Origin of the sequence: Lactiplantibacillus sp. 30.2.29 (assembly GCF_018991255.1) — a bacterium.
Classification (GTDB): Bacteria; Bacillota; Bacilli; order Lactobacillales; family Lactobacillaceae; genus Lactiplantibacillus; species Lactiplantibacillus pentosus.
This window is the reverse complement of record NZ_JAGYGU010000003.1, coordinates 1-115,343: the sequence shown is the minus strand read 5'-3', so window position 1 is coordinate 115,343 and position 115,343 is coordinate 1. Positions and strand designations below refer to the sequence as shown.

Annotated in this window: 92 protein-coding genes, 1 tRNA gene and 2 pseudogenes (1 of these 95 running past the window's edge); 22 read left to right on the top strand and 73 right to left on the bottom strand. The window is 47.7% G+C overall.

From position 1 onward, the window contains the following. From KGF65_RS03060 to KGF65_RS03020, 9 genes are all read right to left on the bottom strand, one after another. A protein-coding gene (locus KGF65_RS03060; RefSeq protein WP_216748297.1) for a polysaccharide biosynthesis protein crosses the window boundary here: on the bottom strand, nucleotides 1-1,060 show its 5' portion. It extends 44 nt beyond the left edge of the window; the window shows 1,060 of its 1,104 coding nt (coding positions 1-1,060); its start codon is at nucleotides 1,058-1,060; its stop codon lies off the left edge, out of view. Further along, nucleotides 1,050-2,285: a polysaccharide biosynthesis protein gene (locus KGF65_RS03055; RefSeq protein WP_213472595.1), complete on the bottom strand. Its 1,236-nt coding sequence runs from the start codon at nucleotides 2,283-2,285 to the stop codon at nucleotides 1,050-1,052. The genes KGF65_RS03060 and KGF65_RS03055 overlap by 11 nt, the downstream gene beginning before the upstream one ends. Next, nucleotides 2,272-2,895: a polysaccharide biosynthesis protein gene (locus tag KGF65_RS03050; protein ID WP_088769786.1), complete on the bottom strand. Its 624-nt coding sequence runs from the start codon at nucleotides 2,893-2,895 to the stop codon at nucleotides 2,272-2,274. Before KGF65_RS03050 ends, KGF65_RS03055 begins: the two co-directional genes overlap by 14 nt. Before the next feature lie 5 nt (nucleotides 2,896-2,900). Next, complete coding sequence (locus KGF65_RS03045; protein ID WP_253954400.1) at nucleotides 2,901-4,028, bottom strand: polysaccharide biosynthesis protein; 1,128 nt, start codon at nucleotides 4,026-4,028, stop codon at nucleotides 2,901-2,903. Nucleotides 4,029-4,049: 21 nt separating this feature from the next. After that, nucleotides 4,050-5,180, bottom strand: coding sequence for a UDP-galactopyranose mutase (gene glf / locus KGF65_RS03040; protein ID WP_216748295.1), 1,131 nt, complete (start codon nucleotides 5,178-5,180; stop codon nucleotides 4,050-4,052). 149 nt (nucleotides 5,181-5,329) lie between these two features. After that, on the bottom strand, nucleotides 5,330-6,046 hold the full coding sequence (gene larD, locus KGF65_RS03035) for a D/L-lactic acid transporter LarD (RefSeq protein WP_003638198.1): 717 nt from the start codon (nucleotides 6,044-6,046) through the stop codon (nucleotides 5,330-5,332). Nucleotides 6,047-6,231: 185 nt separating this feature from the next. Next, entirely contained in the window at nucleotides 6,232-7,164 is a 933-nt protein-coding gene (locus KGF65_RS03030) for a YihY/virulence factor BrkB family protein (protein ID WP_216748294.1), read from the bottom strand. A gap of 339 nt (nucleotides 7,165-7,503) precedes the next feature. Then, nucleotides 7,504-8,622: a non-hydrolyzing UDP-N-acetylglucosamine 2-epimerase gene (wecB, locus tag KGF65_RS03025; RefSeq protein ID WP_216748293.1), complete on the bottom strand. Its 1,119-nt coding sequence runs from the start codon at nucleotides 8,620-8,622 to the stop codon at nucleotides 7,504-7,506. A gap of 678 nt (nucleotides 8,623-9,300) precedes the next feature. After that, nucleotides 9,301-10,479 carry a serine hydrolase gene (locus KGF65_RS03020; protein WP_216748292.1) on the bottom strand — a complete coding sequence of 393 codons (1,179 nt, stop codon included), beginning with the start codon at nucleotides 10,477-10,479 and terminating at the stop codon, nucleotides 9,301-9,303. A gap of 261 nt (nucleotides 10,480-10,740) precedes the next feature. Between KGF65_RS03020 and gdhA the strand changes: the two genes are divergently transcribed. Continuing rightward, complete coding sequence (gene gdhA / locus KGF65_RS03015) at nucleotides 10,741-12,096, top strand: NADP-specific glutamate dehydrogenase (protein ID WP_181185391.1); 1,356 nt, start codon at nucleotides 10,741-10,743, stop codon at nucleotides 12,094-12,096. A gap of 237 nt (nucleotides 12,097-12,333) precedes the next feature. Here the strand turns inward: gdhA and KGF65_RS03010 are convergent, their stop codons facing one another. The 3 genes from KGF65_RS03010 to KGF65_RS03000 all read right to left on the bottom strand — a co-directional run bounded on the left by KGF65_RS03010 (nucleotide 12,334) and on the right by KGF65_RS03000 (nucleotide 15,240). After that, nucleotides 12,334-13,410 carry an AAA family ATPase gene (locus tag KGF65_RS03010; RefSeq protein ID WP_105924203.1) on the bottom strand — a complete coding sequence of 359 codons (1,077 nt, stop codon included), beginning with the start codon at nucleotides 13,408-13,410 and terminating at the stop codon, nucleotides 12,334-12,336. 331 nt (nucleotides 13,411-13,741) lie between these two features. Next, a complete protein-coding gene (locus KGF65_RS03005; RefSeq protein WP_216748291.1) occupies nucleotides 13,742-14,305 on the bottom strand; it encodes a hypothetical protein in 564 nt (187 codons plus the stop codon). 494 nt (nucleotides 14,306-14,799) lie between these two features. Then, nucleotides 14,800-15,240, bottom strand: coding sequence for a hypothetical protein (locus tag KGF65_RS03000; protein ID WP_216748290.1), 441 nt, complete (start codon nucleotides 15,238-15,240; stop codon nucleotides 14,800-14,802). Between the two features lie 198 nt (nucleotides 15,241-15,438). Here KGF65_RS03000 and KGF65_RS02995 point away from each other — a divergent pair, with 198 nt between their 5' ends. Then, the gene (locus KGF65_RS02995) at nucleotides 15,439-15,624 is read left to right on the top strand and encodes a hypothetical protein (RefSeq protein WP_082230254.1); all 186 of its coding nucleotides are present in this window, start codon (nucleotides 15,439-15,441) and stop codon (nucleotides 15,622-15,624) included. Between the two features lie 360 nt (nucleotides 15,625-15,984). On the opposite strand, the gene KGF65_RS02990 is transcribed toward KGF65_RS02995, so the two are convergent. Together KGF65_RS02990 and KGF65_RS02985 are read right to left on the bottom strand one after the other, a co-directional pair. Next, a complete protein-coding gene (locus KGF65_RS02990) occupies nucleotides 15,985-16,851 on the bottom strand; it encodes an alpha/beta hydrolase (RefSeq protein WP_050338890.1) in 867 nt (288 codons plus the stop codon). After that, the gene (locus tag KGF65_RS02985; RefSeq protein ID WP_216748289.1) at nucleotides 16,844-18,151 is read right to left on the bottom strand and encodes a PTS transporter subunit EIIC; all 1,308 of its coding nucleotides are present in this window, start codon (nucleotides 18,149-18,151) and stop codon (nucleotides 16,844-16,846) included. Before KGF65_RS02985 ends, KGF65_RS02990 begins: the two co-directional genes overlap by 8 nt. A 134-nt stretch (nucleotides 18,152-18,285) precedes the next feature. Between KGF65_RS02985 and KGF65_RS02980 the strand changes: the two genes are divergently transcribed. From KGF65_RS02980 to KGF65_RS02970, 3 genes are all read left to right on the top strand, one after another. Continuing rightward, nucleotides 18,286-18,726, top strand: coding sequence for a universal stress protein (locus KGF65_RS02980; protein ID WP_088769830.1), 441 nt, complete (start codon nucleotides 18,286-18,288; stop codon nucleotides 18,724-18,726). A 737-nt stretch (nucleotides 18,727-19,463) separates the two neighbouring features. Continuing rightward, on the top strand, nucleotides 19,464-20,108 hold the full coding sequence (locus tag KGF65_RS02975; protein WP_181185390.1) for a DUF3862 domain-containing protein: 645 nt from the start codon (nucleotides 19,464-19,466) through the stop codon (nucleotides 20,106-20,108). A gap of 94 nt (nucleotides 20,109-20,202) precedes the next feature. Next, nucleotides 20,203-20,991, top strand: a complete 789-nt coding sequence (locus KGF65_RS02970) for an FxLYD domain-containing protein (RefSeq protein ID WP_216748288.1) — start codon at nucleotides 20,203-20,205, stop codon at nucleotides 20,989-20,991. Between the two features lie 46 nt (nucleotides 20,992-21,037). Here KGF65_RS02970 and KGF65_RS02965 read toward each other — a convergent pair whose 3' ends face one another. Next, nucleotides 21,038-22,153, bottom strand: a complete 1,116-nt coding sequence (locus KGF65_RS02965) for an ImmA/IrrE family metallo-endopeptidase (RefSeq protein ID WP_105924198.1) — start codon at nucleotides 22,151-22,153, stop codon at nucleotides 21,038-21,040. Nucleotides 22,154-22,413: 260 nt separating this feature from the next. Between KGF65_RS02965 and KGF65_RS02960 the strand changes: the two genes are divergently transcribed. From KGF65_RS02960 to KGF65_RS02950, 3 genes are all read left to right on the top strand, one after another. After that, on the top strand, nucleotides 22,414-23,232 hold the full coding sequence (locus KGF65_RS02960) for a DUF1828 domain-containing protein (protein WP_216780046.1): 819 nt from the start codon (nucleotides 22,414-22,416) through the stop codon (nucleotides 23,230-23,232). A 103-nt stretch (nucleotides 23,233-23,335) separates the two neighbouring features. Next, nucleotides 23,336-23,800, top strand: coding sequence for a hypothetical protein (locus KGF65_RS02955; RefSeq protein WP_216748286.1), 465 nt, complete (start codon nucleotides 23,336-23,338; stop codon nucleotides 23,798-23,800). A 24-nt stretch (nucleotides 23,801-23,824) separates the two neighbouring features. Beyond that, nucleotides 23,825-24,619, top strand: a complete 795-nt coding sequence (locus tag KGF65_RS02950) for a DUF1828 domain-containing protein (protein WP_088769835.1) — start codon at nucleotides 23,825-23,827, stop codon at nucleotides 24,617-24,619. 322 nt (nucleotides 24,620-24,941) lie between these two features. Here the strand turns inward: KGF65_RS02950 and KGF65_RS02945 are convergent. From KGF65_RS02945 to KGF65_RS02930, 4 genes are all read right to left on the bottom strand, one after another. Then, nucleotides 24,942-25,014: transfer RNA gene (locus tag KGF65_RS02945), tRNA-Arg, on the bottom strand. A gap of 47 nt (nucleotides 25,015-25,061) precedes the next feature. Next, on the bottom strand, nucleotides 25,062-26,396 hold the full coding sequence (locus KGF65_RS02940; RefSeq protein WP_216748285.1) for a DEAD/DEAH box helicase: 1,335 nt from the start codon (nucleotides 26,394-26,396) through the stop codon (nucleotides 25,062-25,064). 12 nt (nucleotides 26,397-26,408) lie between these two features. After that, the gene (locus KGF65_RS02935) at nucleotides 26,409-27,416 is read right to left on the bottom strand and encodes a Gfo/Idh/MocA family protein (protein ID WP_105924197.1); all 1,008 of its coding nucleotides are present in this window, start codon (nucleotides 27,414-27,416) and stop codon (nucleotides 26,409-26,411) included. A gap of 404 nt (nucleotides 27,417-27,820) precedes the next feature. Beyond that, on the bottom strand, nucleotides 27,821-28,021 hold the full coding sequence (locus KGF65_RS02930; protein ID WP_003638174.1) for a cold-shock protein: 201 nt from the start codon (nucleotides 28,019-28,021) through the stop codon (nucleotides 27,821-27,823). Nucleotides 28,022-28,365: 344 nt separating this feature from the next. Between KGF65_RS02930 and KGF65_RS02925 the strand changes: the two genes are divergently transcribed. Beyond that, the gene (locus tag KGF65_RS02925) at nucleotides 28,366-28,749 is read left to right on the top strand and encodes a DUF4828 domain-containing protein (RefSeq protein WP_003638173.1); all 384 of its coding nucleotides are present in this window, start codon (nucleotides 28,366-28,368) and stop codon (nucleotides 28,747-28,749) included. A gap of 354 nt (nucleotides 28,750-29,103) precedes the next feature. Here the strand turns inward: KGF65_RS02925 and KGF65_RS02920 are convergent, their stop codons facing one another. From KGF65_RS02920 to KGF65_RS02875, 10 genes are all read right to left on the bottom strand, one after another. Further along, the gene (locus KGF65_RS02920; RefSeq protein WP_216748284.1) at nucleotides 29,104-29,880 is read right to left on the bottom strand and encodes a GH25 family lysozyme; all 777 of its coding nucleotides are present in this window, start codon (nucleotides 29,878-29,880) and stop codon (nucleotides 29,104-29,106) included. 24 nt (nucleotides 29,881-29,904) lie between these two features. Further along, the gene (locus KGF65_RS02915; RefSeq protein WP_216748283.1) at nucleotides 29,905-30,783 is read right to left on the bottom strand and encodes a MurR/RpiR family transcriptional regulator; all 879 of its coding nucleotides are present in this window, start codon (nucleotides 30,781-30,783) and stop codon (nucleotides 29,905-29,907) included. Between the two features lie 218 nt (nucleotides 30,784-31,001). Beyond that, nucleotides 31,002-31,883: an alpha/beta hydrolase gene (locus KGF65_RS02910; RefSeq protein ID WP_050338901.1), complete on the bottom strand. Its 882-nt coding sequence runs from the start codon at nucleotides 31,881-31,883 to the stop codon at nucleotides 31,002-31,004. Continuing rightward, a complete protein-coding gene (locus KGF65_RS02905; RefSeq protein ID WP_088769839.1) occupies nucleotides 31,876-33,192 on the bottom strand; it encodes a PTS transporter subunit EIIC in 1,317 nt (438 codons plus the stop codon). The genes KGF65_RS02910 and KGF65_RS02905 overlap by 8 nt, the downstream gene beginning before the upstream one ends. A gap of 351 nt (nucleotides 33,193-33,543) precedes the next feature. Next, entirely contained in the window at nucleotides 33,544-34,989 is a 1,446-nt protein-coding gene (locus KGF65_RS02900; protein WP_216748282.1) for a DUF4097 family beta strand repeat-containing protein, read from the bottom strand. Next, a complete protein-coding gene (locus KGF65_RS02895) occupies nucleotides 34,973-35,332 on the bottom strand; it encodes a PadR family transcriptional regulator (RefSeq protein ID WP_050338904.1) in 360 nt (119 codons plus the stop codon). Before KGF65_RS02895 ends, KGF65_RS02900 begins: the two co-directional genes overlap by 17 nt. Nucleotides 35,333-35,861: 529 nt before the next feature. Next, nucleotides 35,862-38,201, bottom strand: coding sequence for a cation-translocating P-type ATPase (locus KGF65_RS02890; protein WP_216748281.1), 2,340 nt, complete (start codon nucleotides 38,199-38,201; stop codon nucleotides 35,862-35,864). A 334-nt stretch (nucleotides 38,202-38,535) separates the two neighbouring features. Next, nucleotides 38,536-39,111: a TetR/AcrR family transcriptional regulator gene (locus KGF65_RS02885; RefSeq protein ID WP_056952189.1), complete on the bottom strand. Its 576-nt coding sequence runs from the start codon at nucleotides 39,109-39,111 to the stop codon at nucleotides 38,536-38,538. 355 nt (nucleotides 39,112-39,466) lie between these two features. Further along, nucleotides 39,467-39,883, bottom strand: a complete 417-nt coding sequence (locus tag KGF65_RS02880; protein ID WP_181185388.1) for a UPF0158 family protein — start codon at nucleotides 39,881-39,883, stop codon at nucleotides 39,467-39,469. Nucleotides 39,884-40,216: 333 nt separating this feature from the next. Beyond that, nucleotides 40,217-40,543, bottom strand: coding sequence for a toxin-antitoxin system (locus tag KGF65_RS02875; protein ID WP_105924192.1), 327 nt, complete (start codon nucleotides 40,541-40,543; stop codon nucleotides 40,217-40,219). Between the two features lie 463 nt (nucleotides 40,544-41,006). Here KGF65_RS02875 and KGF65_RS02870 point away from each other — a divergent pair, with 463 nt between their 5' ends. Continuing rightward, complete coding sequence (locus KGF65_RS02870) at nucleotides 41,007-41,324, top strand: type II toxin-antitoxin system RelB/DinJ family antitoxin (protein WP_181185387.1); 318 nt, start codon at nucleotides 41,007-41,009, stop codon at nucleotides 41,322-41,324. A 92-nt stretch (nucleotides 41,325-41,416) separates the two neighbouring features. Here the strand turns inward: KGF65_RS02870 and rlmD are convergent, their stop codons facing one another. The 12 genes from rlmD to KGF65_RS02810 all read right to left on the bottom strand — a co-directional run bounded on the left by rlmD (nucleotide 41,417) and on the right by KGF65_RS02810 (nucleotide 57,636). Continuing rightward, the gene (gene rlmD / locus KGF65_RS02865; RefSeq protein WP_216748280.1) at nucleotides 41,417-42,793 is read right to left on the bottom strand and encodes a 23S rRNA (uracil(1939)-C(5))-methyltransferase RlmD; all 1,377 of its coding nucleotides are present in this window, start codon (nucleotides 42,791-42,793) and stop codon (nucleotides 41,417-41,419) included. A 545-nt stretch (nucleotides 42,794-43,338) separates the two neighbouring features. Continuing rightward, on the bottom strand, nucleotides 43,339-44,361 hold the full coding sequence (locus KGF65_RS02860) for a diacylglycerol kinase (protein ID WP_216748279.1): 1,023 nt from the start codon (nucleotides 44,359-44,361) through the stop codon (nucleotides 43,339-43,341). 131 nt (nucleotides 44,362-44,492) lie between these two features. Beyond that, entirely contained in the window at nucleotides 44,493-45,917 is a 1,425-nt protein-coding gene (gatB, locus tag KGF65_RS02855; protein ID WP_216748278.1) for an Asp-tRNA(Asn)/Glu-tRNA(Gln) amidotransferase subunit GatB, read from the bottom strand. Then, entirely contained in the window at nucleotides 45,917-47,380 is a 1,464-nt protein-coding gene (gatA, locus tag KGF65_RS02850) for an Asp-tRNA(Asn)/Glu-tRNA(Gln) amidotransferase subunit GatA (protein WP_088769844.1), read from the bottom strand. The genes gatB and gatA overlap by 1 nt, the downstream gene beginning before the upstream one ends. Further along, the gene (gatC, locus tag KGF65_RS02845; protein WP_050338913.1) at nucleotides 47,380-47,700 is read right to left on the bottom strand and encodes an Asp-tRNA(Asn)/Glu-tRNA(Gln) amidotransferase subunit GatC; all 321 of its coding nucleotides are present in this window, start codon (nucleotides 47,698-47,700) and stop codon (nucleotides 47,380-47,382) included. The genes gatA and gatC overlap by 1 nt, the downstream gene beginning before the upstream one ends. 34 nt (nucleotides 47,701-47,734) lie before the next feature. Then, nucleotides 47,735-48,910 carry a CamS family sex pheromone protein gene (locus KGF65_RS02840; protein WP_216748277.1) on the bottom strand — a complete coding sequence of 392 codons (1,176 nt, stop codon included), beginning with the start codon at nucleotides 48,908-48,910 and terminating at the stop codon, nucleotides 47,735-47,737. Beyond that, the gene (gene ligA / locus KGF65_RS02835) at nucleotides 48,907-50,946 is read right to left on the bottom strand and encodes an NAD-dependent DNA ligase LigA (RefSeq protein ID WP_105924189.1); all 2,040 of its coding nucleotides are present in this window, start codon (nucleotides 50,944-50,946) and stop codon (nucleotides 48,907-48,909) included. Before ligA ends, KGF65_RS02840 begins: the two co-directional genes overlap by 4 nt. A gap of 16 nt (nucleotides 50,947-50,962) precedes the next feature. After that, nucleotides 50,963-53,230 (bottom strand): DNA helicase PcrA, encoded by a 2,268-nt coding sequence (gene pcrA / locus KGF65_RS02830; protein WP_216748276.1) that lies wholly within the window; start codon nucleotides 53,228-53,230, stop codon nucleotides 50,963-50,965. 1,223 nt (nucleotides 53,231-54,453) lie between these two features. After that, nucleotides 54,454-55,632, bottom strand: a complete 1,179-nt coding sequence (locus KGF65_RS02825) for a 5-(carboxyamino)imidazole ribonucleotide synthase (protein ID WP_050338916.1) — start codon at nucleotides 55,630-55,632, stop codon at nucleotides 54,454-54,456. A 110-nt stretch (nucleotides 55,633-55,742) separates the two neighbouring features. Then, the gene (locus KGF65_RS02820; RefSeq protein WP_050338917.1) at nucleotides 55,743-56,291 is read right to left on the bottom strand and encodes a DUF2179 domain-containing protein; all 549 of its coding nucleotides are present in this window, start codon (nucleotides 56,289-56,291) and stop codon (nucleotides 55,743-55,745) included. Between the two features lie 30 nt (nucleotides 56,292-56,321). Beyond that, nucleotides 56,322-56,909, bottom strand: coding sequence for a xanthine phosphoribosyltransferase (locus KGF65_RS02815; protein WP_050338918.1), 588 nt, complete (start codon nucleotides 56,907-56,909; stop codon nucleotides 56,322-56,324). Nucleotides 56,910-56,997: 88 nt separating this feature from the next. After that, nucleotides 56,998-57,636, bottom strand: coding sequence for a glycoside hydrolase family 73 protein (locus KGF65_RS02810; protein ID WP_101873852.1), 639 nt, complete (start codon nucleotides 57,634-57,636; stop codon nucleotides 56,998-57,000). Between the two features lie 140 nt (nucleotides 57,637-57,776). Here KGF65_RS02810 and KGF65_RS02805 point away from each other — a divergent pair, with 140 nt between their 5' ends. Next, nucleotides 57,777-58,751: a Gfo/Idh/MocA family protein gene (locus tag KGF65_RS02805; RefSeq protein WP_216748275.1), complete on the top strand. Its 975-nt coding sequence runs from the start codon at nucleotides 57,777-57,779 to the stop codon at nucleotides 58,749-58,751. 936 nt (nucleotides 58,752-59,687) lie between these two features. On the opposite strand, the gene KGF65_RS02800 is transcribed toward KGF65_RS02805, so the two are convergent. Beyond that, on the bottom strand, nucleotides 59,688-60,665 hold the full coding sequence (locus KGF65_RS02800) for a polyprenyl synthetase family protein (protein WP_050338922.1): 978 nt from the start codon (nucleotides 60,663-60,665) through the stop codon (nucleotides 59,688-59,690). 142 nt (nucleotides 60,666-60,807) lie between these two features. On the opposite strand from KGF65_RS02800, the gene KGF65_RS02795 reads away from it, so the two are divergent. Next, nucleotides 60,808-61,722, top strand: coding sequence for a prenyltransferase (locus tag KGF65_RS02795; RefSeq protein WP_050338923.1), 915 nt, complete (start codon nucleotides 60,808-60,810; stop codon nucleotides 61,720-61,722). A 201-nt stretch (nucleotides 61,723-61,923) separates the two neighbouring features. On the opposite strand, the gene cydC is transcribed toward KGF65_RS02795, so the two are convergent. From cydC to KGF65_RS02775, 4 genes are all read right to left on the bottom strand, one after another. Then, complete coding sequence (gene cydC / locus KGF65_RS02790) at nucleotides 61,924-63,684, bottom strand: thiol reductant ABC exporter subunit CydC (protein ID WP_216748274.1); 1,761 nt, start codon at nucleotides 63,682-63,684, stop codon at nucleotides 61,924-61,926. After that, complete coding sequence (gene cydD, locus KGF65_RS02785) at nucleotides 63,684-65,420, bottom strand: thiol reductant ABC exporter subunit CydD (RefSeq protein ID WP_050338925.1); 1,737 nt, start codon at nucleotides 65,418-65,420, stop codon at nucleotides 63,684-63,686. The genes cydC and cydD overlap by 1 nt, the downstream gene beginning before the upstream one ends. Before the next feature lie 127 nt (nucleotides 65,421-65,547). Beyond that, entirely contained in the window at nucleotides 65,548-66,543 is a 996-nt protein-coding gene (gene cydB, locus KGF65_RS02780) for a cytochrome d ubiquinol oxidase subunit II (RefSeq protein ID WP_101873856.1), read from the bottom strand. Then, on the bottom strand, nucleotides 66,536-67,975 hold the full coding sequence (locus tag KGF65_RS02775) for a cytochrome ubiquinol oxidase subunit I (protein ID WP_050338927.1): 1,440 nt from the start codon (nucleotides 67,973-67,975) through the stop codon (nucleotides 66,536-66,538). The genes cydB and KGF65_RS02775 overlap by 8 nt, the downstream gene beginning before the upstream one ends. Before the next feature lie 419 nt (nucleotides 67,976-68,394). Between KGF65_RS02775 and KGF65_RS02770 the strand changes: the two genes are divergently transcribed. Beyond that, on the top strand, nucleotides 68,395-71,361 hold the full coding sequence (locus tag KGF65_RS02770; protein WP_216748273.1) for an alpha/beta hydrolase: 2,967 nt from the start codon (nucleotides 68,395-68,397) through the stop codon (nucleotides 71,359-71,361). A gap of 59 nt (nucleotides 71,362-71,420) precedes the next feature. Next, complete coding sequence (locus tag KGF65_RS02765) at nucleotides 71,421-71,597, top strand: hypothetical protein (protein ID WP_082230258.1); 177 nt, start codon at nucleotides 71,421-71,423, stop codon at nucleotides 71,595-71,597. An 80-nt stretch (nucleotides 71,598-71,677) separates the two neighbouring features. On the opposite strand, the gene KGF65_RS02760 is transcribed toward KGF65_RS02765, so the two are convergent. The 4 genes from KGF65_RS02760 to KGF65_RS02745 all read right to left on the bottom strand — a co-directional run bounded on the left by KGF65_RS02760 (nucleotide 71,678) and on the right by KGF65_RS02745 (nucleotide 77,796). Next, on the bottom strand, nucleotides 71,678-72,262 hold the full coding sequence (locus tag KGF65_RS02760; protein WP_003638137.1) for an ECF transporter S component: 585 nt from the start codon (nucleotides 72,260-72,262) through the stop codon (nucleotides 71,678-71,680). Nucleotides 72,263-72,388: 126 nt separating this feature from the next. Continuing rightward, nucleotides 72,389-73,813, bottom strand: a complete 1,425-nt coding sequence (locus KGF65_RS02755) for an amino acid permease (RefSeq protein ID WP_088769854.1) — start codon at nucleotides 73,811-73,813, stop codon at nucleotides 72,389-72,391. A gap of 1,260 nt (nucleotides 73,814-75,073) precedes the next feature. Next, entirely contained in the window at nucleotides 75,074-76,045 is a 972-nt protein-coding gene (locus KGF65_RS02750; protein ID WP_101873860.1) for an AEC family transporter, read from the bottom strand. Between the two features lie 107 nt (nucleotides 76,046-76,152). Beyond that, nucleotides 76,153-77,796 (bottom strand): malolactic enzyme, encoded by a 1,644-nt coding sequence (locus KGF65_RS02745; RefSeq protein ID WP_216748272.1) that lies wholly within the window; start codon nucleotides 77,794-77,796, stop codon nucleotides 76,153-76,155. Nucleotides 77,797-78,108: 312 nt separating this feature from the next. On the opposite strand from KGF65_RS02745, the gene KGF65_RS02740 reads away from it, so the two are divergent. Next, nucleotides 78,109-79,017 (top strand): LysR family transcriptional regulator, encoded by a 909-nt coding sequence (locus KGF65_RS02740; RefSeq protein ID WP_056952205.1) that lies wholly within the window; start codon nucleotides 78,109-78,111, stop codon nucleotides 79,015-79,017. A 1,147-nt stretch (nucleotides 79,018-80,164) separates the two neighbouring features. Here KGF65_RS02740 and KGF65_RS02735 read toward each other — a convergent pair. The 10 genes from KGF65_RS02735 to KGF65_RS02690 all read right to left on the bottom strand — a co-directional run bounded on the left by KGF65_RS02735 (nucleotide 80,165) and on the right by KGF65_RS02690 (nucleotide 91,858). After that, complete coding sequence (locus KGF65_RS02735; RefSeq protein ID WP_050338933.1) at nucleotides 80,165-81,046, bottom strand: LysR family transcriptional regulator; 882 nt, start codon at nucleotides 81,044-81,046, stop codon at nucleotides 80,165-80,167. Continuing rightward, nucleotides 81,043-81,579 (bottom strand): citrate lyase holo-[acyl-carrier protein] synthase, encoded by a 537-nt coding sequence (gene citX, locus KGF65_RS02730; protein ID WP_216748271.1) that lies wholly within the window; start codon nucleotides 81,577-81,579, stop codon nucleotides 81,043-81,045. Before citX ends, KGF65_RS02735 begins: the two co-directional genes overlap by 4 nt. Nucleotides 81,580-81,979: 400 nt before the next feature. Next, nucleotides 81,980-83,368 carry a flavocytochrome c gene (locus KGF65_RS02725; RefSeq protein WP_209040944.1) on the bottom strand — a complete coding sequence of 463 codons (1,389 nt, stop codon included), beginning with the start codon at nucleotides 83,366-83,368 and terminating at the stop codon, nucleotides 81,980-81,982. Between the two features lie 201 nt (nucleotides 83,369-83,569). After that, nucleotides 83,570-84,952, bottom strand: a complete 1,383-nt coding sequence (locus tag KGF65_RS02720; RefSeq protein WP_003638129.1) for a class II fumarate hydratase — start codon at nucleotides 84,950-84,952, stop codon at nucleotides 83,570-83,572. A 449-nt stretch (nucleotides 84,953-85,401) separates the two neighbouring features. Then, nucleotides 85,402-85,641 carry a flagellar biosynthesis protein FlhB gene (locus KGF65_RS02715; protein ID WP_225367368.1) on the bottom strand — a complete coding sequence of 80 codons (240 nt, stop codon included), beginning with the start codon at nucleotides 85,639-85,641 and terminating at the stop codon, nucleotides 85,402-85,404. Between the two features lie 1,264 nt (nucleotides 85,642-86,905). Continuing rightward, on the bottom strand, nucleotides 86,906-88,444 hold the full coding sequence (gene citF, locus KGF65_RS02710) for a citrate lyase subunit alpha (RefSeq protein ID WP_105924182.1): 1,539 nt from the start codon (nucleotides 88,442-88,444) through the stop codon (nucleotides 86,906-86,908). Next, nucleotides 88,434-89,348: a citrate (pro-3S)-lyase subunit beta gene (citE, locus tag KGF65_RS02705; protein WP_105924181.1), complete on the bottom strand. Its 915-nt coding sequence runs from the start codon at nucleotides 89,346-89,348 to the stop codon at nucleotides 88,434-88,436. Before citE ends, citF begins: the two co-directional genes overlap by 11 nt. Beyond that, a complete protein-coding gene (gene citD / locus KGF65_RS02700; RefSeq protein WP_050338939.1) occupies nucleotides 89,348-89,638 on the bottom strand; it encodes a citrate lyase acyl carrier protein in 291 nt (96 codons plus the stop codon). The genes citE and citD overlap by 1 nt, the downstream gene beginning before the upstream one ends. Next, the gene (citC, locus tag KGF65_RS02695) at nucleotides 89,628-90,683 is read right to left on the bottom strand and encodes a [citrate (pro-3S)-lyase] ligase (protein ID WP_216748270.1); all 1,056 of its coding nucleotides are present in this window, start codon (nucleotides 90,681-90,683) and stop codon (nucleotides 89,628-89,630) included. Before citC ends, citD begins: the two co-directional genes overlap by 11 nt. Before the next feature lie 11 nt (nucleotides 90,684-90,694). After that, the gene (locus tag KGF65_RS02690; RefSeq protein ID WP_216748269.1) at nucleotides 90,695-91,858 is read right to left on the bottom strand and encodes an NADP-dependent malic enzyme; all 1,164 of its coding nucleotides are present in this window, start codon (nucleotides 91,856-91,858) and stop codon (nucleotides 90,695-90,697) included. A 160-nt stretch (nucleotides 91,859-92,018) separates the two neighbouring features. Here KGF65_RS02690 and KGF65_RS02685 point away from each other — a divergent pair, with 160 nt between their 5' ends. Next, nucleotides 92,019-92,981 (top strand): sugar-binding transcriptional regulator, encoded by a 963-nt coding sequence (locus KGF65_RS02685; protein ID WP_050338942.1) that lies wholly within the window; start codon nucleotides 92,019-92,021, stop codon nucleotides 92,979-92,981. Between the two features lie 75 nt (nucleotides 92,982-93,056). Here the strand turns inward: KGF65_RS02685 and KGF65_RS02680 are convergent. Next, a pseudogene (locus KGF65_RS02680) lies at nucleotides 93,057-94,476 on the bottom strand (anion permease). A gap of 29 nt (nucleotides 94,477-94,505) precedes the next feature. Then, the gene (locus KGF65_RS02675) at nucleotides 94,506-95,435 is read right to left on the bottom strand and encodes an L-lactate dehydrogenase (RefSeq protein WP_050338944.1); all 930 of its coding nucleotides are present in this window, start codon (nucleotides 95,433-95,435) and stop codon (nucleotides 94,506-94,508) included. Nucleotides 95,436-95,819: 384 nt separating this feature from the next. On the opposite strand from KGF65_RS02675, the gene KGF65_RS02670 reads away from it, so the two are divergent. Beyond that, nucleotides 95,820-96,131 carry a hypothetical protein gene (locus KGF65_RS02670; RefSeq protein ID WP_003638119.1) on the top strand — a complete coding sequence of 104 codons (312 nt, stop codon included), beginning with the start codon at nucleotides 95,820-95,822 and terminating at the stop codon, nucleotides 96,129-96,131. A gap of 113 nt (nucleotides 96,132-96,244) precedes the next feature. Here the strand turns inward: KGF65_RS02670 and KGF65_RS02665 are convergent, their stop codons facing one another. The 7 genes and pseudogenes from KGF65_RS02665 to KGF65_RS02635 all read right to left on the bottom strand — a co-directional run bounded on the left by KGF65_RS02665 (nucleotide 96,245) and on the right by KGF65_RS02635 (nucleotide 104,805). After that, entirely contained in the window at nucleotides 96,245-97,441 is a 1,197-nt protein-coding gene (locus KGF65_RS02665; protein ID WP_209040941.1) for a bacterial Ig-like domain-containing protein, read from the bottom strand. Between the two features lie 82 nt (nucleotides 97,442-97,523). Continuing rightward, a complete protein-coding gene (locus tag KGF65_RS02660) occupies nucleotides 97,524-99,938 on the bottom strand; it encodes a KxYKxGKxW signal peptide domain-containing protein (protein WP_216748267.1) in 2,415 nt (804 codons plus the stop codon). Between the two features lie 657 nt (nucleotides 99,939-100,595). Then, the gene (locus tag KGF65_RS02655; protein WP_101873869.1) at nucleotides 100,596-100,907 is read right to left on the bottom strand and encodes a DNA-binding transcriptional regulator; all 312 of its coding nucleotides are present in this window, start codon (nucleotides 100,905-100,907) and stop codon (nucleotides 100,596-100,598) included. A 211-nt stretch (nucleotides 100,908-101,118) separates the two neighbouring features. Next, nucleotides 101,119-102,060: pseudogene (locus KGF65_RS02650) on the bottom strand (zinc ABC transporter substrate-binding protein). Then, nucleotides 102,057-102,929, bottom strand: coding sequence for a metal ABC transporter permease (locus KGF65_RS02645; protein WP_050338948.1), 873 nt, complete (start codon nucleotides 102,927-102,929; stop codon nucleotides 102,057-102,059). Before KGF65_RS02645 ends, KGF65_RS02650 begins: the two are co-directional and overlap by 4 nt. Then, nucleotides 102,929-103,666, bottom strand: coding sequence for a metal ABC transporter ATP-binding protein (locus KGF65_RS02640; RefSeq protein ID WP_216748266.1), 738 nt, complete (start codon nucleotides 103,664-103,666; stop codon nucleotides 102,929-102,931). The genes KGF65_RS02645 and KGF65_RS02640 overlap by 1 nt, the downstream gene beginning before the upstream one ends. A 296-nt stretch (nucleotides 103,667-103,962) precedes the next feature. Next, a complete protein-coding gene (locus tag KGF65_RS02635) occupies nucleotides 103,963-104,805 on the bottom strand; it encodes a triphosphoribosyl-dephospho-CoA synthase (RefSeq protein WP_050338950.1) in 843 nt (280 codons plus the stop codon). Between the two features lie 304 nt (nucleotides 104,806-105,109). Here KGF65_RS02635 and KGF65_RS02630 point away from each other — a divergent pair, with 304 nt between their 5' ends. The 5 genes from KGF65_RS02630 (at nucleotide 105,110) to KGF65_RS02610 (ending at nucleotide 109,891) form a co-directional block, all read left to right on the top strand. Beyond that, nucleotides 105,110-106,126, top strand: a complete 1,017-nt coding sequence (locus tag KGF65_RS02630) for an AraC family transcriptional regulator (RefSeq protein WP_216748265.1) — start codon at nucleotides 105,110-105,112, stop codon at nucleotides 106,124-106,126. Between the two features lie 258 nt (nucleotides 106,127-106,384). After that, nucleotides 106,385-107,317: a L(+)-tartrate dehydratase subunit alpha gene (gene ttdA / locus KGF65_RS02625; protein ID WP_050338952.1), complete on the top strand. Its 933-nt coding sequence runs from the start codon at nucleotides 106,385-106,387 to the stop codon at nucleotides 107,315-107,317. Further along, nucleotides 107,314-107,925 carry a L(+)-tartrate dehydratase subunit beta gene (gene ttdB, locus KGF65_RS02620; RefSeq protein WP_216748264.1) on the top strand — a complete coding sequence of 204 codons (612 nt, stop codon included), beginning with the start codon at nucleotides 107,314-107,316 and terminating at the stop codon, nucleotides 107,923-107,925. Before ttdA ends, ttdB begins: the two co-directional genes overlap by 4 nt. A 69-nt stretch (nucleotides 107,926-107,994) precedes the next feature. Next, entirely contained in the window at nucleotides 107,995-108,315 is a 321-nt protein-coding gene (locus KGF65_RS02615) for a metal-sulfur cluster assembly factor (protein WP_101873873.1), read from the top strand. Between the two features lie 154 nt (nucleotides 108,316-108,469). Continuing rightward, a complete protein-coding gene (locus tag KGF65_RS02610; protein ID WP_216748263.1) occupies nucleotides 108,470-109,891 on the top strand; it encodes a DASS family sodium-coupled anion symporter in 1,422 nt (473 codons plus the stop codon). Nucleotides 109,892-110,160: 269 nt separating this feature from the next. Here the strand turns inward: KGF65_RS02610 and aroB are convergent, their stop codons facing one another. Genes aroB through tkt form a run of 4 tightly spaced genes read right to left on the bottom strand, consistent with a single transcriptional unit; the run spans nucleotide 110,161 to nucleotide 115,245 of the window. Then, nucleotides 110,161-111,267, bottom strand: coding sequence for a 3-dehydroquinate synthase (gene aroB, locus KGF65_RS02605; protein ID WP_101873875.1), 1,107 nt, complete (start codon nucleotides 111,265-111,267; stop codon nucleotides 110,161-110,163). An 8-nt stretch (nucleotides 111,268-111,275) separates the two neighbouring features. Beyond that, complete coding sequence (gene aroF / locus KGF65_RS02600) at nucleotides 111,276-112,271, bottom strand: 3-deoxy-7-phosphoheptulonate synthase (protein ID WP_101873876.1); 996 nt, start codon at nucleotides 112,269-112,271, stop codon at nucleotides 111,276-111,278. A gap of 52 nt (nucleotides 112,272-112,323) precedes the next feature. Next, on the bottom strand, nucleotides 112,324-113,217 hold the full coding sequence (locus KGF65_RS02595) for a shikimate dehydrogenase (RefSeq protein ID WP_216748261.1): 894 nt from the start codon (nucleotides 113,215-113,217) through the stop codon (nucleotides 112,324-112,326). Nucleotides 113,218-113,232: 15 nt separating this feature from the next. Then, a complete protein-coding gene (gene tkt, locus KGF65_RS02590) occupies nucleotides 113,233-115,245 on the bottom strand; it encodes a transketolase (protein WP_101873878.1) in 2,013 nt (670 codons plus the stop codon). Nucleotides 115,246-115,343 lie beyond the last annotated feature (98 nt).

The window sequence follows — 115,343 nt, the reverse complement described above, 5'->3', positions numbered from 1 at the left end:
AATCCGGAAGTAACTGACGGGCCCACCGCCAGTATCGGAGTAACCACACGACTTCGACACTCACGAGACCGACTGCTAGTGTCCATAACCAGGCCGCCCACCAAGCCCCGATTATTGGGGTCAACACGCGGTTGATGCCTGTAAATGGCTCAATCAACAGGCCAGCGACCAATAAGGTTCCGTAGGCCGTTTGGACAAAGTTGTGCCGCCGCGGCTGTTTCAAAGTCGTGCGGTTCATGACCCACGTCGCAACGGTTACCCAGAGCGTCAGGCACGGAATGGCTTGAAAAGTCTGAGCAAAGGGTTGACTGCTGATGAGGTCGAAATTATGCTCCAGATTGACCTGATACATCGTGACCGAAACCATCACTGCGTAACAAGCCACAGTCAGTAACCACGCGACTAACAACTGTTCACGCGTGATGCGTGTCAATAGGTCAGCCTGACTGAGCCAATAACCCATCAAAGCGAAGAAGCACCCCGCTGTAATCGCTAATGGTGGGTCAATATTGATGGTCGTCAGTCCCGTGAAGAAGACCACGATCGGTACCATGCCAATAAAGACGAGCTCTGCCCAAAACAAGTAGCGCTGAATCGTGATACTAGCATGGTGCGCAATCACACGCAGTAATGGCAACGTCACGAAGAAGCCCAACAATTCGTATAAAATATCATAAAAGCCAACTGGTGCCTGGGCCAGGGCCGTGAAGAACCCTGCCAGATTAAAGTTAGCTAGTCCCTGGGATTGTCCTAATAAATCTTCAAGATAGAAGAATAGTGAGAACAGCGCAATCCCGCCCATCAACCAGAGAATCTGCCGAATCAACTGACTAATGGCTAATGCCGGTCGACGTAACTGGGCGGCCCCGAGTGCCATCAGTAACAAGTTGGGCCCGGCAGCGGTCGCTAAAGCCACGACGAGTTGCGGATAGAACCAGATTTGTTGCGGTTGATGGCTAAAGCTGAAGACGCCGTTCATATTGGTGTCCCCAAACAGAATCAGTAACAGGGCCACGATGACAATGATGCGTTGAACCCGATAGGCTTGTTTATGATTCATCCGTCAGTGCCCCCCTTGGACTAACGATTGGTTGGTCAAACGCCACGCCAACCGTCGTATGATAACTTGGCAGCTCCGCAAACAGCATCAGGATGAAGCTGTTATACGTGACTTCCAGAAAATGTTGATCAAACATGCTACTGATTGCAATGGCCATCATGATGACCGGTAACAAATAATCGTTTTGCCGTGTGCGCTGATACAAAAACCAGGTGATTCCAGCAATTACGACGACTGTGAACAATAAGCCGTATGAAATCAGCATATTCAGAAAAGAAGAATCAATGAAAAAGTACGTGGTCAAGCCAACGCCGTTCGTAAACGTGTTGACTCGGTCGCCACCCCAGCCATTGATTGGAATCGGCGACTGCCCAAACAACTTGACTCCATAAGCCAGCAGCGCATTTTGCCCCAGTGCTAAGCGGGTCGATAACGCGTCGTTGAGCGTGGCCAGTAGCTTATCTTGATAATTAAAAATATTCGAGAGACCAATCATCAGCCCACTTGCAATCGGTAACGTTAAAAAGCTGTAGCGCAGCAGTGGCCGCAACCACTTGAAATGCTGATTCTTCCGGCGATAGACATAGACCAAATATCCGCTAATGAGCACCACTAAGGCAATCGTATCGGTCATTGTCCTGGTGAACTGGTAAATCACGACTAACCCGAGTAGCGCTGGAATCAACATGACTAATCGGAACCGCCGCGCTTGCAAATACAAGTAGGCTGCGCAGATGTAAAAGATGTGGGCAGCGAAGTCCGTCGTATACACGACCCCAAAGGACTGACGCACCCCGTCGTCAGTCACAAACGTAATGTTTTTAATCAGGCCAATCTCGGCGGCAATGAATGCCAGGAGTAAGATGCTCCCGACGACCGCCAGATAGACTTGCATGATTCGACGAAAAGACACTTGACGGGCGGCTAACACTAGCATGACCGTCGGCAACAAATAGTGCGCCCCCGACGTCAGTGTCACAACCGTCACCAGTGCCAACAGGCTGACTTCACCAATGATTTGGCGCGGTGTCAGTGCTTGAAAGCCAACAATTAGGCCGAACATTGCGGCTAAAGTCGCTAACTCGACCAAAACGCCTAGCTTGTGCGGATACATGACATTAAAGGTCGTCGTTTGTAGCGTCACGGAAGCCAAATAGACCGCAAAGATCATGAGATAGACCGCCTGGTAATCCTGAACCAGTCGGTGCCATTTAAATCGCTTCATCTTGACGCCCCCAACCTTGCACAAATTTGACGAGATACGGACTGAGCACCGCTAAACTGCCCCCAATAACGAGGACTAGCTTCCAAATCGCCCCCCGAATCACATTCGGTGTCCGTTGAACTCGCCGCCTGACCGTTGTGATGCGGTAATGCTTCAATGACTTTAAATTATCCGTGATGGCCACCTCAAACGCCCGCGCATTCAGACGGGCGACTGACCGCGAACTACTCGACGCCGTCACGCGTAACACCGGCTGATGTTCAACGGGTGTCGCCTGGACCGATTCGCTTAATTCCTGAATCGGCTGCCAGATGCCAGCATGCATGTAGGCGTAGGCACTCGCCTGCGTCAACACGATACCTTGGTGCGGCATGACACTGAATTGCGGTAACAGCTTAATGTCTTGACGCCGTTGACGGCGACGCTGAGATGCAGTCATCTTCGCCCGCGGTTTTTGGACGATTTTCAAGTCGACTTGTGCTTGATACACTGGCTTGGGAAGCCACTGATTGAGCCCCCAGCCAATGCCGATACTGAGCAACATAATCAGTAATTCGAGCGGTAACCACCGCCACGCTAGTTTAAAGCGTTCTTTTGGTTGGACCTTCATTCGAATCACTCACTCCCATGTTGACTAATTTGAAACTGTGTCCAGAGATAGTCCGTCACTAATAAGTGCTGCTTCCCCGTGGCACGAAAATGCTGATTTAAGCGACGGTAACGCGGTTGTTTCTGTAAGTGACCACGCGTTGCTAAGCTGAACACCAACTGATAATGGCGCTTGCTTACCGCGACCAGATTCACCGCGGTGACCCGCTGATGACGCGCATGCTCGAGCCGCACTGCCCCGACTCGTTTGACCGGTTCCGTCAGGCGCTTTGCACGATAGATCAATAGCCGCGACCCCTGCTGGCGAAACAGGACCAATTGGCGATTGATAAGATTCAGGCCAACGACTTGCTTGGCTTGTAAGTTGCCTAGGCGTAGTTGCTGCCAGCGCGTCACTTTGAACCGACTCGTCAGCTGCCCGTAATAGAGCTGCACGCGCTTGGTCTGCCGGTCAGTGCCGCGAATGATGACTAGTGGTGACTGCGAGCGACGTGCCAGCACCGTTTGGACTTGACCGTGCTTAAATCGTGTCGTCGTCACCTGCAACCGCTGGCGATGCCAGTCTTTGAAATTGGTCGTCCAGTACGCCAGCGACCCGTCAAACAACGTCAGCCGGCCCTGGCGATAGCTGACGCTGGGCTGTTTCAAATGGACATTTGGATAACTGATTGGTAGCTTCGTCCACACCCGCCCATCGTGACTGGTACTGATCCGCCCGTACTGCGCCGGATTGCCCTGATACTGGCGATTCTCAAAAACGGGCGTCGCGGTATTTTGTGTTCCGGCCTGTAGATAGCGCGCCTGCCGCAACGTTTTTTGAATCTCCGGCTTCGTCAACGCCGAGCGATACTTGAGTCGAATCGTCTGATTATGCCGTGGCAGCCAGGTTCCTAGTGGATTGCGATTCGTTAAGACGTAGCCGTTGATTCCGGACTGAAATAAATTGCGGTGGTTCGCCTTACCTACCAGTAAAATGGGGCTAGGCGAAATAATCGGTGTGCCATTTTGATCCGCTTGATAAATGCGCGTCACCGTATCCTGCCCGCGCTGGATGCTGAGCGCGTAAAACGCATAGCCTAGTAATAACACTAGCAGGAACAGGCTACCCCCAATTATCACCAGCCGTTTCTTCATGTTCAATCATCACACATTCTTTTAATTTACCGGTGCAAATTCCGCCGCGACCGTTACCAACGCCGCGTGGATCACCTGGTGCATGTCATAGTACCGGTATTGCCCGAGACGACCACCAAAAATCACTTGTGGTTCAGCCGCCGCTAACTTCGCGTACTGCTTATACAGTGCATTGTTCGTCTGGTTATTGACTGGGTAATACGGTTCATCCCCGCGTTGCCAGTTGGCCGGGTACTCCCGTGTAATCACGGACTGATCCGCATCGCCCTTGCCGAATTCAAAATGCTTATGCTCGATGATCCGGGTATACGGGGTCTCCGCATCCGTGTAGTTGACGACCGCATTACCTTGATAATTACCAACGGGCACCGTCTCCGTCTCAAAACGTAGTGAGCGGTAGGCTAATTCTCCCAATTGATAATCGAAGAATTGGTCAATCATCCCGGTAAAGACAATCTTGGGATAAGCTGCTAGATAGGCATCCTTATGGGCAAAAAAGTCGGTATTGGTTTCCACGGTGATTTCAGGATGGTCGATCATCTTCTCAACGATCTGCGTATAGCCACCGATTGGAATCCCTTGATAAGTGTCGTTAAAGTAATTGTTATCGTACGTATAACGGACCGGTAACCGACGAATGATGAAGGCGGGTAAGTCGGTGGCCTTTTGTCCCCACTGCTTTTCGGTATAGCCCTTAATCAACTTCTCGTAAATATCGGTCCCAATCAACGCGATCGCTTGTTCTTCCAAGTTACGCGGTTGTTGGTCGCCTAAGTTGGCCGCGGCCCGTTGCTCGGCAATCTTAGCCGCCGCTTCAGCCGGCGTCCGGACGCCCCAGAGTTCGTTAAAGGTATTCATGTTGAATGGCAAGTTGTACATCCGGCCCTTATAATTGGCGACCGGACTGTTAGTATAGCGGTTAAAAGTCGCAAATTGGTTGACGTAATCCCAAATCTCCTGGTCGGAGGTGTGGAAAATGTGTGCACCGTATTGGTGAACTTGGATTCCCGCCACTTCCTTGGTATAAATATTGCCGGCGATGTGGTCGCGCTTCTCGATCACTTTGACCCGTTTGCCCCGTAAGGCTGCTTCGTGGGCAAAGACGGCGCCGAAAAGTCCAGCACCAACAACCAAATAATCATACTTACTCAATTTAATTTCCTCCAAGAATATAAAGTCTCATCATGTCATTATGTCAAAAAAATTTTAATGTGAAAGGGTAATTGTTATATTATTGTATGAATACTGTTAAAAAAGCGACCATTCTTAGAATGGTCGCTTGAAATTATTTATATATTTATTTATCCAATCCCAAAGAACCCATGCATAAACAATGCGGCACAAGCTGCCCCAACAAATGGTGCAATTCCGGGTACGATGATCCCGTATTGCCAGTCGCTGTCAGCCTTGTTTTTAATTGGTAAGATGGCGTGGGCAATCCGTGGTCCCATGTCCCGGGCAAGGTTCATGGCGAAACCAGTAGGACCACCGAGTCCCATCCCAATGGCCCAGACTAAGAGCCCCACACCAATCGGAACGATTCCTGGCGTCTTCACTTCAGAAATAGCTAAAATTCCTGAAATAAAAATAAAGGTATCGAAGAATTCGACGAAGAAGTTCCGTGGTAAGTTACGCACAGCGGGTGCAGTTGAGAATAAGTTCCGAATCGTAATTGGTGAAATCTCATCAGCAGAAGCGGCAAAATGGTCGGCGTACATGATCCAAACGATCACAGCACCAACGACCCCACCCAAGACTTCCGCAACTGAATACGGGATGAAGACTGACCATGATAAGTTGCCCAACATGCATTGAGCCAAGACCATGGCTGGATTAATACAAACATTGCCGAAAATGAAGAGGGCAATCGTAATCCCAAAACCCCATGTGGTAATTGCGAAGATATGGCCGGAACCGCGGTACTTGGTCCCCTTTAAAACCTCACTACAATGTACACCGACACCAAAAATAATCATCAAGGCGGTTCCCATGAACTCTGCCAGAAGCTGATGAATCACTATCTTTCTCCTCCTGTGGCGTTATTACGCCTGTTTATTTTGAAATAGACGCCACTGGCTTTCAGAAAGCACCGGCACTTTTTTCACACGAACACCATTATACACAAAATCCGAATCGTTTAATATGTAAATCGCAAAAAGTTTTGATTTTACATGATTAACGATTCGGATTCAACTAATAAGTTCTAAGCTTTCGGTGATTTATTTTTGTTCCGCTTGAAGAATTGGTAGAAGATTCGGCGCATCACGCGAGGCGATTTCGGCTCGATCTTCTCTTCAAACCACTCCTGAACCGAGGCGTTGACCACCCCACCAAACATCAGCAGGATACCGGAGAAGTTGAGCCAGAACATCAGAACAATCAAACTCCCAATTGTCTGGTAACTCGTTATTCGTTTGGCGAACAATTCAATGTAGATTCGGAACCCTTGGGAGATCACGATCCAGCCAATCGTCGTCACCAGTGCTCCAATCCAGATATAACGCAATTTTACCTGGGCGTTCGGCACAAAGTAGTAAAGCAACATGGCGACCACGAACATGCCAACAAAGGTGATCAAGTTTTTATTCTCCAACAGCTGATTGATCCAGTTCGGGATAATCGCCCGCGTCAGGTGCGTCAGGCTTAAGACCAAATCCAAGATAACCTGACTGAGTGTGAAGAAGATCGCCAGGCCGACAATCAGCAGTAGTAAGCCGAGTGTTAGAAAGAAGGCGATGATTCGTGTCAGAATCGCCCCCTGCGCATCATCGACGCCATACGCTTCGTTTAAGCTCCGGCGAATCGCCGCAATAATCTTGGAAGCCGACCAGATCGTCACCAAAATCCCAATCGACAAACTACTACTACTGCCGCTCGACAAAAAGGAGACCAGAATCGGCTTGAAGGTTTGATAGACGTTACTGGGAATCACTTCCTGCGCGTACGCCAAAATCTGCCCACTTTTCAAATCAAACCGAGCAATCAGGTTCCCGGCAATCAAAATAATTGGCGCAATCGACATCAACGCGTAATAGGCCAACACGATGGCGTTATTACTAACATTGGCCTGATTGTACCGCCGAATGATGATTTCGAGACTCTTCGTAATTTTAGGGTACCGGGCTTTTAAATTCATTCATCCATCCTCAACGCTCACTTATAGTATCTCCAATTATACAATGGAATCTCGCTAGAAACACCTTTTATACTAAAACTGGCTGTTAATTGGTGGCCTGGTGTTTGAAGCTAGACCAATCATGGTACAGCTAGTCCAATCATGACGCACCGTTTCCACGCGATTGCGTGTGCCTGGACCACATTTGGCTGCACGTCGCAAAAAAATAACCGGTCGGACACCCCCACGGCATCCGGTTCCGGTTACGCTACTAATTTCACATCTTTTCAGGAGAAGTGAAAATTATTATCACTATGTCACCCAACATATTACACCGTTTATACAAAATTGCAACCGAAATTAATGTGTCCCAATCTTTTTTGTAATAGCCTGCAAAATATATTCGGCAGCATGGCCATCCCCATATGGGTTAGCCGCATCCGCCATCCGCTGGTACTCAGCCTGATCATCCAACAGTTGCGTCATCGCAGCGGCAACTTTTTCACCATCGGTTCCAACAAGCTTCAGGGTTCCGGCTTCAACACCTTCCGGCCGCTCAGTCGTGTCACGCAAGACCAGCACGGGTTTGTTCAACGACGGCGCCTCTTCTTGCACCCCACCCGAATCAGTCATGATAAAGGTACTCCGCGCCGCCATGTTATGGAAATCAAGCACGTCAAGCGGGTCAATCAAGTGAATGCGCGCGGTGTTACCCAAGATGCGCTTAGCCACCGTTTGAACGGCTGGGCTCAAATGAACTGGGTAGACCACTTCAACGTCTGGATGCGTCGCCACGACCCGTTTGATAGCGGTAAAGACGGCTTCCATCGGCGCTCCTTGATTCTCACGACGATGCATCGTCAGTAAAATCATCCGGTGTCCCGGCTGAATCAGGTCGAGGGCCGCGTGCTGGTAATCGGCTGAAACGGTCTGCTGCAAGGCATCGATGGCCGTATTGCCCGTCACCGTGATGGCCGCGTCTGGATGATGTTCCTTCAGCAAGTTCTGCCGACTCAGTTCCGTTGGCGCAAAATACATGTCAGCGAGCACATCCGTCAACTGGCGGTTCATCTCTTCGGGATACGGCGAATACTTCTGCCAGGTCCGCAAACCAGCCTCAACGTGTCCGACTGGAATCTGGTGATAAAAAGCGCTGACACTGGCCGCAAAAGTTGTGGTCGTATCGCCGTGAACCAGCACAATATCCGGCTGCTCCGTGTCCATGATCGCATCTAATTTAGTGAGCACCCGACTGGTAATCCCCGCCAGCGTTTGATTGGGCTGCATAATATTCAGATCATAGTCGGGCTTGATGTGAAAAATCGTCAGCACTTGATCGAGCATCTCACGGTGTTGGGCGGTCACCACCGTCACTGGTTCAAATTGCGCTTGTTGCTGCAACTGCAAGACGATTGGCGCCATCTTGATTGCTTCTGGACGCGTCCCGAAAATCATCATTACCTTAATTGGTTTTGTCATTAACTTTCACCTGCATCATTTAGTTTCTAGTCCCATGATAGCGTTTGTCACCCGGATTCGCCATCTTTTCACCGAAATGTTTAGTGATTGTTAATTGATTTGGACGTGGATCGGCTAAGCGGGGCTGGCTGTGAGTTAGATAGCCGATGGAATAATGAGCTGACTTTATACTTGGGTGCCAGTTTATGTACTCAGTAGACTGGCTTAATACTTGAGCGCCGGCTTGCCGACTTCAGTGAACTGTCTCTATATCTTGGCAAGCCGGGTTGTGTCTCACAGTTGACTTGATTTATCACCCTGAGTCCAAATTAAAACACACCCGCCTGCGCCTCATCACAATGGTGGTTGTGACTGACAGGCCAAGTGGGTGTGTCGTTTTGCTTCATTAAAGTAGTTTGTTACTGCAATCCTAATTCTTTTGAATGGGTACCAAATTTAAATCGTGGCTGACACGTGAATCGGATAGCACTGTCTGTATGTCTCAGTAATAGTGTAACCCAGCGCTAACCCTGAGTTTCGTCTAATTGTGTAGCTAATTCTGAACTGTAATATTTCTTAAGACATCCGAGAACTTCAGGCCCAGGCTGCATCTCGGAAACCAGCAGACACCAGAATCCACATTCATCTCACACCAAGCCACTTCAACTCCAGTTTTCACTCAACCTAACCGCCCCGACTCTAAAACGGCACCGTCTTCAACAAAATATCACGAATCTTGTAAGCGACTTGGTTATCGCCACCAAAGACGCCTTGATTTTCGAATAGCACCAGTGCGACTTTGGCATTGCGAGAGCCCATATAATACGTATGGAAATTATTGTCATTGCCACCGACCCGAATCACCTGGCCCGCTTGATAGTAGATCCCCGCGGAGTACTTGTACTGGAAGTTATCCGCTAGTGAGCGTAAGCCGGCCTGACCGACCAGTTGGCCACTCTGTAAGCCGTACATGAATTTGTAGTAGTCGCCGACACTCATATACAAACTACCACAGCCGAGTTCTGCGGATTGCAGTGGTTTGGAAATGATGCCGCCTTGTCCACTGCCGTTCGTCAAGCGATAGGACAACGGGTTAAGGACGTTACCTGGAATATCATTATATTTGTAAATGTGCTTTAATCCGAGTGGCCGAATGATGTCATTTTTGAGCGCCGTCTGATACGACTTGTGTGTCACCTTACGAATGACGCCGGCCAGTAACGTGAAATTCGCATTGGAGTAAGAATACGCGTGATTATTGGTCGAACGTAAATGTTGTAGCGTATAATTCAGGCGCGCCGTTTCCGTCGGTAAAATCGTCTTCGGTGTCAGTTCTGCCATACGAATGCCGGAACGGTGATCTAATAATTGCCGCATCGTGATTTGATTGGCATACGGAATGTTCGGATAAAATTGGCTAAGTGGCGTGGTCATGCTCAACTTGCCTTGATTGATCAATTTCTGAATAACGGCACCCGTGACCGCCTTTTGTAAGGAGGCTAGTGGATACACCTCGTTTGCGGAATTCCGGACTTGGTTCGCATCATCCGCATACCCATACGTCCGAACGCGGACTCCCGCCGGCCCATTGGTGGTTAATAATAACGTGCCCATAATATGATGGCTTTTAATCAACGCATCGATTTGTTTGATGGCCTGCGCTTCCGTATACTGACCTGGTTTTGGTTTCGGTTGCTGCTTAGTGACGTGTTTCTTTTTGGTAGCCGGTTTGATTTTAGACGCGGCCTGCTGCACTTTGATCGTCTTCGGCGTTTCCTGTTGCGCTCCTCGACCTAACTGCTGTGAACCCCACACGCCTAGACCAATCAACCCCAGTAAGATTGGTAAGACGACTAATAACCAACGACGCTTGTTCATCGCAATCCCCCCTTGCGCGTATCGTGGCTGGCAACTCCCTGCGAACCACGACTTTTGATTGCTTTTAGCATACGCGCAACCCCACCATTTTGCATTAAAACGCGAATTATTGTTAGTCCGCCGAACCAAAGTCCAAACGCTGATAAGACGCGACTTTTGACACAATCACCAAAAATTCATAAAAATTTAGTTGATTTAACTCGTGCAATTTCCGAACGTGACCAGTAGAATTAAGCATATAGTTAACTTATTCAAGGAAGGATGATCATATTGAGTCAAGCAACCGATTATATTCAACACGTCTATCAAGTTATTGAACACCGTGATCCGAACCAAACCGAATTTTTAGAGGCCATCAGCGACCTCTTCGAAACGATCACACCCGTCTTGGAACAGCATCCAGAATATATTGAAGCAAATATTCTGGAACGGCTGACGGAACCAGAACGTATCATTCAGTTCCGGGTCCCTTGGCTCGATGATGCCGGCCACGCACGCGTCAACCGCGGCTTCCGGGTCCAATTCAACTCAGCGATTGGCCCTTACAAGGGTGGCTTGCGCTTGCATCCATCCGTTAACCTCAGTATCGTCAAGTTCTTAGGTTTCGAACAAATCTTCAAGAACGCCTTAACTGGCCTCCCAATCGGCGGTGGCAAAGGTGGTTCTGATTTCGATCCCAAGGGCAAGTCCGACAACGAAATCATGCGCTTTTGCCAAAGCTTCATGACCGAACTCAGCAAGTACATCGGCCTTGATACCGACGTTCCTGCTGGTGATATTGGTGTCGGTGGCCGTGAAATTGGCTTCTTATACGGCCAATACAAACGGTTGCGGGGCGCTGACCGTGGCGTGTTGACCGGTAAAGGCCTCAACTACGGTGGCTCACTTGCCCGGACCGAAGCCACTGGCTATGGTTTGGCCTACTACACCGATGAAATGTTGCAAGCCAACCAACTGTCATTCCCTGGTCAACGGGTCGCCATCTCTGGCGCTGGTAACGTCGCCATCTACGCGATTCAAAAAGTTGAACAACTCGGCGGCAAAGTCATCACTTGTTCCGACTCGAACGGTTACGTCGTTGATGAAAACGGCATCGACTTCAAGATCGTCAAGCAGATCAAGGAAGTTGAACGCGGCCGCATCAAGGAATACGCTGACCGTGTCGACACTGCCACCTACCACGAAGGTTCTGTTTGGGATGCCGAATTAGCCTACGACATCGCGCTGCCTTGTGCCACTCAAAACGAAATTAGCGGTGACCAAGCTAAGACGTTAATTGCCAATGGTGTTAAGGCGGTTGCTGAAGGGGCCAATATGCCAAGTCGTCCTGAAGCCATCGCAGCCTACAAAGCGGCCCACGTGCTTTACGGCCCAGCTAAGGCTGCCAATGCCGGTGGGGTTGCCGTCTCAGCACTTGAAATGAGCCAAAACAGCATGCGTTTGAGCTGGACTTTCGAAGAAGTCGACGACCGGTTGAAGCAAATCATGAAAGACATCTTTGCTCACTCGGTTGCTGCTGCCGACGCCTATGACGTTAGTGGTGACTACCTCAGTGGCGCTAATATCGCCGGCTTTACGCAAGTGGCTGATGCGATGGTCGCGCAGGGATTGGTTTAAAAATTTATCATAAGTAGCCCAAAAGGTTAGTTGAGATGGGATAACCCCCATTTCGACTAACCTTTTTGTATTGGTTTAATTACGACTCCGTAATCTAACTTCGTCCATTACATGTAATGGTTCTAAAACTGGAAACTGTGCTCTTACTGATTGATATAAGTCGTTATCGCTCACAGCACGTACGGTGATAACAACTGAATATGGAATACTGTTCATCTTTATCCATTTTATCACCTATTAGTTTTCGTGAAGATACCGACTGACTGAACTCGTACTGGTGCCTGTTAATTCAGAAATTTGTAACAAGGTAAGTGTTGGATCAATTTTCTTTAAAGCTTGCGAAATGTTCTTCTTATTCTGTTTCGTTTGCTCAAGCGGTCTCCTTAAGAATTGAATTAAAATCGGGACTACCTCAACATCGTTCAAAACTGACTGCCTCAAAGCACGTTGAGATAATATTTCAATCTCCGCAGGTGAAACATTATCGATCAATTCTGCAATTTCTTTTAGCTTCCTATTATCGACATAATCACCCAAATACATCAGCCATAGCTCGTACCGTGCTTGAGCATCCGGACTCGAAAAGCGAATATTCAAATCAAATCGCCTGAACAAGGCATCGTCGATATCTTGAAGCCGATTCGTCGTCGCAATAAAGATGCCTCGATTCTCCCAAGCGTCCAAAGACTGCAATAGCGTATTGACGATCCGTCGCATTTCACCGACATCAGTCGCGTCATTGCGATTTCCCCCAATAGAATCAAATTCATCAAGTAACAATACTACTCGATGGGTTCTGACATAAGTGATGATTGAGGCCACATTTTTACTTGTATCGCCTAAATAACTAGATAGCAATTGGGCCGTATTTACACGATAAAGTGGTAACGCCAATTCAGTCGCAATTACCTCTGCAGCTGAGCTTTTCCCAGTACCAGATGGGCCACTAAAAAGGACTTTTGTAATTGGATTCAGTCCAACCTTCTGAAGGGCTTCTTTGCTCTTATGAGACTTAATTATCTCTTCTATATCATTACGAACCTCTGTCGAAATCACCAAATCATCTAATCCCTTTGTCGGTGTCACAGCTGTCAACAACTCATTCTCCGTCGCAGAGATTGTCCGTGACTCTTGAACACCACTCTTCCCAGCGTGATAATCTGACAAGCTCTTCTTCAACTGGATTGCGACTTTAGGATCTTTTTTCTCCAACAATCGAATCAAAGTAAGCGTCGCCATTTCAAACTCATTATTATCTTGCTTGATAAAGCTTTCAACAATATCAGGTATACGATTATAGACTGCATTTACCATAATGTTCACCTCCTATGGGAAACAATCAAACGTGGCTATTATAGCATTAAAAAGCTTCAATTCCCAAAAACAACAATTCATATTTGATATGGGAATTGTAGCATTACCCACCTGTCGTGTCAAAGATTAGTCATGATTACTGACTTATGACAAATAAAATATCACTCTTACTTAGGGGTACTTATCTATCAGTAATATATACAACAATAAATGAGCATTTCACCGTTCTTTACTTTCATCTTGCAAATAATACGAAAAAACCCATCAGCTTCTGAATGAATTGTACAGACAACTGATGAGTAAATATAATTATGATTTGATAGAAATAGTGCTAGACCTTATCAGCCGGATACCCCGTATGAGCCACCAACTGCGCATAAGTTTCGTGTAGTGTCACCGCTGCGACTCGCCAGCCAACTTTTAATAATGGAATTAATCGTAACGGATCTTCAACGGGCACATGATGCTCATGGGCGAATTTGCAGATGGCTGGGATCACTTCCATATCGGAATTGGCAAAGTAATAGTTGCCCGCATCCGTCAAAACGAAAATAGTCGCCCGAAATGCATGGCGTGGATCCATACCCGCGGTCGCGTGACACCGAATTGCCCCGATTTGAATACGCCGAACCTCACTCAGCGGCATTTCACCGAGATTACGGCCCTCAGGTGACCACAAGACGATCTTAGTTGGTGTCAATTCGACCATTGCGTACTTTTCGCTTGAGGTCCCCGATAGCCGCCGTAGCCAGTTACGTTCCGGTTTGGGCTTCGGGTACTCCTGGCCTTGAATCTCAAAGTGAAACGGAACGACGCACTTTTGCGCCCGTTCAATTGCCCGGTAGTGCCCAGCAATTTGATGGTTTGTAAAAATAGATGCCATTGGTTTAAACATGACGCTCACCCCTCTCACCGCTAGTATACGCTTTCATTCTGTAAATCGCAGTAATTTCATCACGACAGTTTTCATTTTCTGTCGCACCGTTTGAAAGCACATCCCATGGCGAATAATTAAAAAAATGGTCACCAAATTACCCACGTAATCTAGTCACCACCGTTTGGTCCGCCGGTTCTTCTCAAATTATGTGTTCATTTACCATGCCCCTATGTGTGTCGACCGCCAAGCGACGGTCATCCCCGCTTCAAATTCACCGACAAACAATGATTGCTGAAGCCTTCAATCACACCTTTTGACCCCGCGACTAAACGCGCGCGTTGCCCGGCCATTTCTGACCAACTTCATTATAACATCTTTGTGGCGTCTTTGTTAGCGGTTACACAAACTAGGGCTGATTCCGGCGGCGGGATGGCGCTCTTGATGACGGGCTGTATTGATGACAGTAATAAAAAAAGCTTGTCAGTAATTCGACAAGCTAGACTGGATCATTATTATTCAGCGTCATTAGGTTGACTGTCATCAAAGTCGGCCGGCATGATGGCAAAGTTGCTTGCTTCAGTTGAAAGCAAGGCAGCGTAGGCCCGGACCTTAGCGGACAATGCTGGGATGATGGCCCCATTCAGATTGTTCAACATTTCTTGTTCATCGTCTTCGATGACCTTATTGTCGGATTGACGTTCGATGATGCCGACCATTTCACCACTCAAACGAACAATGGCAAATACTGTCGCGGTTAAATCGAACATTTCTTCCTTATAAGTCACTTGTAATTGCGCCTGAACGACGTCATCACCAAAGGTCTTCTTAACGTCTGGATTAGCAGCCGTATAGCTAAATTGGCCTTGCCCTGGCGTGTCATCTTCTTCAGAACGATCGTAAACGATTTGGAAATGTAAGTCTTGGATTGCTGAATTTAAAATTTCAATATTCATTATGCGAAACTCCCTTTTATATATTACTCTCACCTTAAAGGAAAACGGTTCAAATTACAATCACATTTCCCGGCTTTTTGTGAATTCTCGGTTAATCTCGTGTTAAGCTTTTGTAAAGTCAATAACACTTGGCGGCTTGACCTTTAACCCGAATACTTATAAACTGAATAAGTGTTTTAGTTAAAGGGGTTATCGATTATGAAACGACAGCGAATTCTCCCAGCACTGATTATTCTGGGAATTTGTGGCGGACTAGTTGCGACACCGGCAACCAATGCCCAAGCACTCCGCGTCCGTGGCACACGCATCACTCGGGTCAAACGCCACGTTCGACATCATCATCCGCGGCGTCACAGCCACCACCATGCTCGCCATCGTCGCTGAGCACTGACTGCTGACTGCTGACTGCTGACTGCTGACTGCTGACTGCTGACTGCTGACTGCTGACTGCTGACTGCTGACTTAGTATGTCATCATGAGACTGATGTTGCGATACAAAATTAATGATAAATAAAACAAGCACTGCTGCCGTTATCTCGTTCACTGGAGATAACGGCGGCGGTGCTTGCTTCGTTTTGTAGCTGATTTATTCATGTGTCGACCCAAACCAACGCGCAGTATCACTCGCTATTTGAATCGCGTGTCTGTGGACCATGCACCTGTACTGTGTGGCATTGCAGGTACTGCAGGTATTGCAAGTATTGCAGATGTTGCCCTAGTTTTGCACTCAATGCGCGTGCCGACCTAGTTTTGCACCCGCTGCGCATTTTGTTGCCGGATCTTATTTGGCAAGTTTTCTGCCAGCAGGTATTGTCGAATCAGACTGACGATTTGTTTATTCTGCGGTAAGTCCGAATGGGCCGTATTGGCGCCCGTGACAGTAATCTCCGTAAAATGCTTGACCTGGTCTTGGAAGATGTACTTGCCGTAATTGACACTATTGTACGGTACCGTGCCATCACTAGTATAGTTTTCAGTTCCGGCAATCGAATAGACGGTCAGGCTGCGTGGCAATCCAGAACGATACTGGTAGAGCTCCTTGAACATGCTCGTTTTTGCTGTCGTGCTCGTCGATTCCATGTTATACGGCGACGCAATCGTCATCAGCCGGTCAATATGAACCTTAGGGCTGTCCTTCAAGTAGCGTTCCAAGAATAGCGTCCAAATCAAACCACCATTGGAATGACCCAACGCATAGAAATGATTAAAATGATAAGTTTTCACCAACGCTTTAAAGGCCGTATTCAGCCACACCGCTTGTTTGTCAATGTTCGCCTTGCCATCCCGATTATTAGCGAAGCCAATCACGATAAAGGGCTCGTTATCATTGGCGGCAATCGAGCCACTATACTTAATGGACCCGTCCGTCTCCACCGTGAGTTTCAAGACGCTGTGTTTTTGCGGCGTTTCTTTTCCTAATTCTGTAATTAAACTATCAAACCGGTTCTGTGAGGCACTCGATCCCGGCACCATGATAACTGGCGCCATCCGCGTTCGACCGGTATTTTTCAACGTTTTAATATTGGCCTGACTCCAGTTATAGGCTGGCCAACACACGGCCACTAATAAGCCTAATCCGAGTAGCCAGCGCCACCAATTACGTTTAAGCATCCGCTTGGCCTCCCTCATCGACGTGGTTCGCTAGTAAGACAAATGGCAAGTAAATCGCCGTGGCAATCGCGATGTTGAGCACGCTCACCAGTAAAGCGCGCCAATCGCCACCGGTTCCTAACCAGCCCGTTAAGAATCCGGGCATCGTCTTGCTGACCGGGTAAACGACTGGCGGCATCCACTGTAGTTTGAGTGCGACCCACGTCACCAGCATACTCGCAATCGGCGCCAACAAAAATGGAATCGCCAAAATCGGACTATAGGCGATTGGCAGGCCCACGAGTAACGGCTGATTAATGTTGAACAAAACGGGTAAAGCGCTAGTTTTCGCCACGGTTCGATAATTGCGGTTGTGTGACCGCCATAAAATCGCAATCAACAATGCCAGTGTCATGCCGGGACCGCCAACATTGGCAAAAGCATCAAATAAAGTGTGCAACGTTACCGGATTAGGTGCGCCCCAGGCAGAACCATGTTGGAGCGCATATTCCAGGTTCTGGACCGTGCTGGTTGCGCTATTGCCGCTGAAATCGACCGGTCCCATAATGCCAATCAACCAGTACAAATTGCTGAGCGACCCGACACCGATAATTGCCAATACAGATGCACCTGGATTGCTGAACGGCAACGTAAAGACGGCGTAGAACAACCCGTTTAGGCCGCCCTTGCTGACAAAACTGATACCATAACCAATGAGACTAAACAGCAATAACGCACTGACCATCGGCACCCAACTCTGACGAGCGCGTTTTAACAAGTGGGTCTGATCCTCTAACTGCTGATGGACATGTGGTCGACGCGCGAGATGGCTAAACAACCAGCCAGTGATCAAGCCGACCAATAATGCCAAAAAGATGCCCTGCGTCCCTAAGTTATTTTCTAAAAAGCGACTGCCCGTAGCTTGCCCATGATTACCAAAATAATTGTAATTAATATTAAGCATCATGAAACTAATCACCGCGGTCAATCCCGCCAGCAAATTATCCCGCTGCGCTGAACGCGCCACAAAGTTTGCAGCGGCGAACGCCCCAATAATCGCAATAATGCCGTTAATACTCAGGTTGAGCATCGTGGTATAGGTCGTCAGGTGTTTAAATCCTGGCACCCAGTGACTCAAATAATAAATGCGGTTTAAAAACCCATTGCGCTGAAAAATGGCTTGATTCAAAAAACTGACGTACGCCCCAATCAGGACGAACGGAAACAGTAATGTCAGCGTATCTCGGAGCGCGCGCCAATACCGCTGCCGCTCGACGACCCGCTCAAACCGCAATAGCGCGTGTTGAACCTGCTTGAACATACCCGATCCCCCCAAAGAAATTCATTGCTTTTAATATACGCCTGTTGGGCGCGCTTGCCCACTAGGTGCGTTTAATTTTCTTGCCGGCCACTTATCCATTATAATGAGCATAAAGATAAGTGGAGGTGGTTAAGATGCCAAGCCGTTATACCAATATTTTAGTTCCCGTTGATACTTCTGATGCTGCCCAAGCGGCGTTTACCGAAGCTGTGAATATCGCCCAGCGACACCAAGCCAACTTAACAGCGCTCTATGTCGTTGATGACAGCGCCTATCACACCCCGGCACTCGACCCAGTTCTAGCTGAACTACTGGACTCCGAAGCGGCCCACGCCAAGGACGCCATGCGCAAACGGCAGCAATTCGTCGCCACCACATCGGCGCCTAACCTGAAGACTGAAATCAGTTATGGCATTCCTAAGCACACCATTGAGGACTATGCCAAGCAGCATCCGGAGATTGACTTGATCGTACTCGGTGCGACTGGCGCCGACTCCCCAAACCGCGTGTCCGTCGGCTCAACGACGAGCTACGTGGTCGACCATGCCCCTTGTAATGTGATTGTGATTCGTTAATTATTCGGTCCCATCTTGCTTGTTTAGTCAGGAGATGGGGCCATTTTTTTGGATTATATGGACTTTGAGGCGCTTGTTGACTGGCGATTGCTGCTGGTTGGTGGGTGCTTTTTTGCTGTGAAATGAAACAATAGGTCTTGGATATACAGTGATGAGATTGATTGCAGTGTAATAATGATTGTCTGATTATTCAGCCGTGACGCGTGTATTGACATGCGATACAGCGACCTGCTATGCTACGGCGTCATGGCAATTATTGGACAAACAAATCAGCTTGACGCACTCAGGCAACATATCGTCACAGTATACATATTTGACAACACTCGCTTATTAACTGACTTGTTGATTTTAAAATACATGAAATATGCTGAATATTGGCATCGTTATACGGTATAGTTATTATAACGATATTTATTTAACGTCTATAATTTGTTTATACAGCAGTTGCCCCTCACACTTGCGAGATTTTACAATCGGGGTCTGTCTCGCGGACATGCTTGTGGGGACCAACTTGCATCATTGGTAGCGCTTACTTAGCCACGACTCAAAGCCTGTCAAATCAGTTTTCTGCCAGCAAATATTTTGAACACCCTTCTCACGCTTCATCGCAGACAGGTATACGCTGTATGTCCATTTTGTCATCAGCGTGCCCTTTTCTACTTGAATTAAACCGCTTTTCGGCCATTGACCAACAATCTCAAGTCATAAAAAGGTGTAATTATTTTGGAGGAATCACCATGAAGAAAATCACCACACTCATTGCAGTACTCGTGGCAGGGCTAACACTAACTGCTTGCGGCAGCACTAGCAGTTCATCATCATCCAGTTCTAAAGCATCCACCAGTTCCAAAGCGTCTACTAACAAACAGTCGTCGTCAAGCGCTAAAACGACGACTGGCATTTCACTTGCGAACTACAAGCAAATCCAAGTTGCGCTTCCCAACAACGGCACCGCAACGACTGAGACCAAAGTCAAGGAAATGTTTGGTAAGCCAGACCAGAGTACTAAGACCAGTATTAGCGGGCTCGATAAAGAAGCGACTCAATATACCTGGACCAATGTTGATCAATCATTGAGCGGTGCAACTGTGACTGCCAGTTTTTATGGTGGTAAAGCAGTTGCCAAGGGCTATAGCAATGCTTCACTAACGCCGAATGACAAACTCACAACGGCCACGCTCAATGGCATCAAGGAAGGCGACACGCTGAGTTCAGTGGAGGCAAAACTGGGGACGCCTAACGCTGAATCAATCTCGGGTTCGGGTGTCTTGAGCGCGCAAATTATTAACTATACCAGTATCAAGGGGAAATCTGGAGCGTCGGTGTCATTCACATTTACTCATAATCGATTGGTGACGACGACGAAGACTAGTTTTAATTAACGGGTTTCTCAACCCGTTGGATTTGAGCTACTAGATCGATCCATCACGTCGAAAACAATACACTGAAGTCTTATTATTAATTGGAGGATTCATTATGACAACACATATTCATTGGCGTAAAGTAACCGGACTATTACTTGCACTGCTGCTGTCAATCACACTGGTCGGCTGCTCGAACAAAACCAGTAAAACCAAGTATTACGACAAGGATTTCATCACCAGCTTGGAACAAGGACTCGAAGCACGTTGGAAATTAACGGATGAAGCTGGTGACCAGGATATCAATCAATCGGATTATAAGTCGTTTATCAATGCTGAGCTCAAACAAATTTCCAGCTATTCTTCCAAAAAGTTCAAAAGTACGTTCCTACAAGAAAACGCCATTGCTTACATCAATAGTTTGAAGAATCAAAAAAAGGCGCTTAAATCTTATAACGACTCCGATTTTTCAACTAAATGGAATAAGGCGTATGACGCTCGCAATGCGATTCTGGTGAAAATTGACAACAAGTACCATTTGAAAGTCGATTCAAAATATAGTTCTTATCTCGTAGAGCTTCGGCGATCCGGCAATGCAGCCAACAAAAACACAACGCGAAATGCAGCTGTAGACAGTCTGATCAAATCAATCAAGTTTAATGACAAAACTGATGATGGTTCTGGATGGATTGAATACAGTGCAACCGTCGAAAATACCACAGGAGCTAATATTAAAAACTTTTCTGCAGTAGTCAAATTAAAGGATAAGTCCAACGTCACGACTGATACGCAATACGTTAACACTGAAGATTGGAATAAAAATGAAAAAGTGAAGTTTAAGTTCTCTACTGACAAAGATTTTGCATCATACACCGTCACGAAAGACTACGTCGACTTTGACTAAACAATAATTCCCGCATCAAATTTAGGTGCGGGAATTATTTGTTATTTTACAATCGGACCTCGCGTTCATTGAATATCCGAATCGTCTTATCCAACATTTTAGTGCTGACCCCAAGTAGCGCCGCTGCCTTCGTCGGTGGTAACGTCCCGTTCTCTTGAGACCTAACTAGTGCGGTCATATAGCGATTATCATTGAAGCTAAGTGCCGTATAGTATGGATTTCCACCCACACTTTTATGGCTAGCTGTAGATTCTAAATCGAGCTCACTCAGATTTAAATCATCAGAAATCAACCCCAAATGTCGCGCTCTAATCGCAACTGCAAATGGACTCACATTAAAATGAGTCGCAACATGCTTGATTTTGGAAGCTCTAAATTCAGTGACAAATTCTTCCGCTGGCATTAGAAAGCTGGCCGTCACCGCATTGATAAAGCGTTCTTCTTTCAAAGTGTGATTAATCGTTGCAAACAGTTCATCCGTTCCTCTCAGTATGTGGATAAATTCATGGAGGAGTGAGAACACTCGAGCCGTATAACTGTCCTTTTGATTCAAGAAAATCAACGGTGCGTAACCGTCTAATAGGACAAACGCCCGGACTTCTTCAACTTGTAGTGGCCGGTTAGTCCCCAGTCCAGCGCCACCCTTTTGCATGACCAGAATTTTATGTCGTGCAATTTGCATCCGCAAGTCATTAAATAGTTCCCGGGCACTTCCAAAGTGTCTCAAGGTCAATAGGGACCTAACTTTAGTTACCACATCATCAACGGAATATCGTGGGGACGCTGCCACGCCAATCAGAGATAATTCACTAGCAGCATACCCACTCTCTGTCTTGAACCAAGCTTGTTTTCGCAACATTTCATAAATAACGGCCCGGGTATTCAAGCTAACCTGTGCAGGTACATTGGCCTTGGTTCTAAATGCTAACTGAATCGGCTCCGTTTCAGGAATCTTACGAAGCAGAAGATTACCAAATGGGACATGCATTCGACTGGCACAATTTCCCAGCTGTTTGACAGTCGGATTCAAATAATTTCGATCAGATTCTTGTAACCAATTGAACGTCGCTCGCAGCTGGTCTTGCTTAGCCTGACTTAAATCAGTTTTCCCAAAAGCCCAGTCAATGTTTTTCTGTTGAACCTCTACCCTAGTTAGGACCAACGATCGTTCCCCCCTTTGCAAATAAACCCATTTCCTAATTCCCGACCAATACTTTATCTTAGCGAAACAGCGGTCCTAAATATTCATCATTTGGACCCTTAAATCTTTATTGTGGGTCTAAGTCTATACATCATGGCGTGACAGTGCAACTTTCAACTTCCAAAAATATATGTCGTGACGCTTTTATTCGTTTTATCCTCTTTTTAGCCTATACTCATACCAAGCAATATCACAAAGCCTGAACGCTAAAGTCAGCTACGATGAAGGGAGCAGCCAAAATGCAATCAAAATCTCAGCTAGTGACATCGATTGAGGCTTTTTATGCACGTCATCACTACTGGACACCAACTAACGAGAAGGTCACAAGGATTGAGACACCATTTGTCAATCGTCATCGTGATACCGTTATTTTTTATGTTGTTCAGGAAACCAAGCAAGGTCTCAAACTGACGGATGGCGGCTATACATTGGATGATTTAGAAGGTGAAGGTTGCTTTTCGAGTCGGTCACCGCAACAGTTGCAGCTACTAACCGGACAAATAGAGCGACGTGGTGTTTCCTTTGATAGCGAAAGTCATGAAATCTTTTTGCGTACATCTACTCAAGATTATGCTCGCCATCAAATTCAACTGCTCCATACTTTGCTGTTTATTGAGGATCTATTTTCAGCGACGGCGTTCCAGCACGATGGCCCATTTATTGACCAGGTCCACGATTTTCTCACATCCGTTAAACGCCACATTGCCGCCCAACCAACACTTGCTGACTCGTCCAATCAGACACGTTATGCCGATTTTGTGGTGGTTAGCTCTGAGCATGGGCCGGCCAAACTCATTTGGACAATGAATAACGCCGATAATCGTAGCTATGCGGCGGCAATTATTATCGAAAAATGCCAGATTCAATCTCAGCACGCCAATACTGAATTTTACGTCATGATTAACGATGAAGCCCCTGTTGCTGAAGATGTGATCCAGATTTTAAAGGCGGAAGATATAACGCCTGTGTTATTTTCCAAGCGTTATGAGCATGTCGCACAATTAACTGGTCAGGCTAATTGGGATGAGCCGGAGTGTTAGGGCTAGTTTGGATTTGAACAGCCTATTATGATAAAGTACATCCTACCGGTCAAACTTTGCAAACTGTGCTATGATATCTTTAAATCGAAGCCGAGGTCAAATTATGCCCTATGATGAAACTAATTTAGAAGATTCAGATGTTAAGTATTTAATTAATTCACTGAAAAACCCTTCGAACAATTTCGATATCCATGAAGTCCAGAAGAAGCTAGCAATTTTATCGGAAGAGATAGACTCAACAGGTGTTGTATTAGGTCTCGTTGATGGAATTGAATACAAATTGCATTTCTTTTGCGGGAATCCCCAGAGTCCTAAGAAAAGGTTCTCAATCCACTTGCGCTTTGCCCAAAGTAATCATCATTTGGCTAGAGTTGATGTTGGTAGCTATCACACGAATCCTGAGGGAATTAGTCCACATAGAATTTCAGGTCCTCACATTCATATCTATAACAATAGGTATAAGAAGAAAGATCGTGTAGCAATGCCTATAGATGGTAATAATTTCCCGAATATAACAACAATTATCAAAGCATATCAGGATTTTCTTGATCTCACTAGCATTAACTAAACTAGTAAAAAGGAGGCACTCTCCATGCAACTAAATGCAAATAACCTTAAAACATCATATTTGAAATGGTTAAGCAAAAATGAGCACTATACTGACATCGATAGTAGTGAAAATGGCATCGTTGAAATTGATACGCCATTTTTAGATAACGAGTTTGACGATGTTGTACTATACGCATACAGTCGTATTGGAGATGACATCTTTGTGACTGACGATGGCTGGACAATCGATAATCTAGAAAGTAATGGACTATCTTTCGACAAACGTAGTAAAACAAGAAATAATATACTAACTGATACGCTGGATATATTTGGTGTTCAAAAAGATCAAGGCTCAAAAAAGCTATATATCCAAACGGATCTTGATGGCTTTCCGGCAGCCAAGCAAAGATTAGTGCAGGCGATATTAAAAATCAATGATTTAATGTACTTAAATCGCCCCACTATCATAGACGCTTTCTCAGATGAAGTTCAGAAGTTCTTTGATAACGAAAAAATACTTTATAGCCGTAATAAGTCGATTCCCGGAAAGCATGCTTTATCGTTCCAGTTTGATTTTATCATTCCGCGATATCTTGGCGGAGACAGGCTGGTTAGGACTTTTTCACAGCCTAACAGAGCCAAAAACCCTGCTAAAATATTTGCCTGGGACTCAGAAACCATCAAGAAAATCAATGGGAATTCTAAAGCTTCGTTTATTGCAATCTTAAATGACTCTGAAAATAGTATAGAATCCGTCAACTCTATTTTGGAAGATAGCTTAGTTCAAGTAATACCGGCTTCAAAATTAGCGGACAATATTGAATTATTGAAAAATTGAGACTACAATATTGTGACTTTATTTAACTGGTAGACTTACAACTAAGTGTAGCAACAAAATTATTCATCTCTCGCTTGTACCCCAATCAAGGGGTATATATTTTGCGCAAATAAAGAACGCACGTTTGTCATACTAGTGGCTCTAAGCACGATGGACTGTTTGATGCACAAGTCGGTGCACAAATCCTCTAAAATGCTTAATGTGCACCAAAATGTGCACCGAAATATCTAGCCACACCGTTTCTCAGCGTTTCTAAAAAAGCAAAAAGCCGCTTCATATCAACGTTCTACGTCGATATGAAACGGTCAGCTTGGTATAAATATGGCCTTACCCGGACTCGAACCGGGATCAACCGCTTAGGAGGCGGGTGCCCTATCCAGTTGTGCTATAAGGCCATTAACAATCCGTAAAATATCATCTCACGGATTGTGATTTTTGGCAATTACTGATTGCTAAACCGGTCACGATTTTTCTTGCGCATGCCCTTTTTCTTGGAATGCTTGTTGTGACCCTTCTTCTTTTTAGGCGGTGTCGGGATATGACGCTCCTGAGTCGCCTGCACGCGATTGACCTTGTCCGGGTGACCAACACTCGTCACGCGATGACGGCCGTTAGTCGCCTCGCCAGCCTTCTCTGGATGGTCAAACGTTAATGGTGGGACCACCTTGTCTGGTTTGGTATCCACGATATGGTAATCGACCAAATAACCTGGCTTGATTTCATAGTCGGTGGTGGCCATCAATTTCTTGAAATCACGAATATCATGATCATCACCAAAGGTCAGCACGAGGCCATCCGCACCCATCCGACCAGTCCGACCACTCCGGTGAATATAGGTCGTCACGTCTTTTGGCAACTGATAGTTAATGACTGCGGGCAGCTCAGGCACATCGAGGCCCCGGGCGGCCAAGTCAGTCGTCAGTAACAAGCCCACCTTGTCCTGCCGAAATAGGCGCAGGGCTTTTTCACGTTCAACCTGGCGCTGATTACTGGTTAACGCAACGTAACTAACGTGTTGGTGGCGCAATTCTAGGGCAACGTGTTGCAGTTCCTGCATCTTATTGAAGAAGACTAGCGCCCGCATGTGGTCGACCCGACTGATTCGTTTTAACAAATCAACGCGGTGGCGGTTACCGACTTGCATTGTGCGGTGGCGCACCACGCCCTGCGTCTGGTCGATGGCGCGCACGTCGATTTTTTCAACGTGCTGGCCGAACCAACGTGGGAGTTCATCTAAAATCTTGGTCTCAGTCGCAGAGAAGAAGCCCAACTGCAAGGTTTCAGCAAACGTCGCGTCTAAGATTTCACGAATCTGATCTAAAGTCTCATCCGTCAACAGCTCATCCGCTTCATCGACGATCATCATTTTCAAATGGCCCAATTTGATTTTACCGTCCGCAATCAAATTAGTGATTCGCCCAGGCGTCCCAACGATCACTTCCGAGTGCTTCTTGAGCTTTTCCATCTGCCGCTTGACGTTGGCGCCACCAGTGATGGCGAGCACCTTGGCGTCAATCAGCTGGCCCCACTCGCGAACCACGTTGGTCGTTTGCATGGCTAATTCTTGCGAAGGTGCCAAAATCAAGGCTTGCGTGCCCTCGCCAACTCGTAATTTTTCAAGCATTGGCCAAGTGAACGCCAACGTCTTCCCAGAGCCAGTCGGTGCGAGTCCTAATACTGACTGTCCCGCTGCCAGTGGCTCAGCGACCGCGGTCTGAATTGGCGACAATTCGGTGAAACCGGCCGCCGCAAATTTGGTTTTAAATACGTCTAACATAGTGCCTCATTTCTATTCATCGGTAGCCGGAGTCTCACCCGTAAACGTCAAGTGAGCCGATTGCCGTAAATTAAATAATAGTTTATTCACATTGCGACTGAGTTGTCGCCAAGCCAAGTAGTCTGCTTGATATTTTGCTGGGTCATTGATCACAGCCGCAAAATCACGCGCCTCCGCTAGCATTGGATTATCATCGGGCGCCACGCCAATATTGTGCGCGTTCCCGTCATTATCCTGATAAGTCACCTGACCCAATTCGGCCGGATTATCCATCACGATAGCATCACGGGCACCGTTGATTTCAGAAGGCAAAAACGAGTTGCTAGTCTTGCCGACATTCAAGGTGACCGTGAAATCCGCGTAACGTAAGATGGCGACCCCTTTGCCGTCCACCCCGGTCCGTGTCAATGTCGGATAGTAAGCGACTTCTTCTGGCATCCCGAACCAGCCGACAGCATCATAGGCCAAGTAAACGCCCAGATCTTGCAGTGCCCCACCCGCATAGTTCAATGAGAAAATATTGGGCTCTTCGCCAGCCAGCACGGCATCGTAGCGAGACGAGTACTTCATGTACGTCAACGTCGCGCCTTGAACCATGGCCAGTTTTGAGATTTGTTCCTTGACCCGTTTGAAATTAACTTCATGAATCTGCCGCGCCGCTTCAAATAACCGCACATCGGGGTGCGCAGCTAACACGGCGTCCAATTGCTCGAACTCCCGCTGATTCGTCACGGCTGGCTTTTCAACAATGACGTGCTTGCCATAAGCGATGGCCTGCTTAGCTTGGGCAAAATGCAGACTATTCGGCGAAGCAATGTACACCGTATCAAAACTGCCCTGACTAAAGAACTCATCCAGATCCGTAAACGTTTCTGTCGCATGATTTTTGTCGGCAAAGGCCTGCGCAGTGTCGGCGTGACGTGAATAAACGGTCGTTAACTGCCATTCTCCAGATTCAACCGCAGCATCCACAAACTGCTGGGTAATCCAATTCGTCCCAATAATTCCAAATTTTAACATTGATTGTACTCCTCTCAATGGCGCCCAAAATTAGCGGTGCTTACTCATAACTCTATTTTAACAGTTTTCAGCGCTGAGTTGGGCGGCAATGATTGGTCAGGAGGACTTTTAGCGTGATAATTGGTATTTCAGAGCGAATTGGCCGATAAAACAAGTCGCAGTCAGACGTCAAACTTCCGCCAGATTCTCGGCTTTAGGAGGTCTAATCCGGCACGCAGTCTGATGATGGTTGCCAGAAACTGCACTTGACGAAATGTCGAACAGGGCGACTCAAGGCAAGTTGGCGATCAAGACTAAAAATCGGGGTGCTCATCCCCCAAAAAATTGTCGTACGATATTAATGCGCCCCAATTTTGGTCGAAAAAAAAGAGCCGCCACGCGGGCAGCTCTTTTAAAAGCTAAGCTTATTGAGGAACAACGTTAGCAGCTTGTGGGCCACGATCGCTTGATTCTTCATCAAAAGTAACTTTTTGGCCTTCTTCTAAGGTCTTGAAACCGTCAGTTTGGATAGCTGAGAAGTGAACGAATACATCGTTGCCATCTTCACCAGTGATAAATCCATAACCCTTATCAGCATTGAACCATTTTACAGTACCATTTTTCATGAACTAAATCCTCCTAGGATATAAAAAATTAAAGTAACAAAACAAATGTTATTAACACCTATAAAGAATTTACGGTAACACAATTAAATGATACTTTAAAACTTCACATAAATGCCAATCACATTATATAGATTAACACACTCACCCAGTAAATTCCAATCAGAACCCAAATTAATTCAAAAAAAGTACTAACCCCCGTCACCCAAGTTAACGAATTGTTACGTTCATTACCCGCAAGTAACAAGTGAATAAAGCCTTTGATAAGAAGCCACTTATTACGTGACGGAGACCGTATTTTAGTGGTATATTTTAACCATAGACTTATCCGAAAGAAGGTTGATCCGGTGAAGCGACGAGGCGCAATTTTATTTGGTTTATCATTATTAGCAGGACTCTCCAGCACATTGGTCCGCAAACGTCACCCCAGCCAGATTGCTGATGGTGATCTAGCCGTGTTCTATGCTGGCACCTGGACGTACCGCGACGAGGCTCATCACCGGGATCACACGCTCGAAATTGACCCCAACATGATGATTCGCATCGACGGTCGCGCCATGCCCGCAACGGTTGAATCCATCTCATCAAGTGAACTGATTTTACTCGATCAGTACGGGTTTCACCTTGAAGTTAAAGCGAACGAGCAGCGGCCCGTCGCCCTATTCGACGAAGCCGACGACCGCAGTTACGTGATTTTATCACCACACCAAGCCAAACGCTTAACTGATTAAACCCACGCAGCTCCTGATTCATCAGCTGCTTTAAAATAAGTCCCAAGCTCATCATCTGATGGTCTTGGGACTTATTTTTTGATTCGGCGGTGCTTAATTGGTGTAAAGGTTTATCGCTAGTTTGCACGTTCACCACTAGTTCCAGCACTTGGTACTGGTTTAAATCCGGCAATTAAATACTGCAATACCAATTTAAATGCACACTGATAATTGAAATACCCGTCATTAATTAATTTGAACGCTGGCCACTAACTTACAGGTGCACCACTAGATTAGGAAACCACTATTTGAACCGTGCAACGCTAGTCCTACTGCTCAACACGCATTTAAGCATCCGCCGCCAAGTCAAGCTTACTAATTCAAACTCTCCGCAACGACTTGATTATACTGTGCCGAATTACCGTTAAAAATCAAGCCACTAAACTCTTGGCGCGTTCCATTTTGCTGATAAACGGCGCGGTCAGAATAGTGCATGAACAGCACACGTTTGGACCGATGATGGGTGTTCGTCGTATCCAGCCACAACGGGCTCTGCTTAATCGCCGGCTTCACAACTTGTTTCATTAGTTCTGGCGTCGACCAGATCACACACTTGCGGTCATAATCCTGCGTCAGCTTGGTCACGAGTGCGCGTAATTTTTGTCGCGCTTGCCGCACCGCAATCGTTTTATCCGTATAATTGCCATAATAATTGACTTGAATCGCAATCGGTAAATTGCCGATGCTGTCGCCGACCGTCTTCTCAAAATAAGCAGCCTGGGCTGACGCGGACGACGAGAAACTAAACGTATGGACAACGCCCACGCCGAGACTGGTCCCGATAATGCGTTCGTAGTTGCTTGAAAAGTTGTCATCCGTATAGCTCGCGCCCTGAGTCGCATGCATGTAGACAAACTTCAGGCCGTCATTTTGCAAAGCCGCAAAGTCCAAGTAGCCGTCATTTTGCGAAACGGCGACGCCTCGAATATTGAAGCCTTCGACGACGGACGCACTCCGCCAGCGTAACCACATCAACCCACCCCAAATACTACCGAGGAGCAGGACTAGAATTAACAGCCAGCCAAGTCGGTGACGCCAGCGCGCCCACCACGTTCGTGCATATACTGGTCGATAATGTTGCCGCTTTGTCATCTCATCAATCCTTTGCCTACAGCATTAAAGCTCTGTTCGCGTCTGACTAATGGCCTCGCGAACCCGGCCAAGACTTTCAGCCATTTCGATATTCCCGTGAACAGCCGTCATCAAAAAGAGACTGTCGATAATGCTCATTTGCGCAATCAACGAGGTCAGTCCTTCTGAACGATAATTAATTTCTTCGGCCACCGAGATAAAGGCGACCGTGCTATTTTTTGCCAATGGTGAATTGCCGAAGCTAGTTAGGGCAATCACCGGCACTCCTTGCGAGTTTAAGGTCGATAACACTTGTAGCGTCTGTTGGTTGCGTCCTGTGTGTGAAATCACAACGGCGACGTCCTGAGCATTCATCTGGGCCGCCTGCATCAGTTGCATATCATAGTCGCTATTATGCGCACATGGAATGCCCGTGCGGACGAATTTGTGGTAGCCATCTAAGGCTGCGACCGCCGAGCCTCCAAGGCCGTAAAACCCAATTGAGCGCGCATTTAACAATAATTCGACCGCCTGTTTTAAGTCGGCCTCCGTCATCACCTGACTGGTCTGATCCAGGGAGCTCCGAATACTATTGAAAGTCGATTCAGCAATGCCCTTAAAAGTCGTTTGCTTTTCAACATCTTGAAAGGCTTCGGCATTCGTCTGTTCGATGGGTTCCGCGGCCGTTAACTCACGTGAAAAATCGCGAAAACTGCTAAAACTGATGCGTTTAACGAACCGTGAAACGGTCGCTGTCGACACGCCAACTGCCGCGGCTAGATCTGAAATCGACTGCGCCGCCGTTTTGACTGGGTCGGCAATAATATAATACGCAATCTTGCGGTCAGTAACACTGAGATTCGGATAATAAGACCGAATCAGCGTCAGAACGCGATTGCGATGTACTGGTGTTTGTGTGGACATGCTGACCACCTCCATGTCCAAATTTTACCACAATTCTGATGGTCACTATCAATTTCTTGTCATCATCACCAATTGACGTGCTGTTTTCGCTGACCAGTCAGCTGCCGCGAATCACCAACAATCACCGTCATCAGCTTTAATCATCCGGCTAAAGAAACGCTGGCACGCTGCCAACCAATCTGATCTGCTGACAGGCTGAGCGGTTGGCTTCTGATAGATTATGGCGTCGGATTTGCCGAGATCAGTCCCTTGTTCGTCGGTTTATTTTTATCGAGCATATAAGTCCGAATCAAGGTCACGATTTGCGCGTTTTGAGGCAGATCTGAGTGTTGGGCGTTATTTCCCGTGACCGTGATTTCAGTGAAGTGCTTGACCTGGCCCTGATAAACGTACTTGCCCGCTTCTACACTGCGCGCGGGGACTAGGCCGTCCGAATCATAATTTTCAGTCCCGGCCACCGAGTACATCGTGGCAGACTTCGGTAGTCGGTCCCGATATTTGATGAAATCCGCCAACATCTGGGTCTTATGATTCAGATTTGCTTCAGAAAAGTTATACGGCGAGCCAATCGTCATGATGCGTTTGACCGTAATATCATCCCGATTAAAATAATGCTCGAAGTAATACGTATAAATCAGCCCACCATTCGAATGACCGATGGCTTTGAAATTATTAAATTGATATTTAGCGGCCAACTTTTTAAACGCCAGCGAGAACCAGCGCGCCTGTTTTTTGATATTGTCATAGCCGTCCCGATTATTTTGAAAGCCGACGACAATAATTGGCTCATTGTCCCGCGCCCGCAACGTTCCCGTCATTTTGATACTGTCATCCGTGTTGACGGTCAATTTGATCAAACTATGCCGGCGATGATCCGCCTTATTGAGCTGTTTGACCAGGGTATCAAACCGATTTTGAGTGGCACTACTCCCCGGAATCATGATGATCGGTGACATTTGCGAGTCGTGACGGCCAGTCATCGCGGCCACATTGGCGCGGGTCCAATGATAAGACGGGCCAACTAGGCAGCCGAGGAAAATCAAGCCCAGTATTAAAACTAGCAGACTACGCCGTCGACGCCAATTTGGTTGATTACGCATTTGAATCGCCTCCCACTGACTGCTGAGCAGCGCGCACGATGGCTTCCGCTAACCGCATGAATGGCAGATAAATCGCGACTGATAACGCTAAGTTGATTAGCCCTAACCCAAGCGCCACCACGTTGCCGTTTGTTCCGATAAAGGCAATCAATGGTCCCGGGGTCCCAATCGGTACTGGGTACACGACCGGTGGAATCCAATGCAACGCAATCGCGATGGCCGCGGTGCCCATATTGACCAGTGGCGCCAAAATAAACGGGATCAGATAAATTGGATTATATAGGACTGGTAATCCAGTCAGTAACGGACCGTTGCTATTGAAGAGTGACGGCAACAAGCTCCACCGCGCGACGACGTGATAATTATGATTATCGCTGCCGATATAAATTGCAATCAGCAGTGCGAGCAACATCCCCGTCCCACCGAACGTGCCAAACGCGTGGTAGAGCGTGTTTGCCGTGTACGGATACGGGACATGATAAGCTGAATGGTGCGTCAGGGCATAATTCAGGTTCGCAGTCATCGTCGAACTATTGGTCACCAACCGTTCTTGATAGGGCCCCGCTAATCCCAGAATTTCAAGTAAGAGCGTTAACGCGGCTAAGGCAAACGTCATCCAGAGGCTGTGACTCGTCATCGCGTACTTTTGAAACGCCGACCAGCTGTCCATCGAATAGGTCAAAATCATCAACCAATTCAGGGCCAAACTAAGCCCCACCGCTAGCACTAAGATCAGGGCCATCGGTAACAACGAGCCAAACGTCCGGGTCAATATATCGGCCGTGTGCGGACTGGCTTGTTCGGGCACGGGTTTACTGAACCATTTAAAACACAAGCCGGTCAGACCACCAACCAGCAGTGCGCCCGTCAGGCCATTCGTCCCAATCAGCAACGTATTAAAGAGACCAACTTGATTCTGATTCGTATATTGATAGGCAATGATTAGCAAGGCAATCGCCGCGGTCAACCCAGCTAACTGGTCATCGCGCTGATGCAACTTGGCATGATACTTGGCCGCCCCAAACGCCGCCACGACAGCTACCCCATTCAGCGTGAGCGTCGTCAAACTATCAAAGGGATAGTGTAAGTAACGATAATACGGCACCCACTTAGACAAGTGAAAAATACTGGCAATAAAACCCGACTTAGTCAGAACCGTCAGCTGAATAATCTGGCTGAACGTCCCAATTAAGATAAATGGAAAAATCAACATCAGGGTGCGCTGAATGATACGATAAAAATTGGTTTGCCGGAAACGGACTAGGCGCGGCACTAACCGTTGAATTAATTGCTGCTGACTGATTCCCATTGACAACCCCCCCGATTCCTGTCATTTACTGGTTCTTATTATAAGCCGTTTAGTCCGCTTCTGCCTATTACAATCTTTCACAAATTTTGACACGTCAACATTATCGATGATTGTATTAACAAAATTATGCTCGCGATAGCCACTGGTGAGCGTTCTCGGGCTGCATCTGGTAAATTCATGTCAAAGTGAAACCGATTATTCGGCCTGATTTATCGCACAATCTCGTGAGACTCATCACATCATTTATTGATTGCTAATCTGCAACCAAAAAACGTGCAGGTCAGTCCTTGACTTGGACTCACCTGCACGTTTAGTAATTAATTGATTAATTGTTAACGATGACCGAACTGATTATCTTAAACTAATCGACCCTGACCGTGCGCGACCGCTAATCAGATAAGTGGCGGTGGTACCGACCCGACCCGCCTGGTAACCATCCGCATGGTGGTCCACTTGGGCAAAGTGCGGCGCGGTGACTCGACCACTTTGGGACTCTAATTCATAACGGTAGCTGGCATCTGTGGGTGTCGAAACCTTGATCGATCCACTATGTGCCGCAAGCGTAGTATCCCCGTTAATAGCGGCCAAAGCAAGCTTGATGCTCCCCGATTTGGCCGTCCATTGACCGCCACCACGGACTTGCTGGCCGCTAACACTACCACTAGTCACACGGACGTTGTAATTCCCAGCAGCGACGTCAAGTAGCCGCGCCCGACCGCTTTTAACGTTCAACACTAATTGTTCAGCAATCTGAACATCAGCCATCGTCAGACTTCCTGATGTCACCTCGCTGGTGAAGGTCGTCATACCAACCGCCACCAGCCGGGCACTACCACTGACAACTTGGAGTTGTAATTCAGACAAGTGCTGGAGATTGCCCATAATGACGTTGCCAGAGCGGTCGCTCAGTGTCAGTTGACCTGCATATGACGCTGGAATCAGGATTTGGACGTGGACTCGTAATGGAATCAAAAACGGCACCTTGCCTTGCACGATTTCAAGCCGTTCCTCAAACGTCGTGACCTGACTGTAATAAGCCGGGTTATTATAATTCATGTAGTCCCGAATAATCACGTCATTCCCCGCTTCACGCGTTGGAAAGACTTTGACCGTCGCTGCGCGATAATTGATAGCGATGTGTGCTAATCCAGTCAGTGACACGCGCTGCTCGTTGACCAATGGGTGCCGTTCACGATAGACGTCGTCCAGGTTCGCGGTGACGTGCTGATTCGACTCGTCAGTCGCGGTATCGTCCGTGGTTGACTGCTCCTGATCAGCATCGGTTTCGGGCTGGGACGTTGGGTCGGGTTGCTGTGACTGTTTCTGTTGTTGTGACTCCCCTCGTTGTTGCGAGCGTCGTTCATCTTCAAAATCGGTCTCGGCCTGGTTTTGAAGACCGTGTTCATCCAGAATCCAATTGCCCACCTTCAATCCATTAGCATCCGCTTTGATGGTGCCGTTATTAATTGAGAGACCGTCCGCATTGATCTTGAGCGTTTTACCGTCGTCAATTTCAATGCCGTTGTCATCCACAATAACTTGATGTCCGTGGACGTGTTCAGCGCTGCCATTCTCTTCGTTGATCTGTTTAATTAAGGCATTAATATCACCGAAATCACTAAACGCTTCGGCGACCGCCTCTTCTGGTTCAAGTCCACTAGCTGCTTTATCATTTGCCGCTTCGTTCAAATCAGCTGATAGTTCCGTTTTTAATTCTGCCAATGCGGCAGTGTCTGGTTGGTGCTTAAAATAAGTATTCAATCGCATTGCGACGAGTTGTTCAATCTTGGCTGACATCGGCCTCAATCCTCCCTAAAATCAATTCATCAATCACTTGCTTTGCAAAATTCCATTCATCGATATTGTGTTGCAGTGTCTGTTGGCCCTGCGTCGTAATCTGGTAATACTTACGCCGACCACCCTGCGTTTCATTGCCCCAATAGCTGCGAATATCCCCATTTTTCTCTAACCGCCGAAAAACGGTGTAGAGTGTTGCTTCGTTGATGACGTACGCGCCATGGCTCAACTGCTTGATGGTCTTCGCAATCGCATAGCCGTAACTGTCACCCTGGTTCAAAATATTGAGCACAATGGTTGTCGTGTGCCCCCGAATCGTATCCTTGGAAATTTCTGGTTTCACCAAATTGACCTCCTCTCGACTACTTTGTCAGACATAGTAATTTGATGAACATAATATACCACCAATTACTGTGTGTGTCAAAGTAATTTGTTCTGAAAAATGTTCAGTTCTCAATTGGGGCCCATTTTTGAGAATTAAGTGCCGCCGGAATCATGCGATTGACGCCAAATATGCGCATGTTTACCGATTAGTGCGCTCATTCTGGCGATACGAAAAAAGCGACGCTGTCTGCATCACACGTCGCTTAATATCGAATTTATTAATTTTGAATCGTGATTACCTCTCATCAATCCAGCTGCCAGCCGTAACTGTACGCAACTCAGGCATCAGTTTTTCAGCTATTCAGATTGAACTGCACTTGAGATTGGCAGCTGACCCGGTTTCTCACGCCATTCACACAAGTACAACCGTATCACAACTAGGGTAACCTCTCAAAACCCCGGTCACTAATTACAAGCCACTATAATTATAAAAGACTAGTTAGCATACCAGCTACTATAATGACAAACTGGTTAACAGTGACTACCCGCTATCGCCAGTTAATTCGGCTCAGCACCCGTTTACCCAAGCCGTTTTGCAAGATAATGAAGACTGGGTAGGCGCTAATCATCAGTGGCAGGTAGATCATTGCCAGCGACCAATCCAGCAGATTGACTAGCGAGAAAATCTTGCCACCAAATAAGAACACGAGGACAAATAAGGTGGCCATCAAAGCGACCAGCCCGATTTTAAACCGGTTCAGTGGTCGTGCCGCAATCAGCAAGGCGTTCAAACTAAAAATTCCCGTCATCAAGACACTCAAGGTCGCGGTCGTTTCGAAATTCAAATTGAAATGACTCCCAAGCGCCATAATAATCATAATATAACTGACGACACACAGAGCGGCTGGCACCGCAATCTCCATGACTTGTTTCATAAAACGACCCGTAATTCGCGTATAATCTGGCTGTAACGCTAAGAAGAATGTTGGGATTCCGACCATCAGCGAGGAAATCGGTGTTAGTTGAATCGGCTCAAACGGGTAGCTGTGGCTCATAAAGATAAAAATCAGTGTCAACGCTACCGAATACATCGTTTTGATCAGATACAAGGCGGCGACCCGCTCAATGTTGTTGATGACTCGCCGACCTTCGTTTAAAACTTGGACCATCGCATCAAAATTTGAATCAATCAGGACAAAGTCGGCAAGACTCTTCGTGGCTTCACTCCCACTCGCCATGGCGATGCTACAGTCGGCTTGTTTCAACGCTAACAAATCATTGACCCCGTCACCCGTCATCGCCACCGTATGGCCATCACGTTGGTATGCCTTGATCAATTGTTCCTTTTGTTGCGGGGTCACCCGACCGAATACCGTGTAATCCGCAACCAATTGGTCATAGTTAGGGTCATCACCGACCTGGCCCATGTCGACAAGTCGCTCTGCACCCTGAATTTCCGCGCGTTTGGCAATACTTGCGACCGTCACGGGATTATCTCCGGAAATGACTTTCAACGCAACATCCTGATTGGCAAAAAAGCCAAAGGTGGCTTTCGCTCGCGGACGTAATTCATCCGTTATTAAGATTAAGCCCAGACACTTTGGCGCCGTTGGTTTAGGCGTCGTCAGAGCCGCAACTTCCGCAAGCACTAAGACCCGGTAACCTTGTTGTGCCAGCGATTGAATGCGCGCTTGTAAATCAGTCGGAACTGTTGTAAAAATAAATTCCGGTGCGCCCATAACTTCCGCGTGATCCGCAAACGCCGCCCCACTCCATTTCCGACTAGACGAAAACGGCATAACCTGAGTTGGCTGGACATCCGGTTGGCCTAACGCTGCTTTGATTGCCTGGGCCGTCTCATTATCATCATCAATGGCTGTGACCAATGCGGCCAGTCGGTCTTCCACAGCCTTCTGAGCAATCTGGCCCCATGGTTCGACCCGTTCAAAGACGAGCTTGCCACTCGTAATCGTCCCGGTCTTATCTAGGCACAGCGTATCGACCCGCGCGAGCGCTTCGATTGCTGGCAACTCCCGGACTAGGACTTGGTGACGACCAAGGGTAAACGCCCCGGCAGCTAAAGCCACAGAGGTCAGCAACACCAGCCCTTCTGGAATCATACCGACCATCGCCGCCACGGTTCCTAAAATCGCGCGATTCTGGCTTTCACCACGCATCATTGTCGAAATGAAGAGTCCGGCACCTAGTGGAATAATCGTGAACGTCAATATTTTGATAATTCGATTGATAATCGTTAATAATTGACTCGGTGTCCGCCGTTTTTGCTTGGCAGCCCGTGCCATCTGTTTGATAAAACTACCGTGTCCGACCTGTGTCGCCTGCACGACCCCGTGGCCACCAAGGATGACACTGCCGGAGACCAGTTCGTCCCCGGCGCCCTTAATGACGGGGTCAGCTTCACCGGTAATTTGCGACTCATCGACTTCGAGGCCACTCGTTTCACGTACCAAGCCGTCGACTGGAAGTTGCTCACCACGTGTGACCAGTAATAAATCATCCTGGACGATTTCATCCTGTGCAATTGCCAACGTTTGGCCATCGCGCCGGACTTTTACCTTCGTAGCTGACAACAGCGACAACTTGTCCACCTGCCGTTTAGCCCGAATCTCTTGGAATATCCCGATTGCCGTATTGACGATGACGACGAATAGAAACAGCATGTTCTTATAGCTACCCGTCAACAGGACTAATCCGGCTAACAAAACATTGATACAATTAAAAAGTGTCAGTAAATTGTCACGAAAAATCTGTTTGACCGACCGCGTCAAAGGCGGTAACGGCTCATTTTTTAGGCCCGCTGTCAGGCGCTGGTCAACCTCTTTGGACGTTAACCCGTGTTCAATTGCTGATAAATAACGTTCTGACATGGCGCGCCCTCCCCGTTTACAAAAATAACGTTAACCTTATTGTAAACGATTTTTTAAAGGCGATGCGAAAAAAACGCCCGAATTTATGCTTTCCATTGTAAAATTAATCTTTTCGTTATGATTACGATACTATCAAACTGATTGCCATGGGGCTAGAAGCTGCGCACGTGCTTCACAACCAAGGTTGACAGCGCCAACACGCTTCGTGACTGCCTGCCCATTTTCATGTTATCACGGCACTCGCTATCCGTGACGTGTCCCACAAAGTTGGCAGACATTTGCATTTTGACCGAATAAAAAAACGGCCACCCGATATGGCTAGCCGTGATTATCATTAATCGTTAGTTTCATCCGCTGGTAAATGCGTCTGGTCAATTGCCAGCTGCATGACCTTTGTAAAACGTTCATCAAGTTCTGTCCCGCTCATTTTGAAAAAGCCACCGATTTCCTGAATGATGAAGCCGAATAAAGTCGACCGGTACAACGTATTTTCAACCCGCGCTGAGTCGTCCAATTGTAAAGGTTTAAACATCATTTGATACAACTGCACGATTGCTTTACGTGAGCGTGGAATCTTCAAGTTGTCATTCAAATCCAGTAATAGCGGTGCCAAACGTTGATGTTGAACACAGGCCGCCCGAAATTCCTGTGCAAAGGCCATCAAGGCTTCATCGCCATCAACATTGGCAATTTTTTCAGTCAACCGATCAGCCACATTTTGAACAAATTGGAGACCGACCTGATCCAATAGATCACTCAGGCTATCAACATAATTATAAATGGATTGTGGCCGGACATCCAAAACTAACGCTAAGTCACGAATCGTTAATCCGTTAATACCCTTACTCTCAATTAACTGATTAGCTGTCGCTAATACTTTTGCTTGTGTTAGTGTTCTTCTCTTTACCATTATGCTCCCCCGTTTTTTGGTTTATTTCGTGTTTCATTATAACCCATACTGCGCAAAAACCGGGATAAAACGCTTATTTTTTATTTATTTTAAGATATTCGATGGCGTTTGCGTTTAATAATTGACCAATAAATACAATTATTTACGGGGGTACTTATTGAAATTCAAATAGCCAACTGACCCACACCGAAAAAATTCAACCAAGCGTAATCTTGATAAATTGTCACATAAGCATTTTTGTTTTTAGTGTATTAGTTGTCGCTAACTGGCTAAGGGTGATAACCAATTTGTAAGTGGCTAAATCAACACCAACTGCCTAAAATCATCGCAAACATTCACGCTTACAAAGACTCCCCTATTCTTCATATGGCACGTCATTTTCGTGGCACCACTCAACGGCCATATCGTGATAGGCTTGCGCTTCAAAATCATACCATTGCTCTAATAAACCAAGTTGTTCAATTGTTGACCGAAACCTACGAAAGGCGCCTCGCCCACTGATTGCTTGTTCTAGCCGCTCTCTTTGACGATCATCAGCCACTTGATCAACATAATCCCTCATAATCTGATAATCGTGAATGTCGATCTCAGTTGGAAAGCTCACATAGTCATCACGATTGTCATCAATGGCTTCTGCTAATTTATCATTGCTGTCGTCATCCGCAAATTGATCATTTACTAGTACCACAATCTCATCCGTTGAACGACGGTAGTAGTAGATCATACCATCTTCAGCATTAACAAACGGGTCAACCAGATCATCTAATTTCATGGAAAACATCCTTTCACGCTCACTAGAGTATAGGCCCATTGTAGCCCTTTTCACGGACTATTTCTGCTAGGGCCAAACAATTTATGTGATTGTGGTCAGTTTCAATTACTGAGGGCAACAAGGCGCTGCTACTAGCGTCACTAGGATGCTTAGTTCATAGTAATTGTAATTAAAAAGTCTAGCTTTAATTGCTAGACCAAGTTGGCACAATAATATTCTTAAACCGACCTTTTGAGTGATTCAACATCAGGGGGCGCTGGCAATATCATCGTAAATATTGTCCAAAAAGACTGGTTTTATTGGCTTCATCATTACTCATCTTCAGAGATGAATTTACAGGCCAATTGCCTTAGCAGCTTCCTCTTTAGTCATTGTTATGCCATCGTCCGAATCCTCAATTAGACGATCCATCGCTTTAGGCAACTGCCTTTTCATCTTTTTGAACTGGGTGATTAATTCTTGGCCTTCGTACCCTTGATGAACCAGATCCTGAAGAATGTTTTCACTAAAGTCTAAGCAGTCATCGTCCTGAGCAAATTCATAAAAGATTCCATAATCAGTTAGATGTGGCCTAACTGTTACGCCAACACCAATCTTGAATGATTCAGGAACCGTTAGCGTAATCGCATTACCCTGACGCCTAGTTTTTGTCGTTTTCATGACTATCACCTCTTCGTGAATTACTCATCATTTGTAATAATTGCTTATGATTATAACTTGATACTCGCCTTTTAAACAAACTATTCCATACAAATAGACCAGCAAAAGGCCCTATATAGAGCTGTCTTGAAACTAGAACTTCAGGTACAATCTGAGAAAAAACGAATCACGGCTATTCTCATGACGATACCTAACTGTTACGTACTGGAGAATAGTCAACGAAAAAAATTAAAGGCTGCTTTCCAACATGCTGCACTAGCCCCTCCTCAAGACTATACGCCCGTACCGTCTGTAATACCACCTTTTGAATCATAATTACGTGGTTAGCTTGCACCATGAATGAAGATAATACTCGCGCTATTTACGCTGGACGAGCTCACTGACGAAATGATTGCAAATGCTTGCTATTAGATTGCAAAAAAGATAATGTCACATCAACAACTTGAATGTGGAGGTAATTAATATGGCAAAGCCAATCAAGAAAACAGCCAGCGTTTTCACTAGAGTCAGCCCAGAACTAAAAAATCAGGCTGAAGATGTATTAGACAAACTTCAAATTCCGATGTCAACAGCACTCAGTATGTTTCTACAACAAGTGGTGGAACAACAAGGCATCCCTTTTGAAGTCAAGCTTCATCATCACCCATTAGATGCCTCGACTTTAACGACAGAACAATTTGATCAAAAAATTCAAAAAGGCTTCGATGACTTTAAGCATGGTAAGACCTACACAGCCGAACAAGTACACCAACAATTACAAGAAAAGCATCGTCAATCGTGACAACAAAAAAAGTGTACCAATTTCCGTCAACAAAAACGGAACTGGCACACTTTTCAGCTATCATGAATGCCTTTATACCGGCATTCAAAAAACTATTTTTCTTTACGTTCCAATACCGTCACCGATTCAATATGCGGCGTCTGTGGGAACTGGTCTACAGGTTGAACTGGTGCACTGATCTGGTACCCGTATTCCGCAAACCGTTGAACGTCGCGAACTAAGGTTGATGGGTTACAACTAATGTAAACGACCCGTTTTGGTGCCATTTCGCCGGCGCTCTTGATGAAGTCAGCGTCCAGACCCTTGCGTGGTGGATCGACGACGATTACGTCTGGCTTGATACCATCCGCTTGCCACTTAGCCATCGCTTTTTCAGCGCTATCCAACACAAACTTGGCATTCGTGATACCATTCTTATCCGCGTTCTGGCGAGCATTATCAATCGCAGCGGGAACAATTTCGACCCCATACACCTGCTTAGCATGTTGCGCCATCGTCAGTGAAATGGTTCCGATACCGGAATAAGCGTCAATCACCGTTTCATTACCCGTCAATCCAGCGCGGTCAATCGCCAATTGATACAGTTTTTCAGTCTGTTGTGGATTGACCTGGTAGAATGATTGTGCCGAAATAGCAAACGTCAATCCTAATAATTGGTCATCAATTGTCGACTTTTCTGCTAACACGTTGTTAACCGGCCCTAAAATCACGTTAGTCTTCTTTGAGTTAACGTTTTGAATCACACTGACCACTTCTGGTAAGGCGGCTTGAATCTCTTGTGTGACCACGTCAGCCATCGGTAAGTGCTTCGTCCGAGTGACGATGACCACCATCATCTCGTGGCTGTAGTAGCCCCGACGAACCATAATCGTCCGAATCGTGCCACTGTGATGGAATTCATCATAGGCTGCTTCGTGATACTTCCGCAAAATATCGCGTACGACCACGATTGCCTTATCAATTTCAGGATCCTGAATATAATAATCTTCAATTGGCATTAATTGATGACTGTTCTTCTTGTAAAAACCAGTCGTTAATTGCCCCTGAACCTGGCGAACAGGCACTTGCGCCTTATTCCGATACTGGGTCGGATTGTCCATCCCAATCGTTGGCAAGACTTCAACATCATCCATGTGCACTTTAGCGAATAATTCAGCGACCTGATGTTGTTTGAATTTCAGCTGTTCACTGTATTCTAGGTGTTGCAATGGCGCAATCCCAGTCTGCCGATAAACGCGGCCCTTTGGATTGACTCGGTGCGGACTGACTTGGTTGATTTTTTCAACTTCCCCGAACGCAAAATTCTTTGTCGTCTTCGTCACTTTGACCGTGATTTTTTCTTCCGGTAAGGCATTTTCAATAAAAATCGGGTAGTTATCAACTTTGGCAACTCCCATGCCTTGATACGTTAAGTCCATGATGGTGACATCTAACACGTCACCCTTATGCACTGGTAAATTAACTTTCATTGGTTTCCTCTTGCTTTCTTTGTGAGTTCTTTTGATTATCTGTTTGGCTGGATATAACTGTACTACCAGGCGTTCAAACGGGTTGCAGGTCATATTGCTAAGCTGCACGTGCACTCGTTTTGGGGTCGAAACTGCATCATTTCACTTCACACGCCCCGTCCCAACCTTACTGTTAAAACGTTCAACCTTCAGCTGTGCACTCCGCTTGCTACGCTAGTTGATACTTGCAAAAACCGCAACCATCAACTCACTCGGTCTCGTCCTAGCCTTACTGTCGAAACGTGCAACCTTCAGCTGTGCACTCCGCTTGCTACGCCAGTTGACCATTGCCAAAACCGCAATAATTAACTAGCTCAGTCTCGTCCTAGCCTTATTGTCGAAACGTGCAACCTTCAGCTGTGCACTCCGCTTGTTACGCCAGTTGACCATTGCCAAAACCGCAATAATCAACTAGCTAGGCAATGCTCGAGCACAACCCGCTGAACGTTGCACTCTTAAAAAAATTACCGTCCACCATTGTATCGGTAAACGGTAATTTAAGCAAGTTATTCTGTTTTTTCGTCGTCCTCAGTTGCGGCTGGCAACTGGTCGACGGCCGAAACGAAGTGCCGTTCTGCATCTTCTAATTCTGGATCAGTGTCGGTGATTGCTTCATCAGGGATGCGGTCCGTATCGGCAAACATTCCAATGTGTTGCTTCAAGTTACGGAACGTCATCGGTGCATCACCACCGTATTCCCCGTCTAAGTTAATCATCAACCGGTCCTTATCAGCTGGCTTAGCAACGACCTTGCTCGTCTTGACATAGATGATGCTTGGATCATTGATGTGCTTACCACCATTGAGCACTAAGGTCATCAGGTGGAGCATTTTGGCCAAATTACTGGTCTTAACGATAATCATCGTAAACTTACCGTCGTCGAGCGAGGCATCCGGCACCAACTGTTCGAAGCCACCGACCGAATTCGTCAGCGCTAAGAAGAACATGGACGCCTTGCCTTGATAATGGCCACCATCATATTTCAGATCCATCTCAATCGGTTTCACGCGTGGCAATAACTCAGCCCCTTTGGCCAAGTATGCGGCGTAACCGAAAATCGATTTCAATTGTGATGGCACGTCATAAGTCAATTCCGTCAACATGCCCCCAGCCGCAATGTTGATGAAGTATTGGTCACCGGCTTGACCGATGTCCATTTTGACCGTCTGGTTCTTTAAAACGACCTTGGCCGCGGCGACCGGATCATTTCGCGGAATCCGCAGTGCCCGGGCATAATCATTGGTCGTACCCGCCGGAATAATGGCCATCTTAGGCCGCCGTTTTAAGCCAGCTAGCCCGTTTACTACTTGATTGATGGTCCCATCACCACCAGCTGCTACAATCAGTTCGAACCCATCCTTGGCACACCGTCGCGCCTCGTCAGCCGCCGAATTAGGGGCTGGCGTCGTCGCAAACGCACTGGTCTCATAGCCAGCTTGTTCAAAGATACCAAGAATTTCAACTAGATCGTGGGCGAGTGCCTCACGTCCAGAAGTCGGGTTGTAAATAAGTCGTGCCCGTTTACGCATGTTTCCTATTCCTCCGCTCGCACGGTCGAGTGTTCTGTGCTTAGTCGTGCCAACTACTGGTCATAGAATCGTGATTCAGGTCCAAGACCTAACCGACCTACCCCAACACGCTACCGTGCCTTTTGATGCAATTATCGTGCTTTTAATGACGTCATTAATAATTGGTTGACCACTTTCGGGTTGGCCTGACCATGCGTCTTCTTCATGATTTGACCCACGAGGAAGCCGACAGCCCGGTCTTTCCCATTCTTAAAGTCGTCGATTGATTGTTGGTTGTTGTCCAATACGTCATCAACGATTGGTTGTAACTTAGCTGGATCTGACAATTGAACTAAGCCCTTGTCATTGACCCATTGAACGGGTTCTGAACCAGCCATGATTGCTTTGAAGACTTTCTTGGCGATCTTACTTGAAATCGTCTCGTCGGTAATCATTTTAATCATGCCCGCCAAATGTTCTGGCGTTAACTCAGTCGCTGACAAGTCGACCTTGTGCTCGTTCAAGTAGGCGTTGACGTCCCCTTGCAAGTAGTTCGAGGCCAACTTAGGATCGGCACCCTGTGCGACCGTGTCATCAAAGAAGTCAGACATTTCCTTAGTCTGCGTCAAAACACCCGCGTCATAAGCCGTCAAACCAAATTCGTTGACGTAACGTTCGCGCCGTGAACCAGGCATTTCTGGAATCGTGGCTTTGACCGCTGCAATCCAATCATCGTCAATGTTGACGGCTGGAATATCAGGTTCTGGGAAGTAACGGTAATCATCGCTACCTTCCTTGACCCGCATTAAAATCGTTTCACCAGTTGTTTCGTCAAACCGACGTGTCTCTTGTTGAATCTTGCCACCAGACATTAAGACTTGTTGTTGCCGCTTTTCCTCGTATTCCAACGATTTACGGACATAGTTGAAGGAGTTCAAGTTCTTCATTTCGGTCTTCACACCGTACTTATCCGAACCTGCTGGCCGAATCGAAATGTTAACGTCGACCCGCATGGACCCTTCTTCCATCTTAACATCTGAAACACCGGTAAATTGAATCCGTTGCCGCAATGCTTCACAGTAAGCATAAGCTTCTTCTGGTGACGCAATATCCGGCTTCGAAACGATTTCGATCAATGGCGTCCCTTGCCGGTTCAAATCGACATAGGAATAGTCATTTTCGTGGGTGTTCTTCCCGGCATCTTCTTCAATATGCATTTCTTCGATACCGATTTTTTTCTTCTTGCCATCAACTTCGATTTCGATCCAACCATCATGCGCAATTGGCTTTTCATGCTGCGTAATTTGGTAGGCCTTAGGGTTATCTGGATAGAAGTAGTTTTTGCGGTCGAAGTACGTATGGTGCTCGATCTGTGCGTGTAAGGCAGTTGCGGCCTTGATTCCGGCTTCGACAACACCCTTGTTCGGTGTTGGCAGTACCCCAGGATATCCCCAATCGATCACATTGGTGTTGGCATTTGGTTCGGAACCAAATTGCACGGGTGAAGGACTAAAGATTTTGGAATTCGTTTTTAATTCAACGTGGACTTCCAAACCAATCGTGGTTACAAAATTCATTAGTTAGCACCTCCGACTTTCGGGGTTTGCTTGTAGACTTGGGTCGCCTGTTCAAAGGCATAACCCGCCTTGTAGAGCGTACTTTCATCAAACGCCTTACCGATTAATTGCAGTCCAACTGGTAACCCGTCTGCAAACCCAGCTGGCACTGACATCCCTGGCAATCCCGCCAAGTTGACCGGAATCGTCAAGACATCGTTCATATACATCGTGATTGGGTCTGAGAGTTCATCGCCTAACTTGAACGCTGGCGTTGGTGCAACTGGGCCCATGATGAGGTCGTAATCTTCAAAGACCTTATTGAAATCATTAATAATCATCGTCCGAACTTGGCCGGCCTTGTGGAAGTAGGCATCGTAGTACCCTGCTGAAAGCGAGAACGTTCCAAGCATGATCCGACGCTTAACTTCATCACCGAAGCCCTCAGAACGGCTACGAACATAGACGTCTTCCAAGTTCTTGACATCCTCCGCCCGGAAACCGTAACGAATCCCATCAAACCGTTGTAAGTTAGATGAAGCTTCTGATGACGCGATGATGTAGTATGCAGCCACACCATAGCGACTATTTGGCAATGAGACTTCTTCAACGGTCGCACCTAAGTCTTCGAATTGTTTAACGGCTTGTTCGATGACTTCGCGGACCTTCGGATCAATACCGTCGCCCATATATTCCTTAGGCAACCCAATCTTCATACCCTTGATATCACCAGTCAAACCAGCGGTGAAATCTGGTACGGCTTGTTGTGACGAGGTCGTATCATGAACATCGTTACCGGCAATCATGTTTAAGGCCGCCGCGTTATCCTTGACCGTCCGTGTCATCGGACCGATTTGGTCGAGTGATGAACCAAACGCGATCAGACCCCAGCGTGAGACCCGACCGTACGTTGGTTTCATCCCAACGATGCCGTTGAATGAAGATGGTTGACGAATTGAACCACCAGTATCAGAACCGAGTGCAACTGGCACTTGTCCAGAAGCAACCGCAACGGCTGAACCACCCGATGAACCACCAGGAACGCGACTGATGTCCCATGGATTACGGGTCACGTGGAAGGCTGACGTTTCCGTCGAACCACCCATCGCAAATTCATCCATGTTGGTCTTACCGACGATTAAGGCGTTGCTGGCTAATAATTTGTCAACAACGGTCGCGTTATAGACCGGCACAAAGTTTTCCAACATCTTAGATGCCGCCGTGGTCGTTAAGCCCTTGGTCACAATGTTATCCTTGACCGCCATCGGAATTCCGGCAAACACATTGTTTTCATCGATGCCTTTTTGGTCTAAGGCTGCGGCTTGTTGCAATGCCTGTTCTTCATTTAAATTCAAGAAGGCCCCTAATTGGGGGTCAACCTGATTCATCGTGGCAAAAGTGGCCTTGGCTAGTTCGGTCGCACTGATTTTCTTGGCGACTAAATCAGCATGTAAACTAGTCAGATCTTGGTCGAAATAAGTCATTATTCACCGTCCCCACTTTCATCAATAATTGCTGGCACTTTGATCAAGCCATTGGCCGTTTCTGGCGCGTTCTTCAATAACGCTTCCCGTAGTTCTTCATCACTCTTGACCGCCACGTCCTCACGTAACGTATTGGTATGGTCACTCATCCGTGACGTCACGGGAACGCCAGTCGTATCAACCTTGCTCAATTCTTCGAACATGCCGATGATTTTTTCCAACTGGGGTGTAAACATCGCCAGTTGGTCTGGTGTAAATTCCAATTTTGCCAAACTGGCAACGTGTTGGACTTGTTCGGCATTAATCCGTTCTTCAGCCATCAGATTTCCTTCTTTCTCAAATCTACTTAATTATTTAATCGTCGCCCTGGTCACTAAAGACGTGGGTGTAATACGAGCTACCCTTCGCAGTCCGCGCTAAGAAACTTTGGATATCGCCATTGGCACTCTTGACCGTGATTTCCACTGGAATCCCAGATGGCAAGTACCGTTTTGCAGCGGTCGCTAAGTACTGCGTAAAGCTAATGATTTCAGTCTCACTGTAGAACTTAGTGGTAATGTTGACACTTAACTTGCTCAACGACTTGTCTTTATAGTGGGCATTGGCAGTCACACCAGACAAGTTCGGGAAGAAGTTCTGAACATGCGACTTAAATTGACTAAAGTCTGATTCATCGTTACTATTAGCGCCCGAGTTCTTAGACTCTGAGGTTGCTGGGAAGACGTAATTCTTCCAGTTCAATGAGGTCCAATTGGAAATTGATGTCGACCCATTCTTAGACACGGCGTAGGCAATCATGTCACCGCCCACTAAGCTATCGTTAGATGATTGCTTATAGAGGGCTAATACGATTGGGACACTCTTCAAAGCTGAACGTTGACGCAAACATTGTAAGACGGTGTTAGCCATCTTCTTCCCTTGTGCCGTTAATTCAGTCGTTGAAATGTTCGTCTCATAGGTCGCCCCATATTCAACCTTAGTATAGTAATCGACAGAGTTCATCCCGAGCCCGATCGTAACCCCACCAAGGGACAGCTTACTCCCATTTTGGACCATGTAGTCCTGTTCTTCAAGCTGTTGTAAGTAAATCGGATTCCGGGTCGTCTCCCCAGTCTTACCATTACTTTTCGGGTTCAAGCCTTCAGAATTACTGCTTGATTTACGGCCCAACCAATTTTCGACCGTTGACGAACTCAAATACTGGCCTTCTTGGAAGACGTACTTGCTGGTTGGAAAGACCTTCTTAGAAACGTCCAAGAGGCCACTTTCAAAGCTCTTCAAATTCATGACGTTATCATTTTGTGATGCGGCGATTCCACGAGACTTACTCGTGCGGTACCGACCATTCTTGATCACACCTTGATAAAATTCGCTGTCGGTCGTCCCAGTCGTCGTGGTCGTTTTCGTCCCAGTCGTCGTGGTACTGCTACTACTCGAGCCAAATGATGAATTTTTTAAATTACCGCAGGCGGCTAGAACAATGGCAGCCATTGCTACTAGACCAATCGTGCGTATGCGTTTGACATTCACGCTTGTGTATCCTCCCTCATTGTTTCGCTGAACCGGGCTTCATCCCATACGGTAATGTCCAGCTGCTGTGCTTTTTGCAACTTACTTCCGGCATCGCTACCTGCAATGACGAGGTCGGTCTTTTTCGAGACGCTCCCCGTTACCGTGGCACCATGGGCCTGCAGCCATTGCGTCGCTTCAGGACGGGTGAAGCTTTCCAGCTTACCCGTTAAAACGACCCGTTTACCTGCAAACCAGCTATTACTATCTTCTGCCACGGTGGCACTAGGGCCTTGATACGTGGTATTCACCTTAACGGCTTGCAATTCGCTGATCAACGTATGCACTTCGTCACTCTCAAAATATTGAACGACGGCGTTTGCAATCACGTCACCCATCGAATCAATGGCCGCAATTTCTTCCTGACTCGCCGCCATCAACGCTTCAATGGTGCCGAAATGTTGCGCAATCAGGCGAGCCACCTTCGCGCCAACGTGCCGAATACCAAGGCCGAACAATAACCGTTCAAGTGAATTATCACGGCTACGGTCAATTGCTGTCAAGAGCTTTTCAGCAGATTTATCTTTTATTTTATCTAAAGTTAACAGTTGGTCCTTCGTCAATCGATATAAATCAGCGACATCCGCCACCAAATGATTGGTATACAATTGGGCAATAATCCGTGGCCCTAAGCCATCGATGTTCATCGCATTACGGGAGGCAAAGTGGACAAGCCCTTCTTGGACTTGCGCCGGACACTTCGGATTAATGCACCGTAACGCCACTTCGTCTTCCAAATGAACCAGTGGCGCGCCACATGACGGACAATCCGTTGGAATCTCGAGCGGCTGCGCGTCTTTTGGCCGTTGTTTTAAATCGACCGATGAAATTTCGGGAATGATATCGCCAGCCTTGTGCAACAAGACGGTGTCGCCGATGCGGACGTCCTTAACCGCAACGTAATCCGGATTATGCAGAGACGCGCGAGCGACCGTTGTCCCCGCCAATTGAACGGGTTCCATCACTGCAGTTGGCGTGACGACGCCCGTCCGACCAACCGTCCATTCAACATCTAACAGGGTCGTTGGTTGTTCATCGGGCGGGAATTTATACGCGATCGCCCACCGTGGTACTTTGACCGTGGCACCTAATGACCGTTGTAGTGGTAATGGATTGGCTTTGATGACGATCCCATCGATACCATACGCCAACTCTGGTCGTTCATTTTGATACTGATCGATATAGTCAAAGACTTCGCTCATCGAATGGGCGACCTTAAAGTCAGGATTAATCGCAAACCCTAAGTCAGCAAACTCCGTCAACATGTCGCTCTGCGTCCGGGCTGTGAGCGGTTCATAGTCGGCAATGTTGTACATGAAGGTACTCAGCTGACGTTCGGCGACCACGCGTGAATCTAACTGCCGCAACGTCCCAGCTGCCGCATTCCGCGGATTAGCAAAGACCGGCTCACCGGCTGCTTCTCGCCGTTCGTTCAACGCTGCAAACGCCGCTTTCGGCATATAACATTCGCCCCGAACGTCAATCGTCAATGGCTTGGTCAATCGTTGTGGAATCGACTTGATCGTCTTGATATTGGCCGTGATGTCTTCACCGACCGTCCCATTACCACGAGTAGACCCTTGAACGAGCACCCCGTCTTCATAACGCAAGGAGAGCGCGAGCCCATCGATTTTCAACTCACAGTTATAATCCACCGCATGACCGACATTTTGTTCCAACCGGTCCGCGAATTCCTGCAATTCGGCTTGTGAGAAGACGTCGCCTAATGACAACATTGGAATCTCATGAGTGACTTTGTCAAAACCAGATTTGACCGTCCCACCAACTAATTGCGTTGGCGAATCGGGCGTGACCAATTGCGGAAATTGTTGTTCAAGTTCGACTAAGCGTTCATACTTTTGGTCATAAACACTATCTTCAACATTCGGTGCGTCTTCATCATAGTACTGCCGCCGCCATTCATTTAACGTTTGCCGTAAAGTCGCCGCCTCTTCAGCCGCCTGTGTGACGGTCATTGTGTTGGGTTCGTCTGCCATCAGCTAGTCCTCCTAACTAATCTTGTACTTTTTGAATCGGTGCAAACGCCGCTAATAAACGCTTGATCCCTTCAGATTTGAAGGCAATGTCTAATTCAGCATCCTCGCCAGCGCCAGTCACCTTCACAACCGTTCCAGTACCCCACTTGCGGTGCTTGACTTTATCACCGATTGACCAACTATTCTTGTCAGCACCCGTTCCAGCGGCTTTTTTGACCGTGGCACGCGTTCCGACTGGGTTCTTCTTGTAGGATGGTGTAAAGGCTCGCCGTTCACGATCGTTACCAAACGGCACTTTTGGCCCAGTGCTGCTGGCGCCATCCAACGTATTTTCATTCTTGATTAAGTCCGGTTCAATTTCTTCCACGAACCGTGATGCCGGGTTGTTTTGACGCCGACCATACAACATCCGTGAGTAGGCATTGGTCAAATACAGCTTCTTTTCAGCCCGGGTAATCCCAACGTAGGCTAAGCGTCGTTCTTCTTCCAATTCATCTTCATCCATCATCGCACGCAACAATGGGAAGATGCCCTCTTCCAAACCAATCAGGAAGACGACTGGAAATTCCAGCCCCTTAGCCGCATGCAGCGTCATTAACGTCACAGCTTGCGGTTCTTCTTCCACGTTATCGACATCCGAGACTAAGGCTAAGTCAGCTAAGAAATCAACAAACTTATCGCTGTCTTCATCTTCAGGTTGATAACTATCATCAAATTGTTTGGTAACGGACAAGAATTCTTCGATGTTTTCGATCCGTGCCTGAGCTTCTAGTGATTTGGTTGCTTTGGCATCCTTCAAGGCCTTCATGTACCCAGTCCGGTTCAGGATTTCTTGCGTCAAATCAGTCACTGACAAGTATTCACGCATCGCGCGTAATTCATTCATCGTTGCCGCAAACTTAGCTAATGCCCCTTTGGCCCGCGCTGAAATACCGTTGGCCATATCGACGTTGCTAGCGGCTTCGAGCATTGAATAACCTGCTTCATCCGCAAACAACCGAAGCTTTTCAACACTAGTCTGCCCAATACCACGTTTGGGTTCATTAACGACCCGTTCAAAATTCATTGAATCTTGATCATTGACGACAAGTGTCAAATAGGACAAAACATCGCGAATTTCTTTGCGGTCGTAGAACTTGTTGCCCCCGACCATCGTGTAAGGAATGTTGGCCTTGACCAGCGATTCTTCCATGACCCGAGACTGTGCGTTGGTTCGATACAGGATGGCAAAGTCACCGTAATTAAGATTATCGGCTTGCATGCTCTCCTGAATCTTGGCAATCACAAAATGCGTTTCGTCACTCTCGCTTTGACCACGATAGTAAGAAATCTTGTCGCCCGATTCATTTTCCGTCCATAACTTCTTCGGCCGGCGCGTTGAATTGTTATTGATGACCGCGTTAGCAGCCGACAAAATCGTCTTCGTTGATCGGTAGTTTTGTTCCAACATCACGGTGTCGGCTTGTGGATAATCCTTTTCAAAATCCAGGATATTTTCCATGTTGGCACCCCGCCAACCATAGATGGATTGGTCGGCATCCCCAACGACACAGAGGTTCTTATACTTGTCTGCTAACAAGTTGACCAATGTGTACTGGGCGTTATTCGTATCTTGATATTCATCCACGTGAATATAATGGAATTTATTTTGGTACCAAGCCAACGTCTCCGGATTTTGTTTAAATAACCGAATCGTCAGCATGATCAAGTCATCAAAATCGACTGCTTGGTCGGCAGCCAGTTCGCGTTGATATTGTAAATAAACATCCGCAACAACACTTTCAAAAGGACTTGCAGCGGATTCCTTATACATTTCAGGCGTCTGCAAATCGTTTTTGGCATTCGAAATCGCGGACAAAATCGAGCGCGGGTCAAACTTCTTCGAATCAATATTTTGTTCCGTCAAAATTCGTTTGACCAGTGTCCGTTGTTCACTAGTCCCCGCAATCGTAAACGCCCGGTTGTAACCAATCTGCTCGATATCACGACGTAAAATCCGAACACACAATGCATGGAACGTTGAGACCCAGACTTCCTGTGCCGATTCCCCTAGCAATTTTCCGACCCGTTCACGCATTTCACGTGCGGCCTTGTTGGTAAAGGTAATCGCTAAGACGTTCCAAGGGTTGACCCCTCGTTCTTCAATTAAATAAGCTACCCGGTGTGTCAGTACTCGCGTCTTCCCCGAGCCAGCACCGGCCATAATTAGTAGCGGTCCTTCTGTGTCTAATACGGCTTCCTGTTGCTTGTCATTCATTCCTGCCAATAGGCTTTCTTTCGACACGCTGTTCGCCACCCTTTCTAAAAATCAGTCACCAAACATTATAGCAAATTTTGGGCATGATTGCTGAACTTTAAAGCCGTCATCGCGGACAAAAATACCACTCACGACCCTGGCAACCGACACACCCTAATTTTACTCCATCCTCGTGCTTACATAAGCTTTTATTAACTTTCAAATTGAATTGTTTTTGACTGTAGTAGCTGCGAAAGTCAAAACCGCCAGCTATGGCCCGCTGGAAAGTAAGGCAAGTTAGTGTAAATCTATTTAGTTAGTCCGTCCTATACCGGCTTCCAGGTATTTCTGACAACGCTGGAACGCGATGGATACAGATTTAAGCCGACAACCCACGTCTTAAATGCTGGTCTTCCACTAACCAAGCCAAAAACGCTTGCTAAGTGGAATTTCATCGCTGAGCATTGTCAGAAACACCTTCCATCCTGGGATGGTATTCGAAAGGCAGACATGTGCGGACTCAACCTTGGATAGACTGGTCGTTGGCTCTTAGCAAACCGTTGTTTTTCCATTCCACTGTAGGACTGACGTTTGATAATTTCTATGCTATCTTACCCATATTTTCATTCTAGAGACCATCATCATCACTGAACGTTATCGGAGCTTTTTTAGTTGACTGAGATGACGATGTGTTCAAGGCTAATCGTTTGGTAATTCTTTTTTGTCAACTTTATGACTATACCCATTTCCGTTGAAACTAGTTATAAGTCTTCAAACAACTTTCTCAGTATTTAGCTGCTTGAAGTCGTCCTCGACGTTGCTTCAAAGTTTGATTGAAGTTCCCAGTCTCTTAATTATTCAGTGCTGAGTTGCGCCAGGATTGGTGGCCGTTCATCTGCCATTCGAACGTTTTTCCAACTGGCCGGACCGCCGGACAATGCTCAGTAGCCAAATTATTCGTAGTCGAAAGTGACTTTCTTCCGACTTAGAATAAGACTCGAATTTGAAATTGCGCAGTGATTTTCTGCGTGAGCTCAAATCGATGTTCGGCTGCGTTCCAGCAATTGTCGGCCGGCCCCGGAAGTCGGTAGGACGCCACCACCACTGCAGATTTACACTGTTCCCAACGGTCCTCAGCTGGCGATCGTGACCTGAATGCGTCACAAAAATAGCCGCCCCAAGAAGATCACATCTTGAAACGACTATGTATGATCTAGTTAGCCAGCACTGCCGACAACTAGTTTGAAATTATTGATTATTGATGACTGCAATTAAACATCGTCTTCGGTATCAGTTTCAGTCTCAGCTGGCGTGGATTGACCGAAGCGCCAGATACTGGTGTCCTCAATCTGTTCGAGGGCTTCTTTGACACTCGGTGCTTCAACGAGCACGTGACCAGCAACTGGTGCACGGTGCGCTTGTAGCAGTGTCCGGTGATAGAAATTGAAGAACCAGTTAGTCTTGATCTGCCACTGCGTCCGAATGCCACTTTCTTGAGCCGGCGTGAAGTAAGCTGCGACCACCGGCATTAGTTGCTTGACCGGCATCAATGGTAAGCCAGCGATCGCCCGTAAGTGTTGTTCAGCCATACTGATGTTCGTGGCCCGTTCGAAGACGTAACCCGCTTGGTGCATGGCAGGGACGACCCGTTTGACATATAAATTGCCGCTCTTCGTCAAGAAGAAAGCCACTTCGAAGACACCAGTGTAGTTCAAGTTGTCACTGATTTCTTTAGTAATCCGCAACATTTCATCGTTAACGGCTGAATCGATCTGAGCCGGTACGATTGAGGCGACTAATTCATGATTTTGATAACGGTTCTCGACCGTTGGGAAAAAGGCGGTCGTGTCACCGCTCTTAGCGCCAAAGACTGAGAGTTCCTTATCATAGGGAATCAAGGATTCTAACAGGTAAGTTCCCCAGTCGAGCAAGTCGGCAGCCTTAACGATATCCGTCTGCGTCTTAATGACCAGCTGGCGATTCTGACCAAGCCCCTTTTGAATCGGCTTCAAAATACTTGGGTAGCCAATCGAACCGATTGATTGATAGACATCGTCCAGGCTGACGATAGTGGCAGACGGCGCCACGTTCAAGTTAAGTTGACTAAAGAACGCCCGTTCCAAAGAGCGATCCTGCGTGATTTCAAGCGCATCCGCACCCTGAGGAACCCGGGTATGGGCCGCCAAGAAATTAATGACGGACGCGTCAATGGTTTCTGATTCATAAGTCACCATATCGCAACGTTCCGCAAAGTTTTGTAACTGTTGTTGGTCATTGAGGGCTCCGACAACGCGAAAATCTGCCAGTTCCATGGTCTCTGTATTTTCGTTATCGCCGTATACCCCGACATTGATGCCAGCATTACGCGCGGCAATTACTAATCCAACACCATTAGTACTACTTCCAATGATGCCAAGCGTACCACCTGGGTTTAAAATCGAGTTGTCCACTTCAGTCCCTACTTTCCTATGCTTAAAATAATAATTTGATTATTGATTCATACTTAACGCTGATTAACCTGTAACAATCATACTTGCTGGTGCACCTGGTTGCAAGTTTATCACTGTTTTTTCCGCCGCGCATTGCGTCGTTTGACCCGTTTGAGCCAAAAGCCACCAGAGATATAGCGCGGTTCGTAAGCGATGACAAATGCACTGGGCGCCGCGTCCTTGATCAAATCATAGAGGCGCCGTTCGTTCTTGCGTGGGGCTAAAATCTCCAGCGCCAGCCGTTCACCTTCCAGACCATACGCCGCGTGCTGGGTGACGCCAAAGCCATTTTCCCGCAAGATGCCGGGCAAACTTGACTTCGGGTCCGGCAAAATGACTGAAATCATCGTGTAACCCAGGGCCAGGTGGTCTTCAATCACCATCCCGACGTACACACCGACGCCGTAGCCGAGCGCGTAGACGATCAGATTGATTGGATTATGCAAGCGGTCAAGCACCAGTGACAGCCCTAAGACGTAAATCGTAATTTCAATGACACTGGCGAAGGCCGCGAAGTACCGATAGCCGCGCATCACCAGCAAAAACCGCACCGTGTTTAACGTAATGTAGACGAAGTTGATGACAAAAATGAGGACCAGCATCCCAACGTCAATTTGCATCATAGTCCCCCCTACTTTTTGAGTTCAAACTTACGCATCCACGTCTTCTGAAGCAAAGTGAACGCGGTCCCCGTCAAAGGACGTAATCTGAGCCAATGATTCTAGCCGCACACCGCGGTCGACGATCATCTGGTGACCCGTCTGGAAGACTTTTTCAATGACGATTCCCACGCCTGCAATCGTCACTTGAGCTTGGTCACAAATTTCAAACATGCCTTGAACGGCTTGACCATTCGCTAAAAAGTCATCGATCAAGAGGACCTTTTCACCGGGCTGTAAGAACTTTTTGGCAATCGAGATATGGTTGGACGTCTTCTTCGTATATGAATAAACTTCAGCCGTGTATAAATCGTCGATCAGCGTGACGGATTTGTGTTTCCGTGCAAACACGACCGGTACGTGCATCGCTAAACCAGCCATGACAGCCGGCGCGATACCGGATGATTCAACGGTCAAAATCTTGGTGACGCCCGCATCTTGAAAACGGTGGGCAAATTCAGTTCCCATCGCAAACATCAAATCTGGATCGACTTGGTGATTCAAAAAGCCATCCACCTTCAACACTTCACCGGGAAGTACCCGGCCATCCTTCAAAATGCGTTCTTCAAGTTCTCGCATAGTTACCTCCTAGAGTGAAATCAACAAGCCACACATTGTTCGCCACTAATGTTAGTCACGAATTTTGACAACGCGTTTATTGATTTATTTACTCTCTATCATACCGTTGTAAGTCGTATTTTTGAATAATATTAATTAATTTTTGTGCATAACTTGGGTCGGTCGCGTAGCCAGCGGTCTGTAATGCCTTGGCTGCGACCTTGTAATCCGTAGCCTTAATGACCGCGGCGTAGTGCTGAGAATCCCAAGTCGTACCAAACGCTAATTTTTTGGCATGGTCGACCAGTGAGGCGTGCCAACTATCGTAGACCGCAAAGCGCCGTTTGACCGTATGATAGGCACCATCATAATACTCCTGGGTCGTCATCAACCGCCCCGAATCCGATTTGACGCCAAACAAGTTATTATTTTCCGTAGCGTTCGTGCTCTTGCCCCAATCCGATTCCAGAATCGCTTGACTCAGCGTGATACTCGCAAGCACGTGATACTTCTGGTCCAGCTGTTGCGCTGCGGGCGCGAGCTTCTTGATAAAGGCCGCATGTGACGTCGCTGGGAGCGTATCGGTCGTTGAATGCGAGGTCGCTGAAGTCCAATTGTGTTGAATGAACCAGACCATGCCGACGATTGCCATAAGCACGACTAAAATATTGAGCCATTGAAGACGGCCCTTTTTCACGAATAGTTGTGAACGCGCTCGTTTACGTGGCCGTCGTCGCTTTTTCGCCATCCCCAATGCTCCCTTCTGACTAATTACACCCATTTTACCGACTTTTGGCTTAATTTTACATGATTATCAAGCGCGAATTTCTTATTTTTTTGCTAAAATGTAAGTGTTCACATTCGATTAATCCTAGGAGGAACTTTTCAATGTCGAAAACTTATCGTTGGGCCATCGTTGGCCTGGGTAACATTGCCCATAGCTTTGTTAAATATTTTGATCAACCCGATGGCGAAATTTACGCCGTCTGCTCACGTTCACAAGCCAAAGCGAGTGCTTTTGCTGCCGAACATGACATTCCAAAGGCTTATGGGAATTTAGATGACCTGCTTGCCGATGACCAGGTCGACATCGTCTACGTGGCAACGCCACACAACTACCATATCGACACCATTTTGCCGGCATTACGGGCTGGCAAACACGTGCTGAGTGAAAAAGCGATTACGATGTCGAGCACCCAACTCGCAATTGCTAAGGAAGTCGCTGCCAGCAACCACCTCATCTTGGCCGAAGCCATGACGCTTTACCACATGCCGCTCTATGAACGGTTACACGACTTCGCAGCCGAACGGCACCTTGGTGATCTGAAAATGGTCCAGGCTAGTTTTGGGAGCTTCAAAGAACCTGACCCGACGAATCGGTTCTTCAATCCGGACCTTGCGGGTGGTGCGCTGCTTGATATTGGCGTCTACGCCCTCGCTTTTGTCGAAGAATTCTTGACCGCCACACCTTACTTAACGGGAACCACGATGCACCGTTTCAGCAGTGGTGTCGACGAATCCTCGACCATCACGTTGCGGACCGCCAACGATGAATTGGCAACGGTCGCGTTGACGTTTCGGGCCAAGATGCCTAAACGTGGCATCGTTGCGTACGAAAACGGCTATTTCACCGTCGACACCTATCCACGCGCCGACACCGCCACCTTTACCGACAATGAATGCCACACGGAGACGATTACTGCCGGCGATAGTACCAACGCAATGAATTACGAAATCGCTGACATGCAGAAAATGGTCGCCGGCGAATTACGGAATACCAGTCTGGCGAAAACGACCGACGTCATGGCAATCATGACCGCCGCACGCACCCAATGGGACTTCCGCTACCCCTTTGAAAAATAACGTTGTTCGTGCTTAAAAACCAGCTCACAAGGACGCGGTCAGAATTCACTGATCATGTGCTTGTGAGCTGGTTTTTTAATTTGAATTCACACGCATTGTGCTGGTTTGCTTGTCATGGATCATGCCATTTCTTAAGGTCAAAAGCAGCCAGCTGAGACCCGCTGGAAACAAAGCGAGTTAACGTAAAACTGATGGATAGCTGCGTCCTACTCCGGCTTCCAGGCGGGACAGTATTCGAAAGACAGACGTATGCGAACTCAACTTTTTGTTAGATTAGTCGTTGATTCATAGTCCAAGGTCATTTTGACATTCAACTGTCAGATTAGTTTCTAATGATAACTAAGCTTTCTAAACCATGTTTTAACTTTTCGAATCAGCAATTTCACTGGATTTGTCAAAACTTTCCCTAGTTGTTTGAGATGGCAAAATCTCGAATTATAAACGCAGGTAATTTATCGAGTAAATTCAAGACAAGCGTCCATTGAAATTAATGAATCAAATTCAGGCGATTTTCTCAGTACTCAAATGTCGTAAAGCATTAACGATACCAATTCAAAGTTTGTCTGAAGGGCCAGTCTCCCTACATTTAGCGGCCAATTGTACCTAATTAGGTGGCCGTTCATCTGCCATTCGAGCGGGTTCCCGACTGGAGGGGCTGGCTGACAATGCTCAGTAGCCAAATTATTCTTAGCTGGAAGTGGGTTGCTTCCGGCTTAGAATAAGACTCGTATTTGAAATTACGCAGTGGGTTTCTGCGTGAGTTCAAATCGATGTCGGCTTACGTTCCAGCAATTGTCAGCCGGCCCCGGAAGTCGGAATCGGACGCGCATCGGCTGACGAACAGTAATCCGAACTAACTGGCATGATTTAATCATCTTTAATGCTAAAGACTAACTAGCACACGTCATTGGACTGATATTTATAGCCAAACCCGTCCTAATGATTACGTACTAACAGTTCCGTCACCAGTCGTCGGATGGTCTGTTGCGTCTCGCCGGCGGGTAGCTGGTCGATTAAATTCAGTGCCGTTTTGGTATAGTGTGTCGCCAGTTGTTGGGCTTGAGTGACACCGCCGAGGGCAATCACCTGGTCGCGAATCATTAGCAGGTGCTCGTTACTGATTTTATCGCCTGGCTGTGGCAAAATCGTCGCCAGATTAGGGTCAGCGGTCAGCGCATAAATCAACGGTAACGAGTACACGCCGTCTTTGAGGTCGTTGAGCACTGGTTTTTGGGTCAAAGCTTCGTCTCCTGCAAAATCGAGGACATCGTCGAGCATTTGATAGGCCAATCCTAAGCGTTCGCCAATTTGTTGCGCGAGTTTGACAACGTTTTCAGGAGCAGCCGCAAAGTGCGCGCCCTGTTCACAACTGAGGCTAAATAACCGAGCTGTCTTCCCTCTGGCAATTGCCAAGTAGTCGTCTACAGTCGTGGTGGGGTCGTAGTTATGGGACATCTGGTCGAGCTCCCCCTGCAAAATGGCGCGCATCGCGGCCGTGTTGATTCGAATATCATCCGCCGACTTAGCCGCAATCAAGACTTGATCAAAATAACAGGTAAACAGTAAGTCCCCCGCGTAAATCGCGTTTCGTTGCCCATAATCTTGATGAATGGTGGTGACATGGCGGCGTTCTGGCGATTCATCAATTACGTCATCGTGAATCAGGGTCGCCACGTGCAATAGCTCCATGGCCGCCGCGCCCGCCTGTAAACGAACTGAATCATGCTCAGTTCCAAATTGACTGAACAAATAAAAAAAGCCCGGCCGTAAAAATTTTCCACCCGCCGCTAATAATTGATGGACGCGCTGATTGATCGCAGCGTTATCAATCTTAACGTTTGCTGCCAGGTACGGTTTTAAAGCTTTTAGTTCATTTGCTACGGCACTATTAGGTTGCCAAATGGTTTGCATCATCATGAAATCCCCCGTTTTTTATAGAGATGGCTCCGGGGCGTGAAGACGCCGACACTTGCAGCCAGTCACATTCTAAAATACAATCTATACTAAAGGTACAAATAACTGGTTAGGTTGTCAAACAAAAGGATGGTGTAAATCATTGAAACCAAAGGTGTTTCTTGAATTTGTCGAAATAAAATCTTTAATTGCGAGCGTGTTACCGTTCGTTTTGGGGAGTATGTACGCGTTTTATAATTATCATCAGCTGCATCTCGGCTATCTACTGCTATTTTTCATCGCGTCGTCCCTCTTTCATATGGCAACTAATGCCAATGATAACTACCAAGATTTCCTGCACGCGCCACGTAACGACGATAATCAGGCGTTTCTTGAGGAAACCAACGTGGTCGGCGTCAACCAGATTTCAATTGGCCAGGCTCGCCTGATTACGTTTGGATTGGCTGGTATCTCGCTGATTATCGGCTTATGGCTCGTCACGCAAACGGGCCTGCCACTGCTATGGATGGGGATTTATTCCTACGCGGTTGGTTATTTCTATGCTGGCGGTCCCAAGCCAATTTCACAAGGCCCATTCGGTGAATTCTTCTCCGGCTTTACGATGGGCTTCATGATTTTCTGGATTGCCGTCTTTATTAATACTTACGACGTCGCCCCACTTAGCTGGTCGTCAACGTTAGGCGTGTTGATTGCCTCAGGATTAGCCATCTTCGCGATTTCAAATATTATGTTAGCCAATAACATTTGTGATATGGATGAAGATATTGCACTGGGACGGCACACCATTCTGTATTACCTTGGCAAACCCGTCATGCTTCAAGTCTTCGCCTGGAGTTACGTTGCGGGCTATGCCTGCCTGGTGATTGCGGTCATCATGGGCGTGTTACCGAAGTTCAGCCTCCTGACTTTAATCAGTATCATTCCAGTTTGGAAAAACACCCGCATCTTCATGCACAAGCAGGTCAAACGGGAAACTTTCACAATCTCAATCAAAAACGCAACCTTAATTTGTCTCTCCTTTATCGTATTCATGGGCTTAGGATTGATTTTCAACTAGTTTCGACTTGTACCTTTACGTAACTTAAATGATGACTACCGGTCACAAAAAACAATCGCAACAAGAATGAGTTCTTGTCGCGATTGTTTTTTTGCTTAAGTTCAATAACGGCTAACTTTGAGGCGCTAAAAATAATGCGAATTAGCCGGTTGACTGGCAGTTAGCTTACGATTCAACCCTATCTGTTTGCAACCTAGCCACTTAATTATCCGACACTCGGCTATCATGGCCTTGGTCCAAATCATAGAGCCGTTTGAACCGTGGGGCTGTGGCATATAATTCATCCGGCGTCCCGGCCATGTCGAACTTACCAGCTTCCAAGAACCGGACTTGGTCGACGTGGTTGATACCAGCTAAATGGTGCGTGACCCACAAAATGGTCTTGTCGTTGAGGACCCGGAAAACCGTCGTCAACAAGTGGGCTTCCGTAATTGGATCCAAACTAACGGTAGGTTCGTCCAAAATAATGATTGGGGCATCTTGAAGTAGGATGCGGGCTAATGCCAACCGTTGACGCTCACCGCCAGAGAAGCGCGCCCCGCCCTCTTCTACGACCGTTTCGTAGCCGTCGGGTAAGCTTGTGATCAAGGGTTCGAGTTCAACCGCTTTAAGAGCGGCTTTCACCTGTTCATCCGTTGCTTGTAAGTTCCCCATCCGCACGTTGTTCATGATCGTGGTGTTAAAGAGGTACGGCTGTTGGTCCAAGACACCGAACAAGTCGGCCCGTTCTTTTTGCAAGCGTGCGATTGGAATATCATTGAGTTGAATGCTCCCAGCATCCGGCGTCACATCCCCTAAAATCAGCTTGAGTAAGGTACTCTTACCAGTTCCAGAAGGCCCTAATAGTGCCAGTTTTTCGCCGGCTTTCAACGTCAAGTTAAGATGTTCAAAAATTGCGTGACCGCCACCCGGATATTTGAAGTCCAAATCAGCGACCCGTAAGACTTGGAACGGCTCCGTTAAGACGGTTTGATCCTGTTCGTCAACCGGCGTGGTATCCAGAGCATTGACCCGTTTAATCGAACGTTGATACGTCGGCCATTCACTGACCCCTTGACTCACCGACTGCATCGCATCGACCAATGGGAAAACGGATAAGACAAACGCAGCAATCCAGTTAGAACTAGCGGCATTCGTCGTCCAGTAAAAGCTACTCCAGACGAGCAAGGCGAGGCAAATCACACCAAAAATAATTTGAATGGAAAAGCCACGCCACCATTGAAACCGGTGATCCTTTTTACGAAGGGCAGCAATCGCCGCAATCGGCTTGGTTTGCCGTTGGTAAAAATCGGCTTGCCGACCCGCAATCAACCAGTCACCGAGACCCATGACCGAATCTGTCAGCTGGGTATAAAAGCCCTGTTGAATCTGACGACTCTGCGATTCCCGCGCGCCGTTTAATAGCACTGACCAGAGTGGCATCACAACTACGACGAGTCCTAACATCAGTAGCATCAGCAATCCGAACCACCAACTGAAATAGCCGAGCGCAATCACGATAATCAGCGTCATGAACCACGCGATCACTGTCGGAAAGACCGTCCGCAGATATAAGTTCTCAATGTGGTCGATATCATCCGCCAAGATACTTAGGACATCCCCCGTTTGAAAGTTTTGCCGAATGGCGACCGCGTGCTTGGCGACCGCTTGGTATAACTTCTTACGAAAGTCTGACACGATCCGTAAGACCCAGTTATGACTCGTGATCCGTTCTGCGTAGCGAAAGGCAGGACGGCCGATCCCAAACGCCCGCGTGAGCACGATTGGCACGTAAATCATTAGGATATTATACGGATGCCGCGCCGCCTTACTGATTAAATAACCGGAGTTAAACATCAGCGCTGAGCCGCAAAAGAAGGTCATCAAGCCTAGAAACAGCGTCAACGCGAGTAATTTTTTGTACTTACGCAGGTATGGCATGACCCACGTATCGTGTTTAAATGTTGCTAAAAAATCTTTCATTAGATCGCACCTACCATTTCATCACGCAAGCGGACATAAGCGCCGTCATGTGCCGCCAATTCTGCTGGCGTGCCTTGTTCGACGATTTGGCCATGGTCCATCACTAACACGTAATCCATCTGATTGATCCAGTGTAGCCGGTGGGTCGCAAAGAAGACGAGATGGTCATCTAATACGGGCAAAATCGTCTCCTTCAAGGCCGCTTCCGTCTCAATATCCAGATGGGCAGTCGGTTCATCAAATAGTAAGACTCGCCGTGAATCATCCAGAAAGGCCCGTGCGAGCGCGATTCGTTGGGCTTGTCCACCACTGACACCCCGCGATCCTTCACCAATCTGGGTGTCGAGTCCGTCTGGCAACGTGGCGATCCAAGCCGTTAAACCGGCTTTTTCGGCCGCTTGTTCAATCGCTTCACGCGACGCATGCGGCTGATAAAAGGCCAGATTCTCAGCTAAGGTTGCATGGAACAAATAGGGATTTTGTGGAATGTAGAAAAAGCTCTGTTGCCAGGCCTGTTGACTCAGGTGAGTTACGGTTTGACCATTGACCTGAAGCTCACCCTGGTCCGCAACTGGCGTCAAGAAACCACCGAGCAAATTAATCAGGGTCGATTTACCTGAACCCGAGGCACCAATAATCCCAATCCGTTGATAGCCGTGCACCTCGAGGTCAATCTTCTTCAACGCTAGTTTATCATCATTGTCATAGCTAAAATCGACGTCGTGTAAGCTTAACGTACTATCTGCTTGCCAATGAATCGGCGTCGTTCCGAGTTGTTCACGATCAGTCGGAATCGGCAGCGCTAACATCTTTTGCACATCCGCAAACGCGTTTTTCCCATTCAGAGTCGCGTGATAGTCATTCGCAAACGTCCGGAGTGGTAGGAAGTAATCTGGTGACAACACCAGAATTACGAGTGCTGGCAACAGGCTAATCGTCCCGTTAATCAGGCCGAACCCTAGGAAGACGGCAACGACCGCAATGGATAACGTCGTGAAGAAGTCGAGTGCAAACGTCGAGAGCATCGCAATTTTGATGACCGCTAACGTCTGCTTACGGTAGCCTTCACTGACTTGATAGACGTTATCCGCATAGCGTTTCGACAGTCCTAATTGTTTGAGCGTTGGTAGGCCCCGTAGCGTATCCACAAAGTGATTGGACATCCGCTGGTAACCGACATACTGTGCGTCAGCCTTGGCTTGGGCGGCGTAACCCAAAATAATCATGAAGAGGATAATCAGTGGAAAAATAGCAAATAGAAAGAGGGCTTCGCGCCACCGCAATACCGCAATATAAATTAAAATAATCCACGGAATCACCATCATGTCGATCACTTTGATGACGACTAACATTAAGTACGTTTGAACCTTATCGATACCTTCCAAGGCCGTTGTGACCACGTTCCCAGTCCCAGTCTTCGCGACGTAGCCCGGTCCTAATTGATACAGTTTTTGCATGACTTGCCGACGCATATCGCCACTCGTCCGCTCAACCAAGGGGTACATCACCCGATTTTTGATAACGACCAGTAGCTGACGACCGACCCACGCTAAGGCAAATATCAGCATTGGCCGCAGAATCGTGGACAAGGCATGCAAGTGCCATAGTCCAACGATGGCGACCGACAAATAGTAGGCCTGAAATACAATACAAATGCCTTCGATGACCGCCAGCAGGCCTAAAATACCTGCTGCTCGGCGCATTCCCGGTAGTTTAAATAACGCTGGATCAAACACATCCGATCCCTCCCCGCTTAAAATGAACGGGGCCGCCCCCTGGCACTAGGCCAGGGTCGCGACCCCGTTGGTGCTGTTAAATTCATTGTACCACCGCACCCCGTGATACTGTTGTCATCAAATTAAATTATGATGCCAAGCGTTTGTAAAATACCCAGTAACTCCAAATAAAGTAAATCAACATGATCGGTAAGACCGTTAAGGAAATCACCGTCATCAGATGTAACGTGTATGGTGAGTTCGACGCGTCTTTGATCAGAATGCTGTAAGCCGAATTGTTGGCAACCATCACCCGTGGGAATAAGCCGTTGAACAGTAAGACGACCACGTCAATCAATGATAAGCCACTGCTGATGAAAGACAGCCATTCGTGATTACCATAAACGCCCCAGGTTGCTAAGACGGTCAATAAGACCAATGCGACCACTAAAATCGTTGTTGAGATTGGCTTCTTCGTGAAGAAATCCGTATTGAAGAAGAGTAGAATCGCAAAGACCACTTCACCTGCAAAGAGCACCCAGTATAGTGGTTTGGCCCATTGCAATGCTCGTTCACGCAACGTCCCAGTCGTCTTCAGACGAATGAAGTTCAAACCGTGCAAGTAGCAGAGCAAGGTCACTGCGACCCCACCGACGATTGAGAACAAGTTGACGTAATCCGTAAAGTGCGCCGTCATATCACCATTGGCGTTGATTGGCATCCCTTTGACCAGCGCGGTGAACATCATCCCAAATAGGAAGGCAGCGAAGAAACTACCTAGTGCGGCTGCCCATTCCCAGAAGTTGCGACCAGATTCAGTTTCCATCCGGCTACGGAATTCAAATGAGACACCCCGCATGATCAAGGCAACTAAAATCAACAAGAGAATCAGATAGAAGCCGGAGAATAAGGAAGCATACCACATTGGAAACGAGGCGAACATTGCCCCACCAGCGGTAATCAACCAAACTTCATTGGCATCCCAGTGTGGGCCAATCGTGTGAATCACCACGTCCCGTTCATCACGGGTCCGTGCCAAACTCTTGATGGTCATCCCAACCCCGAAGTCAAAGCCTTCCAGGAAGAAGAAGCCACTGAATAGCACGCCGACAAGTATAAACCATAAGAATTGTAAGTTACTCATGACTGAACGCCTCCTTACCATAAGGATCGTATGATGCGTCATCAGCAGCTTGTAGTAAGTCATCTGGTCCTTGATGTAAGGCCCGCCGTGACAAGACGATCATGACAATTCCGAGGCCACTGAAGAGGCAGAAGTAGACGATGTTAGAGATCAACAACGAAGCAACACTGACATTTGGCGATACCGCATCGGCAATCGTGAGTAAGCCATAAACGACCCATGGATAACGGCCAAGTTCAGTAATCAACCAACCAGCCGTGTTAGCGGCAAATGGTAAGAACGTACAAATACCGAGTACCCAGAGGAACCAGCGTTGCCGTTCGATCAACGTCGATTTCGCACGAACGAAGAACAACCCGATGATCGCAATCAGCGCGAACAATCCACCGGAGACCGTCATGACCCGGAAGCTCCAGAACAAGGTCTTGGTTGGCACGTAGTAATTCATGTCCTTACCAAACTTCTTATCATACTTCGCGTGTAACTCTTTGTTGATCGTATTTTGACCCTTAACGTTACCAGATAACTTGTGGTAGCTGAGGATATCGAGGACGTATGGAATTTCAACCGACCATTTGGCCTTGTGATTCTTGGTATCCATACCTTCGATCACCGCCCAAGAAGCTGGTGAACCGGAGTCCTTGTACAACCCTTCAGTTGCGGCAAACTTCATCGGTTGTTCCTTAATAATGTAGCGTGTTTGTAAATCACCCATGCCGACCACACCGATAGAAGCAACCAAACCAACGATCAAGCTGACCTTAATCGACTTGCGGAAGAAGGTCACATTCTTCTTCTTCAACAAAGCGAAGGCCGCCATACCTGCAACCACAAATGAACCGGTGACAAAGGCGCCAAACAACACGTGTGGTAATTCATACCATAACTGTTCGTTCTTAACGACGGCGGCAAAGCTCGTCATTTGTGCCCGACCAGTCTTCGTGTTGATCATAAAGCCAACCGGATTTTGCATGAAACTATTCGCCGCTAAGATCCACATTGCGGAAATCATCGTCCCAATCGACGTTAACCAGATAAACGCACAGTGGATTTTGGCATTGAAACGGTCCCAACCAAACATCCATAAACCAATAAATGTGGATTCCATAAAGAATGCCACCAACGCTTCAATCGCAAGTGGTGCACCAAAAATGTCACCCATGAAACGTGAATAATCAGACCAGTTCATCCCAAATTGGAATTCTTGTATAATCCCTGTTACGACACCAACGGCAAAGCTAAGTAAGAAAATTCGGCCCCAAAATTGTGCCATGTGTTTGTACATGATGTCTTTTTTGACAACATATACCGTTTCCATAATTGCAACAATCAAGGCTAAGCCGATTGATAATGGCACGAAGAAGAAATGAAACACCGTGGTCATCGCAAATTGAAAGCGCGCCAAGGATAAGATACTTAATCCGAGATTCATAATGGTCCCCCCTTTATAAATTTATTCCCTACGAAAGCGGAAACACCTTATTCACCTTTAATAATAGCAAGTGATAGGTGAGATTTCAATCAATCTCAACTTTTATTCCCAAAATAGTCAAAGTCGCTAATTTTCAAGGCCACTATTAATACAAATACTAGTTAGTTAGTTGACATTGTCTGTTGCTAATCACGTGATAATTCACGGTTTTGCGCGACTTTAGTTTGTCCATTGGCATTACAAAGCTTTTGACAACTTTAACCAATATAGCCATATACTTCACACTATAAACAAGTGATGCCGTTATTAAAAAAGTCCCTGTTTCCGCAACTTAAACCGTGGAAACGGGAACAATCGCGCGCTGACGTGCTATATTTTTTAATGTGCAGCAGACTAAAACGTTACGAGGAGTAAATAATATGAAAAGGAATTCACAACCATCGGCCACCATTGATCATTATAAATTGTTCAAAGATGGCAAGCATTGGGTCTATGCCGGCATTACCATCGCGGGGTTTGGTAGTACGCTGATGCTGACCACCAATGCGCTTGCCGACACGACGACACCCGTGAGTGCGACGACCACGGCTTCCGCACCCAATACCACCACTAGTGACCAACTCAGTCAGGCTGCCGGGGCAACTGCGGCTGATTCGAGTTCGGTAACTGATACGAACAGTACGCCGGTCACCGCTAGTTCTGAGACCAGTACCAGCAACACCACTGGCGATGACACGACTGCTACAACAGCAGCCACCACCAGCCGGACCAGTCTCGCCACAACAACGACTGACGCTGTTGCAGACGCGGCTAATAACACTAGCGCGACTGATAATGCGGTAACCAGCGGCTCAACTAATAATACTGTTACAGATCAAACTAGCACTGACGCCACTGCCACGGCGGATTCAACGAAGTCTACAACGACAACTGATGCCGTTAGCGACAAGACTAGTGCTGCGCTAAATTCAACTGAAACGTCATCAGTGGATACAACCACCACTATGGCCAATCAAGCTGATACGACGACTGCTTCAACGGATGCCGCAGCAAACACGACGTCAAGTGCAACTGATGATGCGACAACTGACGATGCGTCGACCGGTACGACGACAGCTGCAACTACTCTGACTGGCGAAGATGCTACGACTGACAGTGACGCGACCGCCGAAGACGCTACAGCCGACACTACCGCAGCGACGACTGCCGTTACGCCCGCCAGTACCAGTTTAACAACGACTGACAGTGGCCACGGTTTGATTTATGAAACCAATGACCAAACCGGCAACCAAAAGAGCACGATCACGATTGAGCAAACTGGTCCTTATAGTGTCACTTGGAAAAAGGTCACGACTTCAAATAAGGACGAAACCACGACCGTCACGTTAGACGCCAGTGATATCGTCGCAATCGTCAATGAAATCAAAGATTTAACTAACCAAGCAGCGACATCCGCTGTCCAAGAAAAATTAGCAGCGGCAAAGGCCAAGCTTAACACGATCGTCGACCAACTCAAAGAACTACCAACCACGATTGCCAGCACGATCGTCGGTAACTTGATCTACCCGATTGTTTTCACTGGAAGTGGCTCAGAAGCGCTGTCGAATTTACGTACTGAAATGAATGAACATCGCTACGACATTTCCAATACTTGGGAAGGCCTCGACCCCGTGGCTTACGCAACTGACCGGGCGGCGGCAGAAGAATACTACCCCGCCGCAGTCACGTGGTGGAACAACGTCACCAAAGAAACTTGGACATTGCCAGAATATAACGACCCGACACAAAACGTTCGGGCCTACTACATTCAAAACGGCGATGCCACCAAAACCGTTATTATTGGTCAGGGTTGGACTGAACATCTCGACTGGATCGGCTACGTCTCTAAAATCTGGTATGACATGGGTTATAACATCCTAATGCCAAGCCAACGTGGTCAATTCCTGAGTGACGGCGATGATTTGACCTTTGGATACCAGGATAAGTATGACTGGTTGAACTGGGTCAAGATGGTCGACGAACGCAACGGCGCCAACAGTGAAGTCGTCTTCTACGGCCAATCATTAGGTGCTGACACCGTGCTCGAGGCTGCTTCAGTTCCGGGGTTATCAAAATCGGTCAAGGCGGTGGTCGCTGATGCCGGTTACGCGACCTTACCTGAATTGGGTGCGTCACTGTACACGAAGGCCATCAATTACGTCTCGAACGCCCTTCAATCAGTTGGGTTACCAGCGATTACTAGTTTGCCGTTCTTATCGTATGACAAAATTGTGGCTGCCATTAACGCTCGTTTGATTAAAACTCAGGGCTTCAATGTTGACGACTTATCCGCCGTCGATGCGGCAAGCAAAGTAACGATTCCCCTGCTGTTGATTCACACCGAAGATGACGCGTTCATTCCATACACGCAATCACTTGAATTAGCCGCTGCTAATCATTCAGCCGACCAAGAAGTCTGGATTTTACCCGGACAAGTTGGTGGTCACGCGGCCGCAAACAACGCGATTCTTCAGTACCAACAACATCTGCAGGACTTCCTCACACCATTAGTATCGGTGGCAGAAGCTGAAGATGAAGCGGTCGATGTCGACCCTAGTGCTGACTCGACGGAAACATCTGATGCAATTGATCATACGACCGATGCGACTGTTAATACAGACGGCAAAACCAGTACTACGGATACGACTGTTGACACAGACGGCAAAACCAGTACTACAGATACGACTGATGAAACGGATGGTTTAACTGATACCACTGAAACGACTAACAGTGCGGACAGTTCGACTGACACGACTCACACAGCCAAAAATTCAGCGAGTGCCACCGGCTCAGCTGAATCAGCAGATGGTACAACTAATGGCAACGATTCATCGCAAACTGATCCAGATATCACAACTACTGACGACGATCAGGATGAGTCGACTGCCACCGCTGATGGTTCAACTTCAGCAACCGTCAAAAATGGCCGTTTAGCACCTGTCACAACGACGGATGAGTCCGCTAATGACACCATATCGCTGGCAGAAGCAACTCCCGAAGACGTTGATATTACTGATGACCAGACGAGTGATGTTGAAACCGATGCTGCAGTCACGAACAATGACTGGCTGGTTAATCACGACCACAGTGGTTCCGTGGTAACTGCCAGTCTACGCGAAGATTTGAGCGCGGCTGACGCAAAGATTGCCATGACACCAACGGCCGTTTCGACGACTAAGCCCGAGGCAGATTCAGACCTTGCCCCGGTCAGCTCACCAACGACTAAATCAGCACCAGCCTTGCCACAAACTGATGAGACGTCGCAATCATGGTTGACTGCGCTCGGTGCCAGTTTATTAGCTGTTGTCACTGGTCTTTGGACACGGATTCGTCGGCGTTTTGCTTAACGCAGCGGCCCAACTTTGTGGTATTCTGAATGAACAATAACCAGTGAGGAATGATAATAATGGATATTGGAACATCAGTCTCGTTCGTACTTGAGGGGCAAACCTATACCGGTACGATTGCCAAAAGTTACACGAATTCTTATCTCATCAACTTTAACAGCACCGACCCTGAAATCATTGATAAGTATCATAATAAAGTCATTATCAGTCAAAAGAAGGTTCAGGCAGTTAAATAACGTCAAATAAGCATCGCAGCAAATTACCCCGATTGAGGGTTTGCTGCGATGCTTATTTTATTTTGCAATGATAGCTCAATCTATGCTTTTTTAAAACGTAATAATGGTGTTCCAATCAGCGGTGTTAAAATCCCGGCTAAAATAGCTTCCGGTACCCCATTTGAGGCAACGACCGCTAATAAATAAGGCATTAGCTTACTTAAATTGATTTGATAAAATCCCGCTGCCTGATGACTGTATAGCAGACCAATCAAGCCAAGCACCAAAATCGTGTTGGTCAAAGCGCCAGCAACACCAGCTAGCGTGAATCCCAGCGTTCGGTGTTGTCGTTTTTGAAACCAAATAAAAATCCAGCCAGCGACCACTCCGATCAAAATCCGTGGCACTACTGAAATTAATGGATTGGTAAACACGATTGGCGCTAACGCACTGGTGGGCGCGACGAACGCGCGAATCCAATCAATGATTCCCCAAATGCCCCCAACAATTGCGCCATCTCGTGGTCCCAAAACCACTGCGGCAATAATAACCGTCACGTGAATCGTCGTAATGCTCAATCCCGGCAACGGAATGTACCCAAAAAACGGCACGATATTTTGAATGATCACAATCGCCATTAGTACCGCCAACACACTGATATGATAGGCGTTTGAACGTCTCTGCATCATCAGTCACCTCAACTCTCTTTTCCATTCAATTACGCGCTTAATTATAGCATATGACAGGTGCCAAATCGCAAACGATATAACGTCAAAAAAACTAGCCCCAATGCTGGCAGCTAGTTTCGAATTTTATTCTGATTCTTTTTTCCGTAGGCCCGCACGAATCCGTGAGTGACGATAACTGTAGCTAAAGTAGATGACCACCCCGATGACGAGCCAAATGGCAAACATGTGCCAAGTGAAGGCTTGCAAGTTGATCATCAGATATATACAAGCTAGAAACGATACAATCGGCAACACCGGATAGAACGGCACTTTGAAGGAACTATTGATTTGCTGTAGCGTTTCATGACGACGTAAGAAGACGACTCCAATCGAGACCATAGCGAATGCAAATAAAGTCCCGATGTTGACTAACTCCGCAATCTTATCCAACGGAATCACCGCTGCAAAGACGCTGGCGATGATACCAAAAATCCAGGTACTCTTAACAGGGACTTTCGTGTGTGGACTGACCGTCCGAAACGCCTTCGGTAAGAGCCCATCCCGACTGATGGCAAAGAGCAACCGGGTACCACCATACAACATGACGATCAGCACCGTTGTCATCCCAACAACTGCGCCGAGGGATACAATGCCCGCGGCCCAATTCTGATGAATCACAGCTAACGCGTAAGCCACGGGATCCCCAACGTTTAATTGACTATAATGGACGACCCCAACCAGAACGGCAGCCATTGCCACGTAGAGAATCGATGCAACCACCAATGAGCCAACGATTCCAATAGGCATATTGCGCTTCGGATTTTTAACCTCTTCGGATGCCGTTGATACCGCGTCAAACCCAATGTAGGCATAAAACGCAAGTGATGCCCCTTTGACTAACCCGCTCACCCCATGGGGCATGAACGGATGATAATTGGCTGGTTTCACGAAGAAAATCGCAACCGCGATAAAGAGTACAATCACTAAAATTTTGACAATTACCATAATCGAATTGACCCGGGTCGATTCTTGCAACCCGCCGACCAACAGTAACGATACCGCTAAAACGACCACAAAGGCAATCAAGTTGAAGCCTGCGTGACTCGTTCCAGCCGTCCCCGCGGCCGCCGACAAATACGACGGTAGCTTGAGCCCGAAACCACTAATCAAATTTTGAAAATACGACGACCAACTGACAGCGACTGAAGAAACGGCAAATAAATACTCCGATATCAGTGACCAACCCAAAATCCAAGCTAGAAACTCACCGAAGACCGTGTATACATAAGTGTAGGCACTCCCAGCTAACGGAATCGTCGAGGAAAATTCAGCGTAACATAATGCAGCTAACGAACAAACCACCGCCGCAATCACAAAGGATAACATTGCAGCGGGACCGGCATATTTGGCCGCAATAATTCCGGGCGTGATAAAAATCCCGGAACCAACAATTGCCCCCACTCCCATCATCGTCAGGCTAAAGGCATTTAACGTTTTTGCGAGGCCGCCCTGATTAAAACTCGCTGGATTGACTGGCTTTTTGACCAACAATCGGCGTGACTCTTTCATATGGGGTTCCTCCTAATCAAATTCTTAATAATGCAACGTGCTTAATTCTATTAATTTTTGTGCGATTAGTCAAGTTAATCTAGAAAATTCAAGCAAATTATCTTAAAACGCCTTAAGATAGCGTTTTATTTAGTTAGTTACTTTAAACAAATTTATTAATTGTTCATAAGATTTGCTAATTTCAATCTCACGCTGTGCTTAATAATTCAGCTACTACTACATATGTTGCTAATTATTATTTAGCATTAAAAATGATTAAATTGTGCTATTTTATGAGTTCAAGCGCTGCCAGCTGAGACCCGCTGGGAACAGTGCGAGTTACCGTAAACTTGCAGTGGTAGGATCGTCCTCGGGCGGCTTCCAGGCATTCTGGGTAATGGCCGTGACGTGGTGGACACAGATTTAAGCCGACAACCCACGTCTTAAATACTGGTCTTTCACTAACCAAGCACAAGACGCTTGCTAAGTGAAATTTCACCACTGGGCCTTCCCCAGAATACCTTCCAGCCGGGATATTATTCGAAAGGCAGACATGTGCGGACCCAATCTTTTGATGAGCTAGTCGTTGATTCTTAACAAATGTGATTTCGACATTCAACAGTCAGACTACCTTCTTGAAACAACTAAACTTTCTTAGCCATGTTTTAAGATTACTGACAACTTCACTGAACTTGCTTGTCAAAATCTTCTCTAACCGTCTAAGATAACAAAATTTTGAATTCTAAACGAGGGCAACTTTATCGACCAATTTCAAGACTAGTTGTCCTTGAAATTGGTGGCATTGAGATGAGTGAATAGTATTCAGATGATCTTCTCAGTAATTAATGCCATCAGTCCTCATCCGTACCAAATAAACTTTTGCCTAAAGGGTCCAATCACTAAATATTCAATGGTCAATTGCACCTAGATAGGTGGCCGTTCATTCGCCATTCGAGCGGCTTCCCGACTGTAGGGGCCGGCTGACAATGCTCAGTAGCCAAATTATTCTTAGCTGGAAGTGGTCTTCTTCCGGCTTAGAATAAGACTCGTATTTGAAATTGCGCAGTGGTTTTCTGCGTGAGTTCAAATCGATGTCCGCCCTGTTCCAGCGTTGTCAGCCGGCCCCGGAAGTCGGACTAAGGCGTGCATCGGCTGACGAACAGGAATCCACCAACTAGCATGATTTATCATGATTCATGACAAGTTGACCAGCACAATGCGTATCCCACTAAAAAAAGCGGCCCATCACAGGCCGCTTTTAAACGATAAATCTAGTTTGGATTAAATATATTGAATCAAGGTCATCAAGACTGGCACAACCACGATGAACAAGACGGTACTAGTTGTGACAATGTTGGTGGCGTATTCGACGTCCCCATGTGCTTCGTTAGCCAAGATTGGCAATACGGCTAACATTGGCGTTGCTGATTGAACGATCAACGTTTGTGAAGCCATGGTTGGGAAGCTGGCACCCAAGTTGCCGGCAACCATCAAGACCAAGATCATGATGATTGGTGACAAGATGAAGCGACCAATCAACGCAACGATCGTATCACGGTCGAAACGAATACTCTTCAACCCGGCATCCGCTAGCACGATCCCGATATAAATCAAGGAAAGCGGTGTGACCAAGTTACCAACATACGTCAAGGTTGAACTGATGAAATCAACCTTCATCACTGGAATGTTGAGCAATAGCACAACTAATGCGACTAAGAACCCAACCAGTGGCATTGGAATAACTTTCTTCCAATCAATCTTGTTGTGCGTCTTTTCCTTAGGCTTCGTTGGATCATCGTTAGAAATCAAGAATACCCCGAAGGCCCAAGTTGAAACGGTGTTAACAATATAGTAAACCAGGAAGTACGTCATACTCTTATCGCCAAACAACGCAATGTTCAAAGGTAACCCAATGAAGATCGTGTTGGCGTTGACGATCGCATTAATGAAAATCCCTTTACGACCAGGCTTGACCCGCATCAATTTGACTAGGATAAACGCAATCACATAACCAATGATGACGGCTAAGAATGCGTAGGCCAAGTAGCCGGCAAACGACCCTAGCTGACCACGCGTCAACCGACTCAACACTGAAACGAAAATCGACGCTGGCAGGGCGATGTTTTTGATAAACTTGGAAATCGTCCCCGCAAACTTGTCATCAAACCAACCGGTCCGCCGTAAGACAAACCCTAATATCATGATCAAAACGACCACTAGGACGCTTTGAATCGAATTCCATAAAACTGCCATGTGCACTTATACCCTCTTACAATCTCTTAATTTGCCGATGCCATTCGCGACGTTAACCTGCCAAGCTAACTCGCGGCATGGGCTTGTCAATCTCTTATTTGCCGACGCTATTTGCTGATGGTTTTGTATTCTGGAACCCACTTCATATCAGCAACTGCTTGTTTGGCATCCGTAATTGGTTCTTTGTTTAACTTCTGATCAATCACACTTTGTGCAACGACTTCAGCTAAAGTTTGTGAAAATTCAGTAATCTTTGAAACTGGTGGTAAGACCGCTGCACCTGGCTTAGACGTATCCACGATACCGCCCAAGGCATGGCATGCAGCTGATAAGGTCTCACTGTTCAAGACTTTAGCCGTTGATGCAATCAAACCAAATCCTAAACCAGGGTACATCAAGGCGTTGTTCCCTTGACCGATTTGGTAAGTAACACCCTTGTATTCCACATCGTCGGCTGGAATCCCAGTGGCAACTAAGGCGCGACCGTCCGTCCATTTGATCAAATCTTCTGCTTTGGCTTCTGCTAACTTGGTTGGGTTAGACAGTGGGAAGATGATTGGCCGTTCCGTATGTGCAGCCATTTCCTTAACAATGCTTTCAGTGAACGTCCCTGGTTGAGTTGACGTCCCAATCATAACTGTTGGGTGAACGGCCTTAACAACGGCTTCAAGGTTAGTTAGTTCATCAGCGTTACTAAATTCGCTACGCTTACGAGTGAAGGCCTTTTGGGCTGGGGTTAAGCCTTCAGTATCGTCAAAAAGTAAACCTTGCTTATCAACAGCGTAGAAGTGTTGCTTAGCTTCTTCTTCGGTCAAACCAGCTTGCATTAATTCATCGAGGATTTGGTTGGCAATCCCCATGCCGGCAGTACCCGCACCGAATGACAAGATCTTTTGATCCTTGATACTTTCCTTAGAAATGTTCAAAGCACCTAAGATACCCGCTAAAACGACCATCCCAGTTCCTTGGATATCATCGTTAAAGGTTGCGATTTGATCTTTGTACTTGTCCAAGATAACTTGCGCGTTGCCACGACCGAAATCTTCAAAGTGTAACAATGAATCTGGGAATAATTTTTGTTCTGCTTCAACAAACTTGTCGATCACATCGTAGTATTGTGCGCCAGAAACTCGCTTGTGACGGTTACCTAGATACAATGGATCATCCAATAATTTCTGGTTGTTGGTCCCAGCATCAATGCTTACAGGCAAGACTTGAGATGGGTCGATACCGGCAGCGGCCGTGTAGACCATCAACTTACCAATGGCGATATCAACACCGTTAACGCCCCAGTCACCCATACCAAGGATTCCTTCAGCGTCAGTCACAACGACTAAGCGAATATCGCGACCATCAGCCGCGTTCTTCAAAGTAGCTTCAATATCTTCTGGTGCATCAACTGAAACAAAGGCGGCATTTTGTGGATCCAAGAATAATTCGTTGTATTGTTCGATTGAATCAGCAACGACCGGATCATAAACGATTGGCATGAATTCAACCACGTGTTCATCCATTAAGTGGAAGAACAACGTCCGGTTTTCGTTGAACAGGTTCATTAAGAAAATCCGTTGTTCCAACCGACTTGGCTTGCTCTTGAATTGCGCATAAGCTTGAGTCGCTTGTTCGTCGATGGTTTGAACCTTACTTGGTAACGTCCCGGTCAAGCCCAGTGCTTGGCGTTCTTCTTTAGTAAAAGCAGTCCCCTTATTTAAGAATGGGTTATTTAAAATGGTACTTGCAGTTTTTGTCATTACTGCGACCTCCTATTTTTGAATGAGCTTCAATAAACTTATATCAACAGGAAAAACTGTTCTTATCATTTTACATGCAATAAGATAACAGCCAGCGTGTCGTCCGTCAAACATTTGAGAATGTCTCTCTCAAAATTGCTTGGTTGCCACACAGTTGGTTAACAGTCAGTAAACTTGCCTGAGCGGGAAAACTGTTCCTATCAATTTACAAAACATACTATAGACCCCCGGAAATGTTATAGTCAAAACTATGTTATGATATAAATAAATTAAATAAGGTCGCTATAAATGCTGATTTAGAAAGGATAAAAAATGAACACAAAAGACTTAGCTTATTTCGATGAATTAATTTCTCAAAAAAATTTTTCAAAAGTTGCGAAAACTTTCAATGTGAGCCAACCAACCATTACCACTGCCATCAAAAGATTGGAAACTGAGTTCGGCGCCCCACTAGTGATTCGTGACCGCATCCAGAACACCTTGCACGTTACTGAGAGCGGCGCACAACTAGCTGAACACGCCAAAATCGTGCTTCACGAACTGCGCATTGCTCATCAGGAGATTGATAACCTCTCGCAAAACCGACTGATTTTAGGGTTACCGCCGATTATTGAAAATCACTATTTTCCTAAAGTCGGTGCCAAATTGGCGGAAGCCGGACTGCTTGCCAGTCTGGAGACGGTGGAAGGCGGGTCGATTTTCTTACGAAACGCCGTGCGCGACGGGCGAGTGGACTTGACCTTACTTGGTTCAGTCGAACCACTCGCTTATCAGACTCTGATTGCGGAAGAATTTGACCGTCAACCCTTCTGTATTTACGTCTCTAAGGACCACCCACTCGCCCAACGCAAACGAATTTACTTCAATGAATTACGCCGTGAGAACTTTGTCTTCTTTAATAGTAATTTCATCCATAACACCGCGTTCAACAAACTCACGCGCCGGAATCATTTCCGTCCCAACATCGTCTTTCGTTCCAATGACACCCACGTGTTGATGAAATTGATTGGCGAAAACGTCGGCGTCGGCTTTTTCACACGAATCGTCGATCACTACCGCAAAGATGTCGTTCGCCTCGACTTGATGGATACCGAACCACCAGAGTTCATCACCAGCATCGTCTACCGAACGACCCACATTTTGACACCGGTCCAGCACCAACTATTGACCATCATGCACGACACGTTGGCACCCAATGAGGACGATTCGAATGAATCCTAAGTTGTTGTATTTGAAACGCATTGTGCGCATTAGTTTATCATGAATTGTGATTAAATCATGCCAGTGGTTGGCTTACTGTTCGTCAGTCGATGCGCGCCTTAGTCCGACTTCCGGGGCCGGCTGACAATTGCTGGAACGTAAGCCGACATCGATTTGAACTCACGCAGAAACCCACTGCGCAATTTCAAATACGAGTCTTATTCTAAGCCGGAAGAAAATCACTTCCGACTAAGAATAATTTGGCTACTGAGCATTGTCAGCCAGCCCCTACAGTCGGGAAGCCGCTCGAATGGCGGATGAACGGCCACCTAGCTTGGCACAATTGATCATTGAATATTTATTGACTGGCTCCTTCAGATAAATACTTAATCGGTATCGATGATGACTGATGGCATTTAATCACTGAGAAGATCACCTGAATATTGTTCACTCATCTCAATGCCACAAATTTCAGTGACCACCACTCGTCTTGAAATTAGTTGACAAGATTTCTTTCGCCTATAATTCAGGAGTTTGTTGTCTCGGGCAACTAGAGAAAATTCTGACAACTGCAGTGAAGTCGCTTGTCTGACAGCATGAGTAAGAAGCTTTAGCTATAATTAGAGATCAGACTGACAGTTGAATGTCAAAATAACTGTGTACCAATGAATCAATGATTAATTAAGCAAAATGTTGAGTTCGCACATGTCTGCCTTTCGAATACAATCCCGACTGGAAGGCATTCTGGGCAAGGCCAAGTGGTGAAATTTCACTTAGCAAGCGTTTTGGGCTTGGTTAGTGAAAGACCAGTATTTAAGACGTGGTTTATCGGCTTAAATCTGTGTCCACCACGTTCCGGCCATTGCCCAGAATGCCTGGAAGCCGGTGTAGGACGTCGCCACCACAGAAAGTTTACGGTAACTCGCACTGTTTCCAGTGGGTCTCAGCTGGTAGCACTTGAATTCATAAAATAGCATGATTTGATCATTTTTAATGCTAAAGAATAACTACCACAACGTGTATTTAAAGCACGCCTGCACAAAAACTCGCACCACCACTTATTGTGATCGTGCGAGTTTTTTGGTGTTATCCGAATAATCAGTCATTTTCATTGATCCATAATGATTGTCTCACGTATAGTCGCGCTAGACACAATTACAACTAACCATTAGACGGTCATTTTCAACAGTTGGTCAATAAAGCGTTGTTCATCATCGGTCGGTAAGTAGCCGGCGCGAGTCACGACCGAAATGTTGAAGCTGACGGGTAATTGGTCCTCAATGTCGAGGCACACCACCCCATCATCTGGTTTCACGACGTCGCGGACTAGCATGCTGATGCCGAGGTTGGCTTTGACCAGCGCTTTGACCCACGAAATATCAGGAGTGCGGTAAATGACTTCCGGATGAACCCCGGCAAAATCACAGTAGGCTTGAAAGGCTTGCGGATGAACGTATTTACCATCCAGGCCGATAAACTGTGCTTGTCCTAGATCTTTGAAACCAATACTTGTCTGCGTCGCCAAGCTGTTTTGCGGACTGACAATGATGCTGAAAGGTCGCGCCCCTAACTTTACCGCGTGTACGGTCGGCAAATCAAATGGCAGATACGATCCCAATAACGCAATATTGATTTCACCTTTGACCAGTTTGTGCAGTAATTCGTCCGAGCCCGTCTCGGTAATTTTCAACTGCTGTAACAACCCGTTTTGTAGCAATTTTTCAGCAATTTGTGGGAAATACAACGTCCCGATAATCGGCGGTAGACCAAACCGAATCTCCGCTTGCTGAGCACTATCAATTTCTTGATGGGCCAAGCGCAAACTCGCTTGAATTTGTTGGGCGTTCTTATACAGTAGATGGCCCGCCCGCGTGATATTCGTCTGTTGATGATGGCGGTCTTGAATCACCAACTTGACCGCAAATTCTTTCTCCAACCGATGAATCGCCTGCGTCACTGCCGGTTGTGAAACGGCAAACTGGCGCGCAACCATCGTATAATTCTGACAATCGACCAGTGCCCGAAAATAATCTAAATCCCGTGTATTCATACGCGATCACCGAATTCTGCGTCATACATCGCCGTAATTTTTGCTTGCAAGTCCGCCACTGAATGTCGACGTGATCGCGCGCAATCCTTGGCGTCACGCCCACACAACAAGCACCGCCGTTTTGGTAATCCCAAGTCAGTCCGCGACAGTGCACGTTGCGAGCCCGTTTGTAAAATGTCAATATCGTACAATCGTCCGAGTGAATCCTGCTCTTCAAACGCTACCGCCGCGCGCTTACTGGTCGCAAAATCTAGTGGCAAAATCAAAAAGCGTTCATTTCCCGCAGGATGATTCCAGTCCGCCGCCAACGTATAATCCGCCAGCTGGTCCTCAAATCGCTGAACACCAGCTAAAAACAGCCGCCGCAACGCATCATTATTCTTGATTGGTCCCGGAATATTGAGCTTGATTGCCGCAATCGACGACTTCGGATGAGCGGCCGTCAGTTCCTGTTGAAAGGCCACGCGCTGGTCCCTTGCCGCCAACATATCCGTAATTGACTGCGGTTTTCCGCTCGTAAAAATACTCGCCATACTTGTCACTTTCTTCCTATTATAAATACTTATACACTCAGCTTAACTGAAAATGCGGAATTTTGAAACCGATTTTATCCGAATTTGGGGAATTTTGTCATATTGCCTGTTATTCAAATCCTGACGCTAAAGCCGACATCTCAGGATTGCAGGAAGCCGTGCAAGTTGGCGTAAATTTGCCTTAGTGGCTGGGTGAATCCAAATCGATATTTCCTTGTTAACCGGTTTTAGCGTCCAGATTAGCGCGATTACCGGATGACTAACAGGATATCTGGGGCTGTATTTTGAGCTTGATCAGTCATCAATTCCAACACCAAAAAAAGTTGCCCTGACAATCCATTACTGAATTCTCAAAGCAACCTTAATTTATCCGCTCAGCGCTCAACGACCGCTGTCGAAATTACTGTAAATATTTGAACATCTGTTGTCCGGCTTGGCGACCGAAGATGACCGTTTCGGCAATCGAGTTACCGCCAATCCGGTTATTGCCGTGCAAGCCGCCAACGACTTCACCGGCTGCAAATAAGCCGTTGATCGGTTGGTCCTGTTTGTCCAGAACTTGGGTCGCTGGGTTGATGCCGACGCCACCCATGGTGTAATGGACAGCCGGTGCAATGTGAATCGCATAGAATGGGCCTTTGGCAATGTCGCGATCCATCCCAGTTGTCCGCTTGAAGGCGGTATCCGCTTGGTTAGCAACGGCTTGATTCCAATCCGCAACCGTCTGGGTCAACGTATCTGCGTCTAAACCAGCTTCAGTCGCTAATGCCGCCAAATCAGCACCAGTTTTGACTAAGCCAATGTGATCGTAGAATTCAACGGCCTTGACCCGGTCACGAATGCCGCGGTCAAAAATCAGATAAGCCCCGGTACCACCGAGCTGGTCGATGGCGGCGGTCACGTTTTTACGCGTGTCCAATTCGTTGACAAACCGCTTATCTTGCTGGTCGACTAAAATGGCCCCTTCACCACGCACGGCTTCACCAATCAAGTAAGCATGGTCCGTATCTTGTTGCACGGTCGGATGTACTTGAACTTGGTCCATATCAACCACCTTGGCCCCAACGGCTTCGGCTAGTAAGATACCGTCGCCGGTCGCACCCGGTTGATTAGTGGTTTGATAATTTTTGAGGTCATCGCGATACTTGCCCAATAAGGCTTTGTTGGCACCGAAGCCACCAGTCGCTAAGAGGACGGCACCAGCATTGATGGTTACCGCACCGTTAGCCGTAGTTGCCTTGACTCCGGTAATTTTGCCATCCGTCTGAACCAATTGGTCAACTTTGATATCTGTGAACAATGATAACTTAGCCGCCGCCACTTGTTTCAATAACTCAGTAACCAAGAAGCCGCCGATTGGGGCCATCGAGCTTGGGCGGTGGGTCCGCATGACACTCATCCCACCCGTAATCGTTAAGTCGTCTAATTCGATGCCGTGGTCGGCTAACCAGTCGATGGCCAACGCACTATGTTCCGTGAAGAACTTCAACAGTGCTTGGTTATTCAGATTGCCGCCACCTTTAAGCGTTTCGTCGTAGAAGTCGCCAAAACTGTCGACGATGTGGTGATGCAACTGGACGTTGGTTTCAGCGGCGTTCATCCCCGAAGAAGCCCGCGTCGTGTTGCCACCGATTTTCGGCATTTTTTCTAAGATCACCGGTTTTAATCCAAGCTCGTGGGCTTGAATCGCTGCGGTCAAACCAGCACCACCCGATCCAATAATGACCACGTCATAGGTTGTTTTTAAATTCGCTAAAGCGGTTGGCGTATACGTAAATTTGTCAGCCATCAAATTACTCCTCTCAATTCATCACACACCGCGTTACCGATGTGGATCGATCCATTTTCATTAAGTTTATTTTTCAGGTACTCGTCTGCGCCCCCCGTAAACTAGCGATAAGCGGGTACGGGCCACCATTCCACTCGCGGAACAATGACCCGTCGCCAGCCTAGTCGCCACTCGCTACAGGAGCGCTATCACTAGTTTACCTTAATTATCAATGTTGGTCATATCAATTGGAACCATCCATTCGTCGAATTGTTCCGCTGTAACTTTACCAGACTTGATGGCCGCTTCACGCAAGGTCGTGCCCGCTTTTTCAGCTTGTTGGGCAATCACCGCACTGTCATGGTAACCAATGTGTGGTGACAACGCCGTCACAGTCATCAAGGAACGGTCCACTAATTCAGCCATCCGGTCTTCGTTGATCGTCAAACCAGCAATCATCCGGTCTGCGAAACCAGTAATCGTACCGGCTAATAATTCGGCGGATTCCAAGAAGGCGTCAATCAGCACAGTCTTGTAGACGTTCATTTCAAAGTTACCTTGACTAGAGGCTAAGTCCACGACCACGTCATTCCCCATGACCCGAACTGCTGCCATGGTGATGGCTTCAGCCTGAGTTGGGTTGACCTTCCCAGGCATGATCGATGAACCTGGTTCGTTAGCTGGAATGTTCAATTCGTCATATCCAGCCCGTGGGCCACTAGCGAGGAACCGCACGTCGTTGGCGATCTTCATCAAATCAGCCGCTAACGTCTTGATGGCACCATGGACCACGTTCAAACCAGAGTGATGGGCCAAGCCATAGAACTTATTGGAGTCAGCAGTAAATTCAATGCCGTACAGTTTGCTCATTGCAGCGGCAATGTTTTCAGCAAAATGTGGCGCCGCATTCAGCCCAGTTCCGACAGCCGTACCACCCATGGCCAGTTCGCCCAAGGTTGGGTTCAATTGTTTCAAGTAAGCAATGTCATGTTCGATGGCACTTGCCCAGCCACTGACTTCTTGGCCAAATGTTAATGGCGTCGCGTCTTGTAAATGGGTCCGGCCAATCTTAACAACGCGCCAGTACTTCTTTTGTTTAGCTTTTAATTCATCTAATAAGTGTTCGGCAGCCGCAATCAATTTATCGACAGCCACGGCAGCTGTGATGTTCATAGCCGTTGGGAAAATGTCGTTCGAACTTTGACCATGGTTAACGTCATCATTTGGTAAAATTTCAACGTCTGGGTTGAGTTTGCCGGCCATATGGGCCACAACTTCGTTCACGTTCATGTTGGTTTGAGTTCCTGAACCAGTTTGATAAACAACTAACGGAAAGTCCTTCCGCAAGTCTTCATCGTCTAACGCCAACAATTTATCAATGGCGGCTACGATCAAATCAGCCTTTTCGGCGGTCATTGCTTCAACTTCCTTGTTCGCAATGGCAGCGGCCCGTTTGATTTGCAAGAGTGCCCGGATAATTTCTAATGGCATCTTCGTACCAGTTGGGAAATTATGGCGACTCCGTTCAGTCTGGGCCCCCCACAGCGCGGTGGCTGGAATTTTAACTTCGCCTAAAGTATCTGATTCTACACGATATTCTGTCATGTTAATAACCTCCAATTAATGTGTTGGTAAGCGCTTACTAAATGTGTGAAAAAAATAACATTCAATTTATAAATTAAGTTTAGCGCCTCCAGAAGACTATAGTCAAACATCGATTTAGTTATAAGTTTTAGTTATGAGATTGATGTGGCAGTGGTTTGTCATCTACAACTTGCAACAATCGCGTTCACGATAAAAATGTTTATTTTTTCACATGTCACGATTTATCTCTGCTGATTGATTTTAATCGTAATCAGCACTTTTTTGCCCTTTTCATAGTCCAAAATCGACAAGAAATCACATCGGCTGAGCAACAGCGCTTCTAGCTGTATGACCGAACCATGTCAAAAAACAAGTTATCGCGAGCCAAGACAAAAAGCACCCCTACTAATTGCGATTAGCCGAGATGTTTTTGACAAAGACAGTCTAAATATGCCCACCTAACATCAATCTTAGCGGTTCAACCATAATCCAAGCACTAGAAGGACAATCATGATGCCTAGAATTTTGGCGTGGTTCCAATATTTGAATAGTAAGTCAATAATTGCGACCACCACGAATACAATCAGCACTGCCATAAAATACAGCCAGACATTACCATTAGCACCAACCGTCACAACAAAACCAATCACGGCCAGCCATGGTAAGTATTTATCGATAAATAGCTTAAAATTTGGAAATTGATCCATCATTATTCACTCACATCACCTTATCATTCGCTACACGCGTTGCGCTTGTTATTATTCGGCATTATGGATGATTAAATCATGCCAGTTTCTAAGTTCAAGAGCTACCAGCTGAGACCCGCTGGGAATAGTGCGAGTTACCGTAAACTTTCTGTGATTGCTACGTCCTAGTCCGGCTTCCAGGCATTCTGGTCAATGGCCGTAACGTGGTAGACACAGATTTAAGCCGACAACCCACGTCTTAAATACTGGTCTTTCACATTGCCTGCGATATGGATGAAACGTGTTCTGGTCAGACTGGGACTTCCGGTTGGCTACGCCAGAACGCCAAGCGGAAGTTCGCCGCTTAACGTTCTAGCTAGGCTAATCCTCAGTCCCAACCCGTCTGAACCTCACACTCTGAGAATCACTGGGCCTTGCCCAGAATACCTTCCAGCCGGGATGGTATTCGAAAGGCAGACATGTGCGGGCCCAACTTTTTGATGGATTGGTCATTGATTCTTAACATACGGTTATTTTGAGCATTCAAACTGTAAAGTGAGCTACTGATTTTCACTAAGTTATCCTAACTTGTATTTGAGCGTTATAAACCAATAGCATCACTGAGCATTGTTGTTTTTTCTAGTCGACCGAGATTACAAACCGTGAATCCCAGATGAAAGGCAAAACGATTGGTAAATTTTAAAGCTAGCTACCAGTAATACTTATCAATAATCTTTAGACCGTCTTCACAGGATTTACGTGCGACAAATCAGCGTCAGTGCTGATTAAGAGTTTATTTGAAGGACCTGTCTCCTAACATTCAGTGGTCAATTGTACCCAGATAGGTGGCCGTTCATCCGCCATTCGAGCGGCTTCCCGACTGGAGGGGCTGGCTGACAATGCTCAAGGGCGAAGTTCTTCTTGTCCGGGTGGTCTTCCCGGGCTAGAAGAAGACTCGTATTTGAAATTGCGCAGTGGTCTTCTGCGTAAGTTCAAATCGATGTCCGCCCTGTTCCAGCGTTGTCAGCCAGCCCCGGAGGTCGGACTAAGACACGCACCGGCTGACGAACAACAAACCAACTAACTGGCATGATTTAATCATCTTTAATACTAAATAACAATAGGCACAACTCGCAACTATTTATATTGTACTACATATTTCGTAGTTTTTAGGCTCACATTGGACATAATTGCCATCGAACGCCCCTGCTCAATTCAGATTGATTTACTTTAAAAAAATGACCCAACTGGCAATTTACCAGCAAGGTCATTATTAATCAGTATTAGGTTAGTCCTTAACCGCTTTGATCGTATCAATAATCGTGCCGTCGCGATATTCAATCAATGCGACAGTCCGATCTGTGAATTCAAGTGGTTGTGGTTGACCGACTTTCTTTTCGGCCATTTGTTGAAGTTCTTCAATCGTGTAAACGGGCACACCTGGAACGTGGCTCAATGCCTTGACCAAGTCTTGCCGCCGTGGGTTGATGGCAATCCCATATTCAGTGACCACGACATCAATCGAATCGCCTGGTGTCACGACCGTCGTAACATCTGGGACAATCGTTGCTAACCGGCCCCGAACGAGTGGCGCGGAAATGATCGTTAACTTGGCCGTCGCAGCGTCTTGGTGACCACCGATTGCACCCCGAATGACCCCGTCAGAGCCAGACATGACGTTGACGTTGAAATGGGTGTCAACTTCCAAGGCACTGAGAATGGCGACATCTAATTGGTCGACCATCGCACCCTTGTTGTCTGGGTCCGCGTACCATGAAGCGTCGATTTCTTGTTGATTTGGGTTGGCGTGCATTGAAGCCGCGGCGCCCTTATCAAAATCTTGAACGTCCATGACTTTGTCGACTAACCCTTCTTCGAGCAAGTCGGTAGTTGGTTTGGTAATCCCACCGAGTGCAAACGATGCTTTGATTTGATTATCGAGCATGGCTTGGCGTAAGTAGCGGGTTACGGCCAGAGCGGCACCACCGGAACCAGTTTGGAATGAGAAGCCGTCCTTGAAGTATGGTGAGTTGACAATGACGTCATTGACCGTCTGCGCAATCTTTAATTCCTTTGGGTCCTTAGTAAAGCGCGTTGCACCAGAACCAATCTTGTCTGGATCACCGACTTGGTCGACTTTGACCACGTAATCAACTTGCGTTTGCTTGATTGAAGCTGGCGTATTTGGATAAGCAACTAGGTTATCCGTGAGTAAGACCACTTGATCGGCGTATTGCGCGTCCATTAACGCGTAGCCCAATGAACCGAAGACTGCTTTACCAGCCATCCCATTCGCATTACCTAACCGATCCGCATTTGGAACCCCCAGGAAAGCCACGTCGATCTTAATATCGCCGTGTTCGATGGCCCGTGCCCGGTTACCGTGTGAACGGAAGATGACCGGGTTCTTCAAGCCACCGTGTGAAACGAAGTCGCCAAGTGAGCCACGCATCCCAGAACTAGTGATGTTGGTAATCGTCCCCGCCTTGATGGCTTCGATCACCATATCGTTCATGACACCCGTTAATGAGGAAGGTGCCAAAGTCAGGTCTTGGATACCGGCATCAATGATTGCCCGCATGACTTGGTTGAAGACGAAATCCCCATTCCGAAAATGGTGGTGAAATGAAATCGTCATGCCATCTTTGACGGTCGCCTTGACCACGTCTTTGATCGAATCGACGACCTTATCATCACCGGTTGAAACGTGGACTTTTGGGGCGACCCGCTGAATTTCGGGATGGCCGATTTCAGTGGATTCGAAGCCCTGATAGTTTAACTTCGACAATAATTCATCTGGTAATTCACGGTTTACGCTATTTTTCAATGTAATTGCCCTCCTCATCAAGTAAGTTGGAAACCTTGGCTAACTGCATGACCCGCTGTGCGCGCAAGACGACTGGCCGGTCGACCATTTGACCATTCATCGAGATGACTCCGGAACCTTTGATACGGGCTTCTTCGATGGCGGCAATCACTTTTTGGGCCTTAACGACTTCATCCTTGGTTGGTTCATAGACCGAGTTGACCATTGGAATCTGCCGTGGGTTGACCAATGACTTCCCATCAAATCCGAGTTGATGGATGTGCCGCGTCTCACGGTAGAACCCATCTGGGTCGGCCATATTCGTGAAGACCGTATCGAAGGCGGCAATTCCAGCGGCCCGTGCGGCGTGGAGGACCATGTTGCGGGCAAATTCAAGTTCGGCACCATCCGGATAACGGTGCGTCTTCATGTCAGTGGTGTAATCTTCAGCGGATAGCGCGACCCCAATCATCCGATCGGAAGCAGCGGCAATCGCTGGCGCATTCAAGACCCCTTTGGCACTTTCGATGGCAGCCATCAAATGAGTCGTGCCAACTGGTAAGCCAAATTCAGTTTCCGCGGCAGCCACGTCTTTTTCAAGTTGTTGGATCATTTCAGCGGATTCGACCTTTGGCAACCGAATCACGTCGATGCCCGCCTTGACCATCGCTTTGACATCATTGGCGTAGTACGGCGTATCCAAGCCATTGATCCGCACGACTAATTCGGCATTGCCATAATCTTGCGTTTTAAGGGCTTCATAGACTAAGACCCGAGCCGCATCCTTTTCAGCCATCGAGACGGCATCTTCCAAGTCAAACATGATTGAATCAGCGCCATAAATTCCCGCGTCCTTGACCATGGCCGGATTATTCCCCGGCACAAACATCATTGTCCGCCGTAAGCGTTCTTCTTTTTCAGCCATTATAAGACCTCCCATGCTGGTGTCGTTTGTTCCAATGCGCGTTGAGCAGCGGTAATCGTCCGTGCTTTGATGACACAATCTAACGCACCCTTATCCACTGCCTTGACCTTGGCATTTTCGATACCGAGTTGTTGCAGCGTCGTCGTGATGACCTGTTTGATTTGGGCCCCAAATTGCTTGATGACATCTGATTCCAAGTCAATCTGAATGCCAGTGCCTCCCGCAGCCAACATGATTTGAATATCGGAAGATTCCAACGTTCCGGCCACAGCCGTAGTCTTAATTTCCATTAATTTTCATTCCTTCCTGAATACGCTTCTGTAATGTTGCTAAATGAGTTTTAATAAAACGCGCCGTCGTGGACGGTACGAGTTGATCTAACTTAGTTAACTCGCCGGTTTGAATCGCCTGGCGAACGGTGCGGGCTGAGATGGGCTCGGTCCCGACCGTTTTACGCGGAATTACCTGTAATGCCACTTTTGGCGGTAACTCGCGTTGTAGCACCTGGTTGTAAATGCCAGTCGTACGCGAGGTTGGCTCAGTGCCAACGAAGCGGGTCGTCAAGTGCAGTCGTGGCGCTAACTGATTGCGGAAGATCCGTGCGTCCAAGGTGGTTTGCGCCTTAATGGCACTTTCCGCCGAGTCTAAGAAATAAGCGGGAAAGGTGGCGGCACTGACCAGATAATCGCCCCCGCTGACGACCCGGACATTCGCCAAGTCTGCGGTGCCCTGTCGAACTAACTCAAGCCGTTCGGCAGTTTTGAATAAACTAGCGTCGGTGGCGACCACGAAGACGTACACCAAGTCACAGGCCGCAGCCGCTTGAGTGACCAATTCGCGATGGCCCTGAGTAAACGGGTTGGCGTTCATCACGATCGCACCAATGCGCTTGTTTTCCTGATCCGAAATCGTCGGTAACTGTTGAACAAAATCAGCAATATCCGGCGTCCCGTTTTCAAGCACCGCCGCTTCATCCGAGTGCGCCAGCTCTTTAAAGCCTACGTGTTGAAAGCTCTGCGAATACTTAGCTTTCGTGAAGACCATCAAATGAAACTGTTGGGCTTGAAACGCACGGCTGACTAGTGCACTCACGATTTGATTGAACCGTGCTCCCGGCTGACTATCCCGATCACAAACGCCGACGTATTTCAGCACGTTTCCCGCTAATGAGCCGGTCCCGACTAACTGGTCGTCTTCCATCAAGCCCAGGGTCAAGTCGATTTTATCCACTTCCTGATCACTGAAATTAGTGATATCCAGTGAGCTTAAGAATTGTTGCCACTGGGTGCGTTCGCGTGAATTATTCAGTTGTAACTCAACGACTTGCGCTGTCATCTGGAACCCTCCTATGCTTGACTAGTCTCGGCTGAAGCGGCAACCGCGGCCGTCACGTTTGGCACCACGGCTGGATCAAACACGCTGGGGACAATGGCTTGCGCGGTCGGATTCTTGACCGTGGCCGCCAATGCCTTGGCGATTTTAACTTGCAGGTCATCATCGACTTGTTTGACCCCATTTTCGAGCAATCCCTTAAATAATCCTGGGAAGGCCAAAATATTATTGACCTGATTAGGATACTGACTTGAGCCGGTCGCAATCACTGCCGCACCCGCCTTTTCAGCTACGGTTGGGTCGATTTCTGGGACCGGGTTCGCCAACGCGAAAATGATTGGATCATGATTCATCAAGTGCACGGCGCCTGCGGACAAGACATTGGCATCCGACAAGCCGATAAATGCGTCTTGATTTGCCATGACCTTCGCCAAAGGTTGGCCCTTCAACGTTGCCGGTGTGCCGAGTTGCTTAGCTAAGTCCCGTTGGTAACGGTTATAGCGCGAATCATCCGCAGTCACGACCCCGTATACGTCGACGAGCGTCAGTTGTTTAACGCCGACTGCCGCGAGCAAACGAGCAGTGGCCAAACCAGAAGCCCCAACGCCATTCACAACGACCCGTAGCTGTTGTAAGGATTTGCCAACCACGTGGGCGGCATTGATCAATCCTGCCAACACCACGATGGCCGTCCCTTCTTGGTCGTCGTGGTAAACTGGGATGTTCAACTCAGCTTTGAGCGCGGCTTCCAACTCGAAACACTTGGGCGCCATAATATCTTCGAGATGAATCCCAGCAAACGAAAGCGACAGGTTCTTGATGGTCTTGACCATCTCAGGGACGCTGACCTGATTGAGTGCTAACGGAATCGCGTTGATGCCAGCTAAGTTTTTATAGAGTAAAGCCTTACCTTCTACGACCGGCAAACCACCAGCCGGGCCGATGTTGCCGAGTCCCAAGACAGCCGAACCATCCGTGATCAAGGCGACCAATTTACCACTCATCGTGTACTTCGCCTTTAATTCGGGATGGGCCGCAATCAGCTTCGAAATCACCGCAACTCCCGGAGTGTAAGCCTGTCCGAGTTCTGCCTTGTCCGTCACTGCCAAATCCGATTTGACTTCCAACACGCCGGTATGCGCCGCGTGCAGTTTTAGAATTTCATCTTGTTCAACCATTTTGTCATGCCTTCTCTTTCGTCAAAATACCGTTCATCTTTGTTAAATTCAGTGTACGACCATTTTTAAAAAATATCAAATTTAATCTGTATTTTTTAAATTTTTAAAATGCCGTTTATCTGGTATAATGAACTTATCTTTAAACGAAGAGGTCATCGATATGGACGATATGAACCATCGCCGCCTGCTCATTGGGATTGCCCATGATTACTACTTATCGAAAATCAACATTGCTGAAATTTCTAAAAAATATCAAGTCAGTCGTTACTTGATTTCCAAATATCTGGACGAAGCAATGGCGACCGGGTTAGTAAAAATCAGCATCAACACCCCCATCGAGCGCAATGGCGAACTAGAAACCAAATTCAAAAAACAATTTCCGATTGATCACATTTACATCATTAAAGATGCCGATACGACCAGTGACGATGAACGCCACGTCATTCAATTCGCCGCAGAGGAGATTCAACATCAAATCTTGCAAAGTCAGATTATCGGCGTGGCGTGGGGCGGCACCGTCCTCAGCGTCATCGACAACTTTCAGATTAGCACCCGCGATGACTTGCTGTTTACGCAGTTCATGGGTGACAACTTGAAAACCAACGCTGCCAATGGGTCGACCCCACTCGTACAAAAAGCGGCTGCGAAGTTCAGCGCCAAGTACGTCACAATTCCAGCACCACTCTACCTGTTTAATGACCGGGCTCACCAGGCACTTGCCCAGGAACCCGCCATTACCCCGGCCATCAGTAATTTTGACCGGATGGACATGTTGTTCGCGGGTATCGGGACCTTGGCATCGATCGACTCGATTCCAGTGTGGAAAGCCCATCAACAAGCCATCTTGGGTGGCGCGGATCCTGAGGCCGTCGCTGGCATGCTTTATGGTCGGCCTTACGATATCAACGGCCGGATTCTCAACACCGACCATGACAAGTTATTCGGCGCTAAGATGGCCGCCATTTTGAAGGTGCCCCGGCGCTTTGGCGTCATCAAAAGCAAGTTTAAAAGTAAGGCCTTGCTGGGCGCGCTGCGGGGACATCTGCTCACGGACATCATTATTGACGAAGCCGTAGCCAACCGCGTCTTACAAGAAGACCAGGCCACCCCACTTCAATCATAAATACATCTTACTAAAACAGGTACCAACGCTGACCGGTTCGCGGCAGCCTGGTACCTGTTTTTTCAGTCGCTCAGTCTACCAAATGCCAATTACTTTCATCCAGAGCGCGCCAACGCCACCCCAAACGACTAAGTAGAAGAGACCGAGTACGAAGTTTAACTGCCACCATTTACTTTGCGTCACATAACCCGAACCGAAGAGCACACTGGCCGGACCATTCGCGTAATGCGTCGTCGAAGCAAAGATCGACCCGGTAAAGCCGAGCATCAATGCTGAGAAGGCCGCGGGAGCACCGGCAGAAACCGCCACCCCGAGCAATGCGCCGTACATGGCAGACACGTGGGCCCGTCCCACTGGCAAACAAATAATGACTGTAGAAATAGAACAGCACTAACGCTGCCAAGACAATGCCCCAGCTGAAGCCTTTCAGCGCGCCACCAATGGCACCTGATAACCACGGAATAAACCCGAGTTTGTTTAACTCATTGGCCATGAAGATTAAAATCGAGAACCAAACCAACGTGTTCCAAGCACCAGTTTCGTGCAGGACATCGTCAACGGACAATACCCCAGCAACTAACAGCAATGAAACGGCCATAAAGGCAACTAATGAGGCTTCCAAACCGATAAAGCTTGATAACATCCACAAAACTAAGGCTAATAGGAAGACAGCGCCCATGATTTTTTCTGGTAAGCTCATCTTGCCCATTTTGCTCAACTCATTGTCAGCCCATTCCTTGGCATTGGGCGTATCTTTGATTTCTGGTGGATACATTTTATAGATTAAATATGGCACAACCAACAAACAAATAATGCCGGGAACGATCCCTGCTAGGAACCACTGCATCCACGATAAAGTAATGTGAAGGCTCTTAGCTAAAGTGACAGCCACCAAGTTTGGTGCCATCGCTGTCATAAACATCGTACTGGTGATCAAATCACCGTGAAATTCGGCAAACACAAGAAACGACCCAATTTTACTTTGTGTCCCGTCTTTAGGATCGGAACCAAACGTTTCGGCCAGAGATTGAATAATTGGATAGACGATTCCACCGGCACGGGCCGTGTTACTTGGGGTGGCGGGTGCCGTGACCAAGTCGACCCCAATCAGCGCGTAGGCCAATCCAAGGGTTCGTTTACCAAACAGTCGCACGAACACCAACGCGACCCGCCGGCCTAAACCGGTGTTGATGAAGCCCCGGGACATGAAGTAGGCCATGGCGATCATCCAAACGGTACTACTCCCGAATCCTGCGACCGCCGTATCCATGGGCACCACGCCCAGTAAAACGGTCAGGGTCAAACCAATGATGGCCACACCGGCAATTGGTAACGGCCGGGTAATACAACCAATAATCGTTGCCACGAAAATGGCTAAAATGTGCCAAGCGTTCATTGAAACGTCCGCTGGCTTGATGGGACTGCTGAACCAGATAATCAGGCCGACGATCAACGGCGCTAGAAAATCCCGGTATTTGACTTTGTTGAGTGTCATCTCAATTCCTCCTACCCACTAATTCATTCTTATGATGCGACATTCATCATGTTGAGCATCTTGCTGGCAAAATGCTGCATCCGGCCGCGTTCGTCGTCAGACAATTCGGCTTCGATCACTTTTTCAACCCCATTGTGATTGATGATGGCTGGTGAGCCCAGATATAAATCATGAATGCCGTATTCCCCAGCTAATGGTGCTGAGATAATCAATTCGGTACTTTCGTCGTTCAAAATTGCCCGGCAAATCTGCATTAAACTAATGGCTACCCCATAGAAGGTCGCACCCTTTTGTTCAATGATCTTGCCACCCTTGCCACGAACGGCTTGTTCGATGTCGGCCTTAAACTGGTCATCGACGGTCGTGACAGTATTCAGTGGTTGATAAGCAATTTTGATCTCATCAAAGTTCACGATGGACGTGTCGCCATGTTCTCCTAAAACGGCGGCATCGACTGCATCCGTCGAGACGTTCAACTTCTGGGCCAAAGCGACCCGGAGCCGTGCCGTATCAAGGGAAGTCCCCGTTCCGATTACCCGGTTACGTGGAAAACCGGATAACCGTTGCGTCATGGAAGTCAAAATATCGACGGGATTGCTTGAAATGACGAAGCAGCCGTTAAATCCGCTAGCCACTACTGGTTTAACAATCGATTCCAAGATTTTGGTATTCCGATTGACCAGATCAAGTCGGCTTTCACCAGGCTTGCGGGGCACCCCGGCCGTAATCACCACGATATCGGCATCATGGGCATCCGCGTATTCACCAGTATGAACATTCGTCGCATTCGTAAACGCGGCAACGTCTTCCAAATCTTTAACATCGCCCTCAGCATGTTGCTTGACCAAATCAACGATCACTAATTCATCGAGCGCACAATTTTGGACCAACGAAAATGCAAATGAGGAACCGACTGAGCCATCACCGACGATAACGATTTTGCGTTGCTTCTTATCCATATCAATATCCTTCTTCCATTGAGCTTCTTGTTGTGAGATATCTGAAACACTTAGTTACTTAACTCACAAGTATTATAACGCAACCGCTCACATTTTTGTTAATTTTTTAAAAATAAATTACTTTTTTGAAAAATTTAAACGTAATTATCGCTATAAATGGGATTACACCGGGATTCTAATTATTTTAGCTTGTGAACCATTTCTAAAGTGTCGGCTTTGTGAAAATGTATTCGTAAGCGTTTACAATCCGAACGTTTTGTGTGCTTGCCACCAAGTTCCTAGCAGGACCTGATTGGCTCAGCCGGTTACTGAGATTTAGGCCAGCTAAATTCAGAACAGCGTGGTATATTAGAGGTACGTCTCAACGAAGAAAGGAACAACACTGTGGATAACGAAACACTAAAAACATACCTGGCTGATAACTCCCAGGTCATCACCATTTTTATGGATAAGGCAACCGATTTTCTCAATCGCCAAAACGCCGACCGCGCACCCGCTCGACAATATAATGACGCTGAAATCGCCCGGCAAGCCGATAAAATGTTGGACGAGGTCATCGCCAACATTCATGACAAGATCGTCCCCCACACCCGCGAACAAACGCCAGCCGCCTGGGAACAATTTTTGAGTGAAAATGACGTGCTCGACGACTTGGAGCTGTCGATGACGGAATTGTCATTTGAATCAGAAGACTAAGTTATCGACACTAGTTTAATCAGGCGCTGATAACAATGTCAGTCAAAAAAGGACCGCGAATTCTCATTTGATTGAGAACTCGCGGTCCTTTTCAAAAGCTTAAAGACCCTTTGTTAATTGTTGTGGCGCCGCCGTTTAGTGAAGCCTAACGCGCCGACCAGTCCAATGAGCCCGGCCATGAGTGCGGCCCACTCGAACGGTGCTTCATTCGTTTGCGGCAGTTTTGCTTGCCTTTTCGCTTGGGCATGATCTACGCCCGCAACCGCACTTGCTGCCGCCGGTTGGATTTTAGCCTTCGCAATTGTCTCAGTCGCTGGTGTCACCTGATGTTTAGACGTCAAACTTACGCGCTGCTCAGATTGACTTGGTTGCGTCGCTGGACGAGCTTGATTGGACCCGGTATTGTCGTTATCACCATTTGAGCCAGCATTGCCGCTCAAATCTGGCTTATCAATAACATCGGCCTCACCATCATCAATGACCGGTTGCTTATCAGGATTAGTCGTGTCGACATTATCATCAGGATTGGTCGTATCACCCCCGTTACCCGGGTCAGTAATGCCATCACCTTCACCGGGGTCAGTTGTGCTGCCGCCATCGCCTGGATCAGTTGTACCACCGCCATCACCTGGATTGGTCGTGCCGCCACCGTTGCCGGGGTCAGTTGTACCACCGCCATCACCGGGGTCAGTCGTGCCGCCGCCATCACCGGGGTCAGTTGTGCCGCCGCCATCGCCGGGGTCGGTTGTACCACCGCCATCACCGGGGTCAGTTGTACCGCCACCATCACCGGGGTCAGTTGGGTCTTCAACAACGGTGATGAAGGCCGTTTCGGTTAACACATTACCGACTGCATCCATATACGTGTAAGTCACCGGATACACCCCGGCAACACTCGTATCTACCGATTTAGTCACCGTTAGCTGATCAATGCCAACTGATTCACCGTTCTGATCAGTGACCTGAACAAGGTTGTCGCCAGCTTGCCAAACGCTACCGACCTTAATTTGGCTATTTTTCACCTGCAGCGCTGCTTGCGAAGCCATCACATTAACAGTGGCCGCTCCAGTAATTAAGTTGCCGACAGCATCGACGTAACTCAACTGCAAGGCATACTGACCTGGAACTTGCAGATTCGGCTTCAAATCAGCTGTCACCTCAGACACGTCGGCCTCAGAAAGCGGTTGGCCATCACTCATCAAACTCTTGGACCAGTCCACACTATCGCTTAGCGTCCAATCAGCTGCTGGACCAGCGATGAGGGTAACATCCCGACCAACCAACTGGGCCTGTGATTTGGTTGTCGTCACAATTGCACTAACCTGTTGCGTGCGCCCAAGGTCGTCCACATATGCCAAGATAACGGTTTGTGGCTGACAATCAATTCGGGGCTCAGATTAGGTGCACTAATGACGTTAATCGTTGCTTGATCGACCTCAACCGGATTGCTAAACTATCCGTCACGCCGGCAACACACATCCCGTAGTGCCACTGTGCGTTTGGTCCGGCGACCAATTGAACAGGCGCCGTCTTCAGTTCAGCTAAATCAACCGTAACCATGGCTATTGCGGTTACTTTATTACCTACCGCATCCGTATAGGTCAATGTAATTGCTTGTGGTCCCGCCTGCGTTTTGTCGATTGGCGTCATGGCAACGTTGTTAACATCGGTCACGACCTGGCCAGTCGCATCGGTAACTTGCCGAACCAAATCCGCTACTGACAGCTTGGCAACGTCTTGCGGCCAAACCTTCTGTGGGGCTTTGGCCGTAATGTTAGCTTGGCTTGCCACCACTTTGACGAGGGCCGTTGCCGTCAGTTCGTTGCCTTGATTATCCGTATAGGTGAACGTCACGTTCTGAACGCCCGCAGTGGCTAAGTCTGGCAAGCTCGTCACGTTCTTAATGGACAAATCGCCCCAAGCACTGGACTCAATGGCGTTGCCATCATAGTCTGTCACACTGGCAATATGCGCCAGATAATTCCAACTCGCATCGGGTCCCATCACAACTTCGCTCGGGTTAAAGGTCAGCTGAGCTTTAGAACTCGTCACCGGCTGATAAACAAGTGCACCGGCAGCGATGTTAAAATAGTCGATTGGATTACCCGCAGCATCCGTATAATAGCGCTTCCAAATTCCGTCCGCATAATAAAAGGTTCCATAAATCAAGTAGCCATTATTGACTTTCGGATTAACCAACGTGTATTTCCAAACTTCATGAGTGGTACCATCGGCATCAGTGACGGTCGCCAGGTGCGCGTCGGCCTGCACGAGTTTGCCATTGGCGGTGCCATCATCTTGATAGTACCGCGCCGTATAATTCAATGATTCACCTTGAAGCCCCGTCAGCTCTGAGGTAACCTCGACGGTGTCCCCGGGTCGATAGGAGACCTTATTCTGGAGATAAATATTCTCAAAAAGGCCAGTAACTTGCCCGTCCGTGGTTGGCACCAGCGATTTCAAAGCACTAAAATCACTGATTCGATTACCCGAAAATCCAATCATTTGCGATGCCTTGCCGCTGTTTTCAATGGCGGCTTTAACAAACGGAACCAAGATATTAAACTGGCGATTCGTCATCCCGTACGGATTGGATAGGTATTTGTTTGGTGAGGAAAATTCCAAATTATGGATTTGACTCGGATCCAAGGCAGCAAGCAGCTGTAATTGCTCATCAGTCACGGCGCCCCAATAAAAGGTGTACAAGTTGAGATCATACAATTGAACGCTTTGTAGTGGTGAAAAGTCAAATTGCGGTATTTCCCGATAATTCGCCGCAATTTGCACCGTCACGCTCGTCGTGGTGCCAGCTGGCAAGTTAGCCAATAGCTGCAATCCCTGTAAACTGGTCACTGGTTGATAATCGCCAGTACCGTCACTATTCCACTTAACTGCCTGAACTTTGAGATCTGCGTTTTTGTATGCTTTGATGGTATTGACCGTCAGTTTGTCTTGAGCCGTTAATCCAAGGCCGCTACGAACAGCGGTCAACAAATTGGCATCGACAAATTGAGAGCTAACATCCTCATCATCGACATCGGTCGCATCTGCGATGGTTGGCGTCGTGGTTTCTGATTGTTTGACAGTCGATGTGGCATCGCTGCCCGTTGTAGTTGAATTGGTGGCTGATTCGGTTGAATGGTTCGGCTGCTCAGCGGTATTATTCGCTGACGTTTTCGTAGTTAGCTCGGTGCTCGTATCTGATACTGTTTCCGTAGTCTGCTTCGTGTTCGATGTCGTTCCCGTTGTTTGCTTAGTGCTTGTGGCCGATGTCGTTTTAGTGGTTTGAGTAGCCTTTGTATTCTGTGACTGCCCCACCGCTTGTTCAGTGCTCGTGGCAGATGTTGTTCCCGTTGTTTGTTCAGTGTTCGAGTTAGACGCTGCAGCCGTCGTTTGGCCATCTACAGCAGTTGTCTGCGTTGCACTAGTCTGCTGATTTGATTGTTCAGCTGTTGCCGCCGTTGACTGAGTTTTCGCAACCACGGCTTCAGCATTTTGAGTTGTATTAGCTTTCTGCCCGGTATTTTCAACAGTCGTAGTGACTTGAGTGATCGACTGATTTTCGGTTTCATCCGTCGCGGATGATTTCGTCGTCACCGCCGTATTATTTGCTGAACCTTTCAAGTTACCAGTGCTTGTTGATGTGGCAGATACGCGAGTTTGAGCCGCCGTCACAGCATCATTCGTATCTGCGTGTCCAATCATCGGACTTACCCCAGCGCCAAAAACCATGATCCCTGCTACAACCCAAAAGCGTCCACTTTTGTACATCTTATAATACCGTTTTTGTTCCTGTAATCGTTGCATTCTTGCACTACCCCCCGAGTAATTACCAAATCCGAAGCAACCAACAACTGTTCGTCAAGCTCCTAAACCCCTCCTCAATAGGAAAACGCTGACAGGCAATTATCATGACATTTGATTACAATATTAATAAAGCAGAAACATTGTTATCGTGTTTAACTATCTATGTACTACTATTACAGATTTTATATATTTAAGCAAGGATAATTGTATGCTTCCATAAACAAAATTAAAGCGCTGTCACAGTTTTCGTTTCGAATATTAGGCGCTACCAACTTAAGACTACCTGGCTTCAATGGCGCTGACTGCCGTGTTGTGCGCGTTTAGCATCCGTAATTTGATATTAATAAATTGATAAAAAATTGGGAATCAATATTGAAATAGCAGTTTGTTAACCTTCTTCATTAATCGGCAACACGCCTTAATAAATGGGATTGGTAAACAGCCTCTGATGCATCTCCTTGCGTATCATCATTCCAGTTTCTTCTGAGTGCATGCTTGTTTAATATCAGTTGTCTCGTCCCACACATGTCACGTGAGTTGTGGCTTGGATAATGCCGATGAACGGCAATTTCTGAAAACGGGACGACAAAAAAGCCTAGCAATGTAGGCAAGCCTTAAACCTCGACTTATCTACCTTGCTAGGCATATCTATCCAAGCTAATCACCAATTAATAGCTCAATAACGCTCGGGTCTTTTTGAATAACTTCTAACAACCGACAAGCGGTTCGACTAGGACGTGAACGACCAGTTTCCCATGCTTTGACCGTGCGTGGCGAGACCGTCAAGAGTGCGGCTAGCAACAGTTGGCTCAAGTCAACCGCCTTGCGAATGGCCTTGATCTCTTGGGCTGAATACTGTGGCGCCGATTGACTACTAACCTCATGGATCGAAACATGTGAATAATCACCATCTAGGGCGGCCATCATCTGGTCAACACTGTGTTCTAAATGCGATTGCTTTTCTGTCATAACAAGAACCCCTTCCGTTGTAACTGTTGAGCGAATTTTAGTTTAACCTGTTCAGCTTGAGCTAGTGACACTTGATCATACTTCCCGTAAATCCCAAAAATACCCCTATCCAAGGTAGACAAACGTTAATTGTTAGCCTATCACCCTCGGTAGGAGTATTCCTTGTATCGTTAATGATTAATTAATTGCACTGAGCTCACCGCCGTTGTACTTACGACCGAGTCAGTCCAGCATAAATCTTATCTAGGTTCCACTTCAACATCGAATAGTACGTATCACCTGGTTTACCCTCAGCGGCCAATGAATCGGTAAAAATCGTGCTGGCAACTGGGATTCCAGTCTCCTGCGACAGTTTGTTCATTGATTTCGGCGAGACCGAGGATTCGGCGAACAAACTCCGAACCTGGGTCCCTTCAATCTTCTTCAAAGCTGTTCGCATCTGAGCTGGTGTTCCTTGCGACTCCGTGTTCACTTCCCAAATATAGGCAGCGGGCACATGGTAGGCCGCTGAGAAATATTTGAATGCACCTTCTGAAGTGACCAACAACCGTTGTGAAGCCGGAATTTGTTTGAACTTCGTCTGTGCGGTTTCATGTAAACGCGTCAACTTAGCCACGTAACGGTCCGTATTTTTTTGATACTGAGCGGCATGTTTGGGATCCTTGGCTTGCAAGGTCCGATTAATATTCTTCACATACTGAATCCCATTGGCGAGATCCAACCAAGCGTGGGGGTCCGGTTCGTTCACGTTCGTCGTCAAATACTTCACTTTGATGCCTTTACTTGCCGCAAAGACGTCGTGGTCAAAATCTTTCTTCTAAGACGTCACTAACTTCTTAAACCAACCGTTCCCACCGGTTTCCAGATTTAAGCCGTTGTAGAAAATTACATCGGCTTCCGCAGTCGCCGCAATATCGGTTGGACGTGGTTCATACTCATGCGGGTCCGTTCCCCGCTTGACAATACTATAGTTCTGAACGTACTGGCCACCGACATTCTTGACCATATCATCTAGGATGGAGTTGGTGCTGACGACTCGGAGCTTGGCACTCGTCGTCGTTGCACGGGCATTTTGTTGGCGTTGGTTCAAGAAAAATGCCATTCCAGTAATCATTGCAATCACACCCACGAGGGCAATTAATTTCGTCTTCATGCAGTTACCCGCCGCGCTGCGGCTTGCCCTTTCCATAACGTTGGCAAGAGTGCTTGCTTTGGTGACACAATGAATGAGATGCCAAAGAAGATTGCGGCCACTAACACGATTGCAGGACCCGATGCCCAGTTAAAGGTGTAGCTGAGGTACAGCCCAACTACTGAAGACAAGACCCCAATCAAGGCGGACAAACCTAACATGATTGCTAAGCGTTCTGTCCATAGAAAGGCGGTTGCCGCCGGTGTAATCAACATGGCGACCACTAGAATAATCCCAACCGTTTGCAATGCCGAGACCGTCACTAATGTTAAGACGAGCATTAAGGCGTAGTGCAGCAGTTGCACTTTCAAGCCGTACGTCTTAGCGAAAGTCGGGTCAAAGGACGTAATCAAGAGTTCTTTATAGAAGAAGACAACGAATAAAATCACTAAGCCTAATACGACCGTCGTTGTCATCATATCGGTATCACTAACAGCTAAAATATTACCAAACAGAATGTGGTGTAAGTTAGTTGAACTTTCAGCTAACGAGATCAAAATGAACCCCAGTGCATAAAAGGCACTAAAGACGATCCCAATCGACGTATCCGTCTTGATCTTACTGCGACTCGCGACAAAGCCAATCAGTCCTGCGGCAAGGATGCCGAAGACGGAGGCCCCAATCATCACGTTGATGCCTAGCATGTACGCAACGGCCACTCCAGGTAGCACGGCATGTGAGATGGCATCCCCCATCATCGACATGCCGCGTAAGATAATAAAACTTCCAATGATTCCAGACATGACACCAACCATGATGGCGGTAATCAGGGCGCTTTGCAGGAAATCATACTTCCCTAACGCCGCAATAAAAGTTGTAATTGATTGCATTATTGTTGACCCTCCTTCGTAAACAGTACGGCCGAAAGATCAGCGCTAAACGTGCGTTCAATATTGGCAGGCGTGTAAACGTCATCCACGGGACCACAATCAACGATGCCGTGATTCAAGATGACCAAGTCATCAAAGTAGCGTGAGGCTTTGTTTAAATCATGATGGACGACAATGATCATCTTGCCAGCGTCACGCCACTGGTGCAAGATCGTCATGATAGCCGTCTCACTCTGTAAATCAATGCCAACAAACGGTTCATCCAAAATAATAATATCTGCTTCTTGGACGAGGGCACGCGCAACGAACACCCGTTGCAACTGTCCCCCTGACAATTGGCTGATTTGGCGGTCCGCTAAATCAGTCAGAGCTAGCTGTTCAAGGGCAGCTTGGCACCGAGCGCGGTCAGCCTTGCTCGGTTCTCTAAAGAGGCCCAGTTTGCCATAGGTCCCGGTCAAAACGACATCAAAAACATTGATTGGGAAAGTTAAATCGAGATCCTTACGTTGTTCAACGTAGGCAATCTGTTTTTGAAATTGTTTTAGCGCACGACCTTGATATTCGACGGTTCCAGATTGGGACTTGATCAAGCCTAACATGGCTTTGATCATTGTTGATTTGCCCGCACCGTTGGGACCAATGATTCCAGTAATTTTGCCGGCGTTAAAGTTAACGGCAACATCAGTAAAGACTGGTGTGTCACTGTATGCCACGGTGAGGTTTTGTACTTTTAGCATCAAATTTCCTCCGTTCATCGCGGTAGTCGGTTTTCTACATCGTCATAAGCATACCTGATAATTAACCGTAATGCAAACAATTGTTAGGTGCGGTTAACTTTTTAATATTTAGCATTAAATTTTTCGTAATTGCAATTCTATGTTAGTGATAACAACTAGGTCTATCGTGGCTGGTTCTAGCTCACATCCGCATGAATCGCCCACTCCATTTTAACAATCAACAGCCGCCAAAAATCCACTCACATAAATATTGGATATTAAAAAAGCGTCATCGCCAACCGCAATGACACTCATGATTATGCTAATATTCCAGCCTCAAGTCCCAGAAAAATCGTCAGAATCAGTAAGTCAGCTGACCCACCAAGACTATAATTATGCGCCAGAAATTCCTGATTGAGATCCCGTAAGAAAGCCATTCCGGCTGACGTTTGGCTACCGCCCAATTCAAAATACTTAGCAGCCTGCGCGTGCGCCCAATCAACGACGTGCGAATCATTGGCTCGTTTGACCAAATTCGTATCGACCGTTGCCTGAACGATGGCCATCAACGTATCTAACAACCGCTGATTGATGGTGCCCTGGCTTCGCTTGAGGGCCGGCAACGCCACCTGCATGACTGTCGGGTAACCGGCTTCCGCCTCGCCACGAATCCCTTTGATGCCGTATGTCAAATACTGCCGTTCTCCCGCTGTCAACGCCGATGGGTCCTTGTCAGCTAACCCACTAAAGTCGTTAGCCGTCAGCCCCGTTAACATCGCTTGGACAATGGACGCCAATGACTTTGCGGGCTGTTGCTGCTGATAAGCAGCGGCTGTCACCAACACGCCCAGTGAAAAAACGGCGCCTTTATGGGTATTGACACCATGCGTCGCCGTAAACATCGTCCGCTCAGCTTCAATGCCAACGGTCCGAATCTGCTGAAACAAACCAGTCAGGTCGGCATCGGTATAAGTCGCGCCAGCACTCGCACAAGCCTTAAAATAAGGTTCCAGGCTCAGGGCACTATCGATGAACATAAACGCGTTCATATCAGGATGCGGTCCCGCCGACACGGGATCGACCAAGCCCGGCTTCGGGGTGACCGTCACTTCATACAATAAGGCACGCAAGGCGTGATTGACAATTTGTTGTTGCGTCACAATTTTCCCACCATTTCATCATTAATTCATCGTGATTTCAAAATCTGATTGGCCAAACGCAGTGTCACACTAACATTGCTAGTTTGCGCCAGTAACCCTGGTAACGACGCTCAGCCATTGTTCAGTCGGCTTTTTATCTCGGCCAACCTTGCCCGCTAAAATCCAGCGTATCTCTATCATAACGTACGATGGGACTTTGATACCAGTTTCTTTTCTGATGACACTGTTCAAATCATCTCAAAACATGTAAGCTAAAGTAAACGGATTCATGATTTCATTCAATGATCCTCGGAGGTGATTTTCAATGTTATCCAACCAGCACTTTCAATCGACACCCGCGGTAAACTTCGATTTGCTCGCCTATACGATTGGTAGTTACCACTATAACTGGCATCCGCAAATCGAATTATTCTGGCTCCTACAAGGCCACGTGGAAGTCAACGTAGACGGCCGCCGGTATGATTTAAAAGCCAACGACTTAATTTTAATCAACGCCAACTGCGGTCACGCCACGTTTGCCCTGGATCCAGAATGTCTGGCGCTGTGCTTACATATCGCCCCTGCATTCTACACCAGCCAAGGACTCGACTTGTCACACGGGGCGTTTCACCTAAACAGCGTGACGACACCGCAACATCGCGACTACCAGACCATCCGGCAAATTCTGGCACAGCTCTATACCGGACTGCATCAGTCAAATTGGTCCGCATTCGAACTAAACGCAGCCTATTTTCAGCTGACCAACTTGTTACATCATGACTTTTTTGACACTCAGGCAACGATTGCCTATCCGCAGCCGAAAAAGCAAAGCTCACTCAGCCGGGTCATCGACAACCTCAATCAGCACTACGATCAGCCCGTCACGTTCGAATCGGCAGCCGCCATCAGTCACTACTCCACGGCCTATTTGTCCCGTATTTTTAAAGCTGAACTCGGCATCAATTTTTACGAGTACCTGACGCGTTGCCGCTTGCAACATGCGATTGCCGACTTGGAGGACCCTAATCGAAAAATTGCAGACGTCGCACTCAAAAATGGGTTCCAAGAGGTCAAGTCATTTAATTTGATGTTCAAACGGCATTTCGGTCAGACGCCTTCGAACTACCACGAGCACCTTTCTCAAGGGCCGCGCTCAGCATTCAAACAACCACTGACACCCACGCAAACCGCCTGGGTCCAAGCACAAATGACGCACTGGGCGCAACTGGCAACGGTCGATCAACTGAGTGCCTGTGAGAGTTGTGCTTACAAATTACACTTTGAAGAATACCAAGCACTCAAAACTAAGGTCGCACAATTAAAAAATCTGCTCAATCAATAATTAATGGCATAACAATTTTTGTGATAATGATTGGTCACACTTGGTGGTTTGAAATATGAATTTATTGCTCAGTACCAGTCTAATTCAGCATTTACAACTGAATTAGACTGGTACTTTTTTGTCATACCACATGCCAAATTTGGTTGATTGCGTGTTTTTTCACAACGCCTCGTGTCATCGAAGTCATCATCTAGCGGTTAGTCTGCGTGCCCAGGGTTGCCTACAATGAAGCTGTAAATTGATAGGAGGAAATCAACCATGGATACAATGACTTACGACTATACCGAACCCACACTATCGACCAAGGGGCAGCGGATGCGTGACATCTTGGCCGACTACATTGCCCTCATCAGTCACCGTTTACCCGATGACGTGACGGCCAAACTCGAAGAACTCAGCAAAATTGAAGTCGATCCCTTACAAAAGCTCGTTTACGATACGATGATGGAAAATCAGTTACTCGCCAACAAGCTGCAGCGACCGAGCTGTCAAGATACGGGGGCGTTACAATTCTTCATCAAATGTGGCGCCCAATTCCCGTTACTCGGAGAATTGAACCAGATTTTAAAGGATGCCGTTTATCGTGGCACGAAGAAGGCGCCACTACGGCACAACGCCGTTCAAACGTTCGACGAATACAATACTGGCATGAATATTGGTGACGGTATCCCGTCGATTTTCTTACAAGTCGACGGCAACGGTACGGACATTTCAATGTACGTTTACATGGCCGGTGGTGGTTGTACCTTGCCTGGTGCTGCCAAAGTGCTGATGCCTGGTGAAGGCTACGAAGGCGTCGTTCGGTTTGTCATGGATCGCATGACGAGCTACGGTATCAATGCTTGCCCACCATTACTCGTCGGCGTCGGCGTGGCGACCTCCGTTGAGACCGCCGCGTTGAATTCCAAACTCGCTTTGATGCGCCGCGTCGATAGTGAGAATCCCAATGCGAACGCCGCTAAGTTGGAACACCTCTTGGAAGACGGCATCAACCACATTGGTCTCGGACCACAAGGCTTTGGTGGTCAAAAATCGGTCATGGGCGTTAACGTTGAAAATACGGCCCGGCATCCATCAACGATCGGCGTCGCCGTCAGCACTGGTTGCTGGTCCCACCGGCGCGGTCTCATTAACTTTGACCAAGATTTAAATTACGAATTACCACTGAACAAAGGAGTCGAATTATCATGAAAACTTACCATTTAACTACGCCCATCTCAGATGACGACATCAAAGACATTCGAATCGGCGACATCGTCTACCTGACTGGTTCACTCACAACTTGTCGGGACGTCGCGCATCGTCGGTTAGTCGAAGAACACCGGCCGTTACCCGTCAACGTTACTGACCGGGCCATTTTACACGCTGGTCCAATCATCAAAGATCTTGGCGACGGCCACTATCAGATGGTAGCGGTCGGTCCAACCACGAGTATGCGAATGGAAAAATTCGAAGAAGCCTTTGTCAAGGAAACCCACGTTAAGTTGATCGTTGGTAAGGGTGGGATGGGCCCCGGGACAGAACGCGCCTGCAAAAAATATCACGCCCTCCATCTGGTTTATCCCGCAGGTAACGCGGTATACGCGGCGCTGCATGTTGAAAAAATCATTGATGCACAGTGGAAGGACCTCGGCATGCCCGAAACACTCTGGGCTTGTGAAGTTAAAGACTTTAGCCCGCTGATCGTCTCGATCGATACGAACGGTGACAACTTATTTGAGAAGAACAAAGTCATTTTTAATGAACGCAAGGAAGCCGAAATCAAGAAAATCAACGAACAAGTCAAATTTATCAAATAAGGATTGCGCCCCCGTCACAGCGGCTGCCATCGCCGTGACGGGGGCGTCATTCAAAGGAGGTTATTTTTCATGATCAAGACAAGGCCATCATTTAAGGAAGCGGCGTTAACCGCCTTACGAACCGTCATCGACCCCGAACTCGGCGTTAACATCGTCGACCTGGGGTTAATTTACGACGTTGCTTATGACGCCGACCTTCAACTGTGTACCGTCACGATGACGCTCACCATTATGGGCTGCCCATTGACGGGCTATCTGGACGACCACATCAAGGCAGCACTAGGCGCGTTGAATGATGTTGACCAGGTGCTCATTAATCTTGTCTGGGAACCTGCATGGTCAGTCGCTAAGATGTCACGAGCTGCCAAGCTAGAACTCGGTTTACACTGACATGTCTACTCTGAGGACCGATTGGCTAGTTGAACATTCAGAGATGACCAAACGACTGGTAAGTATGCCAGTTGTGATTGATACCCCACAGCCTGACCGAGCCAGTTCAGACTAGCGTACCTCAGCTGAAGTTAATTGAAAGGCGGTTTTACGTATGTCACATTTGAATCCAGTCAACTATCGAAAACTCATTTGGCCGCTCAGTTGTGGCCTGATACTTTGGCTGGCTGCCCCGCTGCGTCCAAGTGATTTGAGTTTGCTCGGATGGCAAATGTTGGCAATCTTTGTCAGTACGATTATCGGGTGTATTACCCAGCCGTTGCCCATCGCTGGGGTGGCAATCATCGGCTTGACCTGTTGTGTGCTATTGGGCGTCACGCCGATTGATACCGCGATTGCAGGATTTGGTGATAGTACGGTCTGGATGATCGCGATGGCCTACTTTTTATCTTGCGGTTTTGTCAAAACGGGTCTGGGTCGGCGAGTCGCGTTAGTGTTCGTCAAATGCTTCGGCAAACGAACCCTCGGACTGGCCTACGCACTAATTGGTGTGGACTTAGTCACGAGTCCCGCGACACCGAGTAACACGGCGCGTGCTGGCGGTATCGTCTTTCCGATTATCGAATCACTAGCCAAAGCGTACGGTTCCGACCCGCAACAAGGGACCCAGCGCAAAATCGGCGCGTTTCTCATGATGACCGCCTTTCATGGCAACATCGCAACCAGCGGTCTATTCATGACAGCCATGGCGCCCAACCTAGTCGCAGTTGCTTTAGCGGCGGCTCTGCACGTTAATATTACTTGGACTGGCTGGCTACTGGCCGCCCTGCTGCCCGGTCTCATCAGTCTGATTTGTGTTCCTGCCATCATTTACAAACTTTATCCACCTGAAATCAAAGATACGCCGAACGCCCAATCCTGGGCCCATCAAGAATTAACTAAAATGGGACCGATGCGGTTACCGGAAAAATTCATGGCGCTGATTTTCGGCTTGGCGCTAGTCCTCTGGATCCTCGCCAGTTTGATTGGCCTGGATGCGACTCTGGTGGCGTTTATCGCCGTGTCCCTCCTCTTAATTACCGGGGTCCTCAGCGTTAGTGACTTGCTGCACGAAACTGGTGCTTGGAACACCCTGGTCTGGTTCTCAATTTTGATTTTCATGGCCGGACAGCTCAACCATCTCGGCTTTATCCCGTGGTTATCGGCCGCTATTGGACAGGCATTGCACGGCGTCAACTGGATGTGGGTCATGGCAGCGTTAATGCTGGTCTACTTCTACACCCATTACCTGTTTGCCGGCGCAACTGCCCACGTCTCAGCCACGTACGCTGCATTCTTAGGTGTTGCGATCTCAGCTGGCGCACCGCCAATGTTAGCGGCCCTGTTACTCGGCTTTGATGGTGCGATTTTCAGTTCAACGACCCACTATGCCAACGGTCCCGCATCCATCATGTTTGGCCCGGGCTACGTCACTCAAGCAACTTGGTGGCGCTTGAATTTCATCCTGGGCGGCTTTTACTTACTCGTTTGGGGTGTCGGCGGAACCCTCTGGATGCACGTGCTGGGATACTGGTAAATTATCATGCTACGCTCAAATTAGTGCTGGCAAAACATGGGCCAGCCGATAAAAAAACTCGGTCAGCAATGCTGAACCGAGTTTTTTGTGCTTGCGCGTAGGGACACCTGGTGCGCTTTATTATTTCGTATTAGGCTTGATTCAATCCGGGCTCATGGCATCTACCAACATCATCTTTAAGTGTTAGCGTGAGTGCACGCTTCGTACAGAAACCTGAACGTTCAATTTTCTCTACGGCTCAATCACGCCACCTATCAGTCATCCTGACGTTAGTTGTCAGTCGGCCCCGCCACCTCTGTCGGTAACTGCCACAAGGGCGCCACCCAGGCGGGAAGTTCTGCGACAGGTACCGGTGCTAATTTGGGCTTACCGATTGCATCCAAGTAGACCCAGGTTAACGCGTCGTGATGAATTTTTTTATCATGGTGCATCGCTGCCACCACCTCAGCGGATGCAATGGCTGGTAGCTTGGTTGGTAAGCCGACCGCGCTCAACCGAGCAGCAATCGTCTCTGCCAACTCAGCAGGTGCTAATCCGTGCATGGCGAACAATCGACTGACTTGAACGAGGCCAATTGCCACCGCTTCGCCATGCATCAAACGGCCGCGTGCTAGTAGCTCGAGGGCGTGACCAATCGTGTGACCAAAGTTCAAGAGCTGGCGCTGACCTTGCTCGTGTTCATCTGCCATCACGATTTGGGCTTTAAACGCCACGCTGGCCGCAATCAACGCTGGTGCCGCTGGTAAAATTGCGGTGACATCAGTAATGGGTTGTAATAATGACCAGAAATCGCCCCCGACCAATGCAGCACACTTGACGATTTCCCCGTATCCCTCCGCCAACATCCGCGCTGGCAGTGTTTTAAGCGTGTCAGGATCAATGACGACGAGGTCTGGCTGATAGAAACTACCAACTAAATTTTTACCCGTTGGCAGGTCGATTGCGGTCTTGCCACCGACCGAACTGTCGACCTGTGCTAACAAGGAGGTCGGCACTTGGATCAGGCCGATGCCCCGCATATAGGTCGCCGCGACAAATCCGGCCAGGTCACCCACGACACCGCCGCCGAGTGCCAGTACCCCATCGCTGCGCGTAAAATGGGCGCGGCTCAGCTGGTCAATTAGTCGTTCAACTTGTGCCCAACTTTTACTCTGCTCGCCAGCGGGCACCGTCAGCACGTGCACCTGAAACCCGGCCGCCTTCAGTGCCGTGACCACTGGTTGGGCGTAATGCGGATGCACATTCGTATCCGTGACGACAGCGACTTGACCCGGTTGCCAGACCGTTTTGACCAGGTCGCCGAGCTGTGATAGGGCGCCAGTCCCAATTTTGATGGCATAAGATTTGGTTTTAGTGGTAACGTTAATTGTTTTCATAAGCGTGCCTATACCCAAGTCTGCATCAAATCATGCAACTGGAAGGCTTGGCGCGCCATCTTCAAGTAAGTCGCGGGCTTGAGTGCCTGGGGACCGTCCGACAAAGCTTTTGTTGGTTGGTCGTGGATCTCGACGATCATCCCACTAGCCCCTGCCGCAACCCCGGCCATGGCCATTGGCGTCACCAGCTCCCAAGTGCCGACCGCGTGACTAGGGTCGACGATAACGGGGTAGTGCGTCAGCGATTGCAAGACCGGCACGGCCCCTAAATCAAACGTGTTGCGGGTGTACTTATTATCAAACGTCCGGATGCCCCGTTCTAAAATCATGATCTGATGATTGCCACCCGCGGCGATGTATTCAGCTGCGTTGAGAACGTCATCGATGGTCGCCGACATGCCGCGTTTTAACGCAACTGGAATCTGGGTTTGCCCCACCGCTTTGAGTAACGAGAAGTTTTGCATATTGCGGGCACCAATCTGGAAGATATCCGTGTATTTCGCAACCATGGCAACGTGTTCATCATCCATGACTTCCGTAATCATATCGAGACCGTGCTTATCGGCAGCCGCCCGTAAGTATTGCAGCCCGGTCTCACCGAGTCCTTGAAAACTGTATGGTGAAGTCCGCGGTTTGAAGGCGCCACCCCGGACGATCGTCGCGCCACCCTGCTTGGCCACGGCGGCCATCTGATCAACGTGTTCGGCACTTTCAACCGAACAAGGGCCGGCCATCATGACGAACTGGTCACCGCCAATCACACTATGGGGCGTTTTAATAATCGTATCTTCGGGATGAAATAGGCGACTGCTTTGCACGGCAGCGGGTACATCCGTCAAAATTTCGGTACTGGCAGCTTTAACATCCGTTGGCAGTTGATCTGCCGTAATACCTTGAATCGCGATGCGCTCGTTATGCGTGAAAATCTCGTGGTCGGCGCCAAATTGGCTGACTAACTTGGCCTGCATGGCCTGGGCAGTTGCTGGTTTTAAAATAATAATCATGATAATTCCTCCAATATCAATTCTCAAATTTTGGGTCTCAAATTTTGATGCGTTAAGCCCGTGCCGCAATTGGCTGGCTGGCTTGAATACTTGCTAACATATCTTGTCGGACTGCTGCGACCGGCATCGGCTTCCCCGTCCAGAACTCAAAGGCCAGGGCGCCCTGCCAAATCAACATACCGAGCCCATTATGGGTGTGACAGCCCTGTTGACGAGCCAGTCGTAGAAAAGTCGTTTCCAGTGGTTGGTAAATCACGTCATAAACCGTTTGTTGCGGTTTTAACTGACGAATTGTCTCAAGTGGTAACGGGATGCCAGTTGTTGTCATCCCAATATTCGTCGCATTAATAATCAAGTCACTGGACTGCGCCACTTGTTGCATCTGCTGATGGTCTTCATAAGCAACTAATTTCAACTCAACGCTGGTCGTCTGGCTTAGCTGTTCGAGCCAGCGTTTGACCGCGGAAAAGCGCTCATTGTTGCGCTTGAAGACCGTCACGCTCGCGACACCATAATCCAGTGCGGCAGCGATAATCGCTTTACCAGCCCCGCCCGCGCCGAGCACCATCACCCGTTTGCCTGTCAAATGCAGACCTTGGTGTCGTAAATCTTGAAAAACGCCTGCGCCATCCGTGCTATCACCAATCAACTTGCCATGAACGTTCTTGATCGTATTAACTGCTTGAATGCGTTGTGCACGCGGGGTCAACTCATCCAGCAGTGGGACGACAGTTTGCTTGAAGGGCATCGATAAGTTGACCCCGGCGATGCCCATGCTGCGAATTCCGGCAATCGTGCCTGCTAGCTGGTCGGGGGCAACGTCAAACGCTAAGTAGCGGGCGTTTAGCCCCCAGTGATCAAAGCTTAAATTATGCATCCGCGGTGAGCGACTGTGCCGTGCGGGGTGCGCGATAAATCCAAATAACGCCGTTTCTCCATCAATCATATGACGACTTCCTTTCTAAATAACGCGTAACTGTTGTGTCGTATCAATAGGCAAACGCTGGTAGGTCTGCACGATGTCCTCAGCGGTAAACCCGTTGGCGGCCAAGACTTGCTCAGCCGCGCCACTCGCGCCAAAATGGTCGATGCCGATGACCGCGCCATCCAGTCCGACGTAGCGTTCCCAACCGAGAGTCGCCCCCATTTCGATAGCGACGCGCCGCCGAACTTGTGGTGGCAAGACTTGCGCTTGATACGTGGCTGATTGCCGCGCGAAATTCTCCATTGACGGCATGGAAACGACGCTGACGTCTGTGCCCTGTGCCGCCAATTTGGCTTGTGCTTGCAACGCTAAATCAACTTCGGATCCACTCGCAATCAAAATACCCATCGGCTGCTTGCCGCGTTGCGGTGACAACACGTAACCGCCGCGGGCGACCCCGGTCATCGCCAACGACTTGGAATGCGGTAACACCGCTAAGTTTTGGCGGGTCAGAACCAGCACGGTGGGATGATTCGTTGCGTTAACAGCCTGCCACCATGCGGCCACAGTTTCATTCGGATCAGCAGGTCGAATCACCGTCACATTCGGTATCAACCGCAAGCTCATCACTTGTTCGATGGGTTGATGGGTCGGTCCATCTTCACCGACCGCGATCGAATCATGGGTGAAGACGTAAGTGACGGGTAACTTCATCATCGCCGCGAGTCGAATTGCCGCGCGGGTGTAATCGGAGAAGACGAGAAAAGTTCCACCAAAGACGCGTAAGCCGCCATGTAATGCCAGTCCGTTCAAAATCGTCCCCATTCCAAACTCGCGAACCCCAAAGGCTAAGTTGCGTTGTTCTGGACTCGTCGGCGTGGCTAGTTGGTCCGTTTCAATGGTCGTTTTGTTTGAACTCGCCAGGTCCGCTGCGCCACCGAGCAAGCCCGGTAACCGGTCCGCTAATTGTTGAATCACCGTATGACTGGTCATGCGTGATGCTTGCGCCCCTTCGTCAAAGGTTGGCAGGCTAGTTGCCAAGTCGACTGGCAATCCATTATGCAGCTGTTGGTCAAACTGGTGCATAATCGCAACGGGTAACTGATCTCGTTGTGCTTGCCACTGGACATGAGCAGCTTGACCGCGCCGTTGGATCAACTCGTGCGCGCGTTTGGCAACCGCTGGTAAGACGGTGAACGGGGCGGCATCCCAATTCAGCGTTGCGCGCAAACTTGCCAAACCGGCGGCGCCTAATGGATTCCCGTGAACGGCGTTGGTACCGGCTTGCGGTGCGCCGTAGCCAATCGTTGTTTTAACGGCAATTAGACTCGGGCGAGTCTCCTGCTTGGCCCGTTCGATGGCCGCGTTAATGGCCCTCAAATCGTTCCCATCCGCGACCGTTTGTGTGGCCCAGCCGTAACTCTCGAAGCGTTGGTTGACATCAGTGCGAAATGAGCGGCTGGTCGGTCCATCTAGTGAGACGCTGTTATCGTCGTACAACACGATGAGCTTGCTCAACTGCTGATTACCGGCAAAACTGGCGGCTTCGTGTGAGACACCTTCCATCAAATCGCCATCCCCAACCAACGCGTAGGTGTAATGGTCAACCAATTGTGGCGCACTCGCGAATTGAGCAGCTAAGTGCCGTTCTGCCAGCGCCATCCCGACTGCCATACCAAGGCCTTGTCCGAGTGGTCCGGTCGTGGCTTCCACCCCGTCAACCACTCCTAGTTCCGGATGCCCCGGCGTATGACTGCCAAACTGGCGAAAATGCTGCAGGTCCGCCATCGTCACCTGAAAACCGCTCATATGTAACAAGCTGTAGAGAATCGCTGAACCATGCCCAGCCGATAAGACGAAGCGGTCACGGTTAGACCATTGTGGCTGTTGCGGATCAATGCGTAAGTGCCTGCTCCACAACGCCCATAACATTGGCGCTGCACCCAGTGGTAGTCCCGGATGCCCAGAACCCGCACGTTCAATCATTTCTGCACTCAATACCCGTAAGTTGGCCACGGCCAGATTATCAATTTCATCAAATTTTTGCATATAATTCGCTCCTTTTGCGTGTTCAGTCGAATGTCGGTCACATATTGGATCACATATTGGATCACATATTGGATCACATATTAGGTCACATATTAGGT

Bases quoted from the DNA above. Each gene is read 5' to 3' on its own strand.
- KGF65_RS02815 (WP_050338918.1), bottom strand. From the start codon at position 56,909: ATGCGAGAACTTGAAGAACGCATTTTGAAGGATGGCCGGGTACTTCCC.
- ttdB (WP_216748264.1), top strand. From the start codon at position 107,314: ATGAAAACTTACCATTTAACTACGCCCATCTCAGATGACGACATCAAA.
- KGF65_RS02690 (WP_216748269.1), bottom strand. From the start codon at position 91,858: ATGGTTGAACAAGATGAAATTCTAAAACTGCACGCGGCGCATACCGGC.
- KGF65_RS02870 (WP_181185387.1), top strand. From the start codon at position 41,007: ATGGCAAAGCCAATCAAGAAAACAGCCAGCGTTTTCACTAGAGTCAGC.
- citC (WP_216748270.1), bottom strand. From the start codon at position 90,683: ATGACAGCGCAAGTCGTTGAGTTACAACTGAATAATTCACGCGAACGC.
- KGF65_RS02775 (WP_050338927.1), bottom strand. From the start codon at position 67,975: ATGAATCTCGGATTAAGTATCTTATCCTTGGCGCGCTTTCAATTTGCG.
- aroF (WP_101873876.1), bottom strand. From the start codon at position 112,271: ATGATTATTATTTTAAAACCAGCAACTGCCCAGGCCATGCAGGCCAAG.
- KGF65_RS03020 (WP_216748292.1), bottom strand. From the start codon at position 10,479: ATGAACAAGCGTCGTTGGTTATTAGTCGTCTTACCAATCTTACTGGGG.
- wecB (WP_216748293.1), bottom strand. From the start codon at position 8,622: ATGACAAAACCAATTAAGGTAATGATGATTTTCGGGACGCGTCCAGAA.
- KGF65_RS02940 (WP_216748285.1), bottom strand. From the start codon at position 26,396: ATGTTAGACGTATTTAAAACCAAATTTGCGGCGGCCGGTTTCACCGAA.
- KGF65_RS02800 (WP_050338922.1), bottom strand. From the start codon at position 60,665: ATGATGCAAACCATTTGGCAACCTAATAGTGCCGTAGCAAATGAACTA.
- KGF65_RS02985 (WP_216748289.1), bottom strand. From the start codon at position 18,151: ATGTTCAAGCAGGTTCAACACGCGCTATTGCGGTTTGAGCGGGTCGTC.
- KGF65_RS02765 (WP_082230258.1), top strand. From the start codon at position 71,421: ATGGATATTGGAACATCAGTCTCGTTCGTACTTGAGGGGCAAACCTAT.
- gatA (WP_088769844.1), bottom strand. From the start codon at position 47,380: ATGACTTATTTCGACCAAGATCTGACTAGTTTACATGCTGATTTAGTC.
- KGF65_RS03045 (WP_253954400.1), bottom strand. From the start codon at position 4,028: ATGAAGAAACGGCTGGTGATAATTGGGGGTAGCCTGTTCCTGCTAGTG.
- KGF65_RS02595 (WP_216748261.1), bottom strand. From the start codon at position 113,217: ATGATTGATGGAGAAACGGCGTTATTTGGATTTATCGCGCACCCCGCA.
- KGF65_RS02905 (WP_088769839.1), bottom strand. From the start codon at position 33,192: ATGGGAATCAGTCAGCAGCAATTAATTCAACGGTTAGTGCCGCGCCTA.
- KGF65_RS02880 (WP_181185388.1), bottom strand. From the start codon at position 39,883: ATGAAATTAGATGATCTGGTTGACCCGTTTGTTAATGCTGAAGATGGT.
- tkt (WP_101873878.1), bottom strand. From the start codon at position 115,245: ATGCAAAAATTTGATGAAATTGATAATCTGGCCGTGGCCAACTTACGG.
- KGF65_RS02725 (WP_209040944.1), bottom strand. From the start codon at position 83,368: ATGGCTGACAAATTTACGTATACGCCAACCGCTTTAGCGAATTTAAAA.
- KGF65_RS02740 (WP_056952205.1), top strand. From the start codon at position 78,109: ATGAACACAAAAGACTTAGCTTATTTCGATGAATTAATTTCTCAAAAA.
- KGF65_RS02655 (WP_101873869.1), bottom strand. From the start codon at position 100,907: ATGACAGAAAAGCAATCGCATTTAGAACACAGTGTTGACCAGATGATG.
- citX (WP_216748271.1), bottom strand. From the start codon at position 81,579: ATGGCGAGTATTTTTACGAGCGGAAAACCGCAGTCAATTACGGATATG.
- KGF65_RS03030 (WP_216748294.1), bottom strand. From the start codon at position 7,164: ATGAATTTAAAAGCCCGGTACCCTAAAATTACGAAGAGTCTCGAAATC.
- KGF65_RS02980 (WP_088769830.1), top strand. From the start codon at position 18,286: ATGCCAAGCCGTTATACCAATATTTTAGTTCCCGTTGATACTTCTGAT.
- ttdA (WP_050338952.1), top strand. From the start codon at position 106,385: ATGGATACAATGACTTACGACTATACCGAACCCACACTATCGACCAAG.
- citD (WP_050338939.1), bottom strand. From the start codon at position 89,638: ATGGAAATTAAGACTACGGCTGTGGCCGGAACGTTGGAATCTTCCGAT.
- KGF65_RS03055 (WP_213472595.1), bottom strand. From the start codon at position 2,285: ATGAAGCGATTTAAATGGCACCGACTGGTTCAGGATTACCAGGCGGTC.
- KGF65_RS02915 (WP_216748283.1), bottom strand. From the start codon at position 30,783: ATGTCCACACAAACACCAGTACATCGCAATCGCGTTCTGACGCTGATT.
- KGF65_RS02610 (WP_216748263.1), top strand. From the start codon at position 108,470: ATGTCACATTTGAATCCAGTCAACTATCGAAAACTCATTTGGCCGCTC.
- KGF65_RS02975 (WP_181185390.1), top strand. From the start codon at position 19,464: ATGAAGAAAATCACCACACTCATTGCAGTACTCGTGGCAGGGCTAACA.
- KGF65_RS02770 (WP_216748273.1), top strand. From the start codon at position 68,395: ATGAAAAGGAATTCACAACCATCGGCCACCATTGATCATTATAAATTG.
- KGF65_RS02760 (WP_003638137.1), bottom strand. From the start codon at position 72,262: ATGCAGAGACGTTCAAACGCCTATCATATCAGTGTGTTGGCGGTACTA.
- cydB (WP_101873856.1), bottom strand. From the start codon at position 66,543: ATGAGTAACTTACAATTCTTATGGTTTATACTTGTCGGCGTGCTATTC.
- KGF65_RS02935 (WP_105924197.1), bottom strand. From the start codon at position 27,416: ATGTTAAAATTTGGAATTATTGGGACGAATTGGATTACCCAGCAGTTT.
- KGF65_RS02990 (WP_050338890.1), bottom strand. From the start codon at position 16,851: ATGCTTAAACGTAATTGGTGGCGCTGGCTACTCGGATTAGGCTTATTA.
- KGF65_RS02645 (WP_050338948.1), bottom strand. From the start codon at position 102,929: ATGCAATCAATTACAACTTTTATTGCGGCGTTAGGGAAGTATGATTTC.
- KGF65_RS02715 (WP_225367368.1), bottom strand. From the start codon at position 85,641: ATGATGGATCAATTTCCAAATTTTAAGCTATTTATCGATAAATACTTA.
- gdhA (WP_181185391.1), top strand. From the start codon at position 10,741: ATGATCATATTGAGTCAAGCAACCGATTATATTCAACACGTCTATCAA.
- KGF65_RS02640 (WP_216748266.1), bottom strand. From the start codon at position 103,666: ATGCTAAAAGTACAAAACCTCACCGTGGCATACAGTGACACACCAGTC.
- rlmD (WP_216748280.1), bottom strand. From the start codon at position 42,793: ATGAAAGTTAATTTACCAGTGCATAAGGGTGACGTGTTAGATGTCACC.
- KGF65_RS02900 (WP_216748282.1), bottom strand. From the start codon at position 34,989: ATGTCAGCCAAGATTGAACAACTCGTCGCAATGCGATTGAATACTTAT.
- KGF65_RS02960 (WP_216780046.1), top strand. From the start codon at position 22,414: ATGAAGGGAGCAGCCAAAATGCAATCAAAATCTCAGCTAGTGACATCG.
- KGF65_RS02955 (WP_216748286.1), top strand. From the start codon at position 23,336: ATGCCCTATGATGAAACTAATTTAGAAGATTCAGATGTTAAGTATTTA.
- aroB (WP_101873875.1), bottom strand. From the start codon at position 111,267: ATGAAAACAATTAACGTTACCACTAAAACCAAATCTTATGCCATCAAA.
- gatB (WP_216748278.1), bottom strand. From the start codon at position 45,917: ATGAATTTTGTAACCACGATTGGTTTGGAAGTCCACGTTGAATTAAAA.
- KGF65_RS03050 (WP_088769786.1), bottom strand. From the start codon at position 2,895: ATGAAGGTCCAACCAAAAGAACGCTTTAAACTAGCGTGGCGGTGGTTA.
- KGF65_RS02995 (WP_082230254.1), top strand. From the start codon at position 15,439: ATGAAACGACAGCGAATTCTCCCAGCACTGATTATTCTGGGAATTTGT.
- KGF65_RS02805 (WP_216748275.1), top strand. From the start codon at position 57,777: ATGTCGAAAACTTATCGTTGGGCCATCGTTGGCCTGGGTAACATTGCC.
- KGF65_RS02885 (WP_056952189.1), bottom strand. From the start codon at position 39,111: ATGGTAAAGAGAAGAACACTAACACAAGCAAAAGTATTAGCGACAGCT.
- KGF65_RS02615 (WP_101873873.1), top strand. From the start codon at position 107,995: ATGATCAAGACAAGGCCATCATTTAAGGAAGCGGCGTTAACCGCCTTA.
- KGF65_RS02685 (WP_050338942.1), top strand. From the start codon at position 92,019: ATGGACGATATGAACCATCGCCGCCTGCTCATTGGGATTGCCCATGAT.
- KGF65_RS02860 (WP_216748279.1), bottom strand. From the start codon at position 44,361: ATGCGTAAACGGGCACGACTTATTTACAACCCGACTTCTGGACGTGAG.
- KGF65_RS03010 (WP_105924203.1), bottom strand. From the start codon at position 13,410: ATGGTAAATGCAGTCTATAATCGTATACCTGATATTGTTGAAAGCTTT.
- KGF65_RS02630 (WP_216748265.1), top strand. From the start codon at position 105,110: ATGTTATCCAACCAGCACTTTCAATCGACACCCGCGGTAAACTTCGAT.
- KGF65_RS02720 (WP_003638129.1), bottom strand. From the start codon at position 84,952: ATGACAGAATATCGTGTAGAATCAGATACTTTAGGCGAAGTTAAAATT.
- KGF65_RS02875 (WP_105924192.1), bottom strand. From the start codon at position 40,543: ATGAAAACGACAAAAACTAGGCGTCAGGGTAATGCGATTACGCTAACG.
- KGF65_RS02755 (WP_088769854.1), bottom strand. From the start codon at position 73,813: ATGAAAGAGTCACGCCGATTGTTGGTCAAAAAGCCAGTCAATCCAGCG.
- KGF65_RS03000 (WP_216748290.1), bottom strand. From the start codon at position 15,240: ATGAATATTGAAATTTTAAATTCAGCAATCCAAGACTTACATTTCCAA.
- citE (WP_105924181.1), bottom strand. From the start codon at position 89,348: ATGGCTGAAAAAGAAGAACGCTTACGGCGGACAATGATGTTTGTGCCG.
- gatC (WP_050338913.1), bottom strand. From the start codon at position 47,700: ATGGCTGAAGAACGGATTAATGCCGAACAAGTCCAACACGTTGCCAGT.
- cydC (WP_216748274.1), bottom strand. From the start codon at position 63,684: ATGAAAGATTTTTTAGCAACATTTAAACACGATACGTGGGTCATGCCA.
- KGF65_RS02910 (WP_050338901.1), bottom strand. From the start codon at position 31,883: ATGCGTAATCAACCAAATTGGCGTCGACGGCGTAGTCTGCTAGTTTTA.
- KGF65_RS02745 (WP_216748272.1), bottom strand. From the start codon at position 77,796: ATGACAAAAACTGCAAGTACCATTTTAAATAACCCATTCTTAAATAAG.
- KGF65_RS02950 (WP_088769835.1), top strand. From the start codon at position 23,825: ATGCAACTAAATGCAAATAACCTTAAAACATCATATTTGAAATGGTTA.
- ligA (WP_105924189.1), bottom strand. From the start codon at position 50,946: ATGGCAGACGAACCCAACACAATGACCGTCACACAGGCGGCTGAAGAG.
- KGF65_RS02920 (WP_216748284.1), bottom strand. From the start codon at position 29,880: ATGACAAAGCGGCAACATTATCGACCAGTATATGCACGAACGTGGTGG.
- KGF65_RS02890 (WP_216748281.1), bottom strand. From the start codon at position 38,201: ATGTCAGAACGTTATTTATCAGCAATTGAACACGGGTTAACGTCCAAA.
- KGF65_RS02930 (WP_003638174.1), bottom strand. From the start codon at position 28,021: ATGAAAAATGGTACTGTAAAATGGTTCAATGCTGATAAGGGTTATGGA.
- KGF65_RS02810 (WP_101873852.1), bottom strand. From the start codon at position 57,636: ATGGCGAAAAAGCGACGACGGCCACGTAAACGAGCGCGTTCACAACTA.
- KGF65_RS02735 (WP_050338933.1), bottom strand. From the start codon at position 81,046: ATGAATACACGGGATTTAGATTATTTTCGGGCACTGGTCGATTGTCAG.
- KGF65_RS02820 (WP_050338917.1), bottom strand. From the start codon at position 56,291: ATGCAAATTGACGTTGGGATGCTGGTCCTCATTTTTGTCATCAACTTC.
- KGF65_RS02660 (WP_216748267.1), bottom strand. From the start codon at position 99,938: ATGCAACGATTACAGGAACAAAAACGGTATTATAAGATGTACAAAAGT.
- KGF65_RS02970 (WP_216748288.1), top strand. From the start codon at position 20,203: ATGACAACACATATTCATTGGCGTAAAGTAACCGGACTATTACTTGCA.
- KGF65_RS02750 (WP_101873860.1), bottom strand. From the start codon at position 76,045: ATGGCAGTTTTATGGAATTCGATTCAAAGCGTCCTAGTGGTCGTTTTG.
- KGF65_RS03005 (WP_216748291.1), bottom strand. From the start codon at position 14,305: ATGTTTAAACCAATGGCATCTATTTTTACAAACCATCAAATTGCTGGG.
- KGF65_RS02675 (WP_050338944.1), bottom strand. From the start codon at position 95,435: ATGGATAAGAAGCAACGCAAAATCGTTATCGTCGGTGATGGCTCAGTC.